The following is a 115,343-nucleotide window of genomic DNA, read 5'->3' on the forward strand; positions in this document are numbered from 1 at the left end:
ACCTCACCAACACATCCTGTCGTTTAGGCCTCGGTGCAGATGAGGACTGCTCCGGCTGCTTTGAGTCGGGTGTGTTGGCGTTCGGGGGTGGTCAGGGTTTAACCCTAGCGAACACTTGGTATGGTTCCGGAATTAGTGTTTGGTTAGGGTATACCTCAAAAGTGAAGCTTCCTAGAACAATAGCCGAACGATGTAATCCGGGTGGAGGAGAAGACTAACCACACAAACCCGCGCTAAAACAGCAAACATGTATTGAGGAGGATGGCATTGATGCGTAAACAGAAAAGCGCGGCTTACTGGTGGAGCGTTACTGTCGTTGTAGTGCTGTTCATCGCAACGCTTGTAATCAATTATCTAGCAGGACTAAGTGCTGATGAATCATACTTTGGAGCACATTGGTGGCATCGTCTGGCGTGGGTTACGCCACTGTTGTTCTTGGCTTCTTTGATTTGGGCCTGGTTCGAGCACAGGAAGGTGCATCGGTATCCGCATTGACCCGTATTTAGTAGCGTCGGGCGTGAATGAGAAGGAAGCCTTTGCGCTTGGGCGAAAGATGCTTTTTGCTCTAGTGGGGAGTGTCGATCGGGCCTAACCTCCCCCCCCGACGCGTCTACTTTCCGGGGTCAGGCCCATGTCTTCGTCCCAGTTGAGAAGGCAGTTCTCAGCGGTGCAGCCAGCGGCTTCAAGAATACTGTCGGAAATCTCGGTTTCGGTCGCTTCTCGCGTCCGTGTAATCGCGTTCATGATCGTCCCCTTTGGGGGCCGAGGCTAGTAGCGCTCCTGACCGCGCTCACGGATCTTCTCGTAGAAGTCCGGCTTGGCGGAGCCATAGCGTGAGCGGGAGCGGCGCGAAGGCTGCGTGGCAGCCGCAGGCGTCGTAGCATCAGAGTGCTCGCCGGAAGGCTCCTCGTGCTCAGAGATATCGGCGTCCGCGGCCGCATCGGGGGAGCCGGCGCCTGTGCCAATAGCTGCCGCAGTGGCCTCAGCCATCAGGGCTTCCTCCTCGCGGGCGCGTCGGCGCTCACGAATCTCGGACCACACGAAGTACGCGAAGCCCAGCGGCGCCATCACGCCGAAGGCGATCCACTGGTAGCCGTAGGAGAGGTGATTGCCGCGGTCCAGCTTCGGCACCGGCAGCGCATGCAGCTCACCGGGTTGCTCGGGGGAGAGTTGGAGGTAGTCGTGGGCGAGGGGGACGTCGACAAGCTCTGCTATCTGCTCCGTATTGATGGAGTAGACCTGTGTGTATCCCTGCTCCTCAATGGGGGCGGAGGAGTGCTCGCGCTCGTTGTAGCGCGCCATGCCCACGATGGTGACCTCGCCCTGCGGGGCCGGGTCGATGTGGGGGACGGAGTTGCCCTCGTCCGTGGGCACCCAGCCGCGGTTGACCAGGAAGGTCTCACCGGATTCGGTTTCGAAGGGGACCAGTGACTGGAAGCCCGGGGCGGACTCCACCGGGCGCAGACGCAAGAGGACCTCATCCTCCGGAAGGTAGTGGCCGGTCAGCTCCGCGCGTTCCCACTCCTTGTGCAAGGAGCCATCCTCAGCAAAGACCTCGGTGACCGGCTGGGGCTCGGCCTCATAGGCTTCCTCAATGAGGTGGTTGCGCTCCACAATCTGGTCGTCTTTATTCAGCTGCCATGGTGCCAGCACCGTGAAAGAGAAATAGGAAAAGGCGACGACGAAGATGAGAAAGAGCACCCACCCAGGCTTGAGGAATGTCTTGAGCATGATGATCAGTCTAGTAGCCGCAAAAAATTATCTAGCCGTGGTTCGTCTTAATCCACTCGAGTAGGCCCGGAACGGCGGCATCAATCTCCTCGCGGGTGCGGGCGAAATCCTCTTCCGTGCCGTAGAAAGGATCCTCCACACTGGCATCTTCCGGGGAGCTCGGATCGAAGCTGCGCATGAGGCGCACCTTCTCCTGCGGAATGCCGCGATCCAAAAGGGCATCGCGGTGGCCGGCGTCCATGGCCACGAAGAGGTCTGCGTCCATGTGCTCTTCGCCCAGTTGGGCAGCCTGGTGGCCGGCACCATCGTGGCCGCCGCGGCGCAGCTCAGCGACGGCGCGCTCATCCGCGCCCTGGCCCACGTGCCAGCCACCGAGGCCGCAGGAGTCCACGCGGGCGAGGAGATCGAGCATGTCAGTCTCCATGGCATCGCGGGTAATGATTTCCGCCATGGGTGAGCGGCAAATGTTGCCCGTGCACACGAAGACGATGTGGAGCTGGTTGTCGTTCTCCGGAGGCGTCATGCAAAGTCTCCTTAAGCTAGAGGGGTGCGCTGGCGAACGAAAGCTAGGATATAGCAGCGACGCGACTGACGTGAAACCTCAAGCCGTATAAGGAGCAAACGAGATGGCAGAACGAACGACCGTTGGCGAGATCCGCCGCGTAATCCACGAGGCCTACCCGCCGCAGCTGGCCGAGCCCTGGGATGCCGTTGGCCTGGTGTGCGGTGACCCCACGGACGAGGTGAATACCGTGGCCTTTGCCTTGGACTGCACCCAGGAGGTGGCAGACAAGGCCGTGGAACTCGGCGCGCAGATGCTCGTGGTGCATCACCCGCTGCTTCTGCGCGGGGTGACTTCGGTGGCAGCGGATACACCGAAGGGCAAGGTCATCCACACGCTGATTCGCAACGGCGTGGCCCTGTTGGCCGCGCACACCAACGCGGATAAAGCCCGCCCGGGTGTCAACGACAAGTTGGCTGAGCTCGTAGGGATCAAGCCCGGCCGCCCCATCGTCCCGGTGGAGCCCTATGAGAATCTCGATGAGGCCTTGGGGTTAGGGCGCGTGGGCGAGCTGGAGGAGCCGGTGACGCTGCGCGAATTCACCCAGCGGGTGGCCGATGCCCTTCCGGAAACTGAATGGGGAGTGCGCGCGGCCGGCGACCCGGAGCGCATGGTGAAGAAAGTGGCCGTCTCCAGCGGCTCGGGGGATTCCTTCCTGGACCAGGCGGCCGCGCTCGGCGTGGACGTCTATGTCACCTCCGATTTGCGCCACCACCCGGTAGATGAGCACCTGCGCGCCGCGCACCTGGCTAAGCCGGAGGGCCCAGCCGTGGTGGATACCGCTCACTGGGCCAGCGAGTTTCCCTGGACTGCCCAGGCGCGCGATATTGTGGAGGACGCATTGCGCGTGAACACCGAGATCATCGATGTCCGCACCGACCCATGGACGATTTCTGCGCATAAGGAGAACTAAATGAAACTGCCACAGGACCTGCAGAACATCCTGCTGGAGCTGGCCACCCTCGAACGCTCCCAGGCACACGGTGGAACTCCCACCATCCCGGAGCAAGAGGAATATGAGAAGGCTCAGGCTGCACACGCCCGGCTTGTCGACGCCTCCGGCTCCGCCCAGCTCGCCGTCGATGACATGGAGATGGAAATCCTGCGCATTCAGGCTGATGAGCGTAAGCTGCGCCAGCGCGAGCGCGATGACAAGGCACAGCTTGGCGCCGCGACCGATCCGGAGACCCGCAAGGACCTTGAGCACGATCTCTACGCGGCTAAGTCTCGCATTGCGGATCTCATGAGCGAGCTGCAGGAAGCCCACAACGAAATCCACGCACTGCGCGCCAACCTGGACGTCCACGGCGCGAAGGTCTCCGATTCTGAGCGCAAGCTCGAAGTGCTCAAGCGTGCGGCCGAGGCTGCCCAAGAGGCCGCGGCGAACCGCCCGGACCCGCAGGTGCGCATCGGCGAGCTGCGCGAGCAGCTGCCCGCGGATGTCTTGGAAGAATACGAGACCGTGCGTGAAGAAAACGGTGTGGGTGCCGCTGCCTTCACCGGGCGCGGCTGCGGCGGTTGCTTCATCATTCTGCCGCCGGCCGAGCAGAACGCGGTGCGCAACGCGGCGGCCGACGAGCTTCCGCAGTGCAGCGACTGCGGCTCCTACCTGGTGCGCCCGGCCTCATGAAGCTAGTCATTTTCGCTGACGGCGGATCCCGCGGCAACCCCGGGATCGCCGGGTCTGGTACGGCGGTTTATAACGAGGACCGCTCGCAGCTGCTCAAGGAAATCGCCTACGTTGTGGGCCAGAAGTCCACCAATAACGTGGCCGAATACCACGGGCTGCTGCGCGGCCTGGAGGCTGCGGTGGAAATGGGCGCAGACGAGGTGGAGTTCTACATGGACTCCAAGCTCGTGGTGGAGCAGATGAACGGGCGCTGGAAAATCAAGCACCCGGACATGCAGAAACTCGCCGTCGAGGCACGCCGCCTGCTCAACCAGATTCCGCGCTTTAGCCTCGAGTGGGTCCCGCGCGCCAAGAACTCGGTGGCCGATGAGCTTTCCAACGTGGCCATGGATGCCGCCGCGAAGGGCGAGCCCGTGGGTGTCGTAGGCGGCTCGGATAACGCGCCTGAGCCTGCAGCCGCTGGCACTGCGGCTGAGTCGGAGGCCGGAGACGAAGAGACGTCGCCAAGCACGGCGTCCTCAACCTCGGCTGACTGGCGCTCCGAATGTGGCCCGGCCACCCGCTTCATCCTGCTGCGCCACGGGCAGACGGCGATGTCCGCCGCCAAGCAGTACTCCGGGCGCGCAAACCCCGAGCTCACCGAGCTGGGCAAGAAGCAAGCGCTCGCCGCCGCCCAAGCCTTGGCCGATACCCACATCGATGCCGTGGTGTGCTCGCCGCTGCGCCGCTGCCAGCAGACGGCCGCGGCCGTGGTGGAGGGCCGTGACCTGCGCGTGGAAACCGTCGAGGACCTTATCGAGGTGGACTTTGGGCGCTGGGAAGGCAAGACCTTCGCCGAAGCCGATGCCGCTGACCCCGAGCTCCACGCGCGCTGGCTGAAAGATACCTCCGTGGCCTGCCCGGGAGGGGAGTCCCTGCGCGCCGTGCACCGCCGTGTCAGTGCTGCGCGCCGCAAGCTGCAGCAGCGCTACGAGGGGCAGACCGTTCTCGTGGTCTCCCACGTCAACCCCATCAAGTCCTTCGTGCGCCAGGCCCTCGATTCCGGACCGCAAACCCCCAACCACCTGTTCCTGGAACTAGCTTCTGTGAGCGAGGTCGAATTCTTCGACGGCGGCAGCACCCTGCACCGTTTCAACGATGTGGGGCATCTGGGCGCGCTGCGATAAACTAACAGGCGCGAATGAGCCGACCGGGCAAACGCGTTCCGTCGAACCGGTCCCGTTATGGGACTAGGCGCGGGCCGAGGAAAGTCCGGACTCCATAGAGCACGGTGGTTGCTAACAGCAACCCGGGGTGACCCGCGGGAAAGTGCAACAGAGAGTAGACCGCCGCGTGCCTCCACTGCGTTTCGGCGCGGCGTGGGGCACGCGGTAAGGGTGAAAGGGTGCGGTAAGAGCGCACCAGCACCGTCAGTGATGGCGGTGGCTGGGTAAACCCCACTGGGAGCAAGGCATCACGGCCCGCCACGCTAGCGGGCCCGATCAGGCGTTAGTAGGTTGCTCGCCGAAGCCTGAAGGTAGCTGCTTGAGCCAACTGGCAACGGTTGGCCTGGATGGATGTTTGCCACCGCGCCACGCGCGCGGCACAGAATCCGGCTTATAGGTTGGCTCATTCGCGCCCTACACTTTTATTTTTTGGAACAATGGGGCGGCATGAAACTGTATGCCGCGCCTTTGGACTTTCGGCCCATCGCTGAGGAGTTTTCTGTTCCGACCGACTTCCCGGAGGAGGTCACCGCCCAGGCCGCCTCCGCACAGGACCGTTATGCCGAGCAGCGCCGCGATGCCCGGGACATCCCACTGGTGACCATCGATCCGGTCGGCTCCAAGGACCTGGACCAGGCCGTGTTCATCGAGGCGCGCGATGGCGGCTACCGCGTGCTCTATGCCATCGCGGATGTCGCCGCGTTCATCGAACCGGGCTCCGCACTGGAGCAGGAATCCCTCAAGCGCGGCCAGACCATCTACCTGCCCGATGAGCCGGCGCGGCTGCACCCGGCAGAGCTCTCCGAAGACAGGGCTTCGCTGCTTGCCGACGTCGATCGCCCCGCCGTCCTCTGGACCTTCGACCTTGACTCCGCAGGCGAGGTGGAGGACTTCTCGGTGGAGCGCGCGCTCGTGCGCAGCCGCGCGCGGCTGGACTATGACCAGGTTCACGCGGACTTGGAGAATGGCACTTTGCATTCCTCGATCGCCTTGCTGCCGGAGGTAGGAAAGCTACGCCAGGCCTCCTCGTTGCGGCGTGAGGCGATCAACTTGCGCATTCCCTCGCAGCGCGTATCCGAAAGCAGCGATGGGGAGAAAGGCCACTACGAGCTGGTCATGGAGCCGCGGCATGAGGTGATGGATTATAACTCGGAGATTTCCCTGCTCACCGGAATGTGCGCGGGGAGGCTGATGGAATCACGTGGAGTTGGTTTCCTGCGCACCCTATCGGCGGCCACCCTGGAGGCTGAGGCCACCTTCCGCTCTGAGGCGGAGGCGTTGGGTTTTGACCTGGGGGAGAGCAGCATCTCGGAATTCCTCCATTCCGTGGACGCGGATTCGCCGCGCGGGATGGCGGTGATGCGTGAAGCCCAGCGTTTGCTGCGTGGTGCTGACTACGTGTGGCTGGAGGATGGCCAGGCGGACGTGCACGCGGGAATCGGCGGCTACTATGCGCACGTGACGGCCCCGCTGCGGCGTCTAGTTGACCGCTTCGCCACGGAGGTCTGCCTGGCGCTCAGCGGCGGCTACGAGGTTCCGCAGTGGGTGCGCGAGCGCGCTGGGGAAGTCATATCCACGATGCGCTCGACATCGCAGCTGGCCTCCCAGGTGGATAAGGCCTGTTTGAACCTGACGGAGGCGACAGTCTTAGCGCCGTGGGTAGGCACCAATTTTGAAGCCGTGGTGGTTGATGGCGGTGCACAGCGCGAGAAGGCGCGCCTCTTCGTCCTAGACCCGCCGGTGATGGGGCAGGCCGTGGGCCACCCGGAGACCGGCAAAGAAACGATGGTGTCCTTGGTTAAGTCCGACGTTGAGGAGCGCGATGTGCTTTTTGCGTGGCCGGCGGACTAGTCCTCGGTGATTGCTGGGCTTCCGGCAGTAAGCGGGACGACAAGAAGGCCGTCCTCGGCCAAGTCGGCCGCGAAGTTTGTGGCCTTGGCACTTGGCACGTAGGCGATGACCGCGGAGGAAGTGCCGGCGTGAGCAGAGCGTGAGGCGACGGCACCGCGGGCGGTGGCCAGCTGCGCGAGCTTCTCTGCGGAGTTGAAACCATAGACGGTGGCCAAGGCAGACTGCGACTGCGTGAGAAGTGGGAAAAGCTCGGTGCCGCGGCGGGAGCGCAAAGCACGAGCAATGCCTTCGGCGCGCTCAGTTTCCTCCGAGTAGAAGGTCAGCCATGCCGTGGCTTGGGCGATGGTCGGCTGGTTCTCGGTGCCGTGCACCTTGTGGACCGCAGCCAGCCACTCGAGGACGCGCTGGGGCGCATCCGGCAACAAACGCAGCGACGGCGTGCCGAAGGCGCGGCAGGCGGCGTCGATGAAACGCTCGCGGGCGCGAATCTCCGTCACGGCCTCAGCGGAATCAGCATCCCCTGGCACGGCCAAGGCGAAAGCCGCAATGTCCTTGTTGATCATGTGGGGCGCCTGGGTCACGGAGCCGTCGGCGTAGTCGATGATGGTGATGGACTCACCTGCGCCGCGCAGGGCAGCGGAGTGGCGAGCGCGCAGTGCGGGGAATCGCGCGAAGGTGCCAACGGCTTGGGAACAGACCTCTGCGATGCGGGCACGCAGCGGGGCGTCATGCAGATCATCCGCGGTGCCGAGCAACGCCAAAGCGGTGGCGATGTCGATGGCTGCGGCGGCACCGAGACCGGTTGAATCGGGGATATCGTTGACCACGGTGATATCGGCACCAGCTGTTTCGCGGGTAAGGAGCTGGCGGTTGATCATGGTGTAGATGATGCCGCCGAGGCGCGCAGCGATGGCCCCTTCGGGTGCAGGGGGGTCGATGGGCTGGCCTTCGGAATCGACGCTGGGCTGCTGCTGCGCGGCAAGAGCAGAAACCTGTTCGAGGGAAATCTGGTCTTCAACGGTTTCGCCGTTGGTGTGCTCTAGGCGAACCTTGACCAGTCCGTCGCTGCGGGGGCTGACAGCTGTTGCCGCGCGGATATCGGCGAGTCCCATGATGGCGATGCCGTCGTAGTGGTCGATGTGCTCGCCGATGAGTGCCCAAGTGGCGGGGGCGCTGGCGACATGCGCGGAGTCAGCACCCACGTTTTCGCGGTGTGCGGCGCGAACGCGGTCGACGGCCGGGGTCGAAGGGGCAGTCCACAGGGGCATCGGGAAGGTTCTCCTTTGCTGGTGGCGATGTCCTGCCTAAAAGTAAAAGCAGGACTAAGTGACCTATCTATTCTAACGGGCGTTGCCTGCAGGCGGTCTGTAGTGTGGGGTGCACTGAATGAGAGCTTAAAAGAATGGAGAAGATTATGGCTGAAGCCGACAACAAGTGGTTCTATGACCCGTCAACCGGTGAAGTATCCCAGGGCAAGGTGTCTGGTTGGGAGAACCGCATGGGGCCTTATGATTCCCGCGAGGAGGCCGAGCGCGCCATTGAAATCGCGCAAGCTCGTACCGCTGCTGCTGATGCTGAGGACGCCGCCGAGGACGATTACTAAGCACCATACTGCGAAGTCCTAACAGGCCAATGTTGAAGCCTGCTTGAGAATTCCGCTAATAGCAACGGCCCACACCCCCGCATAGGCGTGAAGGTGTGGGCCGCTTCTGATCGCTGCCTTGCAACACGGGAAGGCTAGCGGAGCAAAACCAGCCGGCTAGCGCAGCTTCTTGCGCAGCGGCTTGAACGCAGACTTGATGGCCTTGAAGCTATCCGAGTAGGCATTGAGTGTTTCCAACCCGATGACGCGCTCACGCTGGTAGAGAAGGCCGTAACCGAAGGTGTCTTCACCGCGTCGGCGTGCGGTTTCTGCCAACTCGAGCAACTTATCGCGAGAGGTTACAGAATCCTGGAAGTCACCCAAGACTGATTGCATATGCTTGCAGGCCTTGTAGAGGTTCTTCGTCTTCAACGTGGTGGCGGATCCAGCAGCTTCCGCGGCATAGCGCAGCTTCTTTGCTGCCTTGCGCATGTCGTGGAAGTACTCTTCACGCTCATGCAGCGTCAGCTCGGTGTTATCCCAGTTGGAGACGGCCTTCTTGTGGCGCTTGACCAACTTGTCATAAGCCTGCTTCAGGTGCAGAGCCATCACCGTATCGAGATCGTGGGGCTCGTCTTCCGAATCCGGCTTGGCGTGCTTCGGCTCGTAGTCCTTTGCTGCCTCGTGAGCCTCAGCGGGCTCTGGGGATGCCGTATCGATAGTTGCAGCATCTTCCGCCCCGCTATCTGCAGACGTGCTATCTGCGTCAGCGGATGCGTCCTCCCCGGCAACCGGTGGATTGGCAAGGAAAGCATCCAGCGCATCGAGCAGAGCCAAGTACTGGTCGGAATCAAGTGCAGCGATAACGCGACGATGCGCACGGCGGTAGGCGCGGCCCATGTCGTGAGCAATGTGCTCGCGGGTAGCTTCATCGAGAACATCGGAGTCCTCTGACGCGAGGAGGTTCTGCCAGCGTTCTTCCACAACCTCGGCGTCACGGGCGACGCCCAGCATGGCCGCAAGTTCCTTCAGATCTGACTCAATGCGCTCGATTTCGGGGCCCACCACAATGCCGTGGAAGGTCTGCAAGTGGCTGCGCAATTCACGGGTAGCCACGCGCATCTGGTGCACCGAATCCCATTCATCACGGCGAACGCGCGGATCAAACTCGACGAGTTTGTCTCGGTTGGCCTTCAACGCCTCCACGACTGCCGCCGCGGGTGAGCCCGGCTCCACGTTTGATGCAGCAAGCGCTGGGGGAAGCTCGACGTTGTTGATGGAATCTCCCAATGCAGACTTCAGCTTGGACGGCGAGGAGGAAACCCGAGCCCCAGAACTGATCAGTAGGGATGTGGCATGCCGTAGCAGTTTGCTGCCTGCTTTAGTACCCGGCAGTTCCCCGGCAAGCTCTACTTCCCACTCACGCCACGTGCTCTGGGAGCCGCCCGGCAGGAAGGAGAATGCGGTGACATGGTCATCGCAGAACTCAGCAACTGGCTGCTCATCCGCGTCAACGAGAAGTAATTCGGTGCGGTTGTTATCCACCTGGGCGATGGGCTCAAGTGGCTGGTTGCGGACCACTGAGCGGACCTGGTGGAGCAATTCATCCGGAACCTCGTACTTGCCGTCGACGGGCTCACCCAGTTCCGCGCGGATTTCAGTTCGTCCCTGCGCGCCGGGAATCTTGATGTGCCATCCATCGTCATTTCCACCGGTGCGTCGCCGCAGCGTGATCTTCGCATGGGTAAGGCGGAGATCCTTGGTGTCGTAGTAAATCGCGGACAACGAGTGGTGGCGGGTTTCTGCAACACGGGCGACCTCATCGATGTGGGTGAGATCCGGCATGGGGGTGGTCTCATCCACAGCGAACTTGGCTTCGATTTCAAGGAACGTCTTTGGAGACATGTACACACCTTCGTCGGGGGAGCGAAATTATAAAAGAGGAGGAATCAAACCTCAGTACTGCCTTCTAGGTTACCTGGCTATTAGCGTAAAATGTGCCAGCTGATGATCGCCTCTAGCGGGTGAGTTGGCGGCGTCCTTTAAGCCCCGAGGAGTCACCTCCCAAGTGAGACTTTTCTGCAGCTGATGCGCCGGCAGTCATTCCCGTGTGGCTTCGTACAGCCAAGGACATTGTGCGTGCATTCGGGAAGAACCTATCGGTCACTGCTTCTGCTTTGCGTCGGCGTTCTTCCACGGCTGATAGCGATTGCTGTGCCAGGGCTACTTCGTCTTGTCGTGCGTTGCAGCCGCGTGATGCCGAGCCTTTCGCTTCAGCTTCGTGAGACTCCAGCGTCGCGTTTGCTTCCTCTAAGAGCTCGCCGATGCGGGTGGCATAAGACAGGATGAAGCTTCGGCGAAAGGAAGCTACATTGCCATGCTGACGCGCGCTTTCGGCGTGCTCACCGTGGTGCATGTGCCATTCGCACTGCCGCAGGAGTGAAGCGAAAAGTTCGGTGACGTGGCGGACGTCCTCCTCAGCGCCAATGACGGCGACGATCCCTTTGTGGTGAAGCTGGAGGGCAGTGCATCCGTTCCTATCCGCGATGACGCTGAGGAGCGTGGTCTTGTGGTTGATATAGGGCGCGTTGATATGGATTCGGGTGGACACCACAGTGCCCGAGGAGTCGGTGAGTGTCCCTTCCAGGCGGTGCCGCTGTTGAAGGCTCTGGGCTTTGGCGATGAGCGCGCTGGCTTCTTCTTCGTAAGGGGTGGATTCTGCTTTTCGCAGAAGATGAGTGATTTTGTCGCGGATTCTATTCTCCTTGCTGCCGCGGGATGTCTGAGAGTTCTTTCTTTGTGCTGCCAACACATCAACGTCCCGAAGGGGCGGCAGGAAGCTGATTGCTTCAATAAGTTGCATGAGGTCATCAGCAGACATGGTCATTGAGGCAGGCGGAGTGATGCTCAACCATTCCTTGCGCAGCGCAGTGGAACTAATCTGTGCGGGAACATGAGGGGCGGCGCGATAAATGAGTGGGTGGCAAAAGCTACCCACGACGTGGAGCAGGTCCTTAGGCGACCATCCTTGCTGGGCTGCTTGGCTAATGAGCTCGATTCCTCGTTGGCTCAGGGTTGCGTGGTGTGTGTTCATGGCTGTTCCTCATCATTCTTTATGGGTACATCTGTTCGGTTGTGGGGCCATTCAAGCACGTGATGCAGACAGGGGTCGGAAGAGTCGAAAAAATTTGCCCCCGAGATACTCTTGTCAACTGGGCTAACAATTCGCAGTGCGGGGGCAAAAGAAGAAACTTTCTCCGTGGCTTCGGCGCGCGGCGGTAGGGTTTAAAGCATGAACAGCCAACACGAATTCGTCCTTCGTACAGTTGAAGAACGCGATATCCGCTTCATTCGCCTCTGGTTCACTGACATCTTGGGGGCGCTGAAATCGGTGGTAATGAGCCCCTCAGAGTTGGAATCCGCCTTCGAGGAAGGTGTTGGCTTCGACGGCTCTTCCGTGGAAGGGTTCTCCCGCATTTCGGAGGCGGACACCATCGCAATGCCGGACCCTTCAACTTTCCAGATCATGCCCTTTGACAAGGAGGAACCCGAGCTCCTTTCGGCGCGCATGTTCTGCGACATTACCCAGCCCGATGGGCAACCTTCCTTGGTGGACCCGCGTCACATCTTGCGCCGTCAGGTCACTGAGGCGGCCAATGAAGGATTCACGTGTAAAGCTTCTCCTGAGATTGAGTTTTATCTCCTTGAAGACGCCCGCGATATCAACAAGCTCATTGCCACTGATAACGGAGGCTATTTCGACCAAGCCACGCACGATAATGCTCCAAGCTTCCGGCGCCGGTCGATGTACGCGCTGGAATCCATGGGAATCGCCACAGAATTTAGCCACCATGAAACGTCACCTGGCCAGCAGGAGATCGATCTGCGTCATGCTGACGTGCTGTCCATGGCAGACCACATCATGACGTTCCGCTATCTCATCAAAGAGGTCGCCTCACAGCAGGGCGTGCACGCGACATTCATGCCCAAGCCTTTTGAGAATCGCTCGGGCTCGGGCATGCATACCCACTTGAGTCTTTTCGAGGGAGATTCCAACGCCTTCCACGACCCCGATGATGAGATTTCGCTATCCAACACAGGACGGCAGTTCATCGCCGGCATTCTCGAGCACGCAGTGGAGATGACGGCGATCACCAATCAGTGGACCAACTCCTATAAGCGCCTGATGTTTGGCAGCGAGGCCCCAGGGTCAGTGACGTGGGGAATTTCTAATCGCTCTGCGCTGGTGCGAGTACCCACTTACCGTCTTTCCAAGGAAATGTCGCGCCGAGTTGAAATCCGCTCGCTGGATTCAGCGATGAACCCCTACCTGGGATACGCGGTGCTCCTTGCCGCTGGTTTGCGTGGAATCAGAGAAGGCTATGAGCTAGGGGACCCTGCTGAGGATGACGTCCACCAGCTGACCCGCCGCGAACGCCGTGCGATGGGGTATAAGGATCTGCCCAGTAGCCTGGACCAAGCCCTCCGAGAATTCGAGCGCTCCGAGTTCATGGCGGAGGTCCTCGGTGAACATGTCTTTGAGTACTTCCTGCGCTCAAAGTGGGATGAATGGCACGAATACCAGCAGCAGATCACCGCATTCGAATTGCGCAACAACCTGAATTTCTAGGAGAAGTATGCGTCCAGCATCAGTACCGTCCCCAGCTACTCTTGGTCTGACCCGGCCAACCGCTGCGGAGGATCTATCCCGCCTCGGGTGGGATAATTCTGAGTCCCTTGAACTGCTGTGGACACTGGCCGGAGCAGGTGATCCCGATATGGCCCTCAACACGTTGATGAGGATCGTCGAGGGAGCGCCTGAGATTGGCCCGGCGATGCGCGAGGACGAAACATTTCGGGTGCGGCTCATCGCCCTGCTGGGTGGCTCCTCGGCGTTCGGTGATCATCTCGCTGCGAATCCAGAAACCTGGCAAGAACTGCAGCGGCCATTGCCGACGCCTACCGAAATGCTGCACACACTACTCACAGAGGTCGAGGCGGAACCTGCGACATACGTTGAGCAACCAGGCCAGCCTGACACCGCCAGCCCCGACCTGACGTCTCCCGGCACCTACCGGGCAGCACCGGGGGACCACAAAGCATCGCTCAAAGTGGCCTACCGGACGCTGATGATGCGCATTGCCGCCCATGACCTCGCAGGTACTTTCCACTCGCGCAAGGGGCAGTCACGCCCACAGCCGCGAGTAGGTTTCCGGGAAGTCACCAGGCTGACGACGGCCCTCGCAGATGCCGCCTTGACGGCAGCACTCGCCGGTGCGGTCCGGGTGGTCTATGGGGACGAGGCACTCGATGCGCAGCTGGCCGTCATCGCGATGGGCAAGTGCGGCGCGGGCGAATTGAACTACATCTCCGACGTGGACGTGATCTTCGTGGGCTCGGAGGCCACGCCACGGATTACCCGTCTAGCATCAGAATTCAACCGGATTGGCTCAGCCTGCTTCTTCGAGGTTGACGCCAACCTGCGCCCGGAAGGCAAGTCCGGCGCCTTGGTCCGAACTCTGGATTCGCACGTGGCCTATTACAAGCGGTGGGCAGAAACCTGGGAGTTCCAAGCGCTGCTGAAGGCACGGCCGCAAACCGGCTACTTGCCCTTGGGTAAGGACTACCTGGAACAGATCGGGCCGATGGTGTGGACTGCATCGCAGCGGGAGTCCTTCGTGGAAGACGTTCAAGCTATGCGCCGCCGCGTGCTGGATAATGTCCCAGAGGAGATGCGCCTTCGCGAGCTTAAGCTGGGGGAGGGCGGTCTGCGTGACGTGGAATTCGCCGTCCAGTTGTTGCAGTTGGTACATGGACGCTCGGATGAATCGCTGCGCACGCTTGCCACGGTCGATGCACTCGCAGCATTGGTGCGCGCCGGGTATGTGGGACGTGAAGACGGCACCCAGCTTATCGAGGCCTACGAATTTTTGCGTTTGCTTGAGCACCGCCTCCAGCTGGAGCGCTTCCGCCGGACTCATACGCTGCCGGAGAAAGACGACAGCTCAGCGCTTACATGGCTGGCTATCAATGCAGGATTCCACCCGCAGGGGCACCAGTCGGCAGCGGACCGGATGAATATCCAACTGCGGAAGATTCGACTGCTTATCTCTGAGCTCCACTCGCGTTTGTTCTACCGCCCGCTGCTCAATTCCGTGGCCTCGATGTCGGCGGACGAACTCAAACTCTCCCGCGAAGCGGCACTTCTGCAGCTGGCGGCGTTGGGCTATCGCCACCCGGACCGCGCCTTCGAGCATCTCACCTCCCTGGCAGCGGGGCAGTCGCGCAAGGCCCGCATCCAGGCCATCTTGCTGCCAACGTTAATGGAGTGGCTCTCCAACACCGCTGACCCAGACATGGGCCTGTTGAATTACCGCAAGCTTTCTGAGGCAGCTTATGACCGGACGTGGTTCTTGCGCATGCTTCGCGACGAAGGCGTTGTCGGCCAGCGTCTCATGAAGATTTTGGGCACCTCGCCTTTCACATCGGAGCTGATTATTCGCACGCCGGACGTCGTCAAGCAGCTCTCCGATGGCGCGGCAGGGCCCAAGCTGTTGGAAACCAAGCCCGAGCAAGTGTCCTCTGCCTTGATTAATTCCACCAAGCGCCACGCTGATCCGGACAAGGCCGTGTCGGTCGCTAGAGCCCTTCGCCGCGCAGAGCTAGCGCGGATCGCTGCTGCCGATTTGCTGGGCTTCCTGCCGGTTCAACAGGTGTGCTTTGAACTGTCCACCATCTGGAATGCTGTGCTGGAGGCCGCGCTGCGTGCCGAGGTCAGAGCATGGAGGCTGGACAATGACGATGCCGAACCACCAGCCCGCATCGCCGTGATTGGTATGGGCCGGCTCGGAGGCATGGAGCTGGGCTTTGGCTCCGACGCCGATGTCATCGTGGTGGCGGAGCCAACCGGAGGAAACGCCGAGGAAGAAGCACTGCCCTGGGCCATCGGCATCATTGAGAAACTGCGCCGCCGTCTTGCAAAACCTTCCGGGGATCCGCCCTTGGACGTGGACTTGGGTTTGCGGCCCGAGGGGCGCTCAGGAGCAGTTGTGCGCTCGATCGAATCCTATGAGCGCTATTACTCGCAGTGGGGCGAGCCTTGGGAGATGCAGGCTTTGCTCCGCGCGGCCTTCGTGGCGGGGGATGAGGAAGTCGGTACACGTTTCCTCACCATGGTGGATGCCTTCCGCTATCCGCCGAAAGGCGTGAGTGAGAAGACGATTCGTGATATTCGCCGAATGAAGGCGCGCGTTGATAATGAGCGCCTCCCGCGCGGCGCCGACCGCAATACCCACACCAAGCTGGGGCGCGGCGGGCTAACGGATATCGAATGGACCGTTCAGCTGCTCCAGATGATGCACGCCCACGAGGTTCCGGCGCTGCATGATCCGTCCACGCTGCGCGTGCTGGATGCTCTTGAAGACAATGAGGTAATACCCGTCGAACAAGTACAGGAGCTGCGGGAGGCCTGGCTCTTGGCCACCGATGCCCGCAATGCGCTGGTGCTGGTGCGCGGCAAGCGCGTGGATCAACTGCCTGCGCCGGGGCCGCAGTTGGCACAGGTGGCAGGCGCGGCTGGCTGGGAACCCGAGCGCAATCAGCAATTCTTGGAGCACTACCTCAAGGTGACCCGTCATGCACGAAAGATAGTGGATGAGGTGTTCTGGGGTGAGGCAGAGTCCTTCGAGCATGACTAGCAGAAGGCAGTTGCTTTGCCCCTGACCCGCACCCTGAGCTCACCCGGATCTTTCCCTGACTTTGGAGCAAGCCCCTGTTCTATCAGGGGAGCAGCCGATAGCCTTAGGTGGCAGTGAACAAACATAGTTCCCACGCCTCGAAAAGGAGTTACGCAATGAGCCTTAACCTGTCCCTCGACCTCAACGATGCCACTCTTGCTGATCTCGACGCCTTCCTCTCCGCCGCCCGCGCCGCAGGGTGCGACCCCGCCGCCGCGCTGAGCGTGGAGGGGACGGTGATGCGGTTGGACGTCGACAAGCCCCTCGTTACCCCTACGGAGCCGAAGCCTGAGGCCCCGCGCCGCACCAGCCTGGATCGCTCCGTGGCGGAGTCCACCATCCGCTCCATCATCGATGCGCTGTCCGAGCGCCTCGATTCGCCGCACCCGCCGCACGGAAATTCTTTTGGCACCTTTGGCCCCCGCGCGGATTAAGCCGCGAATGTGAGAGAAGTCTAAAATTGTGGCCGTGAAGTCCAAGCAGATTATCGCCGTATGGGTCCTCGTGGTGGTGGCAGTCATCACCGCCGTCGGTGCGGGCTGGTGGGCTACAGAGCGGCACCAGGTGCCGGAGGGGGCATTGACGGTGGAGCAGGTGGTCGACGGCGGCGTCCCACAGGATCCGTCGGCAGGCGCCGAGCTTGACCCGGCTGAAAAGGATCGCATTGTCTCGCTGGCGGAAGCACTGGGGATTCCATCGGAGTCAGTGCCGCGCGGGCTGCTGTCGGTGGCGTCGGATAGGTACCGCTCCCGTCAGATGCTTGAGGCGGATCTGGAGAAGGCCGTGGAGGCAGGCGTCATTACGAAAGATGATGCGAAAGGTGTCCTCGCTGCCTTCGATGCCGGTGTCGTCGCCCCAGTGGATGGCCCTATTTTTGTGGAGTCCACCCCAGCCGAATAAGCCTGGTGAACCCCACCGGTTGAGCTTGTTGGTACGGAGCCCACAGGGACTGGCAGGTGATGCGCAGTCAATGAGGATCTGTCTGGCAGCCGCGGCTCTTAAGCTCACACGCACAGATAACGAAACGATAAAGGTTGGTGCGTTGAGGTGGAGAAACGACGAAAACTACGCGAGCTGCTCAGGACCGCAGTGGGAGTGAGCATCGCCATTCTCGTCCCCATCGGCGGTGGGCTCGGGGTCTTTGAAGTGGCCAATGGGCTGCCCCTTGAGGCGCCGTTGAGTGCCTTGGCCTTTCAGTAGTCCAGCCCTGTGCTAACCCACCTGCACGATTCTGGCGTGCGGTCCTTCCTCCTCGCCCCGGCTGCGCAGGATGTGGGTGATGAGAACCCCCACGATGCCAATGCACCACACCCCAAAGACCGCCCAGGCGGCGAGCCGGAAATCATGGAAGGGGTAGTCGGGCCCGTTGCCCAAGTGGTCCAACACCATACCGACGAGCTGGGCGCCGATGACCGTGGCGATGAAGCCGCCCATGTTTCCCAGCCCCGTCGCCGTGGCGACGACGCGGCGATCCAGGTTTTCGCGGACAATGTCGAATCCATAATTTGCCACCGGTGTGCACAGGGCCACCAGGCTGATGAGGATGAACAGTGAGAGGTAGCTGCCGCCGAAGAGGAAGAACAGGACCCATACCGCGCAGTGGATAGCCACAAACCCTAAGGCGAGCCACGGACGGAAACCCCTGGCCCGGGACGATAACCTGCCGTGCAGGGGGCCAATCAGCACCATGAACACGCTAAACCACGTCAGGACCCAGCCGGCGCTAGTCTTAGAAAAATCCATGCCCGCGGTCATCAAGGGCACTCCCCACAGCATGACAAACACGTTGGTGGCTCCCAGACCAATCCAGTGAATGAAAAACGCCTGCCAGGCCACAGGAGAACGGAAAACGGTGGATAGCAGCGCTGCTGTGCTTTCCGGCTTCGCGTTAGGTTTTTCCTTCGGCTTGGGCACGATGCCCAGTGATTCAGGGGAATCCGCAACCGCCACCGCGGCCGCGACGGCGATGAGAATACCCACCGCACCCAAGGTAACGAAGGCCATGGTCCATCCGCCCCACCCCAGCAGCATGGCAAAAGGTAAGGCGGACATGAACTGACCTAGCTGCCCCAGCGAGGAGGTGACCTGGGTGAACATGGGGGTGCGGTGCAGCGGGAACCAATAAGGCAGGATGCGCATCACCGACAAGAAGGCGGTGGCATCACCCGCGCCGATGAGCAGGCGGGCGGCAATGGCTACCCAGTAATTGCTAGTAAAACCGAGAAGCACCTGGCCGAGTCCCATGATGGCGGAACCGATGACGAGCAGGCGCCGGGGGCCGAATTTATCGATGAGCATGCCGGTAGGGATCTGCGCCAGTGAATAGATACCCAATTGCACAGAGGTGAAAACAGCAATGCGCGCGGCATCTACCTCGAAGCGGTCGATGGCCTCGAGCCCCGCTACGCCAAAAGATGTGCGGCCGGTAATCGCCACGATGTAAACCAACACCGCAGCTACCCACACGGAGAGAGCCTTAGTGGTAATTACATTGCGAGGATGAGGAACCGACATGGCTGATACTTTACGCGGCACCAACTAAGATGCAGGGGGTGAAGTACATTTCGACCCGCGATACCGACCGCCAGCCCGCCTCCTTTACGGACATTCTCCTCGGAGGTCTGGCCCCTGATGGCGGCCTCTACCTGCCGGAAACTTACCCCCGCATTGATGACGCCACCCTTACCCAGTGGCGCCAGACCTTGGCTGAGGGCGGCTACGCGGCCCTGGCCGCGGAGGTGCTCAAGCTCTTCGTGGACGATATTCCTGCAGAGGACCTCGAGGGGATTGCCCAGCGCGCCTACACCTACCCGAAGTTTGACCACGAGGAGATCGTCCCCGTCAGCGAGCTGGGGGAGGGCCTTTACATCGGCCACCTCTCTGAGGGGCCGACGGCCGCCTTCAAGGACATGGCCATGCAGATGTTGGGCGAGCTCTTCGAATACGAGCTGGCACGTCGCGGCGAAACCCTCAACATCCTAGGCGCTACCTCGGGTGACACCGGTTCCTCGGCGGAGTACGCGATGCGCGGGCGCAAGGGCATCCGCGTCTTTATGCTGACCCCAGCCGGGCGCATGACGCCCTTCCAGCAGGCCCAGATGTTTGGGCTGGATGACCCGAATATCTGCAATATCGCCCTCGATGGAGTCTTTGATGACTGCCAGGACGTGGTCAAGGCGGTATCTGCCGACGCTAACTTCAAGGCAGAAAACCGTATCGGTGCGGTCAACTCTATTAACTGGGCCCGCCTCATGGCGCAGGTGGTCTACTACATCAACTGCTATCTCAAGGTCACCACGGAAAACACGGAGAAGGTCTCCTTCAGCGTGCCCACCGGCAACTTTGGTGATATCTGCGCGGGCCACATCGCCCGCCAGATGGGCCTGCCCATCGACCGCCTCATCGTCGCGACCAATGAAAACGACGTGCTCGATGAGTTCTTCCGCACCGGCAGCTACCGCCCGCGCTCCTCGGAGCAAACCCACAAGACGTCTTCGCCGTCGATGGATATTTCCCGCGCCTCCAACTTTGAGCGCTTCGCTTTCGATCTGCTGGGCCGCGATGCCGCGCAGATTAAGGAGCTTTTCGGGACGAAGGTGAAGGAAGGCGGGTTCAACGTCGACAAGCAGGCGCTCGACGCCGCCCACACCGAGTACGGTTTCCTGTCTGGTTCCTCCACCCACGCGGACCGCCTGGCCACCATCAAGGATGTCCACGAGCGCTACAACGTGCTGGTGGATCCGCACACGGCCGACGGCATCAAGGTCGCCCGCGCGGTACAGGATGAGTACGGCGTTGACACGCCCATCGTGTGCCTCGAGACCGCCCTGCCAGTGAAGTTTGCGGAGACCATCGCGGAGGCCATCGGCAGCGAACCAGAGGTGCCTGAGCGTTTCGCCGGCATCTTGGAAGCCGAGCGCCACGTTACCGATCTGCCCAATGATGCCGCGGCGGTGAAGGACTACATCACGCAGTACATCAAGAGCACGGAGGTTTAAACAATGGGACAGGAACAATTCTCAGGACCCGAGTATTTCACTGAATTTGACCCAGAGAAGTTCATCCGTGACATGAAGCAGGTCGCGGAGATGGAGAAGGAAAATAAGGAGAACAAGGCGGACTCGGGTGAGGCTGCAGCAGAAGAGGATGCCTAGGTTTCTCCTCACGGGGGTGCTCAGCACAGCAGCTCTAGTGGTAGCTGGGTGCACGGTGCAGACGGGCGTTGACGCTGTTCCCGAGGCTGCTTCGCATACCTCCGAGGACACCACGATTGAGCCGCCCCCGCCGGAGATTCACACGCCGGGTGCGTCCCCGGTGCCCCCGGGCGCCGCACTGGATATCTCTGGCATGCAGCCCGTTCCCGGCGAAGCCTTCGACTTCAACCTGTGCACGGTGGCGTGGAGCTTCGTGCTTGACGACGGCCGCACCATCGCCGTCACCGCCTCCCATTGCGGTGAGCCAGGGGATACGGTGTGGGCGGGTGCCGCGGACGGGGAATTCATTTACCCGGCCGAGCCTGTGGGCAGCATCATCTACTCCGACCTTAGCGCGCCGGACACGCACCAGCTGGATTTCGCTTTGGTGGAGATCACGCGGCAGGCGGAGTTTCATGTCCCCCAGGACATGCCCACCAGCGTGGTCGCCGCGGGGCAGGAGGAGCTCCCCGATGAAGTGTGCAAGCTGGGGCGCATTACCGGTGAGACCTGCGGCCCGCTTACTCACGGCGAGGGACACGGGAAACTCCAGTTTGGTGACCGCACAGTGGATACCGTCTCCGCGCGCGCCCAAGTCTGCTCCACGCACGGCGATTCGGGCGCTCCGGTCTTTGGCGCGCCGGGCAGCCCCTTTGAAGGGGTAATCGTCGGTGTCCTTTCGGGAACGACGGAAGCAGCCGCGGGTGGTGAGGGCTGTGCGCACGGTTCGGAGGCAGAGATGTCCTTTACTTCTGCGGCGGATATTGAGGCGCTCCTTCCGGAGATTCTGGCACAGGTTTAAGCGCTAAGATGAAACCCATGCCTACTCCTGATTTCATTGTGTCCCTGCGTGAGAAAATCGGTCACGAGCAGCTCTTTTTGCCCAGCGTGACCGCGGTTATCGTGCGGGCGGTTCCTACCGGTTCTGCGATATGGGAGCTGCCTTCAGTGCTGCTTGCCCAGCGTGCCGATAATGGCACGTGGGCTCCCATCTCCGGTATCTGTGAGCCGGGTGAGGAGGTCACGGCGACTGCACTGCGTGAGGTCAAAGAGGAAATTGGCCTCGATGGTCGCATCGAAGCGCTCCTCGGCGTGGGCCAGGTGGGCCCAGTAGTCTGCCCCAATGGGGATAAGTGTCTCTACATGGATACCTCCATCCGGGTCTCCGTGCCGGATGATGCGGAGCCGGTTATCTCCGATGAGGAGAACCTAGCCGCGCAGTGGTTCTCTGTGGCGCAGATGCCGACGTCCGTCAGCGCCCGCAACCGCATGATCATCGGGGATGCAGTGGCGCAGATGAAACACCCGCAGGGCTTCCGACCGCGGATGGGGTACGTTAAGCGTTCGTCTTAATCAGGCTTTCTCCATGAGCGTTGATGTGAGGGCACTAGATCTAAGTGGCGGATCGATGCGCCAGCCCTCAATCCTGCGGCAAAAGAGTTTCTCCGCGCCGGGTAACATGCACAACTATGGCTCCCAAAATGAAGGACTACTTCAACGCTGACACGGCACAAAAACTCGGCGCACAGCTTGGAATTGACGGCGAAAAATACGCCGCATGGATCGCGCCACGCGTCGAGGATCTGGAGATTCTGGACCGCGTGACCGTGTTCGCGCAGGGGCTTCGGGAACAGCTTGGCGGGGATTATGTAGGGGTGATTGGAGGGATCATCGATAAGCTTGGGCCCGAGCTTGCGGAGGGGGAAGGCTACTTCAACCATGCATTTCATCTGTGGCCGGTGAGCCGCTTCATCGAGCTGTACGGGATAGATGAGCCGGAGGTTTCTTTAGACGCAATTGAGGCGCTCACGAGGGTGTTCACCGGTGAGTTCGCGGTGCGTCCCTTCTTGGAGCGCTACCCGGAGCTGACCATGTCCCGGGTGCATCAGTGGGCTGGTTCCGACAGCCACAACGTGCGTCGCCTGGCTTCCGAGGGCATCCGTCCGCGTCTGCCATGGGCGAAGGTGCACGCGCCGTTTGTGGAGGACCCCTCGCCGATCCTTCCGGTCCTGGACCGGCTGTACGACGATGCGTCGCTGTTCGTGCGCAAGTCCGTAGCCAATAACCTCAACGATATTGGCCGCACGCACCCCGAGTTGGCGCTTGCCACCGCGTCGCGTTGGGCAGATAGCGGATCGTCGCACGCAGCGTGGGTGGTGGAACAGGGGTTGCGTGGGCTGATCAAGCGCGGCAATAGGGAGGCCCTGGAGCTTGTTGGCTTTTCTCCGTCCACCGCCGTCACCGCCACCCGCCCCGAGTTCCCTCACACTGTGGCCATTGGTGAAAAGGCGACTCTTTCAACGACACTCACCAACACCGGCGATGCGCCCGCACATGTGCTTGCAGAGTATCGCGTGCACTTTCTGAAAAAGAACGGCACCCGACAACCCAGCGTGTTCCGCCTCGGCAAATACACGCTTGAACCGGGTGAAACCCGAGTGGTGACCAAGACGCACCCGTTTCGGATCACCAGCACGCGCACCTACTACCCGGGCATGCAGGGACTCAGCCTGGTGATTAACGGCCGCGAAGGCGAGCACGTGGAATTTGAGCTCACCCAATAGCGCAGGTCTTGCCGCGTCATTCAGATTGTGAATGCGCTCCATTCGGCGATGCAGTCCCCGGAGCTGCCTTTTCTGCATGCGAGGACGCAGCCCGCAAAGGGGTGAGAGTGTTGGAGTTGCCGCAAAATATCATCAGAAACGCATGAAATGGGTTGAGGTTGGTGCCCGTGCCCGATAGCTTCGGGGTCATGATTTCACGCACGCTGAAGAAAGTAACCACTGCAACTGCGTTCGTCGCCCTCGCCGGCGGCGTTCTGGGTGCCGGTACTGCCGGTGCGCAAGAGATGTCCTCCGCCGACTCTGTGAAGACCAGCCAGATTCAGGAACTGAGCTCGCGTCTGTTCGGTGACTCCTTCTCCTCCTCGAAGGATTCGGAAGCACCGGAAGGCTCTGGCTTGATTGAGAAGTACGAGGACGTTGACGGCCTGCAGGACAAGCTGCCGGCTGATGAGGCTAAGAAGGTTCTCATCGGGACCTTCACCGCAAAGAAGAACCCGGAGATCTCCGTGACCTTCAATGACGACGGAACGCTGACCTTCAACGATGGCTGCAACTCCGGTGGCGGCAGCTACAAGCTGGACCAGACCGATGCCGTCGTGGTGGAGAACCTGAACTCCACGATGCGTGCCTGTGCCCCGGAGGAGATGGCTGATGCCGATGCACTCAACGCCATCCTTTCCGCAAAGCCAGTGGTCATCCCCGTAGAGGGCAACACCTTTGCGCTGGGCAGCCAGGGCCAGGTCATTCAGTTTGAGAAGGCTGAAAACTAAGGTTCCTTCAACGCAGAGACAGAGCGCGGCGGAGCTAGTTCGTGATTGGGCTAGCTCCGCTTCCTTGTGCGCGCCGTCCTTCGATGAGCCAGCTTATGAAGCGGCAGGAACAGGCAGACCAGTGCGCGATGAGGAGTACCGGGATGCTGAGCGCGATGACGTCGAGAAGCTCCGAGCCATTCACCAGCGCTACCTGGTGCCCGCCCATGCTGACCGTTCCCGGTGGGAAGGTGCACGCCCACCAGGCAGGAGAGTAATCCACCCAGCGCGCCACGTTGGGGTAGAAGGTGAACATGGCATAGAGCGCGAGGGGAATGGCGATCGCCATGGCGGTGAGCCCGTAGTAGACAGAGAAAGTGCCGGGGTAGAGGATCTGCATCGCGGTAGTGGATTGGCCCACCACGCCCAGCGGAACCCAGGCCGTCGCGGAGTTGGCACCGGTGAGATTGACTTTGCCGTGCCAAGCAGCCCAATACACACGGATAAAGACGGGGACCGCGGTGGAGATCGACATGACAAAGAGCACTGTGCCCATGACGTGGTAGGCATGTCCGTAATCCAAGGCGAGGAAGCCGGCTACGGAGGAGGAAATCATGGGCCCGACCAGCGGCAGGCCCCAGGTAAAGCGCGGCTGGCCGTCGAAGCGGGTGAGCTGAATAGCCCACGTGATAACGGTGACGGGGCCGCCTATCCAGAAGCCCACGAGGCGGAAGGCTCCGATATCCGTCAATCCCGACAGCGCCGCGCCGAGCGCCAGGATGCCGATGAAATACATGGACCACTCAGCCATGGAGGTTCGCGCAAAGCTGGGCTGGCGGTATACCGCGAAACCAACTGTCAGCACGAGGAGGATGACGCAGGACAGTGCCGCGAAAACAGCGGAGGCTGTCAGCATGCCTTCCTCAACGAGTAGCCGGGAGACGATGGAGGTGCCCATGAGGCTGCCGCCCCACGCGGGGCCGGGTGGTGGCAAGTGGCGGAATTTGTCAGTCACAGCTGGCATGGTAGCTGTAGTGCCCGCCTACTGTCCCGTTGCTGTGCTGAACTTTGCGGAACCGGCACACCTGTGTGATGGGCAACCCGCACCTAGCTTTTGCTCGTTTCAACGATTTTGCTCTCAGTGCCACGGAACCTTGGTAGGGCTACAGGTTTACATTAGGTCCTACAGGCGCAGCTGAGCGTTGAGCCTGTAGGACCGGCATGTACCACGTCACAGCGGCTGCCAGGATGGCTATTGAGCAAGCACTCCATACGAGAAACTCATCAGGGGTAAACCACCAGGCGGCCACGGCGAGTGCGCCGAGTGCGAACCACAAGACAGGGATGAAGGGGCTAGGTGCCTCCGCCCACGGTTCTTGGGGAAACCGGCTACGTGCTTCAGTTCGGATGCGCCGGGGAGTTTTTCGGGAAAGCGCCCAAACGCAGCCGACAACAAACGCCAGTCCTGCACCGGCGATGAGTAGATCCCCTTTCACGCCGCCGAACATAAACACACCGACGGCGAACGCTAAAGCCGCGCGTTCGGACAGCGTCGGGGGGAACTTTTGGGTCGGATCTACGTCTGGGTAAATGCTCCTGAAGATATCTGTGCGGGGGTGGCTGTGCATGCTGTTTTCTCCCGTTTGGTTGATGTGTTGACAAATCTGTTAATTTAGGTCAGGATTACCTAATCAAGGTAAGCCTAGCCCATAGCCCTATCTGGATGAAACAAGGTTCTCAACATGATTCGCAATCTCTGGCGCTCAGCATGCGGTGTGATGATCGCAGCTCCCCTCGCTCTCGGCGCCGTTCCATTTCTTAACACTGTCCCGGTAGCCCACGCAGAGACTTCCTGCACGTGGTACTGGGGGATCAAGCAATCCTTCCGAAGCTACATCAAGGGCAATATCGCCCGCGGTGGCTGGGGCGCCAGCGGCATCGGCTTTAGCGGTGATGAAAAAGGCAACGGCGCGTTTGTGTTCCAAGCCAGCACGCCCACTGCCTCAGGCGGTATTGTCACGATTCCCTTCCAAGGCACGTTGAACTTCACGGGACATGACGGAGTTCTCGACATGACAATGTCGGATTTCAAGGTCATCGCCTCCGGCGACCAAGCAAAAATCACGGTCGACTACGTTTCCTATGAACTGAACCGAAGTGACTACACCCGCGGTGCCCAGATTAAGGGTGACGACGAGGTCATCGCCACCATTAGTCTGCAAGAGCCCGTCAAGGACAGCGGCACGGCAGTGAACCTAGCAGGATCCACGTCCCTTAGTGCCGGGGGCGTCAAACTTTTCACGGGCTTCTATGAGCAGGGCGAAGAACTCGATCCTTCCTCAGGCACCATTGCATTGGACGGATCCTGTTCTGGCTCCGGCGGCGCAGGCAGCGATGGATCTGGCTCGAAACGCCAGCTGAACTCCATTACCGGAAACTTTACGGGCTTCAACAAGGAAGCCATGGCTATGTTGTCCGAAACCAACGACACCATGAACGGTATCACCACGTTTATGGGCAATACACAGTCCTTCTTGGACGAGTTGGACTCATTCAAGAAGCGGGGCAACACTACCTCGGGGGCATCCGGGGCGTCGGCTAGCACGTCGTCTGGAACCTCCACCTCTGGTAGCACCACTACTTCGGACTTAAGCGGCAACGGCCTTCCAGAAACAGCGGCAGCTGGCAGCGGAAACAGTGGTGGAGCATCAACGGCTAGCGGGTCGAACTCCGGCGCTACGGGTGCGACGGGCTCGGTTGCAGCAGCGTCTGGAGCATCCGGTGCAGCCAACGAAACGTGCCAAGCCACCGGTGTTACCCAAGCGACGGCGCAATGGGGAGTGAAGAAATCATTCCAGTCCTATATCACCGGCTCCATTGCGCAAGGAAAATGGCAGCTCTCGGGCGTCGGCTATAGCAACGGTCGATTCCAGTTTTCCGGGAACTCCGGCGCAGTCAAGGACGGCGCGGGTTCCGTGCGCTACGGCGGAAGCATCCAGTTCACCGGCCACCACGGCAAGCTCGACCTCAATATTGCGAACCTAGAAATCTCCTTCAACGGTAAAACCGGAAAACTAATCGGCGATGTGCGCTCCTCCAACATGGAAGGCGAGAAGAAGGACTTCGGACGCACCGCCATCGCCGACCTGAATTTCACGTCTCTGGATGTGGGAACAGATGCCGTATCGGGCGAAGCAACAGTATCCCTGACTGACGTTGGCTCCAAGGCCTTTGCCGAATTTTACGAGCCTGGAACCCAGCTGGATCCGTTAAGTTTCAACGCCAGCCTGGGCGGAAACGCCGATTGCAACGACACTGTTGGCGGCACTAGTGGTGGCAGCTCGTCCAGTGCGGGAGACAGTGCCGGCTCCGGGTCGAAGGGCAGTGGCGGTGTCAACTCCGAAGCAGTAGACAACGCGCTGGCCAGTGATTCGTCGCAGGGCTATGAAGATGGTTCAAAGAAATTCCAGATCAAGTCCGCGGGCTCCGCGAACGGCACCACCGATGACCCAGTTACCTACCTCCTCCTGTTCATCGCCGGGCTCATTATCGCCGGAGGCTCCACCAGCCGCCTCATTATGAACAACTCCTAGAAAGATCACCGTGAAACTTCTCCTACGTTTCCTTATCCCGCTTCTGTGCATCGTGGGATTGACTGCCTGTGGCGTGCAAGGAAGCTATACAGACCAGCTACCGGACCCGCAGGACCTTTCCGACCCGCGCTCCTTCGAAGGCGTTACTGAGGTCAGTGACTTCGCCGATATCGAGCCCGTAAGCACTAAAGTCCAGCCCGTACTTCCGGTGGAACTTACTGACGCTGATGGTTATGACGTCACCGTCACGGATGTCTCGCGGATTCTGGCGCTGGATATTTATGGGACCTATACCAAAACGCTGAGCGGCTTGGGGCTTGCGGACAACATCGTTGGCCGCACCGTCTCTTCCACTGAACCGAATCTGGCGGATCGTCCCGTCGTGACTGAAGGCGGCCACAATATCAATGTTGAAGCAGTCCTGGAGCTTAATCCGACGCTCGTTATTGTGGACCACTCCATTGGACCCCGTGATGCGATCGATCAGATCCGTGAAGCAGGTGTGACAACTGTGGTCATGGAACCGCAGCGGACCATTGACTCGGTGGGCGAAGACATCATCACGCTGGGTGAAACCGTCGGGCTTCCGGACGAGGCCCGCAAGTTATCAGAGCGCTCCATCAAGGAAATTGATGAGTCGAAGGAAGCCATTAAGACCATTGCCCCCGAGGAGCCAATGCGTATGGCCTTCCTCTACGCCCGTGGGAACGGTGGCGTGTTCTTCATCATGGGGGAGGGGACCGGCGCCCAAGACCTCATCGAAGGAATTGGGGGCATCGACCTCGCTGCGGAGAACAACCTTTCTTATGCCGAACCTGCTAACGCAGAAGCGCTGGCCCGCATCAACCCAGAGGTGATCATCATGATGACCGATGGTTTGAAATCCACTGGCGGAGTCGGCGGGCTACTGGAACGTCCTGGTGTGGCTCAGACCATTGCTGGTCAAAAGCATCGCATCGTCACCATTCCTGACGGCCAGTCCCTGGCCTTCGGCCCCATGACCGGTCAGACATTGGTCAAACTCGCAAAGGCTGTATATGACCCAGACAATGCATAGCGACGTCTTCACACGACGCCGCACTCAGCGGATATCGGTATTCGTATCCTTAGTGGTGCTTGCTGTTCTAGCGGGACTCATCTCGATCGCCCTCGGACAGTATTACGTTGCACTTTCTGATCTGTTCCCGATTCTGGCTTTGGGGCCGGGGCAAGAGTCCCTCACAGCCAGCGTGGTATGGAATATTCGCCTGCCGCGCTTGGTCTTGGGGCTCTTCGTAGGCGCCGCTCTAGGCGTTGCCGGCACGTTGATGCAGGCCATCTTTGCCAATCCTCTGGCGGAGCCATCCATCATCGGAGTGACCTCCGGTGCAGGTGTTGGGGCGTCTGTAGCGATCGTCTTCAACCTCACCTTCGTGGGAACTTTCACTGTGCCAGCGCTGGCTTTCTTGAGCGCACTTTTAGTTACCTTCATCATCTACCAACTTGCACGCCATAACGGTCGCGTCACGGTGGTTCACCTGATCCTCACGGGCATCGCCATTAATGCAGTGTGCAATGCAATCATCTCCTTCATGGTGTACCTAACACCGACTGCCAACCGGGAAGCCATCATCTTTTGGCAGATGGGTTCCTTCAACGGCTCGCAGTGGAAGCACGTATGGGTTGTTCTTCCCATCGTTCTTATCGGTATAGCAGTAGCCCTGCGTTTGGGCAGGCAACTTGACATTCTTGCGCTGGGTGAACGCGCTGCTGTGCACACTGGCGTAGATGTGTCTGTGTTGCGCATTGTGGCAATTGTGGCGTCCGCAGTGCTTACCGCAGCAGCTGTGTCCTTCGCCGGCCTCATCGGCTTTGTTGGGCTCATCGTTCCCCACTTGTTGCGCAGCATCGTAGGACCGCAAAATCATATCCTCATTCCTGCATCCGCCCTGGGCGGCGCGGTGCTAATCGGCTTTGCGGATGTGGCCGCACGAACCTTGATTCCCTTTGCGGACCTCCCAATCGGTATTTTTACCGCCTTAGTTGGCGGACCGACCTTCTTCATCCTGTTGCGCCGCATGATGCGAAAGGGGGTGCACTGATGCTGAACGTGGACAACCTCACCGTCCAAGTCGACGGGGCTACCCTCGTTGACAGCGTGACCTTTAATGCCCGACCAGGCGAGGTTACCGGACTAATTGGCCCGAATGGTGCGGGGAAGTCAACTGTCCTTGGCGCGATCGCGGGTGATATCGACTTCTCCGGTGAAATCAGTGTCGGCGGTTTGTCGCCGAAGACCTCGCCCCGTGAGCTCGCACGCAAACGTGCGGTGATGCTTCAGGATGTCTCGGTGTCCTTTGAATTTCTGGTACGCGATGTTGTCGCGATGGGCCGCCGCCCTTGGCGCGGAACGCCCCACGCCGAACTTGACGAGCAGTTTATCGAAGCCGCCCTTGAAACAGCTGGAGCCGCGCATCTCGCCGGACGCGATATCAGCACGCTTTCCGGTGGTGAACGTGCGCGGGTGGCCTTTGCCCGTGTTCTTGCACAAAATACTCCAATAATCCTGCTGGATGAACCGACAGCGGCCCTCGATATCCGCCACCAAGAACAGTTACTGGGTTCTGTGAAAGCCCTAGCCCGCGAGGCAGGAGTAACCGCACTCGTGGTGCTCCATGACCTGAACGCGGCAGCCGCATATTGCGATCACATCGTGTGCGTCTCATGCGGGGGGATCGCAGCTCAAGGGCGCGTGGCGGAGGTTTTCACCGGTCCCATCTTGTCAGAGGTGTACGGCTGGCCGATCTCCGTCAACGGGCTGCAGGTACAACCACAGCGTGCCACGCCCACAATCAATTCACTTTTCTCGCATCAACTGGAGGACTTCCATGTTTAAAAAAATCCTGGTGACCGCTATCGCAGCGACGGCGATTACTGTGCCGCAGGCAACCGCGGCAGAAGCAGAATCATGCACCATCGAATCCGGCACTATCAACTGGGGTGTTAAGCACTCCTGGCGTTCCTACATTAAGGGGCGAATCGCTAAGGGTGACTGGGAGACGACCGGAACGGTGAAGGAGGACGGCGATCCGACGGGCAGCGATTTCACCTTCGGCTTCGAAGTCGATCCCGCGACGTCCACAGTCTCTGTGGACGAGGCCGGCAATGTCACTGCATCGAAGATCAAGGCCAAGGACTCTTCGATTACTTTCACTGGCCACCACGGAGCGCTGTACTCCAAGATGATTAACCCATTCGTGCAGACCGAAGGTGATAAGGCCCAGCTCGGCTCCGGCTACGAGGCCTACTTTGTTGAAGGCAAACACATGACGCAGTACACCCCGGAGGACCGCGTTGAGGCCAACAAGCGCACAGGTGAAGGGGCGTTCGGGAACGGTAAGGCACAGTGGAGTAAGGACGGGGATACCCTTACGCTTTCTGCTTCCGACGTTATGTACGAGCGGCAGCCCGGAACGAACGATTCTGGTGATGTTGAGGGCGTCGACTACCTGTTCATGGGCATGTACGGTTCCGACTACAACCCGGAGGTGGATAGTGCGCAGGTAACCCTCAAGGTCGCCCCGGGCTGTGGACAGAAGAAGGAAGAAGAAAAGGATTCTTCGGAGGGCGAGAAGCCGCAGAACCCGTCGGACAGCGAGCAGCCGAAGCCCCAGACGCCTTCGGAAGATAAGAACCTTAGCTCGGGTGAGAACTCCTCTTCTATCTCGAAGGTCTCCAACTTCTGGAACTACTTCCTAGGCATTGCGACTGTTGGCAGCATGATCGCAATTCTGTGGCAAGCATTTGTTAAGTCCGGTGCTTTTAACAGTGCGCGTGTCTTCTTTCAGCGATAAACCCTAAGACACACTGCTGACAGTTCAAGAACGACGTAACGGGTGTGGGGTGCCGATGAGAATTGGTGCCCCACACCCACGTCAGCCTAATCCCCTTAATTTTCGATTTTGAGTTTTTCTAACCTCAACTGATTTGTAGTTTTTCTAAATAACACCGTGGAGAAGAACAGTGACTACCACTCTCAATAAACCTTTGTCCGTTGCGTTGCGTGAGGCGACTGCGCGTGCGCATGAGCATGCGGAGAATTCGGCATTCATGCAGCGCCTGTTGTCAGGGGAGCTCAATAAGTCAGCCGTGGCTGATTTGGCCGGCCAACTGTGGTTTGTATATGGAGCTCTCGAGAACGCCGTTCGCAGCGTGGCGACTACTCCCATTGCCGGTGCGGTAGCGGATCCGCGGTTGGAACGTCGTCAAGCACTGGAAGCAGATCTGAAAGTGCTAGTCGGCGAAAACTGGCGTGAGGAGACTCGCATTCTTCCAGCGACGAGGACCTATAGCGCGCGCTTAGAAGAAATAGTGGGCAAGCCAGTAGAAGTGGTAGCCCATCACTACGTGCGCTATCTCGGTGATATTTCCGGTGGGCAGGTGATTGCAGCGCGCCTGGGAGCCCATTACGGAGTACCTCCTGAGGCACTGAACTTCTATGACTTCACGTCGATTGGAAAAATCCCACCTTATCGTGCGGGATACCGCGAGCGCGTGGATAGCCTGGAGCTTACCGTTGAACAGCGTGAAGTCATGCTCTCGGAGGCCGAGCGGGCTTTCAACTTTAATTCGGGTATCTTTGCTGAATTAGGGCGCCTCTATTAGCCGGCGGAACACTCGCCTGCGTGGCCGGTAGCCCCTGTAGTTAGTTTCAGAAGCTGCGCCATTGGGCTCTCGCGTGCCGGGCTCAACATGACACAACCCACGGAATCCGTGAAGGAAACCGTGGGTTGTGTCTTGTCGGAGGGTGCTAAAAGAAGGGGTCAGATACCCACATATCCTTTAGCAGTCGTAGTACATCTCAAATTCCTGCGGGGTCGGGCGCAGGCGGACCGGTGCGATCTCGTTCTCACGTTTGTAGTTGATGTAGGTCTCGATGAGATCCTCGGAGAAGACATCGCCCTCGGTGAGGAACTCGTTGTCTTCCTCAAGTGCTGCGATGGAGGCCTCCAGGGAGGTCGGTGCCTGCGGGATGGAGGCGGCCTCTGCCGGCGGCAGCTCGTAGAGGTCCTTATCCACCGGAGCGTGCGGCTCAATGCGGTTCTTGATGCCATCGAGGCCCGCCATCATCATGGCAGCGAAGCCAAAGTAGGGGTTGCCCGACGGATCCGGCGCACGGAACTCGATGCGCTTGGCCTTCGGGTTGGAACCGGTAATCGGAATACGGATAGCAGCCGAGCGGTTGCGCTGCGAGTACACCAGGTTGATCGGAGCCTCGAATCCCGGAACCAGGCGGTGGTAGGAGTTCAACGTCGGGTTCGTGAACGCCAGCACAGCCGGTGCGTGGGCCAGGATGCCGCCGATGTAGTAGCGAGCCATGTCGGACAGACCGGCGTAGCCGGCCTCATCGTGGAAGAGCGGCTTGCCGTCCTGCCACAGGGACATGTGGGCGTGCATACCGGAACCATTATCGCCGGCCAGCGGCTTCGGCATGAAGGTTACGGACTTCCCGAACTGCTCCGCGGTGTTCTTGATGATGTACTTGAAGGTCTGAATATCATCAGCCGCGTGCAGCAGGGAGTTGAAGCGGTAGTTAATCTCGTTCTGGCCGCTTCCCACCTCGTGGTGGAAGCGCTCGATAACAAAGCCTGCCTTCTGTAGCTGCTCCACCATGGCGTCGCGGACTTCGCCGTGCTTGTCGACGGGTGCCGTAGGGAAGTAGCCGCCCTTCACGCGAGTCTTGAAACCGGTGTTCGGGGTGCCATCGAAGTTGGTCTCAGAACCGCGGTTCCACCAGCCCTCATCGGTATCAACCTCGTAGAAGCCGTTGTGTACGTCGGTGCCGTAGCGAACAGAGTCGAAGATATAGAACTCAGCCTCGGCGCCGAAGTTACAGGTATCTGCGATACCGGTGGAGGCGAGGTACTCCTCAGCCTTGCGGGCGATGTTGCGCGGGTCGCGGCTGAAAGGCTCCAGGGTGAACGGGTCGTGGACGAAGAACTTGATGTTCAGTGTCTTCGCGGTACGGAAAGGATCCACAAAGGCGGTCTTCGGATCCGGCAACAGCGTCATATCGGACTCATCGATGGTGGTGAATCCGCGGATGGAAGAACCATCAAAAGCGAGGCCTTCGGCGGCTGCATCTTCAGTAAATTCCTCGGCCGGAATAGAGAAGTGGTGCTCAGTGCCGGGGACGTCCGTAAACCGGATGTCAACGAACTTGACGTCCTCTTCCTTGATGAATGCGATGACGTCCTGGATTGTCTCAAAGGACACGGTGGTCTCCTGTTGGTTGACGTGTAGTACTCCCGACTAGTTTACAGGTATTGGCTTCGTTACCGGGGTGTCTGGGGCACCTAGAGGTAAATTTTCTGCTTCGCGGAGCCGACAGCTAGATTGGTGAGCATGGCAGATAACAACGACGGCTTTGAGCACGGGCAGTGGCCTGGGCAAACATTGGGCTTGCCTAAGGAGGGCTCAGGCGCTCTGGCTTCTGTAATGCGGCGCACTTTTGGCGTCCTCATTGACTGGATTTTGGCGATGATCATCGCCAACCTTCTCGAACTCGTTACGGATTCGCTCGGCGGTCCAGCTTTCTTGGGCTACGCCGTGTGGGTGGTCATGGGCATCGTGTGCGGTTGGCTCTTCGCCCGCACTCCGGGAATGGCCATTCTCGGCATGGGCGTGGCGCGTCTCGACGTGCCGGGCACTTCTGTCGGTTTGTGGCGGGCGGCGGTCCGTACGCTGTTGACCGCTGTGCTTTTCCCCGCAGCGATGGTTGATGCCGACGGCCGTGGCCTCCACGACCGCGCCACCGGCACCGCCGTCATCATGGCCTAAAGCTTGGTCAGCGCTAGCCGGTCGTATCCACCACAGATGCCCCACAAATGGTTCCCCTGAAAAGGTTTGTTTGGGGGCAAGCAAACCTTCTTCATAACGCTAGATGGTTTACTTGGGGTCAAGTAAACCATCTGAGTAGAACCATCTGACGAAACCTGGTCACGAAGGCTAGGACGGTCCTAAAGCAACGAAGAACCGCAAGGTAAAGAAGGGGTCCCTTCCGAGAATCTCGGGAGGGACCCCTTCTTGTGTGGAACAAGGTAGCTTATTTGCCGCCCTTGCGCTCCTGCATGCGGCGCATGCGGCGGTTCATGCCCGCCATGTTCTGAGCCTGTCGGGGCATCGGGCCCTTGGGCAGACCCGGGGTGGTGCCCGGAAGATCATCCATGGCCTCGATGCGGCGAATGTTCTCGTAGGTTTCGTTCTTGTTGTAGTTGCGCGGCAGCTTCATGATGTGGGTGCGCAGCTTGGACACCGGAACCTCATCCTCGCCATTGCCCACGAAGACCTCGTACACCGGCACGCCGCCAGCCAGGCGGTCGACGCGCTTCTTCAAACGGTTGAGAGTAGGGGCGACGCGCTTGCGGTCACCCTCGACGACGAAAATGACGCCCGAGTTACCAATCACGCGGTGAACCAGATCCTGCTGGCGGGTCGCAGCCACGCCCGGCTTAACCTTCCACACCACACCAACGGTGTTGCGTAGCTGCTGCTCCAAAGCCCAACCGGCGACACCAGGTTGGTCTTCCACCTTCTTGTACATGTCGCGCTCAAGGCGGCGGGTGAACAGGAACATGGCGAGCATCGCGCCAAGACCCAAGCCAATGATGAGCATGAACCACTGGCCGTTGAAGAGCATGCCGATAAGGAAGAAGAGCAAGCCCATGCCCAAGAACGCAGCCAGCATGATGGGGATGAGAGCCTTGTCCTGCTTGCGCTGCATGTTGAACGCTTGCCACATCTGTGACCAGTTCTGCTTGCGCTGGGCGCGCTTTGCTGCGCGCTCCTGCTTCTTCGCTTCCTTCAGCGATGCCTTGTCGTCGTTAGCCATGGCTCCTACTTTAGAGGTCAGAGGGTCAAAAAGAGAATCGAACTAGCGAATAGTGGACGCCGCAGAGTTCGGGTTCGCTGCACCAGTCGGGGTCTTAACCATGCGCGTGGTCACCGGAGTTTCCTCGGAGGGGCCGTACTTCTCCAGAAGCGTGGAGGCCTCCTGGGCGGTAGCACCCTGGGAAGTCTCAGCCAAGTGCTTCAGGTTCTCCGGAAGCTCAAGCCCGCGGGCTTCCATGGCCTGCACGTAGAGGCGGCCAGCGCGGTAGGAGGAGCGGACCAGCGGGCCGGACATGACGCCGCCGAAGCCGAGCTCCTTGGCCAGCTTGGAGTGCTCCACGAATTCCTCCGGGCGCACCCAGCGCTCGATCGGGTGGAAGCGCGGGCCGGGGCGCAGGTACTGGGTGATCGTGATGATGTCGCAGCCTGCCGAGCGCAGGTCGCGCAGTGCTTCCTCAATCTCCTCGGCGGTTTCGCCCATGCCCAGGATGAGGTTGGACTTGGTGATCAAACCGAAGTCGTGGGCCTGGCGGATGACGTCGAGTGAACGCTCATAGCGGAAGGCCGGGCGAATGCGCTTGAAGATGCGCGGTACCGTCTCCAGGTTGTGGGCGAAGACCTCAGGGCGGGCTTCAAAAACCTCTTGGAGCAAATCCGGCTTACCGGAGAAATCCGGGGTGAGGTTCTCCACGCCGGTGTGTGGGTTGAGCTCATGAATCTTGCGCACCACCTCGGCGTAGAGCCAGGCACCCTCGTCGGGCAGATCATCGCGGGTCACGCCGGTGATGGTGGTGTAGTTGAGATCCATCTCCTGGATGTTCTCGGCGACGCGGCGCGGCTCGTCGCGGTCCAGTTCCGCTGGCTTACCGGTAGCGATATCGCAGAAATCACAGCGGCGAGTGCACTTGTCGCCGCCGATGAGGAAGGTAGCCTCGCGCGATTCCCAGCACTCATGAATATTGGGGCAGCCAGCCTCCTGGCACACAGTGTGCAGAGAAGCACCAGACACGCGAGATTTCATGTCCTCATAACCAGGGCCGGTGCGAACCTGGTTGCGGATCCAGCGTGGCTTCTGTTCGATGGGCGACTCCGCATTTTTCTTCTCAATGCGGAGCATCTTGCGTCCTTCAGGCTTAACAGTCACGGAACCTCACTTTACGCGTTAGAGTTAGCTCTTCCTAATACAAGTCCTGCGAGAGCCGGGTTTATTCCACCGAGGGTATCTTCTATTTTCCTTCAGCTGCTTTGCGGGCTTGGCGCGCCTTCTCGTTGGCCACCTTGATGGGATCAGGCGCCGAAGCAAAGGTGTGGTCGGCCACGGTAAGTTCGCCGGAAAGGGCTTTGAGGAGGGCGTCGAGAAGCGGCGCTTCCGCTTCCTGAATGGTGACCTCGCGGCCAAGCTCTAGCGAGAGGGTTGACACGTCGGCATCGTCGATGCCGCAGGCGACGATGTGCTCGTAGTATTCCAGGGTATTGGTGCAATTGAGGGCGAGGCCGTGCATGGTCACGCCGCGGGTAATGCGGATGCCCAGGGCGCCTAGTTTGCGGTCGCGCTTCGGAGCGGCCGGATCGGCGGCGCGGGTGGTGGAGGGGACCCACACGCCAGAGCGGCCATCGATGCGCCCGGCGGTGCTCACGCCGAGTTCACGGACGGCCTGGATGATGGCTTCCTCGAGGCGGCGGACGTAGTCAACGACGTCGACCGGCTCCGCCAGCTTGATAATGGGGTAGACCACCAGCTGGCCCTCACCGTGCCAGGTGATGCGCCCGCCGCGGTCAACGTCAATGACCGGCAGGCCATTATCGGGCATATCTTCCGGCTGGGTGCGCTTGCCGGCGGTGTAGACGTTGGGGTGCTCCACTACGAGGATGACATCCCCCTGCGTGCCCGCCGCCCGCGCCGCGGCGAGCTCGGCCTGCAGATCCCATGCTTCTTGGTAACCCATGCGGCCCAAGCGGCGGATCTCCAGTGGCTCGTCAGAAGCGCGGATGGAGCGGTCGGCGGGAAAGAAAGGTTCGCGGGGAGCAGTCATGAACCCAATCCTAAACCCCGCGATAAATCAGCCCGAAAGGGGCTGAGTGTGCGCTGCTCAAGCGTTGTTTTAGTCAACGCCGTTGGCGGAGGCGTATTCGTCGGCGGTCATCAGCTCGCCGACCTCAGAGACCTCGACCTCGAAGAGCCAGCCCTCACCGAAGGGGTCGTTGTTGATGATGGCGTAGTCATCGTGCACGGCCTCGTTGACGGCGGTCACGGTTCCGGTGACCGGGGAGTAGAGATCAGACACGGACTTGGTGGACTCGACCTCACCACAGGTCTCGCCGTGCTCGACGGTATCGCCCTCGGCCGGCAGCTCGGCGAAGACGACTTCACCCAAGCGGTCAGTGGCCACGGAGGTGATGCCGATGCGGACGGTAGAACCAACGACGGAGTCAGCGGTGGCGTTGATCCACTCGTGGTCCTCGGAGTAGGAAAAATCGGAAGGAAGATTAGCCATGAGAAGGAGTGTCCTTTCGGTAGTTGACTTCAGTAGTGGAGTTTACTTATCGCGCTTGTAGAAGGGCAGCGCGGAAACCTCGAAGGGGTAGCGCTTGCCGCGGATATCCACCTCGACGGCCGCACCCGGCTCGAGGCCAGCTGCGGTATCGATGAGCGCGAGCGCTACTGGGTGTCCCAGGGTAGGGGAGGGCTGGCCGGAGGTCACCGTGCCTACCTTGTTCTCACCCACGTAGACCTCGGAGCCCGCACGGGCCGCGCGGCGCTGGGAAGAGACCAATCCGGTGATAACGGCCTGCGGGCCTTCCTCAGCGCGCTGGCGCAGCACCTCAGAGCCCACGAAGTCCTGCTCCTTCTTGGCAAAGGCGCGGGACATCCCGGCTTCTACCGGGGTGATATCGCGGGTGAGCTCGTTGCCGTAGAGCGGCATGCCCGCCTCCAAGCGCAGGGAGTCGCGCGCTGCCAAGCCGCAGGGCTTAATACCGTATTCCTCGCCGGCCTTGAGCAGCTCTTCCCACAGCTCCGGGGCATCGGAGTTGTAGACGATGAGCTCGAATCCGTCCTCGCCGGTGTAGCCGGTGCGGCAGATAAACGCGTACTTGCGGGCCACCTTGCCGGTCATTGCAGCGTAGTAGGGCAGGTCCATCACGGCCTGCTGCTTGGTGTCCTCCACCAGCGGGACGAGGATCTCCAGCGCCTTCGGGCCCTGGACGGCAATCATGGCTACATCGCGGGACTCATTCTTCAGGTCCACGTCGAAGCCCTCAGCGCGCTCGTTGAGGGCCTCCCACACGGTGTCGGCGTTGCCGGCATTGGGCACGACCAGGAACTTGGTTTCTTCCAGGCGGTAGGTGATGAGGTCATCCATGATGCCGCCATCCTCAGCACAGATCATGGAGTACTTCGCCTTGCCCTCCTTGAGAGGCACCAGGTTGGAAATGAAGCAGTAGGAGAGGAACTCGGCGGCGTCTGGGCCGTTGACCCAGATTTCACCCATGTGGGACAGGTCGAAGAGGCCCGCGGCATTACGCACCGCGCGGTGCTCCTCAAGCTCGTTGTCATACTTCAGCGGCATTTCCCACGGCCCAAAGGGCGTGAAGGTAGCGCCGAGTTTCTCGTGCTCAGCGTGCAGCGGGGAGTGCAGGTAGTCAGTCATTGATTAAACCTCCTGGTTCTCGTCGGAGTAGTCAAAGGCCTCTGGCGGCGGGCAGGTGCACACCAGGTTGCGGTCACCGTAGGCCTCGTCGATGCGGCGTACCGGCGGGAAATACTTATTAGCGCGCAGGGAGGTCACCGGGTAGGCGGCCTGCTGGCGGCTAAAGGCAAAGTTCCACTCGTCGGCGGCGACGGACTCGGCGTTGAACGGTGCATGGTGGATGACGGAGTCCTCGTAGGCCACCTGGCCGTCGATAATCTCCTGGATTTCGGCGCGGATGGAGCGCATAGCCTCGATGAAGCGGTCCAGCTCACCCAGGTCCTCGGACTCGGTGGGCTCCACCATGAGGGTGCCGGCCACTGGGAAGGACAGGGTCGGCGCGTGGAAGCCGTAGTCCACAAGGCGCTTGGCCACATCGGCGGCGGTGACGCCGGAGGCGTCGGTCAGCGCGCGCAGGTCAAAGATGCATTCGTGCGCCACCAGGCCGGCATTGCCCGTGTACAGAACCGGGAAGGAATCCTTGAGGTTCTGCGCCAGGTAGTTCGCGCCGAGGATGGCGTGGCTCGTGGCTTCCGTGAGCCCTTGCGCGCCCACCATGGCCAGGTAGGACCAGGAGATTGGCAGCACGCCGGCTGAGCCGTAGCGCGATGCGGTGGACGGCACGCCGGTTCCCTCCACGGCCGGCTGCGCGGGGTCCAGCTGGGGGTCGTTGGCATCCGTCGGCAGGAAGGGCACCAAGTGCTTGGCGACGCCCACCGGGCCCACACCCGGGCCACCTCCGCCGTGCGGGATGGTGAAGGTCTTGTGCAGGTTGAGGTGGGAAACATCGCCACCAAAGACGCCCGGGCGGGCCCAACCGGCCAGCGCGTTCATGTTCGCGCCGTCGATGTAGACCTGGCCGCCGGCTGCGTGGACCTTGTCGCAGACCTCGCGCACCTCGGGGTCGAAGACACCGTGGGTGGAGGGGTAGGTAATCATGATGCCGGCGACGTGCTCGCCGTGCTGCTTGAGCTTGGCGTCGAGGTCGGCGACGTCAATGGAGCCGTCGTCAGCGGTCTTGACCACGACGACGCGCAGGTTGGCCAGGGTCGCCGAGGCCGCGTTGGTGCCGTGCGCGGAGGCCGGAATGAGGATGACATCGCGGCCGTGATCGCCATTGGCAACGTGGTAGCGGCGGATGGCCAGCAGGCCGGCCAGCTCACCCTGGGAGCCGGCGTTGGGCTGGATGGAAACCTGGGCGTAGCCGGTGATTTCCGCGAGCCAGGACTCGAGCTCGTCGATCAGCGCGCGCCAACCAGCGGTGGTCTCTTCCGGGGCATACGGGTGGATGCCCGCGAACTCCGGCCAGGAGATGGGCTCCATGGCGGAGGTGGGGTTGAGTTTCATCGTGCACGAGCCCAGCGGGATCATCGTGCGGTCGAGGGCCAAGTCCTTATCCGCCAGGGTGCGCAGGTAGCGCAGCATCTGGGTCTCGGAGTGGATGGAGTTGAAGATCTCGTGCTGCAGCGGAGCCTCGGAGCGCTGCACGGAGGACGGAATCTCGAAGGAGCCAGACGCGGCTGGCTCGGAATCAGCGGAGTCTGCGGCGCCGAAGGCAGCGGCCAGGGTGTTGACATCCTCGTTGGTGGCGGACTCGCCGAAGGAGACCGAGACCTTGTCCGTGCCGATGGCGCGCACCAGATAGTCCTGCTCCTGCAGCTGAGCCTTGATGGCAGCGGCATCCACGCCGGTGACGGTCACGGTGTCGAAGAAGTCGCGGGAGATAATCTCCTTGCCCGCGTCGGTGACTGCTGCAGCGAAAGCAGACGCGCGGTCGTGCACGCGCTGCGCAATCTCCTGCAGTCCCTGCGGGCCGTGGTAGACGGCATACATGGAGGCCACGTTGGCCAAGAGAGCCTGCGCGGTACAGATGTTGGAGGTCGCGCGCTCGCGGCGGATATGCTGCTCGCGGGTCTGCAGGGCCAGACGGTAGGCGGGGCGGCCGGCGGCGTCCTTCGACACACCCACGATGCGGCCCGGAAGCTGGCGCTTGAGCTTATCCGTGACGGACATGAAGGCCGCGTGCGGGCCACCAAAGAAGAGCGGGACACCGAAGCGCTGCGAGGAGCCGAGGACGACGTCTGCGCCCATCGAACCCGGAGCCTCCAGAAGGAGCAGCGACAGCGGGTCAGCCACGACGGCAGCTAGGGCGCCGCGGGTGTGCAGCTCCTCGATGGCAGCGCGCGGGTCGACGATATCGCCCTCGGTTCCCGTGTAGGCCAGAACTGCACCGACGAGGTCTTCGCCGACGATGCCATCGCGGACATCAGCAATCTCGACCTCCAGCTCGATGGCGCGGGCGCGCTCGGCGGCCACGGCGAGAGCCTGCGGGTGCAGGCGCGAATCCAACAGCACGCGGCGGCCCTTCTTCACCGCGCGGGCCATCAGACCCACGGCTTCGGCGGTGGCGGAGGCTTCGTCGAGAAGCGAGGCGTTCGCGATGGGCAGTCCGGTGAGGGACTCAATCATGGTCTGGAAGTTCAGCAGTGCCTCGAGGCGGCCCTGCGAGATCTCCGGCTGGTAGGGCGTGTAGGCGGTGTACCAGCCGGCATCCTCCAGCAGCCCGCGGCGAATGACCGCCGGGGTGAGGGTATCGGAGTAACCCTGGCCATAGAAGGACTTCAGCACGACGTTCTGGGAGGCGTACTCGCGCAGCTTCGCCTGCGCATCATCTTCGCTCAAAGCCTCCGGGAGGTTCAGCGCTTCGGTAGCGCGGATGGAGGTCGGCAGGGCGGCATCGACCAGCGCGTCTATGCTGTCATAGCCCACTGCCTTGAGCATCGTCTCACGCTCAGCTGCATCGGGGCCGAGGTGACGAGAGATGAAATCCATATGGTGAATCTCCTTCGTGGCGATAGTTTGTGTGACCTAAACTGCCCACAAGTATAAGGCGTATGCCATGACATTAACCCCGGTTACCCCTTAAAGCGGAGGCGCAGCGCCACGGCAGTCAGCGCCGCGACAGCGAGTCCAATGATGAAGGCGGTGGAATAGCCTGTGACAGGGCCCAAAAGCGAGAGAATGAAGGGGGCAAAGAAGCCCAGATAGGTCAGCGAATAAAACACCCCCGTTGCTGCCCCAAGCTCCGCCGGGTGCGCGATGGCTTGGGTTTCCGCGAGACCGCTGAGCATGCCAATTCCATAGGAGCTGCCCATGATGATGGCCGCGAGAGGCAGAAGGAAAACTGCCCAGTTATATTCCGCCGCGGCGAGGATGACGAGGCACAGGGCCATGCCTATAGCGGCTAGCACCATGCCGTGGAATGCCGTGACGCGAATGCGGCCCGCAAGCTGTTGGATTACCACGCCGCTGCCCATGGTGAGTAGGGCACACAGGCCAGCGATGAGAATGGGGTGGCGCAAGTGCTCGCTGAGCTGCGCGGGCAGGAAGACGAAGGCGGTGGTGGCGGAGCCGAAGACCCACGGTGCATAGGCCACGACCGGTAGGTAGCGGGGGCTAAGCAGGCTGGTGGGGATTAAAGAACGGCGCGATGAAGCCGTTTGGGCAGATCTCTGTTCTGGCACGGTCCACACGAGGGGGACCACGACGAGCGCTAGGCCGATGTGCAAGAGATAAGGAAGGACGGTGGGCCAGGGGAGGAACTCTGCGGCGATACCGGCAACGCCAGGTGCTGACGCGAAGCCAGCTGACAAAGCAATGGAAGAACGCTTCGCACCAACGCTGAGGTGGGTGCTGAGCTCCTTGATCCACGCAGCGCCGGAAGACATAGCGAAACCCACGGCGGCGCCAGCACACAAGCGGCCGATCAACAAGGGGAGAAAGGCGCCGCCTGCACCGCCAAGGAAGACCAAGGAACCAGTGGTGGTGATGAGGACGGCCGGGCGCATGATGGCGCGGCGGCCCAGCGAATCGGAAAGTGGGCCGCCGATGAAGAGAGCCACCATGATGCCGAGGGCATAAATGCCGAAGAGGAAGGTCGTCTGCAGAACTCCCAGCTCGGTGGTGACTTGGTAGACCACGACCATCGGTGCGAAGAGATTAGCGCCGCAGGCGACGAGGAACATGCCGAGTGCGACGCGGAACCACTTCTGAGAAATCATGCGGCACAGTCTAGTGTGCTGAATCACAGTGGTCAGGTCTTGGTGGCAAGACGTTTAAAGAAAACGCGCCTACCTGCCAAAGTTGGCGCAGATCTCTGAAAACCGTGCAATAGTTTTGGTAGATAGGGCAGTTGCGGCGCCACTGAGCGATGTCACCGAGCTGTGTTTGCGGGGTGGAGGAAAGCCGGGTGGAAAACGACGAAGCTCCCCCGCCACAGTGGCGGGGGAGCAGGCCTCTTAAGACTTGGAGTCTTGTTAAGCCTTAGAGGTCAAGGTCGGCTTCGAAATCTGCGGTTTCGAGGCGGTCCTTGATGGTCGTGACGAAGCGACCAGCGTCGGCACCGTCGACCACCTGGTGGTCGTAGGTGAACGGCAGGTAGCACATCTGGCGGATGGCGATGGCGTCCTGGCCATCCTCGGTGACGACAACCGCGCGCTTGGTGATAGCGGCGGTGCCCAGGATGCCAGCCTGCGGCGGAACCAGAATCGGGGTATCCAGCAGGGCGCCCTCGGAGCCGATGTTGGTCACGGTGAAGGTTGCGCCGGTCAGATCGTTCGGCTTGAGCTTGTTGTTGCGTGCCTTGTCAGCCAGCTCGGCGATCTTCTGGGCAATCTCCGGCAGCGTCAGCTCCTGTGCCTTGTGGATGACCGGGGTCAGCAGACCACGCGGAGTATCCACGGCGATGGCCACGTTGACATCAGCGTGGTAGGTCATCTCCTTGGTCTCCGGGTTGTAGGACGCGTTGACGTTCGGGTGGGAGACCAGAGCCTCAACAGTTGCCTTCACGATGAACGGCAGGAAGGAGAGGTTGGCCTCGTACTTATCAATGAACGCCTGCTTGGACTGCTTGCGCATATCCCAGATGGCGGTCATATCGACTTCCTGGACGTGGGTCAGCTGAGCGGAGATCTGGAGGGCCTCAACCATCTTGGACGCCGTGATCTCGCGGATACGGTTGACCTTTTGGGTGGTGCCGATGAGCTCCTGCTTCTCCGGATCCACGGACTTGGTGGACCAGCGAGCACGCGGGTTGCTGGAGGATGCACTAGCGGAGGAAGCCGGAGCTTCACCCTCGCCAGCAGCGGCCAAGACGTCCTGCTTGCGGATGCGGCCGCCTACGCCAGTGCCAGAGACAGTGGAGAGGTCCACGCCGTGCTTCTCAGCCAGCTTGCGCACCAGCGGGGTGACGTACGGAACGTTATCGCCGTTATTGACCTTGGTGGAAGTCTCGGATGCCTTCGGCTCGGAGGACTGGGAAGCAGCAGGCTTCTTCTCCTCTGCCTTCGGCTCTTCCTTCTTTTCTTCTGCCTTCGGCTCTGCCTTTTCTTCCTTGGCGGCAGGCTTCTCGGAGGCTGCGGCGGAGCCGTCGCCAATGCGGGCGATGACGGCGCCGACGTCAACGGTGTCGTCTTCTTCGGCGAGGATTTCAACGAGGGTGCCGGCGACCGGGGACGGGATTTCGGTGTCGACCTTGTCGGTGGAGACCTCGAGGAGTGGTTCGTCGACCTCAACGGTGTCGCCGACGGACTTCAGCCACTGGGTGATGGTGCCTTCGGTGACGGACTCACCAAGCTCCGGCATCTCCACGTCGGTGGCATCACCAGAAGCGGCCGGCTTGTCCTCTGCCTTCGGCTCTTCCTTCTTCTCCTCGGCCTTGGGCTCTTCCTTCTTTTCTTCCTTGGCGGCAGGCTTCTCGGAGGCTGCGGCGGAGCCGTCGCCTACGCGGGCGATGACGGCGCCGACGTCGACGGTGTCATCTTCCTCGGCGAGGATTTCAACGAGGGTGCCGGCGACCGGGGACGGGATTTCGGTGTCGACCTTGTCGGTGGAGACCTCGAGGAGTGGTTCGTCGACCTCAACGGTGTCGCCGACGGACTTCAGCCACTGGGTGATGGTGCCTTCGGTGACGGACTCACCAAGCTCCGGCATCTCCACGTCGGTGGCGTCACCAGAAGCAGCGGGAGCCGCAGACTCGGCGTCCTCAGCAGGCTTGTCCGGGGTCTCGGCAGCCTTCTCAGAAGAGTCCTCCGACTCCTCGGCAGCTGGTGCGGACTCGCCCTCATCACCGATGATCGCGATGACCTCGCCCACGTCTACGGTGTCATCTTCCTCAGCCTTGATTTCGAGGATGGTGCCGGCGACCGGGGAGGGGATTTCGGTGTCGACCTTGTCGGTGGAGACCTCGAGCAAAGGTTCGTCGACCTCAACGGTGTCACCGACGGACTTCAGCCACTGGGTAATCGTGCCTTCGGTTACAGATTCGCCCAGTTCGGGCATCACAACAGAGTGTGCCATAAGTATTAAGACTCCTCGAAAGTTGGAATTTTTGAAACGCTAGTGATTGATTCTACAGCGTGTTTATAAAAGGCGCGCATGGGTGGGGTTAATTGGGGCATCCTCCGCGTGAAGTGGCTGAAGGTGGCCTCCGGTAGGCTAAAGAGCCATGTTCAACCCCTTCCGCCGCAATAGCTCTAAGTCCCAACTGCGCCCACCCCGCGCACCGGGGGAGACCATTCGCGCTGAAGATGCGCAGGAGCTTCAAGCCTGGGCTCAGGGGCGGGCCTATATTGAGGCATTTGTGGAGCCGGAGACCGTGGTCAACGAGATGTCGGTCGTCGTGGTTGATGAAAGCGGCGCCTTCATCCGCCGCCGCATCGGCGGGCCTAAGGGGATTGACGCGGTGGCGAAGCTTCTAGGCTGCGATGTCTATGACGTCGAAGAGACCGGTTACCCGCAGCGCATGCGCGAGCGCATCGAGCGAGAGCGCATTCTGCGCAAGCGGGAGGAACAGCGCGAGCGCCGCGAACGTTTTGAGCAGCGCCAGCAGCAAAACCAACAGGGCGATAGCTAAACAGCCACAACCCCTGTTGCTTATTCGCTAACGATGGTGGCGCCTGCCTTGGCCAGTTCCTCCAGGGCGGCGGCGCCGCGGGACTCGTCGACGGGCGCGCAATAGTCTGCCAGAACCCGCACGGTGAAGCCTTCCTTCAGGGCGTCGGCAGCCGTCGCGCGCACGCAGTGATCGGTGGCAATGCCAACGATGTCCACGGCGGTGACGTTGTGCTCCCGCAACCAGTCCGCTAAGGAAACTCCATCGGCCGCGCCCTCGAAGCCCGAGTAGGCGGCGGTGTATTCGCCCTTCTTGAAGTAGGCCTGGGCGGGCGCGATGGCCTCGTGCATGGCGGCGCCGAAAGAATCAGCCACGCAGTGCGTGGGCCAGGTATCAACGAAGTCGGGATTCGCAGAGAAATGTGTGCCCGGGTCGATATGCCAATCCTGTGTCGCTACGACCGTGTCATAGGACGTCTGTAGCGCACCGATGCGCTCAGCAACCTCGTTACCACGTTCAGTGCCGAGGGCTCCGCCGGGGCAAAAATCATGTTGGACATCGACAATGATGAGTGCAGGTGTCATACGCGGCAATTCTATACCCTGGGAAGCGATGAAAACACCGATTCCTTTTTATCTACAGAAGATTCTTGATGGCGTACACGATCACGATTCCGGTGAAGTAGCGGACTACATCCCGGAACTGGCCAGTGCGAACCCAAATCAGTTGGGGGTTGCGCTGTGCTCAGTAACGGGCCACCTTTATAGCGCCGGTGACGCGGAAAGCCGCTTCACCATCCAGTCCATCTCAAAACCATTTGTGTATGCTCTCGCGCTGAGTGAGCTGGGGCTTGACGCGGTGCGTGACGTCGTCGGCCTCGAGCCCTCCGGGCAGGCTTTCAACGAGCTTTCGCTGGCCAAAGACCACCGCCCAGTGAATCCGATGATCAACGCTGGTGCCATTGTGGTCAACCAGCTCATCAACGGCGTGGATTCCACCGTGGAAGATCGCGTGGAAAAGATTCGTTCCTTCATCTCCAAGCTGGCGGGGCGCGAGGTGGACGTCGACAAGCGCCTGTGTGACTCCGAACTGGAGCACGCCGAGCGTAACCTCTCCCTCGCCCACATGCTGCGCTCCTATGGCATCATTCAGGACGATGCCCACGACGCAGTGCTGTCCTATACCTCGCAGTGCGCGCTGTCGGTCGACGTGCGCGACCTCGCCGTCATGACCGCCACCTTGGCCAATGGTGGGCGCCAGCCGGTGACGGGGGAGAAGATTCTGGACGCCGATGTGTGCCGCATGACCTTGGCGGTAATGAGTTCCTGTGGCATGTATGACGGCGCTGGGCGCTGGATGACTGAAGTGGGAATCCCCGCTAAGTCGGGTGTATCCGGCGGTCTCATCGGCACGCTGCCGGGCCAGATCGGTGTGGCGACGTTCTCGCCGCGCCTCGATGAGCAGGGAAATAGCGTGCGCGGCACCGCAATCTTCCGCGAGCTGTCCTCCGATATGGGCCTGCACCTGATGTCCACGGAGAACCGCTTCGGTGTGCACCCCGTGCGCAGCGTTGACGAAGACGATGACACGGCGATCATCCGCCTGCAGGGTCACATCAACTTCACCGCAACAGAAGCCATCCTCCACGAGCTGGAGGAGCGCCAGTTCTCCGGCAAGCGCCTGGCCCTGGACTTCTCCCAGGTCTCTGGGTTGCACAAAGTGGGCCGGCGCATGCTCAAGGAAGGCCTGCGCCGGCTGCGAGAGGGTGGCAACGAGGTGGCGCTTGTCGACGACCACGGGGTCGTCACCGACCGCGCTATGTCCGACGGCACCGTCCTCCCGCTGGCTGACAAGGAGGACTACGTTATCGCCGGCGAAGAGGTGTGAGCGGCCTAAAGCCGCTCACACGAGGGGGCGACTTGAAGACGCTCTGATTTAGGCTTCGGAAATCTCGCGCAGCGCTGCCACCACGGTGCGCACCGGCACACCGGTGGCGCGCTTCGGGGTGTAGCCGCGCGGGGCGGAACCATTCCAGGAGGGGCCGGCGATATCGATGTGGGCCCACTCGATGCCCTCGCCCACGAACTGCTTGAGGTAGGTACCAGCGAACTCCATGCCGCCCTCGCGCTTAGCGTTGATGTTGCGGATATCCGCGGCCTGGGACTTGATCTCCTCGTCGTGCTCTTCCAGCAGCGGCATGGCCCAGGCGTTCTCGCCGACCTCGCGGCCGATTTCGGCGAGGCGATCGCGGAAGACCTCGGAGCCCATGATGCCGGAGGTACGCGAACCCAGTGCCACAATCTGTGCGCCGGTAAGCGTAGCGGTTTCGATGAGGTAATCCGGCTTGTCCTCGCTGGCGCGGGCGATGGCATCCGACAGTACGAGGCGGCCCTCAGCGTCGGTGTTGAGCACCTCGGAGGTCAGGCCACCGTAGTGGGTAATGACATCGCCCGGGCGGGTGGCACCAGAGCCCGGCATGTTCTCAGCCAGCGGCAGGGTAGCGGTGATCCGAACCGGCAGCTTCAGCTTGGCTGCAGCGATGATGGTGGCCGCCATGGCAGCGGAGCCGCCCATATCCGAAATCATGTCCCACATGCCATTGCCCGGCTTCAAGGAAATACCGCCGGTATCGAAGGTAATGCCCTTACCCACGAGAGCCACGTGCTTCTTGGCCTTCTTGGGCTTCCAGCTCAGGCGCACCAAGCGCGGCGGGCGAGCAGAGCCCTTGCCCACGGCAAGGATGCCGCCGAAGCCCTGCTTCTTAAGCTGCTTTTCATCGAGAACCTCGACGTCCAATCCAGCTTCCTTCGCCTCACCGGAAAGGAACGCGGCGTAGGACTCCGGGTAAAGCTCGTTCGCCGGGGTGTTCACCAGGTCGCGGGCGATCAAGACAGACTCAGCCACGATGCGGGCAGCCTCGAATTCTTCGGAAACAGACTTATCAGCCACCACGATGAAGGTGGACGGTTGCTCCTTCTCCGTGAGCTCGGTGGAGCGGATACCGCGGTAGGCATAGCCGCCGAGGATGAGGCCCTCAACGGCGGCCGTAACGCCGAAGTCCGCCAGGGTGGTCACGATGGTGCCCACGCCCGCGGTGGCGCGAGCGGCGCTGCCAGCGGCGCGGCGCAAAGCTTCATCGTCGAGCGCTTCAACGTCACCCAAGCCCAACGCGATGACCTGCGCAGCACCTGCCTTCTGTGGGGCGGGAACCTTCACGATCTCCCCGGCCTTACCCGTCGCGCCCACCGCAGCGAGAGCCTCGTACGTAGAGCGCAGCGCGGAAGAACCAAGCAGAGAGGTGCCCGGAACCTCGAGCCCCTCCTCACCAGCAAAGGTAGCAATGAGCAGGGCGTCTGCCTGCTTGGGGGCCTTCTTGGTCAGCTCAACGGTGGGGAAAGAGCCGCGTGCGGGCAGTTCGAACGTGGAAGAAGCCACGATGTCCTCCTTGAGAAAAATGATAATGGGATACTCCTCACACCCTACCCGTGTCCATGACGTGGAACGCGCAAGGACTATTCATCCATAGGTTGATTGCTTCACAACTTCTCCATGAGTTAGTTCGTTGGGGCATTTCTGCACTTCTATAGGTGCCTGGGGAGTACGCTGTGATGCATGTTGAATTACACCGTGACGCGAACTGAAAATCCCACCTCCCCGGAACGCCTGCAGGAGATTCTGGCGAATCCGGGCTTTGGTAAGTACTTCACCGACCACATGGTGACGATTGACTGGACCGAGGACAAGGGTTGGCACGACGCGCAGGTGCGCCCCTACGCGCCGTTCAGCATGGATCCGGCCTCCACTGTCTTCCACTACGGCCAGGCCATCTTCGAGGGCATCAAGGCCTACCGCCAGCCCGACGGCAGCATCGCCACCTTCCGCCCAGAGCAGAACGCGCAGCGTCTGCAGGCTTCTGCTGAGCGCATGGCAATGCCGCAGCTGCCAGAAGAGGAGTTCATCGAATCCCTGCGCCAGCTTGTCGACGTCGACCAGGCCTGGGTCCCCGAAGCCGGCGGCGAGGCAGCTCTGTACTTCCGCCCCTTCATGATCGCTACTGATGTCTCCCTGGGCGTGCACCCGGCGCACTCCTATCGCTATGTTGTTATCGCCTCCCCGGCAGGCGCGTACTTCACCGGCGGCATCAAGCCGGTGTCCGTCTGGCTGTCCACCGACTACGTCCGCGCTGCTCCCGGCGGCACGGGCGCGGCCAAGTTTGCCGGTAACTATGCAGCCTCCCTTCTCGCCCAGGCGCAGGCAGCGGAAAAGGGCTGCGACCAGGTGGTGTGGCTGGACGCCATCGACCGCACTTACATCGAGGAAATGGGAGGCATGAACCTGGCCTTCGTCTATGGCGAAGAGGGCAACCAAACCCTGGTGACCCCAGCGCTGTCGGGTTCTCTGCTGCCGGGCATTACCCGCGCCTCGCTTCTGCAGGTTGCTGAGGACATGGGTCTGAAGGTGGAAGAACGCCGCATCACCTATAAGGAGTGGGAGCAGGACGTTGCCTCCGGCGCGATGGTGGAGGCCTTCGCCTGCGGTACCGCGGCCGTTATTACCCCGGTGGGTCACGTCATGGGCAACGAGACCGACTTCCACATCAACAACGATGAGGCCGGTGCCACGACGATGGCTCTGCGCGAGCGCCTCACCGGCATCCAGCGTGGGTCCGTGGAGGATACCCACGGCTGGCTACACACGCTGGTTGAAGCGAAATAAGTAAGCTGTCTAGGCGAGCTCGGCGGCCAGCTGCACCAGCGGCAAGGCCGCGAGCGCGCCGAGAGGGAAACCTTCACTCAGGTTTAAATCAAGCAGTGGGCTAAGGCCCAGCTCCTTGAGTGCGAGGGCATAAGCCGGATCGGGGGTCGTACTGCCAGCGCGCAGCCAGCCCTTCACGCCGGGCGCGGTGCGCTCGGCCAAGACGGCAGCGGTGGCGGCCACGGGGCCGTCGATAAGCACCGGCGTACGCCGCGCCGTGGCCTGCGCGATGAAACCCACTAACGCTGCGAGAGCCGGGGAACCGATGGTCTGCACGACCTCCCAGCCCTCTAGGTTGCGGGCGCGGAACATGGAGTCACGCACAACGCTCACGCGGGCCTTCCACTGCGCATCCGTGATACCGCTGGCGAGCGTATTCGTCCCCACGATCGCTACAGGTTCGGTGTGGGTGATCCGGCCCATAACACTGGTGGCAACGGTCTCCGTGCCGATGTCACAAGCGGACGCGATGAGCAGGTCGGCGCCGGAATCGATCTCCCGATCTGCCGTGGTCATGCCTAGGCTTACGAAGGAGTCGCACTCCGCAGGGGACATGGCGGTAGTGCTGCCGCACGGCTCAGAGTTTTCGGAGCCGCTGCTGGTGCACTCGACGAAGTCGATGCCCGCCCCCGCCCGCTGTGCAGCGCTGAGGAGATTATCGCGCCACTGTTCCTCATCAGCGGGGGAGTGCCGCGTGATACCCACGCCGTCAACAGTGCGTTCAGCGCTGGGGCGGGCGCTTTCAAAGACGACGGCCCGGGGCCGCTCAAGCGCTGTGGCCTGCGAAGAATCCTGCGCTGCCGCCAGCCATGCAGCAATCTCTGCCATGCGGTTTGGTTGTGCTGCGGTTGAAGGGCGCAGCTGGGGAACGGCGGTGAATTCAGGCATGTGTCCTCCGGCCTAGACGGTGGCCCCGCGCTCCACCTGCGGACGCGGCGTGCGCCACTTGCGTGGCTGGGAGGCGCGGGAGTACGCGTAGAACCCTAGACCAAAACCGGCCTCGGTGGTGCCGGGGAACTTCAGGCGCACGGCGTTGTTGCACTTGCGCGCGAGCCAGAAGCCCTCGACAGCGAAGACCACGATGACCGCCATCGCGCCGATCGAGATGATCTGGGACAGACGCGGGTCCCGGGTGCTGACGAACATGAGCACCAGCAGCACGATGGCAAAGGGCATGACCCACTCGTTAATGAAGCGGTGGGAATCTACCCAATCGCGCACGTAGCGGCGGACATCGCCCTTATCGCGGGCGAGGAGGTAGCGCTCGTCGCCCGCGGCCATGCGTTCCTGTGCCACCTTGTTGCGCTCGCGGGACTCTTGGCGCTCCTTGCGCTTGTATTCCTTCCACTCTGCCTTAGACATGGAAGCTTTGAGTTCCTTGCGGTGCTGGTAGCGCTGCGCCTCCGACATTCCTCGGGGATCTCGCTTAACACCGCGGGCGATTTCTTGCGCATCGCGCTTGGGTGTGGGGCGGCCCTTCGGCGGCGTGTAGCCCTTGCGGTGCGGTTTCTCGGCGGCGGGTTGCTCTTCCGGCGCCGGGGTGTGCTCGGCGGGGGAAGAAGTCTTGTCATCTTTTTGCCACGGAAGTTTCACGCTGTTTAGCGTACAAGGTCGCGCGGACATAACGGGAATAGGCCCGCGGGAGATGGCGTTGTGGTGAGGGAACAGGGCGCCAGTGAACCACTAGTGAACTGTGAGGCATCCTTTCTTCCTCTTGTATGAGGGGGTAGGGTGGGCTCCAGAAAAAATTCCGTAAACATAATGAGGAGAAATCATGACCGCTCCCGCGTCTGCAACCGGAGTTATCCTGACCGAGGCCGCTGCGGCTAAGGCAAAGTCCCTGCTTGATCAGGAAGGCCGAGATGATCTGTCACTGCGCATCGCCGTTCAGCCGGGCGGCTGCGCGGGTCTGCGCTACCAGCTCTACTTCGATGACCGCACCCTGGATGGTGACAAGGTAGACACCATTGGTGGAGTCAATCTCGTTGTGGACAAGATGTCCATCCCGTACCTCACCGGTGCCAAGATCGACTTCTCCGACACTATTGAGGCCCAGGGCTTTACCATTGATAACCCCAATGCTGGCGGATCCTGCGCTTGTGGTGACTCCTTCAATTAAAGTCACATAGACGATATACCGAAGCCCTCGCCGTGTGGCGAGGGCTTCGCTTTTTTATTCTTTATCCTTATTAGAGCTTCACGGGGTAGTCGCGCTGCTCAATCTTCGGGTCGATGCGCTCCTCCACGAAGATGCCATGCCAAATCATGAAGGACAGCACCGTCCACAGGCGGCGGGAGTGATCGGAGATTCCGTCACGGTGCTCCTTGAGCATCTCCAGAACTTCCTTCTTGTTGAAGATGTCCTCGGTCTGGGACTCCGTGATCTGATCCTGGGCCCAACCGTAAAGCTCATCGCCGGCCAACCAGTGGCGCATGGGAACCGGGAAGCCCAGTTTCTTGCGGTGCAGTACGTGCGGCGGGACAATCTGCTCCATGGCTTTGCGCAGCGCGTACTTGGTGGTGCCGTGCGAAATCTTGAGGTCATAGGGGATAGTTTCCGCGACCTTGAACACTTCCTTGTCAAGGAAAGGAACGCGCAGCTCTAGGGAGTTGGCCATGTTCATCTTGTCGGCCTTGACCAGAATATCGCCGCGCATCCACGTAAACAGGTCGAGGTGCTGCATGCGGGCTACCGGGTCAAAGTCCTGGGACTGCGTATAAATCGGCGCGGTGACCTCGCGGTGGTCCCACTCCGGCTTAGCCCACGGGAGCACCCGCTGGAGCTGCTCGAAGTTGAAGGAACGAGCGTTGCCGTAATAGCGCTCCTCCATGGTCATGGAGCCGCGGTTGAGCAGGGACTTGCCCTTCATACCTTCGGGGAGGACCTGCGAGAGCTTGCCCAAGCCACGGCGCAGCGGGGAGGGGATCTTCTCGAACGGGGCTAGCGAGAGTGGCTCCTTATAAATGGTGTAGCCGCCAAAGAGCTCGTCCGCACCTTCACCGGAGAGCACTACCTTGACGTGCTTACGGGCTTCCTGGGCCACGAAGTACAGCGGAACGAGGGAGGGATCCGCGACGGGGTTGTCCAGGTACCACATGATCTTCGGTACAGCCTCGGCGTATTCCTCGGGGGAGACGATCTTGACGATGTGCTCTACACCGATGGCTGCGGCGGACTCGGCGGCTACGTCTACCTCGGAGTAGCCTTCGCGCTCGAAGCCAGTGGTGAAGGTGAGGAGGTCCGGGTTGTGCCGCTTGGCCAAGGCTGCGATGGCGGTGGAGTCGATGCCGCCCGAGAGAAAGGAGCCGACGGTCACATCGGCACGCATGTGCTTCTCGACGCTATCCTCCAACGCCCGGGCAATCTTATCGAAGGGCTTCTGCTCCTCGCCTTGCTTCACTGGCTGAATGGGGAAGCGGGGCTTGAAGTAGCGCTCAGATACAACTTTTTCGCCAGGGCGAAGTGTAACGGTGCAGCCAGACTCGACGCGGCGAATATTGGCGTGGAGGGACTCCGGCTCAGGCACGTACTGCAAGTCCACGTAGTGCTCGATGGCGCGCCTATCAAGGCTGAGGTCTAGACCCAGCGAATCGGCCATCGAGAGGATGCACTTCATTTCAGAGGCAAAAACGGCGCCGGCGTCGGTGGTGGCGTAGTAGAGGGGCTTGATGCCGAACTGGTCGCGCGCGGCAAACATCGTCCGAGTTTCGGTATCCCAGATGACGAAGCCGAACATGCCGCGCAGGTGCTCGACAACGTCCTTGCCCCAATGGTGGTAGCCGACGACGATGGGCTCGCCATCGCCTTCAGTATTGAAGGTGTAGCCAGCTGCGCTGAGCTCTTCGCGCAGCTCCACGTAGTTATAAATCTCGCCATTGAAGGTGAGGGCATAGCGCTCGGGGTTGTCCTCGGGGCCCCAGCGAAGCGGCTGGTTCGAGTGCTCTAAATCAATAATGGATAGACGGTTAAAGCCGAAGGCTGCATCCTCGTCATGCCAGGTGCCGGCAGCGTCGGGGCCGCGGTGGCGCATGCACTGGAGGGATTGCTCGAGGGCCTCCAGGTGCTGGGTGGCATTGCGATCGGCGCTCAGTAGCGCGCAGAGTCCGCACATAAACTTGCTTCTCCTTATATATCAAGCTTCATCTTTGACACACTTTACGGCCGGATCCGGAGGATCTGCGAACCCCGCGCCGCGCTCCCCGTTAGGGTGCGAACTTTCGGATGATGCACAGCTGTACGCTCTGTGAATTGGGTCATAGCGGGTAGGGGGAGGGTGGGGTAGTCGGTGTGACCTTGTGCAGGTGGGCCGGTAACATCCCGTACGTTCACTATTTATAGAGCGGGGCCAGCGTCTAATCAGTCCAGCGAAAAGGTCTGAAATTCAGGCAGGATCCTCTATCCTGATTGGGTAGGAATGCTCTGTGAGTATTCGAGAAGTTTGTGTGCACAGAAAGGCAGAACACACGTGGGACAGCGTAAGCAACGCAACCTCGGCCGTAAGGCGGGCCTAGCGGGCGTCATCGCTCTGGGCGGTCTAGCTCTGGCAGGTTGTGACGTCGCAGCACCGACGGCCGTTGAGAACCTCCTTGGCATGGGTTGGCCGAAGGGTGTGACCCCTGAGGCGACCTCGATGTACAACTTCTGGATCTGGGTCTGGGTTGCTGCATGGATTATCGGTTTCATTATGTGGGGTCTGTTCCTCACCGCTATCTTCCGCTGGAGTGCGAAGAAGGCTGAGAAGGCTGGCAAGGGCGAGTTCCCGAAGCAGCTGCAGTACAACGTGCCGCTGGAGATGGCTCTGACCATCATTCCGATTCTCATCATCATGGGTCTGTTCTTCTTCACGGTTCAGGCACAGCAGAAGGTGACGGCGTTGGATAAGAACCCTGAAGTTACCGTCGACGTCACGGCTTTCCAGTGGAATTGGAAGTTCGGCTACGCCGAGAACAAGGTTGATGGCGAGAACTACGATGGTGCCGATGCTGAGCGCCAAAAGCTCGCTGAGGAATCTTCCATGGATCCGGAGGGCACTGAGAACCCGAACCCGATCCACGGTAAGTCCATGGGTGACATCTCTTACCTCAACTTCAACAAGATTGAGACCGTCGGTACCACCGAAGAGGTTCCGGTCCTGGTTCTGCCGGTAGACACCCCGATTGAGTTCCGCCTCGCCTCCGGCGATGTTTCCCACTCCTTCTGGGTTCCGGAGTTCCTGTTTAAGCGCGATGCCTACGCACACCCGGAGAACAACTCTCAGGAGCGTCGCTTCCAGGTAGAGAAGATTGAGGAAAAGGGCGCCTTCGTTGGTCGCTGTGCTGAGATGTGCGGTACTTACCACGCCATGATGAACTTTGAGATTCGCGTCGTTGACCGCGCAGACTTCAACGAGTACCTCAAGTTCCGTGAGGAGAACCCGCAGGCAACCAACGCCGAGGCTCTCGAGCACATCGGTGAAGAGCCCTACGCAGTTACCACCGCTCCGTTCAACTCTCTGCGCGACACCCGCGATGCCGACAACTTCGTCGACACCGCTGAGGCGGCATAAGAAAAGGAACTGATAGAAAATGCGTGCAACATCTAAGGTCTTCTATTCCATCGCGACCTACCTCTTCGTGTCGCTCATCGTCTACACCATTGGCGTTAATTACGTCAAGGATGATGGCTACATGTACGGCACCGAGTGGGTTGGCATCGTGGGTATGGTCCTCGCAATGCTTCTCTGCCTCATGTTGGGTGGCTACCTGCACTTCACCGAAAACCGCTCCGACATCGTACCGGAAGATTGGGAAGAGGCGGAGACTGAAGACGCAGCCGGTATCCTCGGCTTCTTCTCTCCGAGCTCCATCTGGCCACTGTGCATGACTGGCTCCATTGCGGTGCTGGGTCTTGGCATCATCTACCTCTACTTCTGGATGATCATCCTGGGCGCAGTCCTGCTCGTCACCTCCGTGACTGGCCTGTCCCTGCAGTATGGCCTTCCGAAGGAAAAGCACTAAAGCTTAACCCTTTCCCCGCGCTTTCTAGCGTCACGACTTCTCACGCCCCCGCCACGCATCGTGGCGGGGGCGTTGTCGTTGATAAGACTGCGTCGTACAGTGTTGTGGAAAGTTCCCAAAATTGGCGAAAGAATTTCGCTGCGGGTGGAACGCTGGGGGAGTGGGCGACTGTCGAAAGCGTGTAACTGTAGGTCTGTGCCTAGAGTTCCAGCACGTTAACGGCCATTTTTACGGGGGTCAACCGAAAGTTGCAGTCCTGCGCTTTCGCCGACGGGGGCGGGTGTGATTTATCTCATTAGCGTTGGTCTGCCCGGAATTGAACTGCGGGGAAAACGTACCGATTCTTGCCCTGTTGCTGGCTTCGCAACAATCGTTGCCAAGTCTCACTACCTGCAGGGATGGGGCGTCGTAAAGCGTGCTAAAAAGTTCCCGGCTATTTCCTGGAAGACCTATGGTCCGCACCCAGGGTTAAAACTGTGAAGGTCTAGGTCGTAACCTCCAAAAGATCGGGGGGAAATGAGATGACTTATGCGGCTGGACCAGCCATACTGTTATGCGTGACGAGCGTAGTTTCTAACCAAGGTATGGCAGCACCACGTGTTGCCGCGCTGAACCGACCCAACATGGTCAGCGTCGGCACCATCGTGTTCCTGTCTCAGGAATTGATGTTCTTTGCTGGACTGTTCGCGATGTGGTTCACCTCGCGTGCGAACGGCCAGGAGGGTGACTGGGCAGAGCACACGGCGCACATCAACGTGCCCATGGGCTTCCTCATTACGAGTGTCCTGGTTCTTTCCTCCGTGACCTCTCAGTTCGGCGTGTTTGCAGCAGAAAGGGGTGACGTTTACAAGCTCCGACTCTGGTACTCGGTAACCATCGCGTTGGGTGTTGTCTTCTTGGGCATCATGGCGTTCGAGTGGACAGAGTTGATCATGGCTGGTGTCACTGTTCAGTCCAGCGTGTTCGGTTCGGTCTTCTACATCCTGACCGGCTTCCACGCGGCCCACGTGACTGCGGGTCTGATTTCCTTCGGAATCATCTTGGCGCGCATTGCGCGCTCCAAGTTCACGCCTGCACAGGCCACCGCGGCAATGGCAGTGTCTTACTACTGGCACTTCGTTGACGTTGTGTGGATCGGCGTGTTCGTAGTCATCTACCTAGTTCAGTAGGTCGTAGTCGCCGGAGAATATCCGGCCTACAGTCATTCATCTCCATGTACGAGTTATCTAAAGGAAAATGATGGATAACATCCAGCAGCCCGCCGCAGTGGAAGACACCACTGCCGCGGCTAAGAAGACCCGCCGTCGCCGCAAGGCGAAGCGCACGCTTGCTGGCGTCTTTGCACTGAGCATCGGGCTTACCGGCGCAGGTGTCTTGGCTTCCGCCCTGACCCCTGATGCACAGGTGGCCACCGCCGCAAAGGATGACCAGGCACTCGTCCAAGAGGGCAAGGACATCTACGAAGTCGCTTGTATCACCTGCCACGGTGCGAACCTGCAGGGTATCCAGGACCGCGGTCCTTCCCTCGTTGGTATTGGCGCCGGCTCCGTGTACTTCCAGGTTCACTCCGGCCGTATGCCGATGATGTCTAACGACGCTCAGGCGGAGCGCAAGACTCCGCGCTACACCGAGCAGCAGACCCTGGCGCTTGCCGCCTACGTCGCTGCCAACGGTGGCGGTGCCGACATCGTCTACGACGAGGATGGCTCCGTTGCGCAGGAGTCCCTGCGCGGCGCTAACTACAACGGTCAGATCCAGGCAGAGGACGTAGCAAAAGGCTCCGAGCTCTTCCGTATGAACTGCGCCTCCTGCCACAACTTCACCGGTAGGGGAGGCGCCCTTTCCTCTGGTAAGTTCGCTCCGCCGCTAGACCCCGCCAACGAGCAGGAGATCTACCAGGCGATGCTGACCGGTCCGCAGAACATGCCTAAGTTCTCTGACCGTCAGCTGACCGCAGATGAGAAGAAGGACATCATCGCCTACCTCAAGTCTGCGAAGGAAACCCCGTCTCCGGCTGGTTGGTCGCTCGGCGGCCTCGGTCCGGTGGCTGAGGGCCTGGCAATGTGGATTATCGGCATCAGCCTTCTGTGCGTTGCCGCTATGTGGATTGGATCTCGCTCATGAGCAACGTAAAGAAGAATTACTCTCGTAAAGAGCTCGATGCTATGAGCAACGACGAGCTCGCAGCGCTCGGTACCGAGCTGGATGATGTCACCGTTGCCTTCCGCAAGGAGCGCTTCCCAGTCGAGGGAGACCCCGCTGAGAAGCGCGCTGCCGGCAATGTCACCTTCTGGCTTATCATCTCCGTCCTGATGGGTATCGCTTTCCTTGGCGTGTACCTCTTCTGGCCGTGGGAGTACAAGATGCTGGGTGAGGATGGCCTGTGGTGGCATACCCTTTACACCCCGCTGCTTGGCCTGACCTCTGGTCTGTGCATCCTGGGCCTGGGCTTCGCCATTGTCCAGTACGTCAAGAAGATTCTCCCCGAGGAGATTTCCGTTCAGCGTCGCCACGATGGTCCTTCCGAAGAGGTTGACCGTCGCACGCTGACCGCACTCCTCAACGACTCCTGGACCACTTCGACTCTGGGTCGTCGTAAGACCATCATGGGTCTGCTCGGCGGTGCTGGCGTTCTCTTCGGCCTTACTGTCATTGCTCCGCTCGGCGGCGCTATCAACAACCCGTGGAAGAAGCGCCACGACTTGGACTACACCGGTGACGGCACACTGTGGACCTCCGGTTGGACCATGCACGAGAAGGGCGTCAAGCTCTACCTCGCACGCGACACCGGTACCATCGCTGAGAAGCACGAGGGTGAGTCCGGCTCTCACTACACCACGCGCGGTGTTACCCGCCTGGTGCGTGTGCGTCCGGAGGATCTCGCTGCCGGTGGTATGGAGACCGTCTTCCCGTTGGCTGCTGAGGACGTCAACGATGGTGCTGAGTACTCCGAGGATAAGGATGTCTACACCAACCACATGCACTCCATCCATGGCAACCGTAACGCCGTGATGCTCATCCGCCTGCGCAACGATGATGCCAAGAAGGCCATCGAGCGCAAGGGTCAGGAAGACTTCCACTACGGCGATTACTACGCCTACTCCAAGATTTGTACCCACATTGGTTGCCCGACCTCGCTGTACGAGGCTCAGACCAACCGCATTCTTTGCCCGTGCCACCAGTCGCAGTTCGATGCACTGCACTACGGCAAGCCGGTCTTCGGCCCGGCCGCTCGTGCGCTGCCGCAGCTGCCGATTGACGTAGACGAAGAGGGCTACCTCATTGCAAAGGGCAACTTCATCGAGCCCGTCGGACCTGCATTCTGGGAGCGTAAGTCATAATGAGTAACAAACTTGCACAGATGGGTAACAACATGGACGAGCGGTACTCCGCTGCCGGCGTCCTGCGTACCCAGCTCAACAAAGTCTTTCCCACTCACTGGTCCTTCATGCTCGGTGAGATGGCACTGTACAGCTTCATCATCTTGGTGCTGACCGGCATCTACTTGGCGCTGTTCTTCGATCCTTCCATCACGAAGGTCATCTATGACGGCGGCTACACTCCGCTGAACGGCGTCGAGATGTCCCGTGCTTATGCAACGGCGCTGGATATTTCCTTTGAGGTGCGCGGTGGCCTCTTCGTCCGCCAGATGCACCACTGGGCAGCACTCATGTTCATGATGTCCATGATTGCCCACATGCTGCGCATCTTCTTCACCGGTGCGTTCCGCCGCCCGCGTGAGGCTAACTGGATTATCGGTTGCGCTCTGATCCTTCTGGGCATGGTCGAGGGCTTCCTCGGTTACTCCCTCCCGGACGACCTGCTCTCCGGTGTTGGTCTGCGAATCATGTCCGCCATCATCCTGGGTCTGCCGATCATCGGTACCTGGCTGCACTGGGCCATCTTCGGTGGCGACTTCCCGTCCGACCTGATGCTGGACCGCTTCTACATCCTGCACGTGCTGGTTATCCCGGGCATCATCCTGGGCCTCATCGCAGCTCACCTCATCATGGTCTGGTTCCAGAAGCACACCCAGTTCCCTGGACCGGGTCGCGCTGAGAACAACGTTGTCGGTGTTCGCATTATGCCGGTCTTCGCTACGAAGGCCATCGGCATGGGCATGATGGTTGCCGGCGTGCTGGCACTCATCTCTGGTCTGATGACGATTAACGCCATTTGGAACCTTGGCCCGTACAACCCGTCCCAGGTCTCCGCTGGTTCCCAGCCGGATATTTACATGCTGTGGACTGATGGTGTTGCTCGTGTCATGCCGGCATGGGAGCTCTACATCGGCAATTACACCATTCCGTCTGCCTTCTGGGTTGCACTGCTCTGTGGTCTGATGGTTGTCCTGCTCTTCGCCTACCCCTTCATTGAGAAGAAGCTGACTGGCGACGACGCTCACCACAACCTCCTGCAGCGCCCGCGTGACGTTCCGGTTCGCTCCGCTATCGGTGCGGCTGCCATCGTCTTCTTCCTGCTGGTAACGCTGTCTGGTGGTAACGACCACGTGGCACACTTCTTCCAAATCTCGCTGAATGCGATGACCTGGGTTGGCCGTATCGGTCTGATTGTCCTGCCGCCGATTGCATACTTTATGACCTACCGCATTTGTGTTGGTCTGCAGCGCTCCGACCGTGAGGTGCTGGAGCACGGTATTGAGACCGGCGTCATCAAGCAGCTGCCGAATGGTGCCTTCATCGAGGTTCACCAGCCGCTCGGTCCGGTCGATGACCATGGCCATCCGATTCCGCTCGAGTACGCTGGCGCCCAGGTTCCGAAGCAGCTTAACCAGCTTGGTCTGGCTGATTCCGAGACGCAGGGTATCTTCTCCACCGATGACCCGGCTATCGTGTCCCGCGTCAACGAGATTCGCCACGAGAACCACGCTGAGGAGACGGAGATGTTCCGTCAGCTCAACGAGGCTAACCGTCGCGAGGACGAGGAGAATGGCCGCATTTAGCGCCTTCACTCACTGAAACACGCTCACAGAGCCCGTACCGCCTTCCATGTACTAGGGAGGGGGTACGGGCTTTCAGCGTTTATTTGTATGAGGCGTATTAAGTGAAGTCCCGGTCAGCCTTTGGCTGACCGGTCACGACGGGCTCTTGCGGTCTTCCGCTTGCTTCGCTTCCTAAGCAGTGATCTCCATGGGGTAAGTGGGTAGGGGCCCTTCTGTCCGTGCATGAGCGGCGCGGATAAAGGGCAATCTATATATAGAGCAATGAGTTTCGTCCACTCGATGGACGGGATGCTTTCTCATTTTTTGCCCCTTATGCGGGCCCCTGATGCGTGCTAATAGGGCTAGAGGGTGCTTAAGCCCCTTTCTAATTGAAGATCTGTTCTTTCGGTGAGACCGGTGCGCTAGTTGGAGTTCCCGGCGTTGGTAGGAAGAGATTCAAGGGAAGAGGCGGGGCCTATTACTGAGACAAGCGGTAAGTTCCAGAATTCATGATTCCCTTAGGTTTCGAGCGTCCTTAGTAGTTGAATTCAAGCGGATTGCTCGGTCCCGTGGCCGGAATCGCTGCGATGAGTGTCGTGCGTGATTGAACAGTGCGCTTTTCGAGCTTCTCTCTTTATATGTATGGCTATTGTTGCATCGCCGTTGTTCGCGAGTGCTGAAAGGCGGAATGCGTGCGGTGCTGGGAGAGGGATTTCTTTCAACGGTCCGTGCTGTTTGAGGCTCGGATGGGAGTTGGTAGTGGGTCAAATGGGGCTTTTGTTAAAGCCCATTACGGCGGTGTGACGAAGGTTACATCACTAGTTTTGTGAAGCTTTCCCGTTGACGTATTGTGTCAATGGTCTAGCGATCGTGGCGCGCCCCTGAGGCGCTGATGTCGCTGCTCAGGCCATGCTTCCGACGATAGTTATTGTGCACTGGAGTGAAAAAATTCCACACTATGTCGTTTAGGTTGCCATTTGATAACAGGACGGTAACGGGGTTGGTTTTGCGTTTCTGACTCGACATCGCTTGTGATGGTTTCGTAACCTATTCGAGACATTGAGTTACCGACACGGTGTACACATCACCGGTGCTCAATACGAACTGAAGATTTAAGCGCCGCGTCTGGCCCCTCCTAAAAATTCGGGGGCCGAGTGGAGATGGCTCTACAGGAATGGGTCATCGTCGAACGCTAGGCCCGTCCCTTGGGTCAGAGCTTTTTCCGCGTTGCGAAGGCAAATGCAAGGTTTTCCTTCTTTGGCGGAGAAAGTAGGCGCGCAGGAAGATTTGGAGTTTAAATTCGTGGCTAAGCACCGTCGTCAGGGCAACCTAAACACCCGTCGCATTGCATCCACCGCTGCTATTGCAGCAACCGCAGCAGTTGTTACCCCGGCAGCTGCCAACGCCGCCGAGGTTGTTGTTCCGAACACCGACATCCGCTTCGAGGTTGCCGGCCTGGAGAACGTTCCGAGCATCCAGCAGCTGCCGAACGTTGACCGCTACATCCCGGCTTTCAGGGCTAACCAGGGTGGCGGCTACGCCGCTGCTGTTGAGACCCCGGCCGCCGCAGCCCCGGCACCGTCCCAGTCTGTGGGCGAGAAGGTGCTCGCAGCCGCTCGTTCCGCAATCGGTTCCCCGTACGTCTACGGTGCCAATGGTCCGAGCGCCTTCGATTGCTCTGGCCTGACCTCCTGGGCCTACCAGCAGGCTGGTGTGTCCATCCCGCGTACCTCTCAGGCGCAGGCTTCCGCAGGTACCCCGGTGTCCCTCGATGCACTGCAGCCGGGTGACATCATCGTGTACTACTCCGGAGCATCCCACGTCGGTATCTACACCGGCAACGGCACCATCATTGACGCTCTGAACTCCGGCACCCCGGTGGCTGAGCGCTCCCTGCACTACATGCCGATTCACTCCGCAGTTCGCTTCTAAGCGCGCTCGGTAATCGTCTTAACCCCTTCCGCTGCTCTTGCCATGTTGATGGTGAGGGTAGGGAAGGGGTTCGGCTATTCTTGTAACCGCTATGTTTTTGCTCGGCTGTGGGTATAATTCAGTCAGCTATTAACCTTCTCTAAGTTTCGGGGGTATCTATGTCGCGTCGTGGCCTTGTGTGTGCGGTCGCTGCACTTGCCTTGAGCCCAGCTCCAGTTGTCGTCCTTTCACCATCGGCTGTGTCCCAGGAGGTTTCTCCTGAGCAGCAGCAGGAAAGCACCTCGCAAGCGCAGGATCCTGAAGACCTCCCCGGCCTCATTGAGCGTATGGCGGACGTCGCCCAGCGCGTGTCTGCCAAGGGCGAAGAGGTCAAGGGACTTGAGGACGAGCTCGCCGAGTCGGAGAAGAGCATTGAAGAGCTGGACCGCAAGGCCGAGGAGGCACACCGTAGTTCCGAAGACGCTTCCGCGGCGGTAGCTGCGCAGCAGGAACGCATCGATGCGCTCGCGCAAAAGCGTTATCGCAGGAATGCTGCATCGACCTCGGTCTCGGCTGCTCTTAACGCCAACGATGTTGCCAGCGCGGTCGAGCGCATGGGCTACCTGGGCGCTTTGTCCAAGGCCGCGAAACGTGAAGAAGATGCGATGGTAGCTGCTTCTGCCGCCGCCGATGATGCGCACCAGGAAGCTGTCGATGCTGCCGAGGAAGCACGCCGCAAGCGTGATGAATTGCAGGACCAGCGGGATACTGTTCTGAAGGAAAAGGCCGAGCTGGAGGAACAACAGAAGGAACTAGAAGCCACCATCGATGGCCTCAGCCCTGAAGCCCGAGAGGCGTGGGTCCAGCACTTCGGTGGGTCTTCCGATCTTGACCTAGCCGCGTTGGCTGATGGATCGGGCTCCGCCGCCGTCGAAGCCGCTCTCACCCGCATCGGCGCTCCCTATGGATGGGGCGCTACTGGTCCCGATACCTTTGATTGTTCGGGTCTTATGGTGTGGAGCTACCAGCAGATGGGCAAGAGCATTCCGCGCACCTCGCAGGCGCAGCTTGCCGGTGGCACCCCAGTGCCGATGGATCAGCTGCAGCCAGGGGACATCGTGGGCTACTATCCCGGCGTCACCCACGTGGGAATGTACATCGGTGATGGCCAAGTGGTTCACGCCTCCACCTACGGCGTGCCCGTCGCCGTGGTGCCGCTTAATTCCATGCCCGTCCAAGGCGCTGTTCGATACTAGGTCATGGCGCGCACCCTCCTCGTCACCAATGACTTCCCGCCCACCATTGGCGGGATCCAGTCCTATCTTCGAGATTTTCTGGCTACCCTCACCCCACGGGAAGTCGTGGTCTTCGCCTCGACCCAAGATACGGATGCTGCCGCGGAGTATGACGCGACGCTGCCCTATACCGTGGTCCGCTGGCCACGCAGCATCATGTTGCCGACGCCCGCCACGGCACGTCGCATGCAGCAACTCATTCGTGAGCACCACATTGAGACGGTCTGGTTTGGCGCTGCAGCTCCGCTGGCTCTCATGGCGCCGTCCGCGCGTGCGGCTGGGGCGCGCCGCATTGTCGCAACGACACACGGGCATGAGGTGGGGTGGTCCATGCTTCCCGTGGCGCGGCAAGCCTTGCGCAGGATCGGTCAGAACGCCGATGTCATCACGTATATCTCTGAATACACACGCAACAGGCTCGAGCCCGCGTTCGGCACGCGTACTCAGTGGGTGCACCTGCCCTCAGCGGTCAACCTGGAGGATTTCACCCCGGCTACCTCGGAGGAGAAACAAGTAGCACGGGAGCACTTCGGGCTAGGCCCAGGTCCGGTCATCGTCTGCATCTCCCGCCTGGTCCCGCGGAAGGGCCAAGACCAGCTGTTGCGCGCGATGCCGGAGGTGCGCGCGCGAATCCCCGACGCCCAGTTGCTCATCATCGGGCGCGGTCGCTATGAGGTGACTGTGCGTGAGCTTGCACGCCTGTACTGCCCGGACGCAGTGGTGCAGGAAGCGCGGGATACGGCGGAATTGCGGATGGCGCTCCACGCAGCCGACGTGTTTGCCATGCCGGCGCGCACTCGGGGTGGCGGCCTTGACGTCGAAGGTCTGGGAATCGTCTACCTAGAGGCGCAGGCGGCGGGCCTGCCAGTAGTTGCGGGGGATTCCGGCGGTGCGCCGGAGACGGTAACGCCGGAGACGGGCATTGTTGTGCGCGGTTCCTCGGTGCCGGAGCTTGAGCAGGCGTTGCGGACGCTGCTTGGCGACGTCCCCGGCGCCCACCGTATGGGGGAAGCTGGGCGTCGCCACGTGGAAGAGCATTGGACGTGGGAGATTATGGGCGCACGATTGCGTGAAGTTCTTGAATGTGATCGTGGGCAGGCCGCGGTATATCCTACTAGTCATGCTTGAACTCACTCCCTCCGCTGAAGGCGGCCACGCTGGCCTCACCATCGGGTTCGATATCGGTGGAACCAACCTGCGTGCTGCGGTGATTGATCCCTCCGGAGAGATTGTGGATTCGCTGAGTGTCCCCACCGCCACGGATGCGCAAACACTCGAAGATGACATCGTGCGCTGCGTAGACACCCTGGCCGCATCCCATGACATTGAGGCCGTGGGGCTTGCCCTCGCAGGCTTTTTGGATCCCGAGTGTGAAGTCGTTCGTTTCGCACCGCATTTGCCGTGGCGTGATGCCCCAGTACGCGAGATCCTTAGTAACCGTGTGGACGTTCCGGTTCGCCTAGAACATGATGCTAACTCGGCTGCTTGGGGGGAATGGCGCTTCGGTGCTGGACGCGGCGCGAAGGACTGGGTCTTTTTTGCCGTGGGAACCGGCATTGGTGCCACGCTTTTTACGGACGGCACAATCTACCGCGGAGCTTTCGGTACCGCACCAGAGTTTGGGCACCTTGTCGTGTCACCGGGTGGGCGCCTGTGCTCCTGCGGCAAGCGTGGTTGCCTCGAGCGTTACGCCTCCGGCACCGCATTGCCTGATACCTGTGCGGATTTGCGTGGTGACTATGACACCGCCCTACCACTCAACCCCTCCGGCGAGGAAATCACCGCTGCGGCTCGGCAGGGTGACCCACTGGGATTGGCCGTCATGGAGAACTTCGGCCAGTGGCTCGGACAGGGACTGTCCATGGTGGCGGATGTGCTCGATCCAGAGCTGATTGTGATCGGCGGTGGGGTGTCCCAGGACGCGGATCTTTACCTGGATCGGGCGCGGGAATCCATGGCTAGCCAGATTGTCGGGGCCGGTCACAGGCCTCTGGCCCGAGTCGCAACCGCGAAGTTGGGTTCGGCGGCAGGTATGATCGGAGTCGCTGATCTCGCCCGCCAGGAGCACCGAGGTTAACACCGCACATTTTTCTTTCACCGGGCAGCACCGCCTGTTCGGCACATACAGATAGGACTATAAGCGATGCGAAACAAGTGGTACTGGGCCTTTAAGCACATCTTTTTCGGCCCAGCCCTTCGAGTGTGGAACCGCCCATGGTCCGAAGGAATGGATCGCATCCCGGAATCCGGCTCGGCTATCTTGGCCTCCTCCCACCAAGCGGTGATGGATTCTTTCTACTTCCCGCTTCTGTGCCCGCGGCAGATTACCTTCTTGGCAAAGAGCGAGTATTTCACCACCCCGGGCTTCGTCGGCAGCTTGCAAAAGTGGTTCTTTAGTTCGGTGGGGCAGGTGCCGATTGACCGCGTCAACAAGGATGCCAGTGACGCGATGCTAGCGAGCGCGGAGCGCATTATCGGCCGCGGCGATCTTTTTGGCATCTACCCGGAAGGAACTCGCTCGCCTGATGGACGTATCTACAAGGGGCGCACCGGCATGGCGCGCATCGCGCTGACTACGGGTGAGAAGGTCATTCCCATCGCCATGATCAATACCCGGAAGGCCAATCCAATCGGCTCGTGGATTCCGCGCCCCGTTCGCGTCGGCATGCGCGTGGGAGAACCCATCGACCCCCGAGCATGGGCCGCTGAGCGCAACCTCGACCCGCAGGATCACGCCACCGCTCGTGACTTTACGGATTACGTGATGAAGCAACTCTCGGAGTTGACGGGCGAACCTTATGTCGACGTCTACGCTTCTGATGTCAAGGCTTCCCTGCAAGCCGGACACGGCTACCCGGAAGGGGCCGAGCCCGGTTCGGAGGCGCGGTAGTCAGTGACTTCCTCCCCGAAACAGCGATTAGCTTGGCCCGATGTAGCAAAGGGGATCTCCATCCTGGGCGTCGTGCTGCTGCACATCACGCTCACGGTTCCGGAATCCAAGGACACGTGGCTGGCTGCCTTTAACGTGTGGCTGGACCCCTTGCGCTTGCCTTTGTTCTTTTTGGTGAGCGGCTTCTTCGCACAAAAGGTGTTTCGCTTCAGCTTTGCCGAGCTTTTCACCCGCCGCCTGTGGTACTTCCTAGTGCCTTATGTCGTGTGGATGCTCGTGGAGCTGCAGACTAAGCGCGTGGAATACCACTGGGTATTCGGGGACCCTATTTTCGATGTTGATCAGATGGCCGCAAGCCTCCTAGTGGGGCATTCCATGGCCTGGTTCCTGCATGCGCTGATTCTGTTCAATATCTTCCTCTGGTGCGTACGCAAGCTGCCCGGGTGGGCAGCGATGGCGCTGAGCTTTACCCCGATTCTGTTCATCGCTTGGCAGGCGCAGTACACCTCGATTGCAAAAGCCATCATGTTCCTCCCGGTATTCGTTGGTGCTGCCTATTTTCGGGATGCCATTGCCGCATTCGCCGCCGCCATCGAGGCACCGTTTAAGGGAACATGGGATCACCGTAGCTTCTGGGCATATTCCGGGATGACCGTGGCCTATGCCATCGGATTTTCCATCCGCCGCGCGTGGGATAACTACGCAGGGGAAGTCGATGTCACCTGGCTGCTACCTGGCGCGGAGGCACTGGTGCGGGATGACGTTCACATCCTCGTCCGCATGGTAGAGCAGTTCTTCGAGGTTCCGGTAGGAATCGCGGTGGCGGTAGCAGTGTCTTATATTCCGGTCTTGTCTACTGGTTTGCGTTTTATCGGTTCGCACACGCTGCCCATCTACCTGGGGCACCCCATCGGCCTGACGGTTCTTTATGGCTACCCCATGGCGCTCCACCCGCGGGAGGTCACCCTGGCGGGTCAATGGCCACTGGAAAACACCTGGTTCTGGCTCAGCATGTGCGTGCTTTATTGCGCTGTTGCGTCCTTGGCCCTATGGGCCCTAGGCAAGGTACCTGTCTTAGGCTGGACGCTGACCCCGCCGGCGATCGGTGCCAGTCGGCGGAAGAAGGAACCTTCCTCCGCGGGCGTGAGCTTGAGCAAGCAGCTCAACGCAACGAGGAATACGACAAGCAAGAAGTAGTCATTGCCCGGAATCTGCTGCCACCACGACCACGTCAGTTCCAGTTGCTCGCCGTGGGGGACAAGCCAGTGACCGCGAGCTACCAGAACCAGCCATGTGAGGCCGGCAAAGAACCAGCGGCGGCGAGCAGTCAGATACACCGCCGCCAAGCACAGCCACGTGAAGTGGTGCGACCACGAGACTGGCGAACACAGCAGCGCTGCCGACGAGGCCAGCAGCACGAGCTCAATCTGTGAGGATGTGCGCTCCATGACCCACCACAACGTCACCACGATGATGAGGCACCCAATTATCCAGAGGTCCGTTGCCTGCTCTGGGACGATGCGGCTGAGCAGGCCGCGGAGTGATTGATTGCTCGAGTAGGCCAGCCCACCGATGCGGGAGGAATCCCGGATGGTATCGGTCCAATACACCGCGGAGCTCGCTGGGGAGGCGAGGTAGCCCACCACGCCGCAGGCAACAAAAGCCCCCACCGCCGTGGCAAGAGCGCGCCAGTCTCGGCGAACGAAAAACACGGCGAGGAAGACCGCGGGGGTGAGCTTGATAGCGATAGCTGCGCCTGTCAGAATTCCACGCCATGGGTTGCGGGGCCTCAGTATCAGGCAATCCACAATGACTGCCGCGGTCAACAGGAGGTTTACTTGACCGAAGCTGAGTGTCTCAGTAATCGGCTCGGTCAGCAAGCAGGCGCACAATGCCCACGAGGACCACCAACCGGGCCTGTGAGTGGTGCAGCTTCGAGAGAGGACGGCGTAGAGGCAGACCCAGAGCGCTGCCACCGATGCCGCAGTGAGAAGAATGGACAGTGGCCACAGCGGTAGCCATGACACCATGGCGAAAAGCGTTGCGGCAAAAGGCGGGTACGTGAACGGCAGCGAAAAACCGTTGTCGAGGACATAGCTTTGGGCGTACAGATTCTCTCCGCGTAGCAGCGCGCGTCCCCCCTCACGATAAACATCGAGGTCAATGTGGTAGGAAGGCACAATGCTGCCACTGCTGAACAACGCCGCAGGCTGAATAATCCATGCCACGGAGGCCAGCCCTGCTATGAACAAGGGGAGAAGGGGAGAGTAGAGAGCTTTCTTCACACGGTAGAGTATAGGCCCCAGTGGAGAGACGTATGTGGGCAAGAGACTAGGATTACAGGACGTGCGCTACTTCTACGACACCGAATTCATTGAGGACGGATCGACCATTGAGCTGGTCTCCATCGGTATTGTCGGGGAAGACGGAAGCGAGTACTACGCGGTGTCCACAGACTTCGATCCCGCGAAGGCCAATGCGTGGGTGCGGGAGAACGTCTTGGATAAATTGCCAAGCCCCGCAGACCCAGTTTGGAAATCGCGCGAGACCATCCGCGAAGAGCTCTTGAAATTCTTGGGCCGGCATTCCACGCCTATCGAGCTGTGGGCTTGGGTAGGAGCCTATGACCACGTGGTTCTCGCGCAACTCTGGGGAGACATGGCTAGGCTGCCCAAGGGGATGCCGCGATATACCCGGGAACTGAAGCAGTATTGGGAGTTTGCCGGCCGCCCTAAGCTGCCTCCAGTGCCCAATAGCAACCACGATGCGTTGGTCGACGCCCGCCATAATCTGGCTAAGTTTCGAGTCTGCGAGCAGCATTTGCCGCTGACTAGGGGCAACCGCGTACATTAAACGTGAATTAATACCGCAGCCGAAAAGACCATTAACTAACGCGTGACAGGCCCAAGATGGTTAAATACTGGGTGTGAGTTGGACAGTAGATATTCCCAAAGAAGTGCTTCCTGATCTGCCGCCGCTACCGGAGGGGATCAATGAGAAGTTCCAAGACGCCATTTCCCGCGAGGCAAAGCAGCAGCCGAGCTGGGATCAGCTGCAGGCTGATAACGTCCGCAAGATTCTTGAATCCGTACCGCCTATCGTCGTGGCCCCGGAGGTTGAGGATCTCAAGCGCAAGCTTGCCGACGTCGCCTTGGGCAAAGCCTTCCTCCTCCAGGGCGGCGATTGCGCGGAGACCTTCGAATCCAACACTGAGCCGCACATCCGCGGCAACATCAAGACGCTGCTACAGATGGCCGTGGTGTTGACCTACGGCGCGTCCACCCCGGTGGTGAAGCTGGGGCGTATCGCCGGCCAGTACGCGAAGCCACGCTCCTCTGATCTGGACGCGAATGGCTTGTACAACTACCGCGGTGACATCGTCAACGGCGTGGAAGCTAACGAAGAGTCCCGCCGCCACGATCCCGCCCGCATGATTCGCGCCTACGCGAACTCCTCGGCGGCAATGAACTTGGTCCGCGCGCTGACCCACTCCGGAACCGCAGACCTGTACCGCCTCCATGAGTGGAACCGTGAATTCGTGGCCAACTCCCCGGCGGGTGCACGCTACCAAGCTCTGGCGGATGAGATTGAGAACGGCCTGGCCTTCATGAACGCCTGTGGGGTTTCGGACGAGACCCTGCGTTCGGCGGAGATTTACTGCTCCCACGAGGCCTTGCTGAAGGACTACGAGCGTTCCATGCTGCGCTTGGGTACGGACTCTAACGGCGAAACCAAGCTTTATGACCTGTCCGCGCACCAGCTGTGGATTGGTGAGCGCACCCGTGGTCTCGAGGACTTCCACGTGGCCTTTGCTTCCATCATTGGAAACCCCGTGGGCATCAAGCTTGGCCCTGGCGTGACGCCGGAGCAGGCAGTGGAATACGCGGAGAAGCTTGACCCGAACCGCGAGCCGGGCCGCCTCACCATGATTGCCCGTATGGGCCACGATAAGGTGCGCTCTGTGCTGCCCCCGATCATCAAGGCAGTGGAGGACTCCGGCCACAAGGTGGTGTGGCAGTCTGATCCGATGCACGGCAATACCTTCACGGCATCGAACGGTTACAAGACTCGCCACTTCGACAAGATCGTCGACGAGGTCCAAGGCTTCTTCGAGGTGCACCGCGAGCTGGGCACCCACCCGGGCGGCGTCCACCTGGAGTTCACAGGTGAGGACGTCACCGAGTGCCTCGGCGGTGCGGAGGACATCACGGACGTGGATCTGCCGGGCCGCTACGAGTCCGCCGTGGACCCGCGCCTGAACACCCAGCAGTCGCTGGAGCTGTCCTTCCTGATCGCTGAGATGCTGCGCAACTAGAAGTTGCGCAGGCTAATACGGCCTCCAGAGAATCGGCCACGTGCCGTATTCTCCGGAGCCAAACCACCAGGCCGCCACCGCGACGGCCAAGGTGGCGAGGATGACGAGGACGAGGAAGCCAATGAGAGCAATCGCGCTGCGATTGCTCAAAGGCCGTTCTTCCGGCTCTTCCTCGGCACCGGCTGGGGGAACGGGGGCAGAAGGCTCCGGCACCGCAGGGGAGGGCGCCGGAGGCTCTACAGGCGCGGATGGCGGGAGGAAGGCGTCGTTGCGCGGCTCTACCCGGGTTTCCCGCGTTGGGGGCTGGGGCGCAGGGATAGCTGAGGTCGCTTCAAAGACCCGGGTATTGTCCGTGCCCGAAAAATCCGTTGGCACGGCAGCAGTACGTGCGGCAGCCGAGTTCCGCGGGATGGGGACAGTGAACTTCGGGAGCTGTAGCTCGCGGGAGACATCATCCAAGGCATCGAGGAATTCGCCGGCATCCGCAAACCTTTCGGCTGGCTGGCGTGCAGTGGCGGTGGCCACGAGGGCGTCGAAAAGCATGGGCACCCCCTCGATGCGGGAGGAAGGCGCCACCACATCCTCGTGCACGCGCGCGGTGGCGTGCGCCAGCGGGGTATCGCCGCGGAAGGGGACAGTGCCGGTCAACAATTCAAAGAGCACGATTCCTGCGGAGTACACGTCGGAAGCCGGCGTGATGTCCGCGCCAGTGACTTGCTCGGGGGAGAGGTAGCTGACGGTACCGACGATCTGGCCCGAACTATCGTGCTCCGCCTTAGCGGAGCGAACCAGACCGAAATCGCCGACCTTGACGCGATGGCTATCCGTGATCAGAACATTATCCGGCTTGATATCGCGGTGCACTAGGCCGGCGTGGTGGACTTCGGTGAGCCCGGCCAGCACGGAGTGCATGACGCCGGCTGCGGCATGCGGCGGCATGGGCCCGCGTTCTGCAAGGAGTTCGCGTAAGGTACCTCCGGTGATGAGCTCCATGATGAGATAGATGGGCAATCCATCCGCGGAAAAGTCATGCACGGCGACGAGATTGGGGTGGCTCAGCTGCGCCATCGCGCGGGCTTCGCGCTCGAAGCGGGTAACGAAGACAGGATCATCGTGATAGCGCTCATCCATCACCTTGGCGGCTACTGCGCGGCCCAAACGCATGTCCACGCAGCGATACACGGTGGACATGCCGCCGCGAGCGATCGGCTGATCGATGCGGTAGCGTCCCTCAAGAATGTCGCCCACGTTCAGCCTTGTCATGGATTCCAGTATGGCTGATCGGCGCCCCAAAGTGTGATCCGGCTACAGTTGTGTCCGTGACTAAGTCTGAGAAAAACACCGAGAATCCGCACCCAGAACTGCCGCAGCTCCTCGCCGGGGAGAAGCTGCTGACGCTGAAGGAGGTCGCTGAGAGGCTCGATCTACCGATCACCCGTGTCTTCGATCTGCTCAATGCGCGCAAGTTCATTGTGTGGCGCAATGCCGAGGGAGAGCGCCTCGTTCCGGAAGCATTCTTCAACGCCAAAGGCGTCATTTCCAAGCATGTATCCGGAGTGATCACGGTCCTCTCCGACAACGGGTGGGGTGACAACGAGATTCTGGCGCACCTATTTACCGAAGATGATTCCTTGCCAGGCCGCCCCATTGACGCGCTGCACGGACACCTAGCGCGCGAGGTTATTCGGCGCGCACAGGCTTCGGCGTTTTAGAACCCTCATCGGGTTTCGGGGTCGCGGTGGTTCGTGGAACACCATCGAAAATCCACTGCGTTGCTGACCAAGCTACGACCACCATGGCGATATCCCAGAACCAGTTATACAGCTGGTGGTTACCGTCGCCGGCAAAGGCGACGCCGATGAATATGGCCACACCGGTGGTGAGCTTGATCAAGGGCAATGGCGGGCGGAACGTTCCCATGAGCGTGAGCACGGAGGCATAGTACCAGGGGAGCGTCACAGAGTTGAAGACGAATGCCACCTGGTAAGCAGCGGCCGTGGCAGCGATAGCCCGGCGCACGCCCGTGCGGCCCCACCACCATACGAGGACGAGGCCGAGGAGCATGAGGATCATCGCGGCCGAGCGCAGCGCGGTGAGCACACCGTTATAGGTGGTATCGGGGGAGAAGACCTGGATGAGCGGCACGAGGATGTCAGCGAGCAGGGTAGGGCCGGCTAGAGGGTTGATGACCTTGGAATTGCCACTGATTTGTGACAACCAACCCCACGAGCTTCCCGACGCCCACGTAATCGCCGCCACCGCCAGCGCGACCTCCACCACAGCAAGGAAACCGGACAGGAGGAAGACTCCGAAGCGCTTGATGGGCTTCGTCCCCTTCGGTGCCCAGTGGTGCAGCATGAGCCACACGATAAAAGGTGCAGCGAAAATAGCGGTGGCCTTGAGCGAGACCGCCACGCCAACCAGAAGGAGGCTGGCATGGAACTTGTGGTGCACTGCGGCAAGCAGACCCAGCGAAACTAGCCCCACCATGATGGATTCATTGTGCATGCCACCGATGAGGTGCAAGAGCATAACCGGGTTCGCTACGCCCAGCCAGAGTGCGAGGGCAGGATCGCCCCCGATGCTGCGCGCCAAGCGCGGAATTGACCAGGCAATGGCGGCAAAGCCGAGGACCGATATCGCCTTGTAGACGATGATGCCTGCGGCGACGTTTTCTCCTACCAGCTGGGTTACACCATTGCCCATCCACAGGTGCAATGGGCCATAAGGGGTGGTGGTGTTGCGCCAGTCGTGGGAGACCTCCAAGAGGAAGGGACCAGGATTCACCGCCGCTCCTTCAACATAAGGGTCGTAGCCATCACGCACCATCGCGCCTTGCATGAGATAGGAATACACATCGCGAGAAGCCAGCGGTGCCGCACACAACAAAGGGGCAACCCAGCACAACAGCATCCGACGAATATCGGCCAGCGCGCCGTCTGGTTGTGGGTTCTTCACCTGCGGGGCAATGAAGTAGCGGCCGGCCAAAACCCACGCGGCAACCAAGCCGAAAAGGCCTACCCAATAGAGGACCATGCCGATGTTGCGGCCATGGCCATAAGCTAGAAAGCCGATATTGAGCGCTTCAAGGAAGCCACCGCGGTTGCGGGTAGCGCCACCGGAGAAAGAGGCGAGTGCCAGCACGACAGCGGCGATGATGCCCAAAGGCAGGGGGTGGGGAATGCGCAGGGGCACGCGCGTGGTTGTGGGACGAGCCATGCTACATCCGGCGGGCCGTGGACTTGTGAGCAAGTTCTTCCAGAGTCTCCGTAACCTCGGGGGAGACCTGAGCATTGTGGAGGTGGTCAAGGCCCGAGCGCGTGAGATCGTTGATGCGCTGCTCGACGACATCCGGCGCACCCGAATCCGCAATAATCTGCGCCATGCGGGCAATCTCTGCGGGATCCTCTGTCTGACCGATGAGGCGACGCAACTCCGCAGCCGCGGCGGGATCGGAAGCATCCGCGCGCTGCAGTGCCAAGGCCAAGAGGACTGTGCGCTTGCCCTCGCGCAAATCATCACCGGCGGGCTTGCCAGTCACGGCGGGGTCACCGAAGACCCCCAACAAATCATCGCGCAGCTGGAAGGCAACCCCGATGTCTTGGCCGTAGCCGCGGAAAGCAGCGACGAGCTTTTCGGCGGCGCCCGCTATGGCTGCGCCCAAGTGCAGGGGGCGCTCGATCGTGTAGGCGGCGGTCTTGAAACGGTTGACTGAATCAGCCAACGTGGCGTCCTCAGAACCTTCCGCCTCGAGGCAGATATCCAGCATCTGCCCGCCGATTACTTCGCGGCGCATAGCGCGCCAAGGTGCGCGGGCACGTGCGAGTGCTTCAGGGCTAAGTCCGGAGTCCTGGAGCATGTCTTCCGCCCAGACCAGGGCCATGTCACCCACCAGGATGGCGAGGGACTGACCGAAGAAATCAGCATCGCCGTGGAAGCCGAGTTCGCGATGGCGGGCTGCTACGCCACGGTGAACGGTAGGGCTACCGCGCCGGGTATCGGAGGCATCCACGATGTCATCGTGGATTAGGGCGCAGGCCTGGATGAATTCTAAGGATGTGGCTGCGCGGAGCATAGCCTGTGGGGACTCCGTCCCTTCGAGCCCGCGTGCGCCGATAAAACCTGCCCACGCGTAGAGGGGGCGGATGCGCTTTCCGCCATCCAGTACGAAGGATTCCAAATAGGAAATCGCGTTGGTTACTGGAGCGCCGATGGATGCGATGGCATCACGCTGGCGGTCTAGAAAAAGCGCGAGCTCCTCGCGTACGGCTGCGGGAATTTCGTCCAAGGAAGGTATCTGCGGTGTAGTCACGCTTGCCACTTTACCTGGGCAGGTTCAGGGTTAAGGCGCCAGGTTAAGCGGTGTCGGTTGGTGTGAGCGGCACAGTAGATTGCAGGATTGCGAAGGGGCGGGAATCAGCGGGGTAATGGAGGTCACGGAGGAAATCGCTAAAGCCCATCTTGCGGTAGAGGCCAAAGGCGGAGTTGGCTTCATTGGGAACCTCCGGTGTGGAAAGCAAAATATAGCGAGCGGGAAGATTCCAGGCCAAGGCTTCTAGTAATGCGCGGCCCAGGCCGTGGCCTTGTTTCGAGGGGAGCACGTGGATCTCTGCCAGTTCGAAGTAATTGTGGAGAATCTCTTCTTGCTCTGGGGTGGGGCCGCCGCTGGCGGCGAGTGCGCGGCGGAGCTGCTTATCCCACCAGGTATCGGGGGTGCCTAGGAAGCCGTAGGCAAAGCCGGCGATGCCATATTCATCGGTGGCCACAATGCAGGAAAACCCTGGGCGTATGAGATCTGCGCGCCACCGCGAGATGGACCCCTCGCGCACCGAGGTGTTGTAGTCCATCGCCGCAATGTAGATATCCACCAAGTGCGGGAGGGCAATGGCGAACTCTTGGGGGCTTAAGCGGCGCAGCGTGTAACTCACATGTCTAATAACAACAGATTCTTACGGTATGTGAAAGCACTCGGGAAAACTTCCATCAAACGCCGTGCCGTGAGTGTTCGAAAACATTCGGAATAATGCTTTAAATCTATTGTCAAATTCGAACACCTGCTCTAAAATTGGGGGTGGATGTAGGAAGGTGGTTTTAAGGTGAATCGCAACAACGAACAACAGCAGAAAATCAACAGCATCAACAGCACAGTCTTTATCGACAAACTGAGGAAGAAGCCCGAGGGGGAGAGGACATGGCACAGGTAATCTCAGCAACAGCGGCAGCAGCCCGCAGCCGGAACCGTGAGGCTATGCAGCGGGACCGTTTCGTAAACCAAGCGCTAGACCTCTTAGCGGATGCGCGGAGTAGCGCGGCGGGGGGACGCCTTGCGGATGCATTGGAATTGGCTTACCGCGCCTCGCTACGTGCAGCCGGGGCACGTGTGGCGGCGTCCACCGTGTCGCGACGCCGGCGCTTGCCTACTTCCGCCTGGGAGCAGGTGGCTCTCATTGGCCCGGCTGATGCCCAGTGGGCAGAGGGGTTTAGGGAGTACTCCCGTGTGCGCTCACGTGTGGCCTCTGGCCTAGAGCCGGTCCCTGAGCCGGACGCGGTTTATCAGTACTTAGCACTCGCCGCGCGTTATGTGGATGCGACTGAGTCCGAGCTGGGCTTCGGGGCAATGGCGGCCTAAGGCTGGGGCCGGGGTCATGGGCCGTGAGGGGGTAGTGCGGCCAAATTATGGACTGTCTTTGTGGGAACTATCTCGCTATCCTTGACGTTATAGAGGTAGTACCCCACATTCCCAGTATTTCTACCTAAACCCCAACCCATTACGGAGGACGCTGTGGCCCTTTCTGAGCACGAACAGCAAGCGCTGCGTGAAATTGAACAGTCGTTGCTGGCCAATGATCCTGATTTTGGCGCGTCTGTGTCCGGTGAAACTTCTTTCGGCGGAAACTCGGGTGCCATCACCCTCCGCGGAGTGGCCTTGATTGTTGTTGGCCTCTGCATGATGGTGGGCGGTATCGCGTTGGCTCAGCAATCTCTGTGGTTTGTCAGCCTCTCCGTCCTTGGCTTCCTCGTTATGTTCGGCTCCGGTGTCTGGATGCTGCGTGGAAAGTCTGAAGATTCTCTGGTTGCAGTCGGCGCGCAGGCCCCTGCCCGCGGGCGCGGCAAGCAATCCAAGAATGGCGGCAGCGGTGTTGGAAACCGTCTGGAAGATAATTTCCGCCGTCGCTTTGAGGAACGCTAGGCGCCAATAAAACGCTCATGGGCGTTGTATAGATAGCTGCACTCTCGCCCACAGCCCTCCGCGTTAATTCGCGGAGGGCTGTTGTGATCTTTGAACTTCTAAAAATCGGTGGGGGAGGGTCAGCTGGCAAGGGTGTCGGCAGTTGTGAGGAGCGTCTGTTTTGCCTGCCGCGCTTGTCCGGTGTTGGGCTGGCCAGCGGCCTAGCAGGTGTCGATGGCGGGTAGGGCTGAAGGTTCCAGGGTTGGGCTCTGCGCCTAGGCATCAGATCTATTGATTGTTGCGGCGTCGGAAGGAATTCACATCTTCCCCCACTTTCCCCCACTTTGCCCCGGGTGGACTATTGAGCTGGTGGAAATTCTGCGTGCTTTTGTCGGGCTGGGTGATTGAAAGTCGCAGTAATTCGGGGATATAGGGGAAAGGTAGTGCTTAAGGGATGGAAGTTGCAGGTGTGAATAGCGGAATTGAGTGCGTACTTAGGGGGTGTGTCAAGGGCGTGCTGGGAAAACTTCCCACCGAAAAAATGCCTATCTAGCTGCATGTATGTCGTGACACGCGGGGATGAAGGGTGCTAAAGGTGTGGGTGGTGGGGGAAAGTGGGGTAGAGTGGGGCGCAGCGGAGGAGAGTTGTTCTCTTGTCGCGAGAGGAATCCGGAGTTTTCGAGTGACAGGAAGGTGGACCCGGGGATGTTTCTCGGCACCTACACTCCCAAGCTCGATGACAAAGGGCGGCTTACGCTTCCAGCGAAGTTTCGCGAAGAACTGGCCGGTGGCCTCATGGTCACTAAGGGGCAGGATCATTCGCTTGCGGTATACCCGCGGGAGGAATTCGCGGCACGAGCTAGGAAGGCAGCGGCTGTGTCACGCACCAACCCGGACGCGCGTGCGTTCATCCGTAACTTGGCAGCGAGTGCGGACGAGCAGCGTCCCGATGGGCACGGGCGTATCACGCTGTCTGCAGGCCACCGTGAGTACGCAAACCTGACGAAGGAATGCGTGGTTGTGGGGTCGGTCGACTTCCTCGAAATCTGGGATGCAGCCGCGTGGGCTGAATACCAGGCGCAAACTGAAGACGCTTACTCGGCGGCAGACGCCGATGACGTACTTGCCGGGTTGCTCTAAAGCTTCCCCGGCGCACCAAGAGTGCGTGTACGGACTCTGCCCGAGGAGGATGAGCTGGTGTACTTCCCCGACATCAGAACCCTTCCTCGGACAGGGCCCTATACGCACTCGCTTTTTATCGAGATCATCAGACCGCAGCATTAAGCGCCTGAACGGAAAGGGGGACAGCAACTGTGGAGCACGACGGCACCATCAACTACGACGTGAGCGACAACCACGGCCATGTCCCCGTCATGCGTGCGCGCATGGCCCAGTTGCTTGCCCCAGCTGTCGAGGCAGCGGGGGAGAACGCCGTCATCGTCGACGGTACCTTGGGCGCGGGTGGCCACAGCGAATACTTTCTCACCGCTTTCCCCTTCGTGCGCATCATTGGCGTGGACCGTGATTCCGCCTCGTTGAGCAGTGCTTCTCGACGTCTCAGTCCCTTCGCCGACCGTTTCGTGGGCGTCAACGCGCGTTTCGATGAGGTAGGCAGTGCCATTGCGGATGGGGAAGACGAGATCTTTTCCATCGCGCGGGAGCACGGCATAGCCGGGGCGCTGTTTGATCTCGGAGTCTCCTCCATGCAGCTGGATCAGGTCGATCGCGGTTTTGCGTACAAGACTGACGCCCCGCTGGATATGCGCATGGACCCGCGCCAGGGAATGACCGCCGCCGACATTCTCAATACTTATAGTCACGGAGACCTCGCCCGCATTTTGAAAACCTATGGCGATGAGCGTTTCGCCGGAAAAATCGCATCCGCAGTTCTGCGGGAAAGGGACAAGGAGCCTTTTAGCAACTCCGCGCGCTTGGTCGACTTGTTATACGCCACCATCCCCGCGGCAACGCGCCGCACTGGTGGACACCCGGCGAAGCGAACCTTTCAGGCGCTGCGCGTCGAGGTCAACCGTGAACTGGAGGCTATTGAGCAGGTCATCCCCGTGATTACGGATGCCTTGTCCATTGGCGGACGTGCGGTGTTTATGAGCTACCAGTCGCTCGAAGATCGCATTGTTAAGCATGCTTTCACCAAGCTCAGCACCTCGACCACCCCAGCGGGCCTGCCCATGGATCTGCCGGGGACCGCGGCGCACTATTCCGTGGTGACGCGTGGTGCGGAAAAGGCGAGCCAGGAAGAGATTGCGGAGAACCCACGGGCGGCATCCGTCCGTGTACGCGCGCTCGAACGCCTTGAAGGGGCGCCGTCTTTTCATGAACCGGGAGGTAGGCCATGACGCTGAGAGACCGTACCGCACAGGCAACCCACCACCGCGACCACGAGAGGACCCACACCATGGGCGCAAGCCGCGATTTCACCACCGGAGCCGATGCCACGGGCCAGGGAACCGCGCTGCTGGAACGGGGGCGCCGTACCACCCCGCTGCCGAGTCGCACCCCGCACCGCGGCACCGTTCCTACTCGCCGCGTTGGCTCCGGCCTGCGGGGAAGCCGCCTTGGCTCGAAGCAGGTTGTGAGCAATCGTGGCCGTCGTGTAGCGCAGCCCACGCGGGTCAACGGCCTCTTCGCGCGCCTGTCCTTCATCGCCATTGCTCTGCTTATTACGGGTGTGGCCGCAGCCATGTGGTTGTCGGGCTTGTCCACCTCCCAGACCTTCAAGATTCAGGAGCTCACCGCCCAGGAATCCACGCTGGATAACCAGCTGGAAACCCTGAACCGAGACTTGGAGAATGTTCGCTCGGCCTCGGATGTGGCTCGCCGCGCCCACGAGGCCAAGATGGGCATCCCTGTCCAGCCAGGCGTTGTAGAGGTTGGCGCAGACGGCAATATCGAGCACAAGCGCGAGGCAACACCGGATATGGAATCGGTCATCGATGTCAATGGAGAACCGGTCCGCCCGGGGCAGGCTTCCAGTGACCCGAACGCGACGGCCTACATGTCCGACAATCTGAATGCCCGCCCGACGCTCAGCGAGCGCAACCGCGAACGTGGAGGTGCCGCTTCCAATGACGCGCATTCGGAGAATAGCCCCGAAGGCGGCCAGCCAGGGGAGGAGAACGTTGAGCTGCCGGATATTCCGGCCCAGGCTCCCTACGCGGCGCGGGGATAGAATCCCCCTCCCGCTTCGCGCGTGCCTGCGTGGGCAGGCGGCGATAATAGGGCACAATTCGGGATGAGACTGTCTTAACCCGCGCCAAGCGTGGGGCAAGACATTCAGCTGTTTACTTACCTACCCTCGCTGCAGACAGAAAGGTGACGTGTGACCCCACCACACTCCGGTGGCCGGCGCCCGAGGCGCGCTCCCGCCGCCCGTGCCGCTCAGCCACGCGGTGCCTCTCACCAACCACGGCAGCGCTACGACGCCGACCGCGTCGTTCCCGCGACCAGCTCCCGGAACCCACGTACCGGCAAGCCTTTCCTGAGCCAGCAAAAGACGATGCGCCAGCGTGTTCACGTCATTGCGGCGGTGTTGCTCGTCATCATGCTGGCCTGGATGGGGCGCCTCGCCTGGGTGCAGATTGTGTGGGGTCCCGACCTGGCGGCAAAGGCAGCAGCGCAGCGAACCCGTGTGTACGTCGACACCGCCGGGCGCGGTGAAATCCTTGCGCGCGATGGCCAGCGCTTGGCCTACACCATGCGTGCCCGCTCATTAACCGTCTCACCGACTCGCCTGCGCGATGAGCTTCGTGAGCAGGAAAAGCAGAAAGCAACCGGCGAGGCCGAGTATGAGTCCTTAGCCCCCGAAGCGAAGAGTTCCTATCTAGACAACAAAGTGACCGAGCGGCTCACCGAAATGTCGAAGGGGATCCCGAGCAAGCTGAAGGATGCCGGAATCGATGCTGGCGACGTGGACCCGGAGCAGATTATGGACAAGCTCCGCGCCGACACTCAGTACGAGGTCCTCGTTCGCAATGTTGACCCAGATGTCGCGGTAGCCATTTCCGAGGAATACCACGGCCTTGCCGCCGATGAGCAGCAAATCCGCCAGTATCCGAATGGTTCGATCGCGGAGAACGTCATCGGCAAAGTTTCTATGGACGGCCAAGGCCAGTTCGGCTTCGAAGCCTCCGGTGATACCACCCTCACGGGTATTGACGGCAGTTCCACCGAGGACGTTTCGGCCAATGGCCAGGTGATTCCCGGTAGCCTCCGCGATCAGGTACCCACCACTGACGGCAAGAACGTGACATTGACGCTAGATCTTGACCTACAGACCTACGTGCAGCAGAAGCTGGAGAAGGCAAAGGCCAACTCGAAGGCGAAAAGCGCTGAGGCGGTCGTGTTGGATGCCGCTACCGGCCAGGTCTTAGCCATGGCGAATACTGGGACGGTTGATCCGAACAAGGACATCGAAAAGCAGCTCCAAAAGGACAAGACCTTCGACAATCTGTCAGTCTCGCACCCCTTCGAGCCCGGCTCGGTTGCGAAGATAATTACTGCTGCCGCGACCATCGAAGAGGGCCTCACCGACCCGGATGAGGTTTTGCAGGTGCCCGGATCCATCGACATGGCCGGCGTGACTGTTAATGACGCCTGGCCCCACGGCGTTGAGCCATACACCACGACCGGCGTCTTCGGTAAGTCATCGAACGTGGGAACGCTGATGCTGGCGGATCGACTTGGCCAAGATAAATACGCCGATTACCTGAAGAAGTTTGGACTCGGGCAGACCTCCGGCATCGAGTTGCCCAACGAGTCCCCTGGACTGGTCCCCGATCGTTCGCAGTGGTCCGGCGGTACCTTCGCTAACCTGCCCATCGGCCAGGGCCAGTCATGGACTGCCCTGCAGCTGGCGTCTGTTTACCAGGCCCTCGCCAACGATGGCGAGCGCATCGAGCCGCGCATCATTGACTCGATTACCGCGCCGGACGGGACGAAGGAAGAGCTGGAGGAGCCCGAGACCACCCGCGTGGTCAGCGCCGAAACCGCACGCACCGTCGTCGACATGTTCCGAGCGGTCTTCCAGGATGATCCGCAGGGCCTGAACAACGGTACCGCCGGCAACGCCAACATCGAGGGCTATCAGCTCTCCGGAAAGACCGGTACCGCGCAGAAAGTCGATGAGGACACTGGGGCTTATTCCAATTCCAAATACTGGATCACGTTTGCGGGCATTGCGCCTGCCGACGACCCCCGCTTCGTCGTCGCCGTCATGCTCGATGAGCCGGAATCCGGTGTCAACGACGACGGCTCCGGCGGCCAATCCGCAGCCCCTGTTTTCAGCGATATCGCATCCTGGCTCCTCGACCGCGACAATATCCCGCCCTCCCCGCCAGCACCGCAACTGACCTTGCGCGCCGAGTAGTCAGCTCTTATACCGAAAAGCACATATCGAAAACCTAGAGACAGAGAAACAGAGAAGAGGAATCACCGTGACCAGCAGCACCACCCTGAAGCGCCTAGCAGAGATTTCTGGCGGCACGGTGGTCGGGGATGCCTCGACCACCGTGGGGTCCTGTGGACTGAATTCAGCAACATTGCCGTCCGGTGGCCTCTTCGCGGCGCTTCCTGGAACTCGCGTGCATGGAGCGCGATTCGCCGCTGATACAGAGGCCGCAGCCATCCTTACTGATGCAGAAGGACAGCGCATCCTCACCGACGCAGGGGAGACGCGGCCGCTTCTTGTGGTGGAGGATATCCGCGCCATCCTTGGGAACGTGTCCGCCGAGATCTATGGCCACCCCACGCAAAAGCTCACCATCCTCGGCGTGACGGGCACCTCCGGTAAAACCACGACGAGCTACCTCCTCGAGGCGGGTCTCTTGCACGCAGGCTATTCGGTTGGCCTCATCGGCACGACGGGTACCCGCATCAACCGTGAGCCGGTCCCTACCTCGCTGACCACCCCAGAAGCACCGACCTTGCAGGAACTCTTTGCGCGCATGGTGTCTGAGGGAGTTACGCACGTAGTGATGGAGGTGTCCTCTCACGCGCTTTCTTTGGGACGAGTCCAGGGTACGCGCTTCGACGTGGGCGGCTTCACCAATCTGAGCCAAGACCACTTGGACTTCCACCCGACAATGGAAGACTACTTCGAGGCCAAGGCCTTGCTTTTCGACGGCCCCCAAGCCGCCGACTGCTCTGTCATCTGTGTCGATGACGAATGGGGCCGGCGCATGGCGCAGCGTGCAGCTGCACGGCCGGTGCTCCTGGTGTCGACGAGCTCGACAGAGAGCGAGGCCGATATTACCGGCAGCCAGCTCAGCACCGAGGTCACCGGTGCGCAGCAGGTGGAACTAAAGGTCACGTCTGGTGAACACACTGGTAACTATGAATTCCGCCTGCCTATGCCGGGTACCTTTAACATTGCTAACGCGGCTCTCGCGACGGGAATGGCCGCCGCTGTGGGAGTCGAGCCACGAGTTTTCCTCGAAGGAGTAGAAAAGGTAGCGGTCCCTGGACGCATGGAGCGCATCGACCGCGGCCAAAACTTTGTCGCCGTGGTTGACTACGCACACAAGCCGGCTGCAATCGCGGCTGTTCTAGAGACCCTGCGTACGCAGCTGGACGGCAGCGCGGGCCGCATCGGCATCGTCGTTGGCGCAGGTGGCGACCGGGACTCTTCCAAGCGTCCGCTCATGGGCGCGGCGGCCGCGAAGGGCGCAGACCTTGTCGTCGTCACCGACGACAACCCCCGCACCGAAGACCCGGCATCCATCCGTGCGGCCGTGCTCGCGGGCGCCCAGGAGGCAAACCCGGCGGCTGATATCCGTGAGGTAGGCTCCCGCGCCAAGGCCATTGATGAAGTCGTGGCGTGGGCGCAGCCGGGGGATGCCGTCATCGTCGTTGGCAAGGGCCACGAGGTAGGCCAGCTCATTGGCGATACCGTCCATCACTTCGATGACCGCGAAGAGATGGCGCGTGCCCTTGATGCCATGGCCACTGCGACTAACCTGAGTACCGAAGAATCCAAGGAGCAAGCATGATTGCGTTAAGCCTCGCTGAGATCGCTGAGATCACGGGCGGCCGCCTTGATAGCGTCGACGAACCAGACACCCAGGTGACCGGCTTCGTCGAATTCGATTCTCGCAAGGTCACCCCGGGCGGACTCTTTGTCGCCCTGCCCGGAGCACGCGTCGATGGGCACGACTATGCCAACACCGCGATCGACAAAGGAGCCGTTGCCGTGCTGGCGGCGCGGCCGGTGGGCGTTCCGGCGATCGTCGTCGAGCCGCACGGGCGCATCGAAGGTGACGGTGCCAACGCGGATATCTACGCCAACGATGCAGATGGGTCCGCGGCCGCCGTTGTCGCAGCGTTGTCTGCGATTGCCCGTGCAGTAACGCAGCGCCTTGCCGCAGAGCAAGACCTCACTATTGTCGGTGTCACCGGTTCGGCCGGTAAGACGTCCACCAAGGACCTCATCGCCACCATTTTCCGTGAGGTGGGGGAGACCGTCGCTCCGCCCGGCTCCTTCAACAATGAAATCGGGTTGCCCTATACGGCTCTGCGGTGCGATGAGCACACGCGCTACCTAGTGGCGGAGATGTCTGCCCGCGGTATCGGGCACATCCGTCATCTCACTGAAATCACCGCGCCGCGCGTTGGCGTGGTCCTGAATGTCGGCTCCGCGCACCTCGGTGAGTTTGGTTCGCGCGAGAATATCGCGCAGGCCAAGGGCGAGCTGGTGGAGGCGTTGCCGAAAGCGGAAGCGGGCGGCGTAGCCGTCCTCAACGCAGATGATCCTTTCGTCGCCGCGATGGCTCCCCGCACGGAGGCCAAGGTGGTGTACTACTCCACGGAGAACCGCCGCGGAGGCGCACCGGCGGCGCAGTACTATGCCACCGATATCGTGCTCGATGACGTCGCTCGCCCTTCCTTTACCCTGCACAGCCCGGATGCTGAACCCGTTGCTGTGAAGCTCCAAGTCTTTGGGTCCCACCAGGTATCTAATGCACTGGCCGCGGCCGCCGCAGCCATCGAGCTGGGGGTATCGGCAGACACGGTGGCGGCTGCGCTGTCCGGTCACCGCCTCGCCTCCGAGCACCGCATGGACGTGCGCACCCGCCGCGATGGCGTCACCGTCATCGATGACTCCTATAACGCCAACCCCGATTCGATGCGTGCGGCCATCGCCGCTTTGGCTTATACCGCAGCAGCGCGTCCCGACGCCCGTTCCATCGCGGTGTTGGGGGAGATGGGAGAACTCGGCAGCGATGCAGAGCAATCGCACCGCCAGCTCGGTGAGTTTTTGGCCAAATACCACGTCGCGCAACTCATCGCGGTAGGGGAGAATCCCAACTGCCGGGCGATGGCCGAGGCCGCTGCGCAGCAAGGTATAAATACAGTGGTGTGCGCCGATGCTGCGGCCGCCGCACAGGCGGTGGACGGCATACTGCGCGTGGCCCCGGCAGGGGTCGATGATTGGGCTAGCCGTAGCGTTAAGGACGTGGTCTTGATTAAGGCCTCCAATGCCCAACGTCTCTGGTTGGTCGCGGAACAGCTGAACCACAGCTAGCCGCTAGAAAGGACTTCAAGCTCGTGACTCAGATCATCATCGCTGGTGCGGTTAGCTTCCTCGTGGCGATCTTTACCACCCCGGTTCTTATCCGTTATTTCTCCGATACCGGCCGCGGACAAGAGATCCGCGAGGATGGCCCCAAGTCTCACCTGCGCAAGCGCGGTACGCCGACGATGGGTGGTCTTGCCATCCTCGCGGGCATCTTGGTGGCCTATGTTGTGGCCGGCCTCTATGGCCTGCTGACAGGGCATGAGGCCTTTACCGCCTCCGGCTTGCTGGTCCTCGGACTGACCTTGGGCTTGGGCGCGGTGGGCTTCGCGGATGACTTCATCAAACTCTTCCGCCACCGCAACCTCGGACTCAATAAGACCGCCAAGCTGATCAGCCAGCTCGTGCTGGCGCTGCTCTTCGGCTTCTTGGTCCTGCGTTTCCCCAACGATGCGGGGCTGACCCCAGGCTCCACCAAGCTATCCTTCATCCGAGATTTGAAGACTTTCGACCTAGCTGTCGGCGGCACGGTGATCGGAACCATCGTGTTCTTGATCTTCATGTACATCCTCATTGCGGCGTGGTCGAACGCAGTGAACCTCACCGACGGCCTCGACGGCCTCGCGGCGGGTGTTACCGCGATTGTCATGGGCTCTTATTCGCTGATGACCTTCTGGCAGTTCCGCTACTCCTGCGCCACTAATTTTGCTGCTGGGTGTTACCAGGTGCGCGATCCGCTCGACCTCGCAGTGCTTGCGGCCGCAGGTCTGGGTGGATGCCTAGGCTTCCTCTGGTGGAATGCCGCGCCCGCCAAAATCTTCATGGGAGACACCGGTTCCTTGGCACTTGGTGGTTTGGTCGCGGGTATTTCCGTTACCAGCCGTACCGAGCTGCTCATGATCATCATCGGTGCCCTGTTCGTCATCGAAACGGTCTCCGTCGTCATCCAAATCGTGGTCTTTCATTCCACCGGAAAGCGCTTCTTCCGTATGGCGCCGATCCACCACCACTTTGAGAACGGTGGTTGGGCGGAAACGGCTGTCGTTGTGCGCTTCTGGCTCCTGGCTGCCATGGCGGCGATGGCCGGCGTGGCTATCTTCTACGGGGATTGGCTCACCGCCTCCGGCATAGGAGTAGGCGCATGACGCGCCCAGATTTTCTCTCCGGCCACGTCCTCATTGCCGGCGCAGGCGTCTCCGGCCGCGGGTGCGCGGCAGTCCTGTCCAACTTGGGCGTGGATTTAACGGTGGCCGATGGCAACGCGGACTCTCGCAGCCGCATCGCCGCAGAGTTGGACGTTGCCACCGTGGACACCTCCGCGGTGGACCTAGCCGAGTACTCGCTCGTCGTCACCTCACCAGGATGGCGTCCGGACTCGCCGTTGCTCGCCGCCGCAGCCTCCCGCGGCCTTGAGGTGATCGGTGATGTGGAGTTGGCCTACCGTCTCGACCAAGCAGAAGTTTTTGGCGCCCCGCGCCGCTGGCTCGCGATCACCGGTACCAACGGTAAGACCACGACGACCGGAATGCTTGCCGCCATCATGGCTGCCGACGAGCAACGCTCCGGCCAGCGCGCACAAGCGGTAGGCAATATCGGCGTCTCGTCCTTTGATGCCCTGGCCGCCCAGCCCCGCGTGGACATCCTCGTAGCGGAGCTTTCATCCTTCCAATTGCACTGGTCCTCCCACCTGCGCCCAGAAGTCGGGGCACTGCTTAACCTCGCCGACGATCACCTGGATTGGCATGGATCCTTCGAGGCCTATGCCGCAGACAAGGCCAAGATTCTGCGTGGTCAGCATGCCGTCTACGGCAAGGAAGATGAGCACGTTCGAGTGCTCGCTGCTTCTCTTCCCGGCGCAACTGCTTTCAGCCATGCTGAGCCTGCCGCAGGTGAAGTAGGCGTGAGCACCGGCAGCCTCCTCGTCAACGAGGTTGCGGGGATGAAATCCGCCGTGGTGGACGATGTCACCACCATCCAACCCGCCGGTCTGGCCGGAGTGCTGGATGCCGCTGCCGCGTCGGCAGTGGCGGCTCTCGCTGGTGCTCAACCGGAATCCATCGCGGAGGGACTCAGCGCCTACGTGGTGGCAGGACACCGCGGGGAGATCGTTCACCGCCACGCTGGCGTGACCTACATCGACAATTCCAAGGCAACGAACCCACATGCCGCGGAGGTCGCTATGCGCGGGTTGGACTCCGTGGTGTGGGTGGCCGGCGGCCAGTTGAAAGGCGCTGATGTCTCGGAACTGTTGCGCACCCATGCCGCGCGACTGAAGGCAGCGGTTCTGGTGGGCGTCGACAAGCATGTGCTTGCCCAAGCCCTCGTGAAGGCAGCGCCACACGTGCCCGTTTTCATCGTGGATAGCCACGATCCGGAAGCAGCAATGGAACAGGCAGTGTCCGCCGCCGTGCAACACGCCGACGCCGGCGATACCGTGCTTTTAGCACCCGCTGCGGCATCGTTGGACATGTACACCGGTATGGGCCAGCGCGGAGATATCTTTGCCGCCGCTGCCCGCCGCCTCGCCCGCTAGCGCTAGGAGCACCCGTGACCGCCACCAGCACCCAGAAGCCACAACGCACGCTGGGATACCACCTGCGTGATCTCCGCGAGCGCCTCCGCGCCTACCCCGGGCTCGACTATTTAGTGCTGCGCATCGCCATTTTTTCGCTCATCGGCATCGGCGTCCTCATGGCCTTCTCCTCGTCGATGGCGACGTCTCTGTCAGAGACCGATAGCCCGTGGTCAGCTGCTCTGCGCCAGTGCGTGCTCGTTATCGCCGGCCTCATCGTGTTTTGGATTGGTCTGCGCATGTCGCCCCGCACGCTCCGGGCACTCGTGCCGTGGTTCTTGGGGCTATCCATCCTGCTTCTTATCCTCGTCCTCGTACCTGGCATTGGTACCGGTCGTGCGGAGGTCGGTTCGCAGTCGTGGATCATGCTGCCTGGTGGTGTGGCATTCCAGCCCTCCGAGTTCGCCCGCGTGGCTGTGGGCATGTACGGCGCCTCAGCGCTGGCGGATAAGACGCACCGTTCGATGCGCCTGACGGACCCTTTCATGATGTACTCCATCATCGCCGGCATCATGTTCGTACTGATTGTGGCCCAAGGCGATCTCGGCATGGGTGTCTCTTTCGCCCTCATCGTCGTGTTCACTCTGGTTTTCGCTGGTGTGGACTGGCGTGTTCCGACCGTCGTCGGTGTCTTCGGTGCCATCGGCATGGTCACCGTCTTCTTGGCCGGCGGCTTCCGTTCGCACCGCTTCCACACTTATTTCGATGCGCTGCGCGGCAATATCGAGGACACACAAGGTACCGGTTTCCAGGCTTACCAGGGCTTCCTTTCGCTTGCCGACGGCGGCTTCTGGGGCGTTGGCCTCGGCCAGTCACGCGCCAAATGGTTCTACCTCCCAGAGGCGAAGAATGACTTCGTCTTCGCCATCATTGGTGAGGAATTGGGCCTGTGGGGCGGTGCCCTTGTCATCGGGCTATTCGCCGTGCTGGGCTACTTCGGGCTGCGGGCGGCAACGCGCGCCCAGGACCAATTCCAGTCTTTGCTGGCCGCCACGTTAGCGGTGGGGGTTGTCGTGCAGGCATTCATTAACATCGGCTACGTGATCGGCGTGCTGCCGGTGACGGGTATCCAGCTGCCGATGATTTCCGCAGGTGGTACGGCCGCGGTGATCACGATTGGGTCGATGGGCCTGCTGTGCAACGTGGCGCGCCACGAGCCGCTGCAGGTTTCCGCCATGCAGAACTTTGGGCGCCCGCTCTTCGACCGTATCTTCTTCATCCCCGAGCCCACACCGCCTAACGAGCGTCGCGGCGGGGCACACAGAGCCCCGCGTGAAGGCAAAGAGGCGACACGTTCTCAGCGCGCGCACCGCGACCGCTCCCAGCGCCATGTTGAGCGCAGCCGCGAGGAAAGATTTGGGCGTGCAGTAACAGGGCGCTCGTCGCGCGCGCAAGCGCCGCAGGGGGAACAACGGCGGGAGTATCGCCGGGAGTATCGGCGCGGCGAGCGTCGGTAGTAAAGCACGGCGCTGGTAGCGTGTAGTGCATGAATGACACGCCGATTTCCGTCGTCATCGCAGGTGGCGGCACTGCCGGACACATCGAACCAGCGCTCGCGGTGGGGGAGGAGCTGCGCCAGCGCCACGGCGCGCGGGTGACCGCGCTAGGAACCCCACGAGGTTTGGAAAGCGATATCGTGCCGGCGCGTGGCGTCGATTTGCGCATGATTACACCGGTCCCAGTCCCACGCAAGATCAACGCTGATGCCGCTAAGCTGCCGTGGCGGATCCTCAAGTCTGTTCGGGAAACCCGCGCGGTTCTGAAAGACGTCGGGGCCAATGTGGTCTTTGGCACCGGAGGATACGTTGCTGCGCCGGCTTACCTGGCAGCGAAGTCTCTGAGCATCCCGTTCTTCGTGCTCGAGACGAATGCTCTGGCTGGCATGGCTAACAAGCTGGGGGTGCGCCTCGGCGGCACGGGTATTAACGCGCAGGAAGGCTCCGGTATGCCCGGTGAGGTCCTGGGAATCCCCGTGCGTCCGGGCATGGGGGAGGATCCAGACGGCGCAAAGGCGGCTGCTGCGCGCCAGAACTGGAACCTCGACGCGCATCGCCCGACGATCGTGGTAACCGGCGGTTCACAGGGAGCGGTGAGCATCAACACTGCCGTGGCCGGCGCACTCGATGACCTGTGTCGAGATTTCCAAGTGCTGCACGCTTATGGCAAAAAGAATGCGGCGCCGGCTGCGCGCGAGCACTACACCGCGGTGCCCTATATCGATGACATGGCTGGCGCTCTGGCCGTTGCTGACCTCATGGTCTGCCGTTCTGGAGCGATGACGGTGGCAGAGGTCTCCGCCGCTGGTCTGCCCGCGCTTTATGTGCCGCTGCCGCACGGCAATGGTGAACAGGCTCTGAACTCGCGCGCGCTGGTGAATTCCGGTGCCGCGGTTCAGGTTCCGGACGCCGAGCTGACCTCGGAGCGCCTCGTTGCCGAGGTTCGCGCTATCCTTGACCACCCCGAAGCTTTGACGGCCATGCGTGCTGCCGCTGATGCCAGCACGGCCGGTGAGGTTGCAGCCATCATCGCTGACCGCATCGCGCAGCGTGTCGCCGTCGAGAACCGCGGCTAGACGCACAGTACAGGTTTATGAAAGAAGGATTTTTCACCATGACTGATACCCCTGCCCCCACGGACCTGTCCCGCGTCCACTTCGTCGGTATCGGAGGCTCCGGTATGTCCGGCCTCGCGCGCATTCTGGTTAGTCGGGGCGCGGTCGTCACCGGCTCGGACGTTAAGAAATCGACGGCTGTCGACGTCCTCCGCACGATGGGTGCGCAGATCGCCATTGGCCATGCCGCTGAGAACCTTGACCTGGCTGGTGATAAGCCGACGGTGGTCGTGACCTCCTTCGCCGCCATCCCGCAGGACAATCCCGAGCTCACTGCTGCGCGCGAGGCCGGAATCCCGGTTATTCGCCGTTCGGACCTGTTGGCTGAGCTGATGGAAGGCCACCGCCAGGTCCTGCTCGCCGGTACTCATGGAAAGACCTCGACTACCTCGATGGCGGTGTCCGCGCTGCAGCAGGCGGGGCTCGACCCCTCTTTCGCCATCGGTGGCCAGCTCAACCGTGCCGGAACCAACGCGCACGGCGGCACGGGTGACGCTTTCGTTGCAGAAGCCGATGAATCCGATGCCTCACTTTTGCGCTACAGCCCCTACGTGGCGGTGATTACTAACATCGAGCCGGATCACCTGGATTATTTCGGCACCGCGGAAAGCTACTACCAGGTCTTTGATGATTTTGCGGACCGTGTTGTTGAGGGTGGCTACTTGGTAGTCTGCCTCGAAGACGCGCAGGCAGCCACCACCGGCGAGCGCGCGGCACAGCGCGGTATCCAGGTGCTGGGCTACGGCGCACGCAGTGCGGTAAGCGAAGATTCTGCTGTGCCCCTCGCAGCGGACATCCTAGAAGAAACTGTCTCCGCCGCCGGCGCGCACGTCCGCGTTCGCCTGGCCCTGCCGGGGCAGGCGCCACAGGAGCTGTCCTATGACCTGCACGTCCCCGGACATCACATGGTTCTTAACTCGGCGGCGGCGCTGCTGGCCGGCGCGCTGGCTGGCGGAGACCCAGCGGAATTGGCCGCGGGCCTGACCGACTTTACTGGTGTGCGCCGCCGCTTCGAGTACCGCGGCAGCGAGCGCGGAATCCGCGTCTTCGACGATTATGCGCACCACCCTACGGAGGTATCCGCAGTACTTAATGCAGCCCGTGCGAAGGCGGATGCGGAGGGGGAGGGGGCGCGCGTTATCGCCTGCTTCCAGCCGCATCTGTACTCCCGGACAATGAAGTTCGACGCGGAGTTTGCTCAGGCCTTGGCGCTTGCCGACGCCGCCGTCGTCCTCGACATCTACGGTGCCCGCGAGCAACCGGTTGAAGGAATTACCTCCCGCATTATCACGGATAAGATGCCGGAGGATATGCCGGTCATCTTCGAACCCGATTTCTCCGAAGCCGCTGGCGACGTCATTTCCCTGGCACAGTCTGGTGATATCGTCCTCACGATTGGTGCGGGCACGGTTACCTACGTAGCCGGCGAGATTTTGTCCGAACTGGGACGCAACAATGAGGCGGAAGACCCGAAGGAACCGAATGTCTAAAAAGACTGGGGCGCTCGCGGTGGGCGTGGTGCTACTCGTAGCGGTCATCGCTGCAGTAGCAGTGTGGCTTTTTCCTATCCTCACGGTGAAGTCCTTCGAGGTGGTGGGAAACGATCACGTCGCTGCTGAGGATGTGGAGCAGGCTAGTGGCGTCGCCAAGGGTTCGAACCTCGCGCGCTTGGATGCTCGCGGGGCCGCGCAGGGCGTGGCGTCGATCCCGTGGGTGGAAAGCGCAACGGTGTCGCGGGCTTTTCCCTCGACGGTGCACATTGAAATCGTCGAGCACGAGGCAGTGGCTTTCGTGCGCGACGGTGACAGCACCGTCCTAGTGGATAATCACGGCAAGGAATTTGCGGAAGATGAAGCACCACCGGAAGCCGTGGAGCTGACCGGTAGCACAGACTCCGGCTCCCCAGAGATGCAGGCGGCTGTCGAGGCCGTTGCAGCCCTCCCCGCGCCGATTCGGGAGAAAGTAACGAACCTCGAGATCAAGGACAGGTATTCGCTGACTTTCCACACAGAGGATGAGAAAACCATTTTTTGGGGAGCCTCGGAAGACAATAAGAACAAGGCGATTGCTTTCGAAGATGTGCTCAAGCTCGAGGGCGAATCCTGGAACATTTCTAACCCGTCGCTGGTGACTCGCCGCTAGAGACGTCGCGAGTGGGACGGGTGGGGCGCCTGTTAAGAAAACCGCATGTCAGCAACCCTAAAGTAGAGGTTGAGGGTACCGACACGCGGCAAAATGTGCGCCGAAATTACCCCGATGTCGTTAAAGATGGATGTAACCGCCTCTCGCGAAAAGAGGCGCCTCCTCGTTTACATTAAAACCTTATTCGAAAGGCAAGAGACCCTCGTATGATCTCATCTAGCAACAACCTCGCGGACATCAAGGTCGTCGGCGTCGGCGGCGGCGGTGTCAACGCTGTCAACCGCATGATCGAAGAAGGGCTCAAGGGAGTCCAGTTCGTGGCGATCAACACCGATTCCCAGGCGCTGATTTTCTCCGATGCGGATACCAAGCTCGACATCGGCCGCGAGGCCACCCGCGGCCTCGGTGCTGGTGCTAACCCGGAGGTAGGTAAGACCTCCGCGGAGGATCACAAGACCGAAATCGAAGACGCCCTCCAGGGCTCCGACATGGTCTTCGTGACGGCCGGCGAGGGCGGCGGAACCGGTACCGGTGCGGCCCCTGTCGTTGCCTCCATCGCGAAGAAGATGGGTGCTCTGACCGTCGGTGTTGTTACCCGCCCGTTCAAGTTCGAGGGCGCTCGCCGCACCCGTCAGGCCATGGCCGGCATCGAAGAGCTGCGCGAGGTCTGCGATACCCTCATCGTTATCCCGAATGATCGCCTCATGCAGCTGGGCGGCGAGGAGCTGTCCATCGTCGAGGCCTTCCGCGCCGCCGATGAAGTTCTGCACAATGGTGTTCAGGGTATTACCAACCTCATCACCATCCCGGGCATGATCAACGTCGACTTTGCGGACGTTCGCTCCGTCATGTCCGACGCCGGTTCCGCCCTCATGGGCATCGGCTTTGCTCGCGGGGATAACCGCGCGCTCAACGCTGCCGAGCAGGCAATTAACTCCCCGCTGCTGGAGTCGACCATGGAAGGCGCCAAGGGCGTGCTGCTGTCCATCGCCGGTGGCTCCGACCTGGGCCTCCACGAGGTCAATGCCGCTGCCTCCATGGTGGAGGAGCGCGCTGACGAAGATGCCAACATCATCTTCGGTACCATCATCGATGACAATCTGGGTGACGAGGTTCGCGTCACCATCATCGCCACCGGCTTCGACGCCCAGGCCAACATGACCTCCCAGCCGGCACAGCCTGGCCAGACGCAACAGCAAGGCTCGGAGGCTACCCCGGCAGCACGCCCGGGCTCTCTCTTCGAGAACCGCGCTGAAACACAGCCGGCGAGCCCCGCAGTACCCCGCACCGAGGCCCCGCGCGAAGAGTACACCCGCGCCGAACCGCAGCGAGCTGACTCCCAGCGCATCGGCCGCGAGGAGTACACCCCGCGTCACTCCTACGAGCGCGAGCAGCCGGCTGAGCCGGCACCATCGAGCGGACTGTTTACCACCTCGGATCGCTTCCGTGGTGAGGAGTACCGCCGTGGCGCCGACGATGAGTACCGCCTCTCGCGCCCCGCTGAGCGTAACAGCCGTGATTTTGATGATGATGGCGACGACGATCTCGACGTGCCCTCCTTCATGCGCTAGTCCCAGCCAGCTACTCTGGAGTGCATGCCAGTAAACGAGGAAGCACACGCAGCACGACGCCCCGTCCGCATGGTGTTTACAACCCGTGCCGGCGGGGCGTCGTTGTCCCCCTATGACTCTTTCAACTTAGGCGACCACGTCGGCGATGACCCCGCCGCTGTGGCCGCCAATCGCGAGAGACTTCTCCGAGCAACGGGCTTAGAGGACATCGTGTGGATGGAGCAGTTGCACACCAATACCGTGACGGTCGTGGGCGCCGAACGCCGTGGCGCGAAGGAGCCCGTGCCCGCCACCGATGCCGTGGTGACCACCGAAAAGCGCTTGGGACTTGGCGTGCTCGTTGCTGATTGCACACCGGTGCTGCTTGTCGACGTCTCCGCGGGTGTCATCGGTGCCGCCCACGCCGGACGCCTAGGCGCGCGCAACGGAATCGTCCGGAATACGGTCAACACAATGATTGAGCTGGGTGCCACCCCTTCGTCGATCCAAGTGCTCATGGGGCCGGCCGCGTCTGGGCGTAACTATGAGGTTCCGGAGCAGATGGCGGAGGACGTCGAGAAGCACCTGCCCGGCTCCAAAACCCGGACCTCTTCTGGAACGTGGGGCGTTGACGTGCGCGCCGGTCTGATTCGCCAGCTGATGGGGATGGGGGTTACGGCCATTGAGTCTGATCCGCGCTGCACGATCGAAGACACTGATTTCTTTTCTTATCGCCGCGAGGGCGTCACCGGACGCCAAGCCGGCGTGATTTGGTTGGAGGATTAATGACGAACAACGACACGGCGCGCCGTGAAGAATTGCGGGCTGGCCTGGAGAGCACCCGCGCTGCTATTCACCGCTTCGCTGAGGCTGCTGGCCGCCCCGCGCCGCAGCTGTTGCCGGTGACAAAGTTTCACCCCGCCGAAGACATTGCGCTGCTGGCAGAGCTAGGGATAACGGATGTGGCGGAAAATCGCGAGCAGGAAGCGCGCGCCAAGGCAGAGGCCTTGCCCAAGATGCGTTTCCACATGATTGGCCAGGTTCAAACCAAGAAGGCGAACCACGTAGCACGGTGGGCGCACAGTGTGCATTCTCTTGATTCGGAAAAGCTGGCCCGAGGTCTCGACCGCGGCGTGGCGCTTGCGAAGGAACGCGGGCAGCGCCAGGGCAGTCTTCCGGTCTATATTCAGGTCTCCGCCGATGGTGATACCGCGCGCGGTGGCTGCCCGCTGGAGGACGTACCTGCTCTAGTGGACATCGTCGAAGAACTGGAGAACCTGCAGCTGTGTGGTTTCATGGTGGTTCCCCCTCTGGAGAGTGAACCGGCGGAGGTATTCGCGCAGGTGAGGGCGCTGACGGATGAGGTCGCGGCCAAGCTAGGGAGGGGCCTAAAAATGTCCGCTGGAATGAGCGCTGACATGGATGCAGCGATTGCATCTGGAACGGATATCGTGCGTGTCGGAACCGGAATTATGGGAGAGCGCCCGCTAGGTTAATTGTCATTGTAAAAGTGCATTACAAGACAGCAAATGAACAGCACACACTAGGTCAGAGGGAGACCCAGAATGTCACTGATTGATAGGACCAAAGAGTTCTTCGGGCTAGGCCCGATGGACATGGACGCCGACGATGCTTACTACGCAGACGAGCGCGCTTATAGCGCTCCAGCGTATGCACCTTCCTACGAGAAGCAGGAAGAGGAGTTTGTCCCGACTATCGTGGCGCTGTCGCTCGTTTCCTTCGACGATGCAGCGAAGGTTGGCGGTCCCTTCCGTGACGGTGACGCAGTGGTCTTCGAGCTCACTGACGCCGACCGCGGCTCCGCAAAGCGCTTCGTTGACTTCGCCGCCGGCCTCTGCTTTGCACTGGAAGGCCGCATGAAGAACCTGACTAAGGGCGTGGACACCAGCCGTAAGGTTTTCGCCATCGTGCCGAAGGGCGCCGATATCTCCACTGTTGAGCTCGAGCGCGCGGCACACCTGCGCTAAAGGCTTCGCGCTTTAACCGCTTCATCGCCTTTTCTCCTCCGTGTTGGCTAAGGAGAGGAGGGGTGATGGGGCGGTTTGCTGGTTTTCTTGCTATATCCTTAGCGGTCTAAGCGGAACGGCATTCTCGGCGTCGGTGCGGCCGCTGCGGTGCCGTTTCTGTTCGCCGAGGGCGAACCCTCGGGCAGGGGAGTACCGTCCGCGGGGGTGGTTCGGATAGGCTCGGGCGTTGTGAATGCTTTAGGTTCAATTCTGCTCGTCGCCGTGAGTCTTTACTCGTGGATTCTGTTGGCGCGCATTGTCATTGAGATGATTCAGTCTTTCTCGCGCCAATTCAATCCGCCCCGCTGGTTCATGATGGTTGCCGAGGTGCTCTTCGTCGTCACTGACCCGCCAGTTAAGGCGCTGCGTAAGGTCATCCCGCCGCTGCAGCTGGGAGGCATTGCGCTCGACGTTTCCATCATCGTTTTGTTCCTGCTTTTGTCCATTCTTTCGCAACTTATTGGCTGGCTATTTTTCGGTGCCAATGGACTTGCAATGTAGTTAACGGGTGTATTAAACCCTCCTGTTAACGTTGAGACTCGTGCCAGCGTTAGATAATGTGTTGATTCGGATACAATGAGTTACCACAATCCGTATTATTAACCGCATATGTACCCGGCCTCTGGACCCTCTAGAGGTTTGACCGATTCGTAAGGGGAAGAGAAGTCAATGCCACTGTCACCAGCTGATGTACACAACGTCGCTTTCAGCAAGCCGCCAATTGGCAAGCGTGGCTACAACGAGGATGAGGTCGATCAGTTCCTCGATCTCGTTGAGGATGCTCTTGCTCAGCTGCAGGACGAGAACGATGATCTCCACGCCCAGGTTGAGGAACTGAAGTCTCAGGCTCCGGCCGCCGCTGCTGGCGGCGCTTCTGCCGCAAAGGTCGACGAGGCCGCCGTACGTAAGGAAGTCGAGTCCAAGCTGCGCGCCGAGTACGAAGCAAAGCTGGCTGACTCCAAGAACGAGATTGCCAAGGCTAAGGAAGAGACCAAGCGTGCGCAGGAGCAGGCGAAGGCCGCTCAGGCGCAGTCCGCCCAGGCACCGGCTGTCCAGGCACAGGACAACTCCGCGGAGCTTAAGACTGCCCGTGAGGAAGCTGCTGCCGCTAAGCGTGAGCTCGAGGCCTCCAAGAAGGAGCTGGAGCGCACCAAGAAGGAACTCGAGTCCGCAAAGAAGAACTCCGCAGCCTCCAGCACTGCCTCCTCCGCCGCTGCCGTGGCTGGTGCAGGCGCTGCTCAGTCCAACGCACAGGGCCTCGCCACCCCGGATACCCACATGCAGGCCGCCCGCGTGCTGGGTCTGGCTCAGGAGATGGCGGACCGTCTTACCAGCGAGGCTAAGGCTGACTCCGAGTCCATGCTCGCTGAGGCGCGTACGGCTGCAGAGAAGCAGCTTGCCGACGCCGACTCCCACTCCAAGGCTCAGCTTGCTGACGCCCAGAAGCGCTACGATGCGCAGCTGCAGGAGGCCGATACCCGCTCCAAGAAGCTGGTGGCGGATGCCGAGAACAAGGCAAAGCAGACCGAGTCTGACGCTACGTCCCGCGCCGAGGCGCAGATTCGCCAGGCAGAGGAGAAGGCAGCTGCCCTGCAGGCAGATGCCGAGAAGAAGCACACTGAGGTCATGAACACGGTCAAGCAGCAGCAGACCGCTCTGGAGGCTCGCATCTCCGAGCTGCGTACCTTCGAGCGCGAGTACCGTACCCGCCTCAAGACCCTGCTGCAGTCTCAGCTTGAGGAGCTGGAGTCCCGCGGCACCGCTGCTCCCAACGGTGAAGCCGGCAAGTCCAACAATTAATCAGTGAATGAACGGCGTCCCTGCGGGGGCGCCGTTATTCTTTTATGTAGGTATACGTTCGTAGGTATACATTCTTTGTAAAGCACAGAGCCCTTAGTCATTGGTGGGGAAGGAGAGGACGCATGCTTATCGGCGCATTGCTGTTGGCCTTTGTCGCTTTCTTGGCCTTCGTGAACTACATCCTCTCCGCCGCTGAGTGGTCTTTATACCTGCTCTTCGCCTCCGCCGGGGTGGGCATTGTTCTGTTCATCGCAGACACCGTGATCAAACTGCGCCGCAAGCACGACGAGTAGCCCTCGCCCCCAGGAGTAGTTCTGGGTGGAGGGCTTTTCTGCGAAGACACCTAGTTGTGTCGCTCCTAGTCGTCTCTTTCCGGGGCGTCGAATAGCCCGGGTGGCGCTTGCAGAGGCGTGGGCGGCGGGAGGGGACCGTACGTCCTCATGGCCGTTCCGTTGACCCGGGCCATGCGGCCGCGTCCCGGTGGCGCGTTCGGGTCGTCCTGGTTCACGCCATTGTGATACGGGCACAGCATCACCAGGTTTTCCTGGTTGGTGTACCCGCCGTTCTTCCACGCGATGAGATGGTGAACCTGGCATTCATCGGCCGGTTTCATACACTTATCCCAAGCGCAGACTGGGAACTCTGCCATAGCCATGATGCGTTGCTTGATGCTGGCTGAGCGCTCCTCGTAGTAGAGGTTGACTGGCCCGTGATAGGGGTGGAAAAGGGTCGCGAGCGCGCCGTCTTTATCGATCTCACCGGCGATGACCTTGTTGAGGTATTCCGCGCCAGTCATTGTGGCGCCGTTGGTCATCTGAAGGGTGATTTCTTCGCCGTCGCCGTCGAGAATTTTCGTCATTGCATCCAGCGGGACCAAGACATTCGTTTGCAAGCCGCGGCGCGGAGCAGCGCCTTTAAAGAAGGCTTCGCGGATGGATTCGAGGGGGCGTTCGCGGTCGACGGCGTCGCTAAGTTCTGCAATCATTTGCGCGGGGCCTGTGATTGCCATTGTCCACGGTGCATTGCGACGGCGGTAAATAGTCACGCCCTCCTTCGGCGCGGGTGGGGCCGAGTGCTCCTTGAGCTTCTTCTTCGCCAGCGTTTCCATCGCTAGGGTATCGGCGCTGGTCCGGCACAACTCTAGGCGCAGCTTCCAGCCCAATGCCTGCGTCTTGGCTTTGCGGGCATAGCGGTCGATGACCTCCAGAGTGGGCAATGAGTGGCCGCGCTGGCGCGCAGCCTTCACCGCGTCGCGCTGCATTCTGGTCATGGCGGTCTTCCCAAAGAAGCTCGTGTGTAGCCGCACCAACTGCGCGGCAGTTTTGTCTGGGGAGCCGGCGGCGATCAGGTCTGCTTCAGACATGCCTTCGCACTCGGCGATGACATCGATGCCAGCTCCGAGTGCGTTGAGGAAAGTCTGTAGTGCGTTCATATTTGTGGAGCTTAAAACACCTTATGAGCTGCGCGCATTAGAAAAAATGTTCCTGTGGAAAACCTTATCCCAGGTGCCTCTTTTCTGTACTGGCGTTTCTATTTCGAGGCTTTCGGGAACCGGGGCCTGTGAAAACTTGACCGCCTCGCTATACTTTTAGGCGTATGCAGTGAGCCGGCTATCACCGGGGAGCATTCCGGAAGAACGTGAGGCGCGTGAGTGCCGCATTATTAGAACCGGGCGGGTAAGGACCGTCATCTCCTTCACATCAACGAAGCGGGGCGCCTCGGCGCCCAAGCGGGGTGGTACCGCGAGCCGCAAGGCGCGTCCCCGCCACAGCGAACGAGTGAAGGAATTTTTAGATGAGTAATAACCCCGCGAACGTCGGCAGTGTTTATCCCAAAGTCGATATGACTGCTGGGTCTTCCCGTTTCCCCGATATGGAGCAGGAGGTCCAGAAGTACTGGAAGGCCGACGACACCTTTAAAGCCAGCCTCGAACAGACAGAGGGCTGCCCCGAGTACGTCTTTTATGATGGCCCTCCCTTTGCCAACGGCCTGCCGCACTATGGCCACCTGCTGACCGGTTACGTCAAGGACATCGTCCCGCGCTACCGCACCATGGCCGGCAACCACGTCCCGCGCGTCTTCGGCTGGGACACCCACGGCCTGCCAGCGGAGCTGGAGGCAGAAAAGCAGCTCGGCATCACGGATAAGGCCCAGATTGAGGAGATGGGCCTGGAGAAGTTCAACGAGTACTGCGCCAAGTCCGTCCTCGAATACACCGATGAGTGGGAAGAGTACGTTAACCGCCAGGCTCGCTGGGTGGACTTCGAGAACGGCTACAAGACCATGGACTTGAACTACATGGAGTCCGTGATGTGGGCGTTTAAGGAGCTCTATGACAAGGGCCTGATCTACCAGGGCTTTAGGGTTTTGCCGTACTCCTGGGCTGAGCACACCTCGCTGTCCAACCAGGAGACGCGCCTGGATGATTCCTACAAGATGCGCCAGGACCCAACCCTGACGGTCACCTTCCCGGTGGCGGGTGCTGTGAAAGGAAGCGCGGCGGAGAAGACGCTGGCGGATAACGCCGAGCTTGCCGACGCCTCCTTCCTCGCCTGGACCACCACCCCGTGGACCCTGCCGTCCAACTTGGCTTTGGCGGTCCACCCGGAGGTTGATTACGTCCTGTTCAAGGCCACCGAGGGCGACTTTGCTGGCCGCACCTTCATCATGGCCGAGGCGCTCACCGGCACCCTGGCCAAGGAGCTGGGTGAGGCGGAAGTCCTCAAGACGTTCAAGGGCGCTGAGCTGGAGGGCTTTAAGTACCAGCCCATCTTCGATTTCTTCCCGGATGTCGAGAACGCCTACCAACTGCTGCTGGCGGACTACGTCACCACTGAGGACGGTACTGGTGTGGTCCACCAGGCTCCGGCCTTCGGTGAGGACGATATGCTCACCTGCCAGAAGTATGGTGTGGGCCTGGTCATTCCGGTGGACGAGGACGGTAAGTTCACCTCGCAGGTGCCACCTTATGAGGGACAGTTGGTCTTCGATGCTAACAAGGCCATCATCAAGGACCTAAAGGAAGCTGGCCGCGTGGTGCGCCACGTGACCATCGAGCACTCCTACCCGCACTCCTGGCGCTCCGGGGAGCCGCTCATCTACATGGCGCTGCCGGCATGGTTCGTCAAGGTGACCGAGTTCCGTGACCGCATGGTGGAGCTCAACCACAATGAGATTGAGTGGCTGCCGGAGCACATCCGCGACGGCCAGTTCGGTAAGTGGCTGGAGGGCGCTCGCGATTGGAACATCTCCCGTACCCGCTACTGGGGCGCTCCGATCCCGGCGTGGATCTCCGATGATCCGGAGTACCCGCGCGTGGATGTCTACGGCTCCCTGGATGAGCTGGAGCGTGACTTCGGCGTGCGCCCCACCAGCCTGCACCGCCCGCACATCGATGAGCTGACCCGCCCGAACCCGGATGACCCGACGGGCAAGTCCATGATGCGCCGCGTACCAGACGTGTTGGACTGCTGGTTCGAGTCCGGTTCCATGCCGTTTGCGCAGAAGCACTACCCGTTCGAGAACAAGGAGTGGTTTGAGACCCACTCGCCGTCGGACTTCATCGTGGAGTACTCCGGTCAGACTCGCGGCTGGTTCTACGTCATGCATGCGCTGTCCACCGCGCTCTTTGACCGCCCAGCCTACAAAAAGGTTGTGGCCCACGGCATCGTTCTGGGCAATGACGGCTTGAAGATGTCCAAGTCCAAGGGCAATTACCCGAACGTCAACGAGGTCTTTGACCGTGATGGTTCGGATGCGATGCGCTGGTTCCTTATGTCCTCGCCGATCTTGCGCGGTGGCAACCTCATCGTCACCGAGCAGGGCATCCGTGAGGGCGTGCGCCAGGCTATCCTGCCGATCTGGAATGCCTACACCTTCCTGCAGCTCTACGCTTCCCAGGACGCGAAGTTCGATGTCAGCTCCACCAACGTGCTGGACCGCTACATCTTGGCCAAGACGCATGACTTAGTGAAGAACACGAATGATGCGCTGGCGAATACCGATATTGCCTCGGCGACCGAGGAGGTTCGTCTCTTCGCGGATGCCTTGACCAACTGGTACGTGCGCCGCTCCCGCGACCGTTTCTGGGAGGGCGAGGAGACCCACGCGGAGGCTTTCAACACCCTCTACACGGTGCTGGAGACTGTTTCCCGCGTGGTGGCTCCGCTGCTGCCGCACGTGGCTGAGGTCATCTACCGTGGCCTGACCGGTGAGCGCTCTGTGCACTTGGCCTCCTACCCGAAAGCTGAGGACTACCCGGCTGACGCGAACCTGGTAGCCGCCATGGACGCCACCCGCGCGGTGGCTTCGGCGGCGTCGTCTGTGCGCAAGTCCAATAAGCTGCGCAACCGCCTGCCGCTGCCGAAGCTGACCGTGGCGATGCCGGACTCGGCCCGTTTGGCTGACTTCAAGGACATCATCCGCGATGAGGTCAACGTGAAGGACGTTGAGCTTACCGATGACGTCGATGAGGTAGGCACCTTCGAGGTGGTCTGCAACGCCAAGGTGGCAGGCCCGCGCTTGGGCAAGGACGTGCAGCGCGCCATCAAGAGCCTGAAGGCGGGCAACTACGAGCGTGACGGCGCGGAGGTTATCGTCGACGGCGATATCCGCCTCACCGCGGATGAGTACACGGAGCGTCTTAAGGCTGCGAACCCGGAGTCCACGGCGCGCGTGGACGGCGTGGATGGCCTAGTGGTTCTGGATACCAACGTCACCGAAGAGCTCGAGGCTGAGGGCTGGGCGGCGGATGTCATCCGCGGCCTGCAGGATGCCCGCAAGGCCGAGGACTTCGTGGTCACCGACCGCATCACCGTGGTCCTGTCTGTCCCGGCGGAGAAGGAAGAGTGGGCCAACCGCCACCGCGAGCACATCGCGGCAGAGGTGCTCGCTGTCGACTTCACTGTGACGACTGAGGCCCTCGAGGCTAGTGCTGGCCAGAACGTCCACGACGTTCTGAAGGGCGTAACCGCCACGGTGGCCAAGGCCTAAGACCGCAACTGCTTAATCGCGGACAGAGAAAAGCTCCGCTTCCCGGACGTGGGAGGCGGAGCTTTTAGTGTCTGTGCACAGGTAGCGCAGGGCGGCCCAGGGGTGGGCGCCGCGACTGGTGGGGCGGTGCTAGCGGCGGGTGCCGGGCAGGTGCGCGCGCCAGGCAAGGATGACGTTGATGAGGCAGACCAGTGCCAAGAAGCTACCGATGCTGAACAACGCGGTGAAACCGATGTAGGGCGCGAGTGCGCTGAAGGCCATGGGGATGAAAAAGCCGGTGTAGGAAATGGAGTAGTACACGGCGGTCAGGCCGGCGAGCTCGCGCTCGCCCGCGATGCGCTGGACCTCAGACAAACCGGCGACGAGAGCTAGGCCGTATCCCGCACCCATCGTCGCGGCGGCGGCGATGCCGAGCGGCAGGGAGAGCGAGTGGGCGGCGAAGGCCCCGAGGATGGCGCCGACGGTGATGACGAACATGGCCAGTGCCGAAGCACGCGCAGACTGATGGGTATCCACGAGTCGGCCCACCATCTGGACGGCGACACCGCAGCCCAGCGTGATGACAGTCATCAGGCCGGAGAAAGCAATCGGGGCATCACCTGCTGAATCGGACAAGAGCTGTGGCAGGAGTGCATAGGCAGCTCCGGCGCAACCGAATACCCACGGGGCCACGGGGACGACGACGCGCAGGAAACGCTTGTGAGCAACGGCCGGGATATGCAGCATTTCCAGCATGTCGCGCACCCGAAGTTCCAAGACTGTGGTCTTGACATCGCCCCGGGTGGGCTGGCGGGTCTCCGGGGTATGCAGGATCCACACGGCGGTCAGCAATGTGAGCAGCATGTGGAGGATATAAGCCGTGTGCGTTGGCCACGGACCCCACTGGGCGAGTACCGAAGCGATACCTGCGCCGACGAGGAAGCCTGCAGTCAAGCACAAGGAAGCCTTGCGAGCGCCTGCCGCCGGGTCTCCGCCAGCACGCGTGATGAGCTCCGTAATCCAGGTTGAGCCCACGGCCATGACTAATCCCAAGGCCATGCCGCACAGGACACGCCCCAACGCAATGATGAGTGGCTCGTTAGGAGCGATGGATAGCAAGAAAGAGCCCGCCAATGACAGCGGTGCTGCGGGAAGCAGCAGGGGGCGGCGGCCAAGCAGATCAGACAGTGGGCCGCCAATCAACAGGGCGGGGATAATACCTACGACATATGCGGCCAAGAGCCCATTGACCGTAACCTGGGAAAAATTCGAGGTCTCGCGGTACATCACTAGCAGCGGGGTGAACTCGTTTCCGCCCCACGCCACGGCGATCATGGAACCGGCGACGGGGAACCACGCGCGCGTTGACAGTGAAGTTTCGGGGGAGTGGATGGGTGAGCCTGCGGAGACTGAGCTTTCAGTGCCTTCAGAGCTTTCAGCAATGGTGTTGGCTTCTGTACGGGCGTCGGATTGGGTAGCGGGCGCCTCGACAAGCGGGTTCGAATGCGCGGAGACAGTCACAGTTGCTTCCTTGAGGAGTTGAGGTGGGAGTGGAGTTCGGTGAGGTAGGAGTCGATGTCGCCGGTGCGAAGGGCGTCGGCAAGCACGGCGTGTTGAGCTACGAAGGCGCGTGCCTTTTCAACGCTGCGGCCAATGGCCGTGGCGGTAAATCGCTGTTGGCGCTCGCGCAGCGTGTGGCCGAGGTGCGCCAGCAGGCGGTTGCCGCCGTTGTCCATGATGGTCTGGTGAAACTTTGCGTCTAGTTGGGTGTAGGTGCCCAAATCAGAATTGTTGAGGGCTGCCCTTTGCTCATCGATGGTGGCATCGAGGACATCGGCAATGAGTTCACGTTCCTCGGTGGATAGCTCACAGATGTGTCGGGCAGAGTTTTCATCCACGAGGAGGCGGGCCTCGTAGACCTCTCGGATTTCGCGGGGGCTGATGGGCACGACCAACGCGCCGCGTTTGGGGTAGAGCTTTAAAAAGCCTTCCACCTCCAAGCGGAGGAAAGCCTCGCGCACCGGGGTTCGGCTCATCCCTAGCTCGGCGGCAAGGGCGGCTTCGGAGAGCATGTCCGAGTCATCGACCTCGTCATCGATGATGCGGCGCTTGAGGTGCTCATAGGCCCTTTCTGCGGCAGGTACCTTGTCTTTTTGCATGCATACATGATGCATGCATGCGGGGCTTGGTGTCTAGCGTCACGCGCCAATCGTGGGGCATAGATCACTCCTGCCGTGCATGAGAGCTAGTTCTCTTTGCCTGCCTAGGGCTTCCTTGTTGATGCGAATATATGTTTTAGACTTGTAGCTATGCAGCGCTGGGTTCTTCACATCGACATGGATGCATTTTTTGCGTCGGTGGAGCAGCTCACCCGCCCCACCCTCCGCGGCCGGCCGGTGCTGGTAGGAGGGACATCCGGCCGCGGAGTCGTTGCAGGTGCGTCCTATGAGGCGCGCGCTTATGGCGCGCATTCCGCCATGCCCATGTTTCGTGCGCAGCAGCTCGTGGGGTATCAAGCCGTGGTGGTGCAACCGCGCCGAGCAGTCTATTCGGCGGCCTCGCGCCGGGTATTTGGGATCATTGCGGAGCACGCTGGGGTCATCGAGCAGCTTTCCATCGATGAGGCCTTCATGGAACCGGCAGCACTCTTCGGAGCCACGCCCGCGGAGGTACGCGACTGGTCGGAGAACTTGCGCCGAGTGATTAGAGCGGAGACGGGCCTACCCAGCTCTATCGGTGCAGGTGCGGGAAAGCAGAGCGCGAAGATTGCGTCCGGAGAGGCGAAACCGGACGGCACTTTCGTTGTCCCGCACGAGCGTTTCGACGAGCTGATTCACCCGCTGCCGGTGGGCAAGCTCTGGGGTGCGGGGCCGGTCACCCAGCAGAAGCTCGCCGCGATTGGTGTGGAGACCATCGGCCAACTAGCGGCGATGAGCCGCAAGGAAGTCGAAATCTCACTCGGCAACGTGGTGGGTGTGCAGTTGTGGGAACTTGCCCAAGGAATTGATGAGCGCCCCGTTGCCCCGCGTGCGATTGCCAAACAAATCTCCACCGAGTTCACCTATCCCACCGACTTGCGCACGGCAGCGGAGGTGGATGCGGCGCTAATCCGCGCGGCGCATGGCGCTCATTCCCGTTTGCTCAAGGATGGGCGCGGCGCGCGCACAGTGACGGTGAAGCTGCGGATGGCGGACTTTCACATTGAGTCACGCTCAGCCACCTTGCCCTATGCCACCGATGATCTGAAGGTGCTCGAAGCCAAAGCACTGAGCTTGGCTCGCTACCCAGAAGAACTCGGTCCCATCAGGCTGGTGGGCGTGAGCTATTCAGGGTTGGAGGAGGCCCGCCAAGACGTGCTCTTCCCGGAACTAGACCGTGAGATCGTACGCAAAGCCCCGGACACGGACTATGAAACCGGGGTTAGTGATTATCTGCCGGGCAGCACGTCCGCCCCGGTCAAAGTCTCCTCCACGGCGGATGCCGAGGAATCGTCGAGCCGCAGGTGGCGCGCTACTCAGGACGTTTATCACCCCGATTTCGGCCACGGCTGGATTCAGGGCGCGGGCCACGGGGTGGTCAGCGTCCGCTTTGAAACCCGCGCTACGGGCCCGGGGTTTGTGCGCTCTTTTGCGACTGAGGATGAAAACCTCCGTCCGGCCGATCCGCTGAACTCCTTGGCCTGGGAAGACATTCCGCCGGACGAAGACGCCGACCCTGAGGAGGCGGTGGAGGTCCCGCCACGCGAGGACAACTAGCCCGCAGTATAAGCCGTGGCGGAGGGGGCAGTGCTAAACATCTCTGCCACCGGCGTGCCGGTAGCGAGTGCCGCGGCGAGCATAATGCGGGCTTGCCCGGCGCGGAATCCGCCGGCGGCCACCGCGCCCATCTCTCCCAAGGTGGCGCCACCGCCAGCGCCGCCATAGGCCAGCTTGGTATTCCCGTAGGGGGTTCGGGTGCTGATCACCACGGGAATGCCCGCCTGCAGCGCGCGGGCCACCCCGGCACCCATTTCCGCGCCCATGTTTCCGGAGCCCATGGCCTCGATGACGAGGCCGCGGGTGTGGGGGAGGGAGGCGTCGACAAGCGTGGCACCGGCACCCGGGTAGGCTGCGATGATCTCAACCGGATGTCCGGCCATCGGCGCTAAGGGGAGGAGAGGTACGGCGGAGTCTCCCACCGGCAGTTCCTCGAAGCCGTTGAGCTGCGAAGTGTGCCACTTGCGCACGCCGCGACCAGGAATGGTCTTGCCGCCGAACTGCACCCACACGCCCGGCTTGCCGGAGCGCAGAAGCTCGTAGGCCTCGCGCAGGTTGCGTGGGCCATCGCCGGACGGGTGGTCGAAGGCGCGCTGTGCGCCGGTGAGCACGATAGGGCCATCGCCCACGTCAAAAAGGGACAAGGCCAGCGCGGTCTCCTCCAAGGAATCCGTGCCATGCGTGATGAGCACACCGTCAATGTCCGGGCGGGCGAGCTGTTCGCGAACGCACAACAGGAGCTCATCGAGGTCGGCCAGCGTAATTGAGCTGGAATCTAGTGCGCGGAACTCCACTACTTCGATGTCGTGCGCGCCGGCGTCAGTGCCCAGAGAGGCGGCCAGCTGCTGACCGCTGACGGTGGGAACTAGGGAACCGTCACGGACCGTCGTACAAGCGATGGTGCCGCCGGTGGCGATGAGGGCAAACGTCATGCCAGCAGGCTACTACAGCCACGCACCTGCGCGGGAAACCCAGGGCTGGGTTTGCGGACGCTAGAGTAAAAGGGATAAACCACGATCCCCTACGTGAGGAGTATTTGTGAAATCCTTCAAGCTGAGCGCCGCCGTCCTGGCTCTGGGTGCCGCGACTGTCCTGTCTGCCTGCTCGTCTTCTGAGGATGCAGCGAGCGAGAACAGCACCGCCGCCAAGCCTTCGGGCGAAACCTCCGCCTCGCAGGTTGTCTCTACCGAGATGCCCACTGTGGAGCAGCTCAACGAGATTCTGGCCAAGGCAGCCGACCCGAATCTTCCCCAGGAAGAAAAGGTGCAGCTGGTCCAGGGTAGTGAGACGGCGCCGGAGCTTTTCGACGTCATGTCGCAGTCCCAGGCCGAATCCGGTGCCACCTTCGAGGTTGTGGCCCCGGTCATCCCGGGCCTCGTGCCGGATTCCGCGCTGGCGACCGTCCACATCAATACCCCGGATGGCCAGCAGCAGACCGCCGACCAGGTGGAGTTCATCAACGAGGGTGGTACATGGAAGCTGTCTAAGACCTGGGCTTGTGTCTTGGTCACCAACATTGTCCCGCCGGAAGAGGTTCCGGAGATGTGCGCCGATTCCGTGCCGGAAGACGCAGCGGCGCCTGCCGACGCCCCCGATGAAGGCCAGGAAGCGCCTGCTGAGGAGGCCCCTGCCGACGCGCCTGCAGAGAGCGCTGAGGCCCCGGCTCAGTAAGTTCGGCCGAGAAACCTAAGCGCCCACCACCCACTGGCTTTTCTGCCAGTCAGGTGGTGGGCGCTGTGTTGTCGGGAAACCGTGACGCGGCTTCCGCGTGCGGTGGCATAGGCGCCGAGCGCGCTAGCTAGTCGGTTGTGAACTCCATATCGGTGGCGCTGGTCTGCACCACGCGGAGATCGGAGCCTTCCGCACCATAAGAAATGGCGGTGGTTACGGAGACATCGCCGGCGGTGGGAAGCGGCTTGGTCAGATCAACCGTGACCGAGCCCTCCGAGGTGGATGTGTGGTCCAAGACCTTGAGTTCTTTGCCCTGCAGTTCTTCAGGGGCGTCGGCGCCGTCAAAGGACAGCGCGCCCAGGGAAGGCCGCTGCTCCACCTTGACGCTGAGGGTGGCGATATCCCCGTCCAGCTTGTCCAAGGTATAGGTCGTGGTTTGCAGCAGCGTGGATTCACCGGTGACGCGCGATTCCACCATCCACCGGGCACCAGGGCCGATTTCCTCATCAGGGAAGACGATGGGCAGGGAGGTCAGGCTGGTGATAGCGCGCTCGACTGTGCTGCGGGCCTGGTCGGTTGCTGCCTGCGGGGCCGCCAAACGCAGAGAATTCATCTGTCCGGTATCTGTACCACGCCACCCAAATTGGAAGCCTTCAGCGGATGTGACGTCCGTGCCATCAGCCTCAGGTTTGCCCACGGTGATGAAGGCGTTGCGGCTGGCTGGAAGTTGGCCTTCGACGTTCTCGGTGGCAGCTTCCACCGAAGCTTGCAGCGGAAGAGTGACCTTATCCTCGGCCGCCGGCGATGGGGCAGCGCTGCCATCCTTGCGCAGCTGCTGGTCGAAGCCCGTGGCGACCTTGTAGGTCAGCTCCTGGGAAGCATCGAGATCCTGATAAGCCAGAACGCGGCTGGCGCCCTCACCGGGCTCCAAGAGGGTGACGCGCGGGGCATCGAGGGCCAAGCCGACCGGTTCTTCGACTGGCTTGGCCGGCTGGGAATAGGAACAGCCGGCGAGCGCGCCGCTTACTCCCAGGACGGTGGCGGACAGGACTGCTAGAGCTCTCACACGAAACACGCATTCCAAATTACCGGATGAGCCTGTTTAGAATGGAACGGGTGAAAGCAAGGAGTTATATCGGAGTGATGGTTGCGGTGGTGCTCGGTGTGGCCGCCGTCGACCAAGCCGTGAAGGCGCTGATGCTGTCCATTCTCACCGAAGGTGAAGCCCTACCTGTGTTCGGTGACTGGTTCCGCTTCTACCTTTTGTTTAACCCTGGTGCGGCCTTCTCCATGGGAGGGGAGGGCGCGACGTGGTTGTTCACTACCATCCAGCTGGTTTTCGTTGTTGGAGTTGCTATCGCCGCTCCGCGTATCCACGACAAGTGGCAGGCCGTCGGGCTGGCAATGATCGCCGGCGGAGCCCTAGGCAACTTCATCGACCGCCTCGTGCGTGAACCGGGGTTTTGGTTCGGGCACGTCGTGGACTATATCTCCGTCGGCAGCTTCGCCGTGTTCAATATCGCGGACGCGGCAATCACCTGTGGTGTCGTGGTTTTCATCATCGCGATGTTCTGGTCAGAGATGAACGAGAAGTCGGAAGAACAGGAAGCAGGGGGAGTGTAATGCGTGAAAGCCGTAGATTGCCGGTACCCGAGGGCCTCGATGGCATGCGCGTGGACGCTGCCTTGGCCAAGCTCCTGGGTATTTCCCGCGCCCGAGTGGCCCAGTTGTGCGCTGCGGGGGATGTGGAAATCGACGGCGTGGCAGTGGGTAAATCCGAGCGCTTAAATGCCGGTGGCTGGATCGACGTCATGATGCCGGCGCCTGAGGAACCACTCATCCCCAAGGAGGAGCTGGTGGAGGGCATGGATGTCCTCTACGCGGACGAAGACGTCATCTGTGTGTGCAAGCCAGTGGGCGTGGCCGCGCACCCGACGTTGGGTTGGGATGGCCCCACCGTCATTGGCGGGCTGCGGGCGGCGGGCTATGCGCTTGCCGACGCCGGACCTACCGAACGCAAGGGCATTGTCCACCGCCTCGACGTAGGAACCTCCGGCGTCATGGTGGTGGCCGCCAGCGAGCGTGCCTACTCCCAACTCAAGAACGCCTTCCGTGAGCGCACCGTGCAGAAGACCTATCACGCCGTGGTCCAGGGCCTGCCGGATCCCATCGTGGGAACCATCGATGCACCCATTGGCCGCCATCCTTCGGCGGGCTGGAAATTTGGGGTCGTCGATGACGGCAAACCAGCAGTGACACATTACAAGCTGCTGGAGGCCTTCCGCGAGGCCAGCCTCCTCGAGGTTCATTTGGAGACCGGCCGCACCCACCAGATCCGCGTCCATATGTCCGCCACCGGGCATCCCTGTGTGGGTGATCCGATGTATGGATGTGACCCGAACCTGGCCAAACGCGTGGGGCTTAACCGTCAGTGGCTGCACGCGGTCGAGCTCGGATTTACCCACCCGGGTACTGGCAAGTGGTTTGAATGCCCTGCACCTTATCCCGAGGACCTGAAGCACGCCGTGGAGGTTTTGCGCGGATGAGCCCGCAGCGGAGCACCCGCCAGCGCATCTACCGGCGCCGCCGGGCCGCGGCACTGGTGCTGTTGGCCGCGCTGGCGCTAATGGTAGTTCTCGCTTTCGGTCTCCTTGGCACCCAACCCCGCACGGCGATGCAAGGAGACCAATTGGGGCCGGATGGCACCGAGACCGCCGCTGAATACCGCGAGCGCGCGGAGGCCTCACTAGCGCAGGCAGATAAGCCGGCCTATGCCTTGGTGGGCTTTCGGGAGCCGCTGAGTCCCCAGGACGTGAGCGACGCCCTGCAGCCCGCCGAGCGCATGGACGCCATCGTGATCGGATTGGCCGCCCCCATCGCAGTTCCCGAACCTGTCGCTGGCGCCACGCGCGCCGACGTCATCGATACCGTCCTGTCCCGCGTGGCCGACCATGCCCGTGACATAGGGGAGGAGGCACCAGCAGAGGTCGACGCAGTCGTGGTGTATTCCGGGGGGAGTCAGTTGCGCGCTCTCGCCACCGACCCGCGGGTCGATACCGTGGAGGTCGCTCCCGAGGATGCCGCATGGGGCTCCTTCGGTGTGCGCCCGTCCGCCAATGTTGGACAGAATGAGAACCGTTAGAACAGCTACCGCTAAAACAGCCAAGGAGAAGACATGCGCCTGTTTCCCAACACCTCCGAGTGGCCGCCGAACTACCGCTTTGCGTATCTGTTGATGTGGGCGGGCGCGTTCATCGCCTCCGGGGCCGCCATCGCGCAAGGGATCTGGGGAGCGGACAAGCTCACCTTCGGCATTCTCATCGTGGTGGCCATCTATTGCATCGCCATGGCCATCCTCATGCCGCGGTGGGCGCTCAACGCGCGCGAGGAATCTGCCCGGCGCGCTCAGGCTCGGGAGGCGCGCGAAGAGCTGAAGCGCCGCTAGTCCTTAAGCAGTGGGTGATGCGTCGGCGGGGTGGAGGCGGGCGCGGCGTCGAGAAGCGCGGCCCATGCGCACCAAGTCCGCCAGGTAGATGATGACCGCTACCCAGATGATGGCAAAGCCGATCCACCGCTCGGTGGACATGTGCTCTTGGGTGACGAACAATGCCCACAGCATCTGCATGATGGGGGTCATGTACTGCAGCATGCCGAGGGTAGACAGGCGCAGGTGCTTAGCGCCCTGGGCGAAACACAGCAGCGGGAGGGCGGTGACGAGGCCGGAGGTAATCAGCAGTGCGATGTGCCCGGGCCCTTCGGTAGTGAAGGTGGATTCGCCCTGTGCCTGCAGGTAGCCCAGGTAGATCAGCGCGAAGGGGAGCATGACCAAGGTTTCCGCGGCCACGGAGCCCATCGACGAGACCGTGATGCGTTTCTTGAGCAAGCCATAGATTCCGAAGCTGAATGCCAAGGCCAGCGAATAATAGGGGGCCTGGCCGGTCATGAAGGTCAGCCACAACACCGCGATGAAGGCGATGCTGACCGACGCCACCTGCGCCTTCGTCAGCTTTTCCTTGAGGAAGATGATTCCTAGGGCCACGGAGACAAGCGGGTTGATGAAATAACCAAGTGCGGCATCGGCCACGTGGTCGCTGTTGATGGCGATGACGTAGGTACCCCAGTTGATGGTGATGGCCACGCCGCAGGCGAGCATCCACCCCCAGGTGCGCAAGCTGAACGCTCGTAACTCGCGCCAGCCGCCGGTCACCAGGAGCATTGCGGTGACAAGAACCGCGGTCCACACGATGCGGTGGGCCAAGATCTCGAAAGGGCTGGCGGGGCGCAGCAGCGGGAAAAACGCCGGGAAGAAGCCCCACATGAGATAGGCAGCAATGGTGTAGAACATTTAAGAAAATGTACCTCAGCGAGGAGCTACGGGCGAAGTTTGACGTCCCCGCTAAGATGAGCCGCATGGCCAAAAACTCCTCCTTCGTCCACCTGCACAACCACACCGAATTCTCCATGCTGGACGGCATGGCCAAGGTGGATATGTTGGCTGATGAGGTGCTCCGCCAAGGTATGCCGGCAGTCGGCATGACTGACCACGGCAACATGTACGGTTCCAATGCCTTCTACCAAAGGATGACAAGCGCCGGGGTGAAACCCATCATCGGCATCGAGGCCTACCTGGCGCCTGAGTCGCGCTTCAACAAGAAGCGCGTGCTGTGGGGCACCCCGGACCAGAAGCGCGATGATGTCTCCGCCTCCGGTGCCTATCTGCACCAGACCATGCTGGCGGAAAATGAGACCGGCCTGCGCAACCTGTTCAAGCTTTCCTCCTTGGCGTCCTATGAGGGCCAGTTGGGTAAGTGGCCGCGCATGGACGCCGAGCTGATTGCCGAGCACGCCGAGGGCATCATCGCGACCACCGGTTGCCCTTCCGGCGACGTGCAGACCCGCCTGCGCTTGGGCCAGTTCAATGAGGCGCTGGAGGCTGCCGCGATGTGGCAGGACATCTACGGCAAGGACAACTTCTTCTTGGAGCTCATGGACCATGGGCTGGACATCGAGAAGCGCACGCGCGATGGCCTGCTGGAGATCGGCCGCAAGCTGGACCTGCCGCCGTTGGTGACCAATGATTGCCACTACGTGCTGGAATCCCAGGCCCCCTCCCACGAGGCCATGCTCTGCGTGCAGACCGGTAAGACCTTCATGGATCCGGACCGCTTCAAGTTCGACGGCACCGGCTACTACATCAAGTCCGCCGCGCAGATGCGTGAGCTGTGGGATCATATGGTGCCGGAGGCTTGCGATAACACCCTGTGGATTGCGGAGCGCGTGCAGGACTACGGCGCGATTTGGGAGGAGCACACCCACGACCGCATGCCGATTGCCGACGTCCCCGAGGGCTACACCCCAACCTCCTGGCTGACCCACGAGGTTATGGAGGGACTGAAGGATCGCTTCAACGGTGGGGATGTGCCGCAGGAATACATCGACCGTGCTGAATACGAGATCAGCGTCATCGATATGAAGGGCTACCCTTCCTACTTCCTCATCGTGGCCGAGCTCATCAAGCACGCGCGCTCCATTGGCATTCGTGTTGGTCCGGGCCGTGGTTCGGCGGCCGGTGCACTCGTGGCCTACGCGCTGAC

Annotated in this window: 101 protein-coding genes, 1 other RNA gene and 1 pseudogene (1 of these 103 running past the window's edge); 71 read left to right on the plus strand and 32 right to left on the minus strand. The window is 61.0% G+C overall.

Going from position 1 to position 115,343, the window contains the following annotated elements; genetic code table 11:
* Positions 1-768: 768 nt before the first annotated feature.
* Both HMPREF2743_RS10805 and HMPREF2743_RS10810 read right to left on the minus strand, forming a co-directional pair.
* Positions 769-1,731 (minus strand): SURF1 family cytochrome oxidase biogenesis protein, encoded by a 963-nt coding sequence (locus HMPREF2743_RS10805; protein WP_070818800.1) that lies wholly within the window; start codon positions 1,729-1,731, stop codon positions 769-771.
* Positions 1,732-1,762: 31 nt separating this feature from the next.
* The gene (locus tag HMPREF2743_RS10810) at positions 1,763-2,254 is read right to left on the minus strand and encodes a low molecular weight protein-tyrosine-phosphatase (RefSeq protein WP_070526507.1); all 492 of its coding nucleotides are present in this window, start codon (positions 2,252-2,254) and stop codon (positions 1,763-1,765) included.
* A gap of 103 nt (positions 2,255-2,357) precedes the next feature.
* Between HMPREF2743_RS10810 and HMPREF2743_RS10815 the strand changes: the two genes are divergently transcribed.
* The 5 genes from HMPREF2743_RS10815 (at position 2,358) to HMPREF2743_RS10835 (ending at position 6,979) form a co-directional block, all read left to right on the plus strand.
* The gene (locus HMPREF2743_RS10815) at positions 2,358-3,206 is read left to right on the plus strand and encodes a Nif3-like dinuclear metal center hexameric protein (protein WP_070526509.1); all 849 of its coding nucleotides are present in this window, start codon (positions 2,358-2,360) and stop codon (positions 3,204-3,206) included.
* Positions 3,207-3,923: a zinc ribbon domain-containing protein gene (locus tag HMPREF2743_RS10820; protein WP_070818801.1), complete on the plus strand. Its 717-nt coding sequence runs from the start codon at positions 3,207-3,209 to the stop codon at positions 3,921-3,923.
* Positions 3,920-5,089, plus strand: coding sequence for a bifunctional RNase H/acid phosphatase (locus tag HMPREF2743_RS10825; protein WP_070818802.1), 1,170 nt, complete (start codon positions 3,920-3,922; stop codon positions 5,087-5,089). Before HMPREF2743_RS10820 ends, HMPREF2743_RS10825 begins: the two co-directional genes overlap by 4 nt.
* A gap of 15 nt (positions 5,090-5,104) precedes the next feature.
* Positions 5,105-5,538: RNase P RNA component class A (rnpB, locus tag HMPREF2743_RS10830), an RNA gene on the plus strand.
* 37 nt (positions 5,539-5,575) lie between these two features.
* Positions 5,576-6,979, plus strand: a complete 1,404-nt coding sequence (locus HMPREF2743_RS10835) for an RNB domain-containing ribonuclease (RefSeq protein ID WP_070818803.1) — start codon at positions 5,576-5,578, stop codon at positions 6,977-6,979.
* Here the strand turns inward: HMPREF2743_RS10835 and HMPREF2743_RS10840 are convergent.
* Positions 6,976-8,247, minus strand: a complete 1,272-nt coding sequence (locus HMPREF2743_RS10840; RefSeq protein WP_070526521.1) for a galactokinase family protein — start codon at positions 8,245-8,247, stop codon at positions 6,976-6,978. The genes HMPREF2743_RS10835 and HMPREF2743_RS10840 overlap by 4 nt on opposite strands.
* A 146-nt stretch (positions 8,248-8,393) precedes the next feature.
* Here HMPREF2743_RS10840 and HMPREF2743_RS10845 point away from each other — a divergent pair, with 146 nt between their 5' ends.
* Entirely contained in the window at positions 8,394-8,582 is a 189-nt protein-coding gene (locus HMPREF2743_RS10845; RefSeq protein ID WP_012715171.1) for a hypothetical protein, read from the plus strand.
* Positions 8,583-8,738: 156 nt separating this feature from the next.
* Here the strand turns inward: HMPREF2743_RS10845 and HMPREF2743_RS10850 are convergent, their stop codons facing one another.
* Together HMPREF2743_RS10850 and HMPREF2743_RS10855 are read right to left on the minus strand one after the other, a co-directional pair.
* Positions 8,739-10,466: a CYTH and CHAD domain-containing protein gene (locus HMPREF2743_RS10850; RefSeq protein WP_070526524.1), complete on the minus strand. Its 1,728-nt coding sequence runs from the start codon at positions 10,464-10,466 to the stop codon at positions 8,739-8,741.
* A gap of 112 nt (positions 10,467-10,578) precedes the next feature.
* Positions 10,579-11,655: a DUF2786 domain-containing protein gene (locus tag HMPREF2743_RS10855; RefSeq protein ID WP_070744678.1), complete on the minus strand. Its 1,077-nt coding sequence runs from the start codon at positions 11,653-11,655 to the stop codon at positions 10,579-10,581.
* Positions 11,656-11,853: 198 nt separating this feature from the next.
* On the opposite strand from HMPREF2743_RS10855, the gene HMPREF2743_RS10860 reads away from it, so the two are divergent.
* The 4 genes from HMPREF2743_RS10860 (at position 11,854) to HMPREF2743_RS10875 (ending at position 17,197) form a co-directional block, all read left to right on the plus strand.
* A complete protein-coding gene (locus tag HMPREF2743_RS10860) occupies positions 11,854-13,191 on the plus strand; it encodes a glutamine synthetase family protein (RefSeq protein WP_070818804.1) in 1,338 nt (445 codons plus the stop codon).
* A 7-nt stretch (positions 13,192-13,198) separates the two neighbouring features.
* Positions 13,199-16,258, plus strand: a complete 3,060-nt coding sequence (locus tag HMPREF2743_RS10865; protein ID WP_070818805.1) for a bifunctional [glutamine synthetase] adenylyltransferase/[glutamine synthetase]-adenylyl-L-tyrosine phosphorylase — start codon at positions 13,199-13,201, stop codon at positions 16,256-16,258.
* Positions 16,259-16,413: 155 nt separating this feature from the next.
* The gene (locus tag HMPREF2743_RS10870) at positions 16,414-16,731 is read left to right on the plus strand and encodes a hypothetical protein (RefSeq protein WP_070526535.1); all 318 of its coding nucleotides are present in this window, start codon (positions 16,414-16,416) and stop codon (positions 16,729-16,731) included.
* 34 nt (positions 16,732-16,765) lie between these two features.
* Positions 16,766-17,197 carry a hypothetical protein gene (locus HMPREF2743_RS10875; protein ID WP_246820263.1) on the plus strand — a complete coding sequence of 144 codons (432 nt, stop codon included), beginning with the start codon at positions 16,766-16,768 and terminating at the stop codon, positions 17,195-17,197.
* A 312-nt stretch (positions 17,198-17,509) separates the two neighbouring features.
* On the opposite strand, the gene HMPREF2743_RS10880 is transcribed toward HMPREF2743_RS10875, so the two are convergent.
* On the minus strand, positions 17,510-18,811 hold the full coding sequence (locus tag HMPREF2743_RS10880) for an MFS transporter (RefSeq protein ID WP_070744672.1): 1,302 nt from the start codon (positions 18,809-18,811) through the stop codon (positions 17,510-17,512).
* A 38-nt stretch (positions 18,812-18,849) separates the two neighbouring features.
* Between HMPREF2743_RS10880 and thrC the strand changes: the two genes are divergently transcribed.
* From thrC to HMPREF2743_RS10905, 6 genes are all read left to right on the plus strand, one after another.
* Entirely contained in the window at positions 18,850-20,295 is a 1,446-nt protein-coding gene (gene thrC / locus HMPREF2743_RS10885) for a threonine synthase (protein ID WP_070744670.1), read from the plus strand.
* Positions 20,296-20,298: 3 nt separating this feature from the next.
* Positions 20,299-20,451 carry a hypothetical protein gene (locus tag HMPREF2743_RS12805; protein ID WP_168162404.1) on the plus strand — a complete coding sequence of 51 codons (153 nt, stop codon included), beginning with the start codon at positions 20,299-20,301 and terminating at the stop codon, positions 20,449-20,451.
* A complete protein-coding gene (locus tag HMPREF2743_RS10890) occupies positions 20,444-21,292 on the plus strand; it encodes a trypsin-like serine protease (RefSeq protein WP_070744668.1) in 849 nt (282 codons plus the stop codon). Before HMPREF2743_RS12805 ends, HMPREF2743_RS10890 begins: the two co-directional genes overlap by 8 nt.
* Before the next feature lie 17 nt (positions 21,293-21,309).
* Positions 21,310-21,843 (plus strand): NUDIX hydrolase, encoded by a 534-nt coding sequence (locus HMPREF2743_RS10895; RefSeq protein WP_070526551.1) that lies wholly within the window; start codon positions 21,310-21,312, stop codon positions 21,841-21,843.
* Between the two features lie 128 nt (positions 21,844-21,971).
* Positions 21,972-23,054, plus strand: coding sequence for a DNA alkylation repair protein (locus HMPREF2743_RS10900; RefSeq protein WP_168162405.1), 1,083 nt, complete (start codon positions 21,972-21,974; stop codon positions 23,052-23,054).
* 188 nt (positions 23,055-23,242) lie between these two features.
* Positions 23,243-23,824 (plus strand): META domain-containing protein, encoded by a 582-nt coding sequence (locus HMPREF2743_RS10905; RefSeq protein WP_246818735.1) that lies wholly within the window; start codon positions 23,243-23,245, stop codon positions 23,822-23,824.
* Between the two features lie 34 nt (positions 23,825-23,858).
* Here the strand turns inward: HMPREF2743_RS10905 and HMPREF2743_RS10910 are convergent, their stop codons facing one another.
* Positions 23,859-24,827, minus strand: a complete 969-nt coding sequence (locus tag HMPREF2743_RS10910; protein WP_083298982.1) for an SLAC1 family transporter — start codon at positions 24,825-24,827, stop codon at positions 23,859-23,861.
* 718 nt (positions 24,828-25,545) lie between these two features.
* Here HMPREF2743_RS10910 and HMPREF2743_RS10920 point away from each other — a divergent pair.
* From HMPREF2743_RS10920 to HMPREF2743_RS10945, 6 genes are all read left to right on the plus strand, one after another.
* Positions 25,546-27,396: an HtaA domain-containing protein gene (locus HMPREF2743_RS10920; protein ID WP_070744666.1), complete on the plus strand. Its 1,851-nt coding sequence runs from the start codon at positions 25,546-25,548 to the stop codon at positions 27,394-27,396.
* Positions 27,397-27,406: 10 nt separating this feature from the next.
* Positions 27,407-28,453, plus strand: coding sequence for a heme/hemin ABC transporter substrate-binding protein (locus HMPREF2743_RS10925; RefSeq protein WP_070526568.1), 1,047 nt, complete (start codon positions 27,407-27,409; stop codon positions 28,451-28,453).
* Positions 28,434-29,477, plus strand: a complete 1,044-nt coding sequence (locus tag HMPREF2743_RS10930; protein ID WP_070526571.1) for a FecCD family ABC transporter permease — start codon at positions 28,434-28,436, stop codon at positions 29,475-29,477. Before HMPREF2743_RS10925 ends, HMPREF2743_RS10930 begins: the two co-directional genes overlap by 20 nt.
* Positions 29,477-30,271 (plus strand): ABC transporter ATP-binding protein, encoded by a 795-nt coding sequence (locus tag HMPREF2743_RS10935; protein WP_070526572.1) that lies wholly within the window; start codon positions 29,477-29,479, stop codon positions 30,269-30,271. Before HMPREF2743_RS10930 ends, HMPREF2743_RS10935 begins: the two co-directional genes overlap by 1 nt.
* On the plus strand, positions 30,264-31,229 hold the full coding sequence (locus HMPREF2743_RS10940) for an HtaA domain-containing protein (RefSeq protein WP_070526575.1): 966 nt from the start codon (positions 30,264-30,266) through the stop codon (positions 31,227-31,229). The genes HMPREF2743_RS10935 and HMPREF2743_RS10940 overlap by 8 nt, the downstream gene beginning before the upstream one ends.
* A gap of 169 nt (positions 31,230-31,398) precedes the next feature.
* Positions 31,399-32,040, plus strand: a complete 642-nt coding sequence (locus HMPREF2743_RS10945) for a biliverdin-producing heme oxygenase (protein ID WP_070818806.1) — start codon at positions 31,399-31,401, stop codon at positions 32,038-32,040.
* 177 nt (positions 32,041-32,217) lie between these two features.
* Here HMPREF2743_RS10945 and glnA read toward each other — a convergent pair whose 3' ends face one another.
* A complete protein-coding gene (gene glnA / locus HMPREF2743_RS10950; RefSeq protein ID WP_070526582.1) occupies positions 32,218-33,651 on the minus strand; it encodes a type I glutamate--ammonia ligase in 1,434 nt (477 codons plus the stop codon).
* Between the two features lie 129 nt (positions 33,652-33,780).
* Between glnA and HMPREF2743_RS10955 the strand changes: the two genes are divergently transcribed.
* Positions 33,781-34,215, plus strand: coding sequence for an RDD family protein (locus tag HMPREF2743_RS10955; protein ID WP_070526584.1), 435 nt, complete (start codon positions 33,781-33,783; stop codon positions 34,213-34,215).
* A gap of 265 nt (positions 34,216-34,480) precedes the next feature.
* On the opposite strand, the gene HMPREF2743_RS10960 is transcribed toward HMPREF2743_RS10955, so the two are convergent.
* The 8 genes from HMPREF2743_RS10960 to sucB all read right to left on the minus strand — a co-directional run bounded on the left by HMPREF2743_RS10960 (position 34,481) and on the right by sucB (position 45,311).
* Positions 34,481-35,266: a DUF4191 domain-containing protein gene (locus HMPREF2743_RS10960; RefSeq protein ID WP_070526587.1), complete on the minus strand. Its 786-nt coding sequence runs from the start codon at positions 35,264-35,266 to the stop codon at positions 34,481-34,483.
* A 42-nt stretch (positions 35,267-35,308) separates the two neighbouring features.
* Positions 35,309-36,382 (minus strand): lipoyl synthase, encoded by a 1,074-nt coding sequence (gene lipA / locus HMPREF2743_RS10965; RefSeq protein WP_070526590.1) that lies wholly within the window; start codon positions 36,380-36,382, stop codon positions 35,309-35,311.
* Positions 36,383-36,491: 109 nt separating this feature from the next.
* Positions 36,492-37,298: a lipoyl(octanoyl) transferase LipB gene (gene lipB / locus HMPREF2743_RS10970; protein ID WP_070526593.1), complete on the minus strand. Its 807-nt coding sequence runs from the start codon at positions 37,296-37,298 to the stop codon at positions 36,492-36,494.
* Positions 37,299-37,367: 69 nt separating this feature from the next.
* Complete coding sequence (gcvH, locus tag HMPREF2743_RS10975) at positions 37,368-37,760, minus strand: glycine cleavage system protein GcvH (protein WP_070526596.1); 393 nt, start codon at positions 37,758-37,760, stop codon at positions 37,368-37,370.
* A gap of 42 nt (positions 37,761-37,802) precedes the next feature.
* The gene (gene gcvT, locus HMPREF2743_RS10980; RefSeq protein ID WP_070526600.1) at positions 37,803-38,915 is read right to left on the minus strand and encodes a glycine cleavage system aminomethyltransferase GcvT; all 1,113 of its coding nucleotides are present in this window, start codon (positions 38,913-38,915) and stop codon (positions 37,803-37,805) included.
* Positions 38,916-38,918: 3 nt separating this feature from the next.
* Positions 38,919-41,786 (minus strand): aminomethyl-transferring glycine dehydrogenase, encoded by a 2,868-nt coding sequence (gcvP, locus tag HMPREF2743_RS10985; protein WP_070526603.1) that lies wholly within the window; start codon positions 41,784-41,786, stop codon positions 38,919-38,921.
* 83 nt (positions 41,787-41,869) lie between these two features.
* Positions 41,870-43,015, minus strand: a complete 1,146-nt coding sequence (locus tag HMPREF2743_RS10990; protein ID WP_070526606.1) for an MFS transporter — start codon at positions 43,013-43,015, stop codon at positions 41,870-41,872.
* A 262-nt stretch (positions 43,016-43,277) separates the two neighbouring features.
* Positions 43,278-45,311 (minus strand): 2-oxoglutarate dehydrogenase, E2 component, dihydrolipoamide succinyltransferase, encoded by a 2,034-nt coding sequence (gene sucB, locus HMPREF2743_RS10995; RefSeq protein WP_083321638.1) that lies wholly within the window; start codon positions 45,309-45,311, stop codon positions 43,278-43,280.
* 148 nt (positions 45,312-45,459) lie between these two features.
* Between sucB and HMPREF2743_RS11000 the strand changes: the two genes are divergently transcribed.
* Entirely contained in the window at positions 45,460-45,867 is a 408-nt protein-coding gene (locus HMPREF2743_RS11000) for an oxidoreductase (RefSeq protein WP_070818807.1), read from the plus strand.
* Positions 45,868-45,887: 20 nt separating this feature from the next.
* Here HMPREF2743_RS11000 and HMPREF2743_RS11005 read toward each other — a convergent pair whose 3' ends face one another.
* Positions 45,888-46,430, minus strand: coding sequence for an isochorismatase family protein (locus HMPREF2743_RS11005; RefSeq protein WP_070818808.1), 543 nt, complete (start codon positions 46,428-46,430; stop codon positions 45,888-45,890).
* 28 nt (positions 46,431-46,458) lie between these two features.
* Between HMPREF2743_RS11005 and HMPREF2743_RS11010 the strand changes: the two genes are divergently transcribed.
* Entirely contained in the window at positions 46,459-47,733 is a 1,275-nt protein-coding gene (locus tag HMPREF2743_RS11010; protein ID WP_070818809.1) for a glutaminase, read from the plus strand.
* A 48-nt stretch (positions 47,734-47,781) separates the two neighbouring features.
* Here HMPREF2743_RS11010 and HMPREF2743_RS11015 read toward each other — a convergent pair whose 3' ends face one another.
* A complete protein-coding gene (locus tag HMPREF2743_RS11015) occupies positions 47,782-49,281 on the minus strand; it encodes a leucyl aminopeptidase (RefSeq protein ID WP_070818810.1) in 1,500 nt (499 codons plus the stop codon).
* A 177-nt stretch (positions 49,282-49,458) separates the two neighbouring features.
* On the opposite strand from HMPREF2743_RS11015, the gene HMPREF2743_RS11020 reads away from it, so the two are divergent.
* The gene (locus HMPREF2743_RS11020) at positions 49,459-50,562 is read left to right on the plus strand and encodes a branched-chain amino acid aminotransferase (RefSeq protein ID WP_070526626.1); all 1,104 of its coding nucleotides are present in this window, start codon (positions 49,459-49,461) and stop codon (positions 50,560-50,562) included.
* 9 nt (positions 50,563-50,571) lie between these two features.
* Here HMPREF2743_RS11020 and HMPREF2743_RS11025 read toward each other — a convergent pair whose 3' ends face one another.
* A complete protein-coding gene (locus tag HMPREF2743_RS11025; RefSeq protein WP_070818811.1) occupies positions 50,572-51,489 on the minus strand; it encodes a nicotinate-nucleotide--dimethylbenzimidazole phosphoribosyltransferase in 918 nt (305 codons plus the stop codon).
* A gap of 12 nt (positions 51,490-51,501) precedes the next feature.
* Entirely contained in the window at positions 51,502-52,194 is a 693-nt protein-coding gene (locus tag HMPREF2743_RS11030) for a DUF3043 domain-containing protein (RefSeq protein ID WP_070818812.1), read from the minus strand.
* Positions 52,195-52,375: 181 nt separating this feature from the next.
* Here HMPREF2743_RS11030 and HMPREF2743_RS11035 point away from each other — a divergent pair, with 181 nt between their 5' ends.
* On the plus strand, positions 52,376-52,720 hold the full coding sequence (locus tag HMPREF2743_RS11035; RefSeq protein WP_070526632.1) for a HesB/IscA family protein: 345 nt from the start codon (positions 52,376-52,378) through the stop codon (positions 52,718-52,720).
* 70 nt (positions 52,721-52,790) lie between these two features.
* On the opposite strand, the gene asnB is transcribed toward HMPREF2743_RS11035, so the two are convergent.
* Positions 52,791-54,713, minus strand: coding sequence for an asparagine synthase (glutamine-hydrolyzing) (gene asnB, locus HMPREF2743_RS11040; protein WP_070818813.1), 1,923 nt, complete (start codon positions 54,711-54,713; stop codon positions 52,791-52,793).
* Positions 54,714-55,067: 354 nt separating this feature from the next.
* On the opposite strand from asnB, the gene HMPREF2743_RS11045 reads away from it, so the two are divergent.
* The 12 genes from HMPREF2743_RS11045 (at position 55,068) to HMPREF2743_RS11100 (ending at position 68,833) form a co-directional block, all read left to right on the plus strand.
* Positions 55,068-56,147 carry an aa3-type cytochrome oxidase subunit II gene (locus HMPREF2743_RS11045; RefSeq protein WP_070526638.1) on the plus strand — a complete coding sequence of 360 codons (1,080 nt, stop codon included), beginning with the start codon at positions 55,068-55,070 and terminating at the stop codon, positions 56,145-56,147.
* A gap of 19 nt (positions 56,148-56,166) precedes the next feature.
* Positions 56,167-56,598 carry an aa3-type cytochrome oxidase subunit IV gene (locus HMPREF2743_RS11050; RefSeq protein ID WP_070526641.1) on the plus strand — a complete coding sequence of 144 codons (432 nt, stop codon included), beginning with the start codon at positions 56,167-56,169 and terminating at the stop codon, positions 56,596-56,598.
* A 584-nt stretch (positions 56,599-57,182) separates the two neighbouring features.
* Positions 57,183-57,767 (plus strand): aa3-type cytochrome oxidase subunit III, encoded by a 585-nt coding sequence (locus tag HMPREF2743_RS11055; protein WP_198531141.1) that lies wholly within the window; start codon positions 57,183-57,185, stop codon positions 57,765-57,767.
* Positions 57,768-57,834: 67 nt separating this feature from the next.
* Positions 57,835-58,722 (plus strand): cytochrome bc1 complex diheme cytochrome c subunit, encoded by an 888-nt coding sequence (locus HMPREF2743_RS11060; RefSeq protein WP_029159009.1) that lies wholly within the window; start codon positions 57,835-57,837, stop codon positions 58,720-58,722.
* Positions 58,719-59,939 (plus strand): cytochrome bc1 complex Rieske iron-sulfur subunit, encoded by a 1,221-nt coding sequence (locus HMPREF2743_RS11065; protein WP_070526647.1) that lies wholly within the window; start codon positions 58,719-58,721, stop codon positions 59,937-59,939. The genes HMPREF2743_RS11060 and HMPREF2743_RS11065 overlap by 4 nt, the downstream gene beginning before the upstream one ends.
* Complete coding sequence (locus tag HMPREF2743_RS11070; protein ID WP_070526650.1) at positions 59,939-61,561, plus strand: cytochrome bc1 complex cytochrome b subunit; 1,623 nt, start codon at positions 59,939-59,941, stop codon at positions 61,559-61,561. Before HMPREF2743_RS11065 ends, HMPREF2743_RS11070 begins: the two co-directional genes overlap by 1 nt.
* A gap of 1,281 nt (positions 61,562-62,842) precedes the next feature.
* Positions 62,843-63,472, plus strand: coding sequence for a C40 family peptidase (locus HMPREF2743_RS11075; RefSeq protein WP_070818858.1), 630 nt, complete (start codon positions 62,843-62,845; stop codon positions 63,470-63,472).
* 158 nt (positions 63,473-63,630) lie between these two features.
* A complete protein-coding gene (locus HMPREF2743_RS11080; RefSeq protein ID WP_070526654.1) occupies positions 63,631-64,707 on the plus strand; it encodes a C40 family peptidase in 1,077 nt (358 codons plus the stop codon).
* Positions 64,708-64,710: 3 nt separating this feature from the next.
* Positions 64,711-65,874 carry a glycosyltransferase family 4 protein gene (locus tag HMPREF2743_RS11085; protein WP_070526657.1) on the plus strand — a complete coding sequence of 388 codons (1,164 nt, stop codon included), beginning with the start codon at positions 64,711-64,713 and terminating at the stop codon, positions 65,872-65,874.
* Complete coding sequence (locus HMPREF2743_RS11090) at positions 65,867-66,823, plus strand: ROK family protein (protein ID WP_070526662.1); 957 nt, start codon at positions 65,867-65,869, stop codon at positions 66,821-66,823. The genes HMPREF2743_RS11085 and HMPREF2743_RS11090 overlap by 8 nt, the downstream gene beginning before the upstream one ends.
* A 66-nt stretch (positions 66,824-66,889) precedes the next feature.
* Entirely contained in the window at positions 66,890-67,636 is a 747-nt protein-coding gene (locus HMPREF2743_RS11095; RefSeq protein WP_070526665.1) for a lysophospholipid acyltransferase family protein, read from the plus strand.
* Positions 67,637-67,708: 72 nt separating this feature from the next.
* Entirely contained in the window at positions 67,709-68,833 is a 1,125-nt protein-coding gene (locus HMPREF2743_RS11100; protein WP_246824501.1) for a hypothetical protein, read from the plus strand.
* A gap of 194 nt (positions 68,834-69,027) precedes the next feature.
* On the opposite strand, the pseudogene HMPREF2743_RS12985 reads toward HMPREF2743_RS11100, so the two are convergent.
* Positions 69,028-69,921, minus strand: a pseudogene (locus tag HMPREF2743_RS12985) (glycosyltransferase family 87 protein); the annotation flags it as partial.
* Positions 69,922-69,982: 61 nt separating this feature from the next.
* Here HMPREF2743_RS12985 and HMPREF2743_RS11105 point away from each other — a divergent pair.
* Both HMPREF2743_RS11105 and HMPREF2743_RS11110 read left to right on the plus strand, forming a co-directional pair.
* A complete protein-coding gene (locus HMPREF2743_RS11105; protein ID WP_070526671.1) occupies positions 69,983-70,489 on the plus strand; it encodes a polyadenylate-specific 3'-exoribonuclease AS in 507 nt (168 codons plus the stop codon).
* Between the two features lie 73 nt (positions 70,490-70,562).
* Positions 70,563-71,951: a class II 3-deoxy-7-phosphoheptulonate synthase gene (locus tag HMPREF2743_RS11110; RefSeq protein ID WP_070526675.1), complete on the plus strand. Its 1,389-nt coding sequence runs from the start codon at positions 70,563-70,565 to the stop codon at positions 71,949-71,951.
* 12 nt (positions 71,952-71,963) lie between these two features.
* On the opposite strand, the gene HMPREF2743_RS11115 is transcribed toward HMPREF2743_RS11110, so the two are convergent.
* Positions 71,964-73,214, minus strand: coding sequence for a protein kinase domain-containing protein (locus HMPREF2743_RS11115; protein WP_070743647.1), 1,251 nt, complete (start codon positions 73,212-73,214; stop codon positions 71,964-71,966).
* Positions 73,215-73,264: 50 nt separating this feature from the next.
* Between HMPREF2743_RS11115 and HMPREF2743_RS11120 the strand changes: the two genes are divergently transcribed.
* The gene (locus HMPREF2743_RS11120) at positions 73,265-73,663 is read left to right on the plus strand and encodes an Rv2175c family DNA-binding protein (RefSeq protein WP_070445241.1); all 399 of its coding nucleotides are present in this window, start codon (positions 73,265-73,267) and stop codon (positions 73,661-73,663) included.
* Here HMPREF2743_RS11120 and HMPREF2743_RS11125 read toward each other — a convergent pair.
* The 3 genes from HMPREF2743_RS11125 to HMPREF2743_RS11135 are packed head-to-tail and all read right to left on the minus strand — an operon-like array spanning position 73,632 to position 76,879.
* Positions 73,632-75,170, minus strand: coding sequence for an alpha-(1->6)-mannopyranosyltransferase A (locus tag HMPREF2743_RS11125; RefSeq protein ID WP_070526681.1), 1,539 nt, complete (start codon positions 75,168-75,170; stop codon positions 73,632-73,634). The two genes, HMPREF2743_RS11120 and HMPREF2743_RS11125, sit on opposite strands and share 32 nt — an antisense overlap.
* 1 nt (position 75,171) lies before the next feature.
* The gene (locus HMPREF2743_RS11130) at positions 75,172-76,263 is read right to left on the minus strand and encodes a polyprenyl synthetase family protein (protein WP_070526684.1); all 1,092 of its coding nucleotides are present in this window, start codon (positions 76,261-76,263) and stop codon (positions 75,172-75,174) included.
* Positions 76,264-76,306: 43 nt separating this feature from the next.
* The gene (locus tag HMPREF2743_RS11135) at positions 76,307-76,879 is read right to left on the minus strand and encodes a GNAT family N-acetyltransferase (protein WP_070818814.1); all 573 of its coding nucleotides are present in this window, start codon (positions 76,877-76,879) and stop codon (positions 76,307-76,309) included.
* 263 nt (positions 76,880-77,142) lie between these two features.
* Between HMPREF2743_RS11135 and HMPREF2743_RS11140 the strand changes: the two genes are divergently transcribed.
* The 21 genes from HMPREF2743_RS11140 to HMPREF2743_RS12810 all read left to right on the plus strand — a co-directional run bounded on the left by HMPREF2743_RS11140 (position 77,143) and on the right by HMPREF2743_RS12810 (position 99,645).
* Positions 77,143-77,580: an SAV_6107 family HEPN domain-containing protein gene (locus HMPREF2743_RS11140; protein ID WP_070818815.1), complete on the plus strand. Its 438-nt coding sequence runs from the start codon at positions 77,143-77,145 to the stop codon at positions 77,578-77,580.
* Between the two features lie 153 nt (positions 77,581-77,733).
* Positions 77,734-78,141 carry a DUF3040 domain-containing protein gene (locus HMPREF2743_RS11145; protein ID WP_070526694.1) on the plus strand — a complete coding sequence of 136 codons (408 nt, stop codon included), beginning with the start codon at positions 77,734-77,736 and terminating at the stop codon, positions 78,139-78,141.
* A gap of 684 nt (positions 78,142-78,825) precedes the next feature.
* Positions 78,826-79,260 carry a division/cell wall cluster transcriptional repressor MraZ gene (mraZ, locus tag HMPREF2743_RS11150; RefSeq protein WP_010190539.1) on the plus strand — a complete coding sequence of 145 codons (435 nt, stop codon included), beginning with the start codon at positions 78,826-78,828 and terminating at the stop codon, positions 79,258-79,260.
* 173 nt (positions 79,261-79,433) lie between these two features.
* Positions 79,434-80,477, plus strand: a complete 1,044-nt coding sequence (gene rsmH / locus HMPREF2743_RS11155; RefSeq protein WP_070526697.1) for a 16S rRNA (cytosine(1402)-N(4))-methyltransferase RsmH — start codon at positions 79,434-79,436, stop codon at positions 80,475-80,477.
* Complete coding sequence (locus tag HMPREF2743_RS11160) at positions 80,474-81,310, plus strand: cell division protein FtsL (RefSeq protein WP_070526700.1); 837 nt, start codon at positions 80,474-80,476, stop codon at positions 81,308-81,310. Before rsmH ends, HMPREF2743_RS11160 begins: the two co-directional genes overlap by 4 nt.
* 327 nt (positions 81,311-81,637) lie before the next feature.
* The gene (locus HMPREF2743_RS11165) at positions 81,638-83,506 is read left to right on the plus strand and encodes a peptidoglycan D,D-transpeptidase FtsI family protein (protein WP_070743635.1); all 1,869 of its coding nucleotides are present in this window, start codon (positions 81,638-81,640) and stop codon (positions 83,504-83,506) included.
* A gap of 67 nt (positions 83,507-83,573) precedes the next feature.
* Complete coding sequence (locus HMPREF2743_RS11170; RefSeq protein ID WP_070818816.1) at positions 83,574-85,127, plus strand: UDP-N-acetylmuramoyl-L-alanyl-D-glutamate--2,6-diaminopimelate ligase; 1,554 nt, start codon at positions 83,574-83,576, stop codon at positions 85,125-85,127.
* On the plus strand, positions 85,124-86,659 hold the full coding sequence (murF, locus tag HMPREF2743_RS11175) for a UDP-N-acetylmuramoyl-tripeptide--D-alanyl-D-alanine ligase (protein ID WP_070818817.1): 1,536 nt from the start codon (positions 85,124-85,126) through the stop codon (positions 86,657-86,659). The genes HMPREF2743_RS11170 and murF overlap by 4 nt, the downstream gene beginning before the upstream one ends.
* A gap of 23 nt (positions 86,660-86,682) precedes the next feature.
* On the plus strand, positions 86,683-87,795 hold the full coding sequence (gene mraY, locus HMPREF2743_RS11180; protein WP_010190532.1) for a phospho-N-acetylmuramoyl-pentapeptide-transferase: 1,113 nt from the start codon (positions 86,683-86,685) through the stop codon (positions 87,793-87,795).
* A complete protein-coding gene (gene murD / locus HMPREF2743_RS11185) occupies positions 87,792-89,183 on the plus strand; it encodes a UDP-N-acetylmuramoyl-L-alanine--D-glutamate ligase (protein WP_070818818.1) in 1,392 nt (463 codons plus the stop codon). Before mraY ends, murD begins: the two co-directional genes overlap by 4 nt.
* Positions 89,184-89,197: 14 nt before the next feature.
* Positions 89,198-90,679, plus strand: coding sequence for an FtsW/RodA/SpoVE family cell cycle protein (locus HMPREF2743_RS11190; RefSeq protein WP_070526715.1), 1,482 nt, complete (start codon positions 89,198-89,200; stop codon positions 90,677-90,679).
* Between the two features lie 29 nt (positions 90,680-90,708).
* Positions 90,709-91,794, plus strand: coding sequence for an undecaprenyldiphospho-muramoylpentapeptide beta-N-acetylglucosaminyltransferase (gene murG / locus HMPREF2743_RS11195; protein WP_070818819.1), 1,086 nt, complete (start codon positions 90,709-90,711; stop codon positions 91,792-91,794).
* 38 nt (positions 91,795-91,832) lie between these two features.
* Entirely contained in the window at positions 91,833-93,323 is a 1,491-nt protein-coding gene (gene murC / locus HMPREF2743_RS11200; RefSeq protein WP_070526722.1) for a UDP-N-acetylmuramate--L-alanine ligase, read from the plus strand.
* A complete protein-coding gene (locus HMPREF2743_RS11205; protein ID WP_083298984.1) occupies positions 93,316-93,975 on the plus strand; it encodes a cell division protein FtsQ/DivIB in 660 nt (219 codons plus the stop codon). Before murC ends, HMPREF2743_RS11205 begins: the two co-directional genes overlap by 8 nt.
* Before the next feature lie 206 nt (positions 93,976-94,181).
* The gene (gene ftsZ, locus HMPREF2743_RS11210; protein ID WP_070526728.1) at positions 94,182-95,546 is read left to right on the plus strand and encodes a cell division protein FtsZ; all 1,365 of its coding nucleotides are present in this window, start codon (positions 94,182-94,184) and stop codon (positions 95,544-95,546) included.
* 24 nt (positions 95,547-95,570) lie between these two features.
* Positions 95,571-96,311, plus strand: coding sequence for a peptidoglycan editing factor PgeF (gene pgeF / locus HMPREF2743_RS11215; RefSeq protein ID WP_070526731.1), 741 nt, complete (start codon positions 95,571-95,573; stop codon positions 96,309-96,311).
* Positions 96,311-97,021 (plus strand): YggS family pyridoxal phosphate-dependent enzyme, encoded by a 711-nt coding sequence (locus HMPREF2743_RS11220; protein ID WP_070526734.1) that lies wholly within the window; start codon positions 96,311-96,313, stop codon positions 97,019-97,021. Before pgeF ends, HMPREF2743_RS11220 begins: the two co-directional genes overlap by 1 nt.
* Positions 97,022-97,090: 69 nt before the next feature.
* Complete coding sequence (locus HMPREF2743_RS11225; protein WP_012715146.1) at positions 97,091-97,513, plus strand: cell division protein SepF; 423 nt, start codon at positions 97,091-97,093, stop codon at positions 97,511-97,513.
* A 228-nt stretch (positions 97,514-97,741) separates the two neighbouring features.
* On the plus strand, positions 97,742-98,053 hold the full coding sequence (locus tag HMPREF2743_RS11230; RefSeq protein ID WP_010190521.1) for a YggT family protein: 312 nt from the start codon (positions 97,742-97,744) through the stop codon (positions 98,051-98,053).
* Between the two features lie 168 nt (positions 98,054-98,221).
* Positions 98,222-99,352, plus strand: a complete 1,131-nt coding sequence (locus HMPREF2743_RS11235; protein WP_070526737.1) for a DivIVA domain-containing protein — start codon at positions 98,222-98,224, stop codon at positions 99,350-99,352.
* 122 nt (positions 99,353-99,474) lie between these two features.
* A complete protein-coding gene (locus tag HMPREF2743_RS12810) occupies positions 99,475-99,645 on the plus strand; it encodes a hypothetical protein (protein ID WP_168162406.1) in 171 nt (56 codons plus the stop codon).
* Between the two features lie 65 nt (positions 99,646-99,710).
* Here the strand turns inward: HMPREF2743_RS12810 and HMPREF2743_RS11240 are convergent, their stop codons facing one another.
* Positions 99,711-100,784, minus strand: coding sequence for an HNH endonuclease signature motif containing protein (locus tag HMPREF2743_RS11240; RefSeq protein WP_070526741.1), 1,074 nt, complete (start codon positions 100,782-100,784; stop codon positions 99,711-99,713).
* Positions 100,785-101,146: 362 nt separating this feature from the next.
* Between HMPREF2743_RS11240 and ileS the strand changes: the two genes are divergently transcribed.
* Positions 101,147-104,344 (plus strand): isoleucine--tRNA ligase, encoded by a 3,198-nt coding sequence (gene ileS / locus HMPREF2743_RS11245; RefSeq protein ID WP_070743619.1) that lies wholly within the window; start codon positions 101,147-101,149, stop codon positions 104,342-104,344.
* A gap of 129 nt (positions 104,345-104,473) precedes the next feature.
* Here ileS and HMPREF2743_RS11250 read toward each other — a convergent pair whose 3' ends face one another.
* Positions 104,474-105,658 (minus strand): MFS transporter, encoded by a 1,185-nt coding sequence (locus HMPREF2743_RS11250; protein ID WP_210398326.1) that lies wholly within the window; start codon positions 105,656-105,658, stop codon positions 104,474-104,476.
* Between the two features lie 182 nt (positions 105,659-105,840).
* On the minus strand, positions 105,841-106,482 hold the full coding sequence (locus tag HMPREF2743_RS11255) for a GntR family transcriptional regulator (protein WP_070526751.1): 642 nt from the start codon (positions 106,480-106,482) through the stop codon (positions 105,841-105,843).
* A 150-nt stretch (positions 106,483-106,632) separates the two neighbouring features.
* Here HMPREF2743_RS11255 and HMPREF2743_RS11260 point away from each other — a divergent pair, with 150 nt between their 5' ends.
* A complete protein-coding gene (locus tag HMPREF2743_RS11260; RefSeq protein ID WP_070526755.1) occupies positions 106,633-108,078 on the plus strand; it encodes a DNA polymerase IV in 1,446 nt (481 codons plus the stop codon).
* Here HMPREF2743_RS11260 and HMPREF2743_RS11265 read toward each other — a convergent pair.
* Positions 108,075-109,010, minus strand: coding sequence for an asparaginase (locus HMPREF2743_RS11265; RefSeq protein WP_070526758.1), 936 nt, complete (start codon positions 109,008-109,010; stop codon positions 108,075-108,077). The genes HMPREF2743_RS11260 and HMPREF2743_RS11265 overlap by 4 nt on opposite strands.
* 106 nt (positions 109,011-109,116) lie before the next feature.
* Here HMPREF2743_RS11265 and HMPREF2743_RS11270 point away from each other — a divergent pair, with 106 nt between their 5' ends.
* Positions 109,117-109,749, plus strand: coding sequence for a WKL family lipoprotein (locus HMPREF2743_RS11270; protein WP_070526761.1), 633 nt, complete (start codon positions 109,117-109,119; stop codon positions 109,747-109,749).
* Between the two features lie 127 nt (positions 109,750-109,876).
* On the opposite strand, the gene HMPREF2743_RS11275 is transcribed toward HMPREF2743_RS11270, so the two are convergent.
* Complete coding sequence (locus tag HMPREF2743_RS11275; protein ID WP_246824502.1) at positions 109,877-110,815, minus strand: hypothetical protein; 939 nt, start codon at positions 110,813-110,815, stop codon at positions 109,877-109,879.
* 41 nt (positions 110,816-110,856) lie between these two features.
* On the opposite strand from HMPREF2743_RS11275, the gene lspA reads away from it, so the two are divergent.
* The 4 genes from lspA to HMPREF2743_RS11295 are packed head-to-tail and all read left to right on the plus strand — an operon-like array spanning position 110,857 to position 113,194.
* Positions 110,857-111,372, plus strand: coding sequence for a signal peptidase II (lspA, locus tag HMPREF2743_RS11280; RefSeq protein WP_070526767.1), 516 nt, complete (start codon positions 110,857-110,859; stop codon positions 111,370-111,372).
* On the plus strand, positions 111,372-112,295 hold the full coding sequence (locus HMPREF2743_RS11285; protein ID WP_070526770.1) for an RluA family pseudouridine synthase: 924 nt from the start codon (positions 111,372-111,374) through the stop codon (positions 112,293-112,295). Before lspA ends, HMPREF2743_RS11285 begins: the two co-directional genes overlap by 1 nt.
* Positions 112,292-112,891 (plus strand): hypothetical protein, encoded by a 600-nt coding sequence (locus HMPREF2743_RS11290; protein WP_070526773.1) that lies wholly within the window; start codon positions 112,292-112,294, stop codon positions 112,889-112,891. The genes HMPREF2743_RS11285 and HMPREF2743_RS11290 overlap by 4 nt, the downstream gene beginning before the upstream one ends.
* A 33-nt stretch (positions 112,892-112,924) precedes the next feature.
* On the plus strand, positions 112,925-113,194 hold the full coding sequence (locus HMPREF2743_RS11295) for a permease (protein ID WP_070526777.1): 270 nt from the start codon (positions 112,925-112,927) through the stop codon (positions 113,192-113,194).
* Between the two features lie 3 nt (positions 113,195-113,197).
* Here the strand turns inward: HMPREF2743_RS11295 and rarD are convergent, their stop codons facing one another.
* Positions 113,198-114,094 carry an EamA family transporter RarD gene (gene rarD / locus HMPREF2743_RS11300; protein WP_070526780.1) on the minus strand — a complete coding sequence of 299 codons (897 nt, stop codon included), beginning with the start codon at positions 114,092-114,094 and terminating at the stop codon, positions 113,198-113,200.
* Between the two features lie 65 nt (positions 114,095-114,159).
* Between rarD and dnaE the strand changes: the two genes are divergently transcribed.
* Positions 114,160-115,343, plus strand: partial view of a DNA polymerase III subunit alpha gene (gene dnaE / locus HMPREF2743_RS11305; RefSeq protein ID WP_070818859.1) — the beginning only. Its footprint extends 2,392 nt past the window's final position; the window shows 1,184 of its 3,576 coding nt (coding positions 1-1,184); its start codon is at positions 114,160-114,162; its stop codon lies beyond the right edge, outside the window.

Origin of the sequence: Corynebacterium sp. HMSC036D02 (assembly GCF_001836165.1) — a bacterium.
Lineage (GTDB): Bacteria > Actinomycetota > Actinomycetes > Mycobacteriales > Mycobacteriaceae > Corynebacterium.

Bases quoted from the DNA above. Each gene is read 5' to 3' on its own strand.
- HMPREF2743_RS10805 (WP_070818800.1), bottom strand. From the start codon at position 1,731: ATGCTCAAGACATTCCTCAAGCCTGGGTGGGTGCTCTTTCTCATCTTC.
- HMPREF2743_RS10810 (WP_070526507.1), bottom strand. From the start codon at position 2,254: ATGACGCCTCCGGAGAACGACAACCAGCTCCACATCGTCTTCGTGTGC.
- HMPREF2743_RS10815 (WP_070526509.1), top strand. From the start codon at position 2,358: ATGGCAGAACGAACGACCGTTGGCGAGATCCGCCGCGTAATCCACGAG.
- HMPREF2743_RS10820 (WP_070818801.1), top strand. From the start codon at position 3,207: ATGAAACTGCCACAGGACCTGCAGAACATCCTGCTGGAGCTGGCCACC.
- HMPREF2743_RS10825 (WP_070818802.1), top strand. From the start codon at position 3,920: ATGAAGCTAGTCATTTTCGCTGACGGCGGATCCCGCGGCAACCCCGGG.
- HMPREF2743_RS10835 (WP_070818803.1), top strand. From the start codon at position 5,576: ATGAAACTGTATGCCGCGCCTTTGGACTTTCGGCCCATCGCTGAGGAG.
- HMPREF2743_RS10840 (WP_070526521.1), bottom strand. From the start codon at position 8,247: ATGCCCCTGTGGACTGCCCCTTCGACCCCGGCCGTCGACCGCGTTCGC.
- HMPREF2743_RS10845 (WP_012715171.1), top strand. From the start codon at position 8,394: ATGGCTGAAGCCGACAACAAGTGGTTCTATGACCCGTCAACCGGTGAA.
- HMPREF2743_RS10850 (WP_070526524.1), bottom strand. From the start codon at position 10,466: ATGTCTCCAAAGACGTTCCTTGAAATCGAAGCCAAGTTCGCTGTGGAT.
- HMPREF2743_RS10855 (WP_070744678.1), bottom strand. From the start codon at position 11,655: ATGAACACACACCACGCAACCCTGAGCCAACGAGGAATCGAGCTCATT.
- HMPREF2743_RS10860 (WP_070818804.1), top strand. From the start codon at position 11,854: ATGAACAGCCAACACGAATTCGTCCTTCGTACAGTTGAAGAACGCGAT.
- HMPREF2743_RS10865 (WP_070818805.1), top strand. From the start codon at position 13,199: ATGCGTCCAGCATCAGTACCGTCCCCAGCTACTCTTGGTCTGACCCGG.
- HMPREF2743_RS10870 (WP_070526535.1), top strand. From the start codon at position 16,414: ATGAGCCTTAACCTGTCCCTCGACCTCAACGATGCCACTCTTGCTGAT.
- HMPREF2743_RS10880 (WP_070744672.1), bottom strand. From the start codon at position 18,811: ATGTCGGTTCCTCATCCTCGCAATGTAATTACCACTAAGGCTCTCTCC.
- HMPREF2743_RS12805 (WP_168162404.1), top strand. From the start codon at position 20,299: ATGGGACAGGAACAATTCTCAGGACCCGAGTATTTCACTGAATTTGAC.
- HMPREF2743_RS10890 (WP_070744668.1), top strand. From the start codon at position 20,444: ATGCCTAGGTTTCTCCTCACGGGGGTGCTCAGCACAGCAGCTCTAGTG.
- HMPREF2743_RS10895 (WP_070526551.1), top strand. From the start codon at position 21,310: ATGCCTACTCCTGATTTCATTGTGTCCCTGCGTGAGAAAATCGGTCAC.
- HMPREF2743_RS10900 (WP_168162405.1), top strand. From the start codon at position 21,972: ATGAAGGACTACTTCAACGCTGACACGGCACAAAAACTCGGCGCACAG.
- HMPREF2743_RS10905 (WP_246818735.1), top strand. From the start codon at position 23,243: ATGATTTCACGCACGCTGAAGAAAGTAACCACTGCAACTGCGTTCGTC.
- HMPREF2743_RS10910 (WP_083298982.1), bottom strand. From the start codon at position 24,827: ATGCCAGCTGTGACTGACAAATTCCGCCACTTGCCACCACCCGGCCCC.
- HMPREF2743_RS10920 (WP_070744666.1), top strand. From the start codon at position 25,546: ATGATTCGCAATCTCTGGCGCTCAGCATGCGGTGTGATGATCGCAGCT.
- HMPREF2743_RS10930 (WP_070526571.1), top strand. From the start codon at position 28,434: ATGACCCAGACAATGCATAGCGACGTCTTCACACGACGCCGCACTCAG.
- HMPREF2743_RS10935 (WP_070526572.1), top strand. From the start codon at position 29,477: ATGCTGAACGTGGACAACCTCACCGTCCAAGTCGACGGGGCTACCCTC.
- HMPREF2743_RS10940 (WP_070526575.1), top strand. From the start codon at position 30,264: ATGTTTAAAAAAATCCTGGTGACCGCTATCGCAGCGACGGCGATTACT.
- HMPREF2743_RS10955 (WP_070526584.1), top strand. From the start codon at position 33,781: ATGGCAGATAACAACGACGGCTTTGAGCACGGGCAGTGGCCTGGGCAA.
- HMPREF2743_RS10960 (WP_070526587.1), bottom strand. From the start codon at position 35,266: ATGGCTAACGACGACAAGGCATCGCTGAAGGAAGCGAAGAAGCAGGAG.
- lipA (WP_070526590.1), bottom strand. From the start codon at position 36,382: ATGCTCCGCATTGAGAAGAAAAATGCGGAGTCGCCCATCGAACAGAAG.
- lipB (WP_070526593.1), bottom strand. From the start codon at position 37,298: ATGACTGCTCCCCGCGAACCTTTCTTTCCCGCCGACCGCTCCATCCGC.
- gcvH (WP_070526596.1), bottom strand. From the start codon at position 37,760: ATGGCTAATCTTCCTTCCGATTTTTCCTACTCCGAGGACCACGAGTGG.
- gcvT (WP_070526600.1), bottom strand. From the start codon at position 38,915: ATGACTGACTACCTGCACTCCCCGCTGCACGCTGAGCACGAGAAACTC.
- gcvP (WP_070526603.1), bottom strand. From the start codon at position 41,786: ATGGATTTCATCTCTCGTCACCTCGGCCCCGATGCAGCTGAGCGTGAG.
- HMPREF2743_RS10990 (WP_070526606.1), bottom strand. From the start codon at position 43,015: ATGATTTCTCAGAAGTGGTTCCGCGTCGCACTCGGCATGTTCCTCGTC.
- sucB (WP_083321638.1), bottom strand. From the start codon at position 45,311: ATGGCACACTCTGTTGTGATGCCCGAACTGGGCGAATCTGTAACCGAA.
- HMPREF2743_RS11000 (WP_070818807.1), top strand. From the start codon at position 45,460: ATGTTCAACCCCTTCCGCCGCAATAGCTCTAAGTCCCAACTGCGCCCA.
- HMPREF2743_RS11005 (WP_070818808.1), bottom strand. From the start codon at position 46,430: ATGACACCTGCACTCATCATTGTCGATGTCCAACATGATTTTTGCCCC.
- HMPREF2743_RS11010 (WP_070818809.1), top strand. From the start codon at position 46,459: ATGAAAACACCGATTCCTTTTTATCTACAGAAGATTCTTGATGGCGTA.
- HMPREF2743_RS11020 (WP_070526626.1), top strand. From the start codon at position 49,459: ATGTTGAATTACACCGTGACGCGAACTGAAAATCCCACCTCCCCGGAA.
- HMPREF2743_RS11025 (WP_070818811.1), bottom strand. From the start codon at position 51,489: ATGCCTGAATTCACCGCCGTTCCCCAGCTGCGCCCTTCAACCGCAGCA.
- HMPREF2743_RS11035 (WP_070526632.1), top strand. From the start codon at position 52,376: ATGACCGCTCCCGCGTCTGCAACCGGAGTTATCCTGACCGAGGCCGCT.
- asnB (WP_070818813.1), bottom strand. From the start codon at position 54,713: ATGTGCGGACTCTGCGCGCTACTGAGCGCCGATCGCAATGCCACCCAG.
- HMPREF2743_RS11050 (WP_070526641.1), top strand. From the start codon at position 56,167: ATGCGTGCAACATCTAAGGTCTTCTATTCCATCGCGACCTACCTCTTC.
- HMPREF2743_RS11055 (WP_198531141.1), top strand. From the start codon at position 57,183: ATGGCAGCACCACGTGTTGCCGCGCTGAACCGACCCAACATGGTCAGC.
- HMPREF2743_RS11060 (WP_029159009.1), top strand. From the start codon at position 57,835: ATGATGGATAACATCCAGCAGCCCGCCGCAGTGGAAGACACCACTGCC.
- HMPREF2743_RS11065 (WP_070526647.1), top strand. From the start codon at position 58,719: ATGAGCAACGTAAAGAAGAATTACTCTCGTAAAGAGCTCGATGCTATG.
- HMPREF2743_RS11070 (WP_070526650.1), top strand. From the start codon at position 59,939: ATGAGTAACAAACTTGCACAGATGGGTAACAACATGGACGAGCGGTAC.
- HMPREF2743_RS11080 (WP_070526654.1), top strand. From the start codon at position 63,631: ATGTCGCGTCGTGGCCTTGTGTGTGCGGTCGCTGCACTTGCCTTGAGC.
- HMPREF2743_RS11085 (WP_070526657.1), top strand. From the start codon at position 64,711: ATGGCGCGCACCCTCCTCGTCACCAATGACTTCCCGCCCACCATTGGC.
- HMPREF2743_RS11090 (WP_070526662.1), top strand. From the start codon at position 65,867: ATGCTTGAACTCACTCCCTCCGCTGAAGGCGGCCACGCTGGCCTCACC.
- HMPREF2743_RS11095 (WP_070526665.1), top strand. From the start codon at position 66,890: ATGCGAAACAAGTGGTACTGGGCCTTTAAGCACATCTTTTTCGGCCCA.
- HMPREF2743_RS11115 (WP_070743647.1), bottom strand. From the start codon at position 73,214: ATGACAAGGCTGAACGTGGGCGACATTCTTGAGGGACGCTACCGCATC.
- HMPREF2743_RS11125 (WP_070526681.1), bottom strand. From the start codon at position 75,170: ATGGCTCGTCCCACAACCACGCGCGTGCCCCTGCGCATTCCCCACCCC.
- HMPREF2743_RS11140 (WP_070818815.1), top strand. From the start codon at position 77,143: ATGGCACAGGTAATCTCAGCAACAGCGGCAGCAGCCCGCAGCCGGAAC.
- mraZ (WP_010190539.1), top strand. From the start codon at position 78,826: ATGTTTCTCGGCACCTACACTCCCAAGCTCGATGACAAAGGGCGGCTT.
- HMPREF2743_RS11160 (WP_070526700.1), top strand. From the start codon at position 80,474: ATGACGCTGAGAGACCGTACCGCACAGGCAACCCACCACCGCGACCAC.
- HMPREF2743_RS11165 (WP_070743635.1), top strand. From the start codon at position 81,638: ATGCGCCAGCGTGTTCACGTCATTGCGGCGGTGTTGCTCGTCATCATG.
- murF (WP_070818817.1), top strand. From the start codon at position 85,124: ATGATTGCGTTAAGCCTCGCTGAGATCGCTGAGATCACGGGCGGCCGC.
- murD (WP_070818818.1), top strand. From the start codon at position 87,792: ATGACGCGCCCAGATTTTCTCTCCGGCCACGTCCTCATTGCCGGCGCA.
- murG (WP_070818819.1), top strand. From the start codon at position 90,709: ATGAATGACACGCCGATTTCCGTCGTCATCGCAGGTGGCGGCACTGCC.
- murC (WP_070526722.1), top strand. From the start codon at position 91,833: ATGACTGATACCCCTGCCCCCACGGACCTGTCCCGCGTCCACTTCGTC.
- HMPREF2743_RS11205 (WP_083298984.1), top strand. From the start codon at position 93,316: ATGTCTAAAAAGACTGGGGCGCTCGCGGTGGGCGTGGTGCTACTCGTA.
- ftsZ (WP_070526728.1), top strand. From the start codon at position 94,182: ATGATCTCATCTAGCAACAACCTCGCGGACATCAAGGTCGTCGGCGTC.
- pgeF (WP_070526731.1), top strand. From the start codon at position 95,571: ATGCCAGTAAACGAGGAAGCACACGCAGCACGACGCCCCGTCCGCATG.
- HMPREF2743_RS11220 (WP_070526734.1), top strand. From the start codon at position 96,311: ATGACGAACAACGACACGGCGCGCCGTGAAGAATTGCGGGCTGGCCTG.
- HMPREF2743_RS11225 (WP_012715146.1), top strand. From the start codon at position 97,091: ATGTCACTGATTGATAGGACCAAAGAGTTCTTCGGGCTAGGCCCGATG.
- HMPREF2743_RS11235 (WP_070526737.1), top strand. From the start codon at position 98,222: ATGCCACTGTCACCAGCTGATGTACACAACGTCGCTTTCAGCAAGCCG.
- HMPREF2743_RS12810 (WP_168162406.1), top strand. From the start codon at position 99,475: ATGCTTATCGGCGCATTGCTGTTGGCCTTTGTCGCTTTCTTGGCCTTC.
- HMPREF2743_RS11240 (WP_070526741.1), bottom strand. From the start codon at position 100,784: ATGAACGCACTACAGACTTTCCTCAACGCACTCGGAGCTGGCATCGAT.
- ileS (WP_070743619.1), top strand. From the start codon at position 101,147: ATGAGTAATAACCCCGCGAACGTCGGCAGTGTTTATCCCAAAGTCGAT.
- HMPREF2743_RS11250 (WP_210398326.1), bottom strand. From the start codon at position 105,658: ATGATCGCCGTGGCGTGGGGCGGAAACGAGTTCACCCCGCTGCTAGTG.
- HMPREF2743_RS11255 (WP_070526751.1), bottom strand. From the start codon at position 106,482: ATGCAAAAAGACAAGGTACCTGCCGCAGAAAGGGCCTATGAGCACCTC.
- HMPREF2743_RS11260 (WP_070526755.1), top strand. From the start codon at position 106,633: ATGCAGCGCTGGGTTCTTCACATCGACATGGATGCATTTTTTGCGTCG.
- HMPREF2743_RS11265 (WP_070526758.1), bottom strand. From the start codon at position 109,010: ATGACGTTTGCCCTCATCGCCACCGGCGGCACCATCGCTTGTACGACG.
- lspA (WP_070526767.1), top strand. From the start codon at position 110,857: ATGGAACGGGTGAAAGCAAGGAGTTATATCGGAGTGATGGTTGCGGTG.
- HMPREF2743_RS11285 (WP_070526770.1), top strand. From the start codon at position 111,372: ATGCGTGAAAGCCGTAGATTGCCGGTACCCGAGGGCCTCGATGGCATG.
- HMPREF2743_RS11290 (WP_070526773.1), top strand. From the start codon at position 112,292: ATGAGCCCGCAGCGGAGCACCCGCCAGCGCATCTACCGGCGCCGCCGG.
- HMPREF2743_RS11295 (WP_070526777.1), top strand. From the start codon at position 112,925: ATGCGCCTGTTTCCCAACACCTCCGAGTGGCCGCCGAACTACCGCTTT.
- rarD (WP_070526780.1), bottom strand. From the start codon at position 114,094: ATGTTCTACACCATTGCTGCCTATCTCATGTGGGGCTTCTTCCCGGCG.